This is a genomic window from Erythrobacter sp. EC-HK427, from assembly GCF_902498745.1.
Lineage (GTDB): Bacteria > Pseudomonadota > Alphaproteobacteria > Sphingomonadales > Sphingomonadaceae > Alteraurantiacibacter.
Genome location: NZ_LR701479.1, coordinates 1 through 114618, shown reverse-complemented (window position 1 = coordinate 114618; position 114618 = coordinate 1). Strand labels below are relative to the sequence as shown.

Annotated in this window: 109 protein-coding genes, 3 tRNA genes and 1 pseudogene (1 of these 113 only partly in view); 58 read left to right on the top strand and 55 right to left on the bottom strand. The window is 60.8% G+C overall.

Features of this window, described 5'->3' with window-relative positions; all coding sequences use genetic code 11:
• A protein-coding gene (gene bchE, locus GC121_RS00620) for a magnesium-protoporphyrin IX monomethyl ester anaerobic oxidative cyclase (RefSeq protein ID WP_151972128.1) crosses the window boundary here: on the bottom strand, window positions 1–238 show its start. The gene continues 1394 nt to the left of window position 1, outside the view; the window shows 238 of its 1632 coding nt (coding positions 1–238); its start codon is at window positions 236–238; its stop codon lies beyond the left edge, outside the window.
• Between the two features lie 167 nt (window positions 239–405).
• Here bchE and GC121_RS00615 point away from each other — a divergent pair, with 167 nt between their 5' ends.
• The 3 genes from GC121_RS00615 (at window position 406) to GC121_RS00605 (ending at window position 2548) form a co-directional block, all read left to right on the top strand.
• Window positions 406–801: a thioredoxin family protein gene (locus GC121_RS00615; protein ID WP_151972126.1), complete on the top strand. Its 396-nt coding sequence runs from the start codon at window positions 406–408 to the stop codon at window positions 799–801.
• Window positions 802–826: 25 nt separating this feature from the next.
• Window positions 827–1546 carry a cytochrome c biogenesis CcdA family protein gene (locus tag GC121_RS00610; RefSeq protein ID WP_151972124.1) on the top strand — a complete coding sequence of 240 codons (720 nt, stop codon included), beginning with the start codon at window positions 827–829 and terminating at the stop codon, window positions 1544–1546.
• A 297-nt stretch (window positions 1547–1843) separates the two neighbouring features.
• Complete coding sequence (locus GC121_RS00605) at window positions 1844–2548, top strand: DUF4253 domain-containing protein (RefSeq protein ID WP_199857687.1); 705 nt, start codon at window positions 1844–1846, stop codon at window positions 2546–2548.
• Between the two features lie 14 nt (window positions 2549–2562).
• Here GC121_RS00605 and typA read toward each other — a convergent pair whose 3' ends face one another.
• Entirely contained in the window at window positions 2563–4401 is a 1839-nt protein-coding gene (typA, locus tag GC121_RS00600; RefSeq protein ID WP_151972120.1) for a translational GTPase TypA, read from the bottom strand.
• Between the two features lie 344 nt (window positions 4402–4745).
• Between typA and GC121_RS00595 the strand changes: the two genes are divergently transcribed.
• Window positions 4746–7463 (top strand): TonB-dependent receptor, encoded by a 2718-nt coding sequence (locus GC121_RS00595; protein WP_151972118.1) that lies wholly within the window; start codon window positions 4746–4748, stop codon window positions 7461–7463.
• Between the two features lie 162 nt (window positions 7464–7625).
• On the top strand, window positions 7626–8492 hold the full coding sequence (locus GC121_RS00590; protein WP_151972116.1) for a glycerophosphoryl diester phosphodiesterase membrane domain-containing protein: 867 nt from the start codon (window positions 7626–7628) through the stop codon (window positions 8490–8492).
• A 65-nt stretch (window positions 8493–8557) separates the two neighbouring features.
• On the opposite strand, the gene GC121_RS00585 is transcribed toward GC121_RS00590, so the two are convergent.
• Window positions 8558–11068: an ABC transporter permease gene (locus GC121_RS00585; protein WP_151972114.1), complete on the bottom strand. Its 2511-nt coding sequence runs from the start codon at window positions 11066–11068 to the stop codon at window positions 8558–8560.
• 144 nt (window positions 11069–11212) lie between these two features.
• Complete coding sequence (locus GC121_RS00580; protein WP_370513723.1) at window positions 11213–11911, bottom strand: ABC transporter ATP-binding protein; 699 nt, start codon at window positions 11909–11911, stop codon at window positions 11213–11215.
• Window positions 11912–11938: 27 nt separating this feature from the next.
• Between GC121_RS00580 and GC121_RS00575 the strand changes: the two genes are divergently transcribed.
• The gene (locus GC121_RS00575; protein WP_234421042.1) at window positions 11939–12676 is read left to right on the top strand and encodes an arylesterase; all 738 of its coding nucleotides are present in this window, start codon (window positions 11939–11941) and stop codon (window positions 12674–12676) included.
• 12 nt (window positions 12677–12688) lie between these two features.
• On the opposite strand, the gene GC121_RS00570 is transcribed toward GC121_RS00575, so the two are convergent.
• The 8 genes from GC121_RS00570 to recF form a co-directional block, all read right to left on the bottom strand.
• Complete coding sequence (locus GC121_RS00570; RefSeq protein ID WP_151972110.1) at window positions 12689–15973, bottom strand: FG-GAP-like repeat-containing protein; 3285 nt, start codon at window positions 15971–15973, stop codon at window positions 12689–12691.
• 10 nt (window positions 15974–15983) lie between these two features.
• Entirely contained in the window at window positions 15984–16928 is a 945-nt protein-coding gene (locus GC121_RS00565; protein WP_151972108.1) for a hypothetical protein, read from the bottom strand.
• On the bottom strand, window positions 16925–17809 hold the full coding sequence (locus GC121_RS00560) for a 2OG-Fe(II) oxygenase (RefSeq protein ID WP_151972106.1): 885 nt from the start codon (window positions 17807–17809) through the stop codon (window positions 16925–16927). Before GC121_RS00560 ends, GC121_RS00565 begins: the two co-directional genes overlap by 4 nt.
• Window positions 17810–17821: 12 nt before the next feature.
• A complete protein-coding gene (locus tag GC121_RS00555) occupies window positions 17822–18109 on the bottom strand; it encodes a PqqD family protein (protein ID WP_151972104.1) in 288 nt (95 codons plus the stop codon).
• Window positions 18106–18966, bottom strand: a complete 861-nt coding sequence (locus GC121_RS00550) for a hypothetical protein (protein WP_151972102.1) — start codon at window positions 18964–18966, stop codon at window positions 18106–18108. The genes GC121_RS00555 and GC121_RS00550 overlap by 4 nt, the downstream gene beginning before the upstream one ends.
• A gap of 180 nt (window positions 18967–19146) precedes the next feature.
• Window positions 19147–19281: a hypothetical protein gene (locus GC121_RS15755; RefSeq protein WP_255478872.1), complete on the bottom strand. Its 135-nt coding sequence runs from the start codon at window positions 19279–19281 to the stop codon at window positions 19147–19149.
• 79 nt (window positions 19282–19360) lie between these two features.
• Window positions 19361–21250 carry an asparagine synthetase B gene (locus tag GC121_RS00545; protein WP_234421295.1) on the bottom strand — a complete coding sequence of 630 codons (1890 nt, stop codon included), beginning with the start codon at window positions 21248–21250 and terminating at the stop codon, window positions 19361–19363.
• 2 nt (window positions 21251–21252) lie between these two features.
• Window positions 21253–22341, bottom strand: a complete 1089-nt coding sequence (recF, locus tag GC121_RS00540) for a DNA replication/repair protein RecF (RefSeq protein ID WP_151972098.1) — start codon at window positions 22339–22341, stop codon at window positions 21253–21255.
• Between the two features lie 226 nt (window positions 22342–22567).
• Here recF and GC121_RS15750 point away from each other — a divergent pair, with 226 nt between their 5' ends.
• The 3 genes from GC121_RS15750 (at window position 22568) to GC121_RS00535 (ending at window position 23201) form a co-directional block, all read left to right on the top strand.
• Window positions 22568–22696 (top strand): hypothetical protein, encoded by a 129-nt coding sequence (locus GC121_RS15750; RefSeq protein WP_255478871.1) that lies wholly within the window; start codon window positions 22568–22570, stop codon window positions 22694–22696.
• Between the two features lie 176 nt (window positions 22697–22872).
• Window positions 22873–22995, top strand: a complete 123-nt coding sequence (locus GC121_RS15745) for a hypothetical protein (protein WP_255478870.1) — start codon at window positions 22873–22875, stop codon at window positions 22993–22995.
• Entirely contained in the window at window positions 22992–23201 is a 210-nt protein-coding gene (locus GC121_RS00535; RefSeq protein ID WP_151972096.1) for a PspC domain-containing protein, read from the top strand. The genes GC121_RS15745 and GC121_RS00535 overlap by 4 nt, the downstream gene beginning before the upstream one ends.
• Before the next feature lie 10 nt (window positions 23202–23211).
• Here GC121_RS00535 and GC121_RS00530 read toward each other — a convergent pair whose 3' ends face one another.
• Entirely contained in the window at window positions 23212–23970 is a 759-nt protein-coding gene (locus tag GC121_RS00530; protein WP_151972094.1) for a queuosine precursor transporter, read from the bottom strand.
• Between the two features lie 59 nt (window positions 23971–24029).
• On the opposite strand from GC121_RS00530, the gene GC121_RS00525 reads away from it, so the two are divergent.
• A tRNA-Arg gene (locus GC121_RS00525) sits at window positions 24030–24106 on the top strand.
• Between the two features lie 65 nt (window positions 24107–24171).
• Here GC121_RS00525 and GC121_RS00520 read toward each other — a convergent pair.
• From GC121_RS00520 to leuC, 9 genes are all read right to left on the bottom strand, one after another.
• Entirely contained in the window at window positions 24172–25176 is a 1005-nt protein-coding gene (locus tag GC121_RS00520; protein ID WP_151972092.1) for a glycoside hydrolase family 43 protein, read from the bottom strand.
• A 336-nt stretch (window positions 25177–25512) separates the two neighbouring features.
• Window positions 25513–26130 (bottom strand): SOS response-associated peptidase, encoded by a 618-nt coding sequence (locus GC121_RS00515; protein WP_151972090.1) that lies wholly within the window; start codon window positions 26128–26130, stop codon window positions 25513–25515.
• Window positions 26131–26138: 8 nt separating this feature from the next.
• Complete coding sequence (locus tag GC121_RS00510; protein WP_151972088.1) at window positions 26139–26984, bottom strand: hypothetical protein; 846 nt, start codon at window positions 26982–26984, stop codon at window positions 26139–26141.
• Window positions 26985–27145: 161 nt separating this feature from the next.
• Window positions 27146–27481 carry a Grx4 family monothiol glutaredoxin gene (gene grxD, locus GC121_RS00505; RefSeq protein ID WP_370513758.1) on the bottom strand — a complete coding sequence of 112 codons (336 nt, stop codon included), beginning with the start codon at window positions 27479–27481 and terminating at the stop codon, window positions 27146–27148.
• Window positions 27482–27521: 40 nt separating this feature from the next.
• Window positions 27522–27755 (bottom strand): BolA/IbaG family iron-sulfur metabolism protein, encoded by a 234-nt coding sequence (locus GC121_RS00500; RefSeq protein WP_151972084.1) that lies wholly within the window; start codon window positions 27753–27755, stop codon window positions 27522–27524.
• A 4-nt stretch (window positions 27756–27759) separates the two neighbouring features.
• A complete protein-coding gene (locus GC121_RS00495; RefSeq protein ID WP_151972082.1) occupies window positions 27760–28083 on the bottom strand; it encodes a DUF1476 domain-containing protein in 324 nt (107 codons plus the stop codon).
• Window positions 28084–28213: 130 nt separating this feature from the next.
• A complete protein-coding gene (gene leuD / locus GC121_RS00490) occupies window positions 28214–28819 on the bottom strand; it encodes a 3-isopropylmalate dehydratase small subunit (RefSeq protein ID WP_151972080.1) in 606 nt (201 codons plus the stop codon).
• Complete coding sequence (locus GC121_RS00485; protein WP_151972078.1) at window positions 28819–28977, bottom strand: isopropylmalate isomerase; 159 nt, start codon at window positions 28975–28977, stop codon at window positions 28819–28821. The genes leuD and GC121_RS00485 overlap by 1 nt, the downstream gene beginning before the upstream one ends.
• A gap of 37 nt (window positions 28978–29014) precedes the next feature.
• Window positions 29015–30448: a 3-isopropylmalate dehydratase large subunit gene (gene leuC / locus GC121_RS00480; protein WP_151972076.1), complete on the bottom strand. Its 1434-nt coding sequence runs from the start codon at window positions 30446–30448 to the stop codon at window positions 29015–29017.
• A 152-nt stretch (window positions 30449–30600) separates the two neighbouring features.
• Between leuC and GC121_RS00475 the strand changes: the two genes are divergently transcribed.
• From GC121_RS00475 to GC121_RS00465, 3 genes are read left to right on the top strand one after another with little or no spacing between them, the layout of a single operon-like run.
• A complete protein-coding gene (locus GC121_RS00475; RefSeq protein ID WP_151972074.1) occupies window positions 30601–31026 on the top strand; it encodes a thioesterase family protein in 426 nt (141 codons plus the stop codon).
• Between the two features lie 44 nt (window positions 31027–31070).
• The gene (locus GC121_RS00470) at window positions 31071–31589 is read left to right on the top strand and encodes a sterol desaturase family protein (protein WP_151972072.1); all 519 of its coding nucleotides are present in this window, start codon (window positions 31071–31073) and stop codon (window positions 31587–31589) included.
• An 11-nt stretch (window positions 31590–31600) separates the two neighbouring features.
• Window positions 31601–31954: a hypothetical protein gene (locus GC121_RS00465; protein WP_151972070.1), complete on the top strand. Its 354-nt coding sequence runs from the start codon at window positions 31601–31603 to the stop codon at window positions 31952–31954.
• Here the strand turns inward: GC121_RS00465 and GC121_RS00460 are convergent.
• The 3 genes from GC121_RS00460 to GC121_RS00450 form a co-directional block, all read right to left on the bottom strand.
• Complete coding sequence (locus tag GC121_RS00460) at window positions 31951–33180, bottom strand: DUF3422 domain-containing protein (RefSeq protein WP_151972068.1); 1230 nt, start codon at window positions 33178–33180, stop codon at window positions 31951–31953. The genes GC121_RS00465 and GC121_RS00460 overlap by 4 nt on opposite strands.
• 85 nt (window positions 33181–33265) lie before the next feature.
• Window positions 33266–33673 carry a SufE family protein gene (locus tag GC121_RS00455; RefSeq protein ID WP_151972066.1) on the bottom strand — a complete coding sequence of 136 codons (408 nt, stop codon included), beginning with the start codon at window positions 33671–33673 and terminating at the stop codon, window positions 33266–33268.
• Window positions 33674–33978: 305 nt separating this feature from the next.
• Window positions 33979–36864: a TonB-dependent receptor plug domain-containing protein gene (locus tag GC121_RS00450; RefSeq protein ID WP_199857686.1), complete on the bottom strand. Its 2886-nt coding sequence runs from the start codon at window positions 36862–36864 to the stop codon at window positions 33979–33981.
• 238 nt (window positions 36865–37102) lie between these two features.
• Between GC121_RS00450 and infA the strand changes: the two genes are divergently transcribed.
• The 5 genes from infA (at window position 37103) to GC121_RS00425 (ending at window position 39215) form a co-directional block, all read left to right on the top strand.
• Window positions 37103–37354 (top strand): translation initiation factor IF-1, encoded by a 252-nt coding sequence (gene infA / locus GC121_RS00445; protein WP_151972062.1) that lies wholly within the window; start codon window positions 37103–37105, stop codon window positions 37352–37354.
• Window positions 37355–37365: 11 nt separating this feature from the next.
• The gene (locus GC121_RS00440) at window positions 37366–37947 is read left to right on the top strand and encodes a nucleoside triphosphate pyrophosphatase (RefSeq protein WP_151972060.1); all 582 of its coding nucleotides are present in this window, start codon (window positions 37366–37368) and stop codon (window positions 37945–37947) included.
• Complete coding sequence (locus tag GC121_RS00435; protein WP_151972058.1) at window positions 37940–38890, top strand: ribonuclease; 951 nt, start codon at window positions 37940–37942, stop codon at window positions 38888–38890. The genes GC121_RS00440 and GC121_RS00435 overlap by 8 nt, the downstream gene beginning before the upstream one ends.
• Entirely contained in the window at window positions 38887–39051 is a 165-nt protein-coding gene (locus GC121_RS00430; RefSeq protein ID WP_151972056.1) for a DNA gyrase inhibitor YacG, read from the top strand. The genes GC121_RS00435 and GC121_RS00430 overlap by 4 nt, the downstream gene beginning before the upstream one ends.
• Window positions 39052–39140: 89 nt before the next feature.
• Window positions 39141–39215 (top strand) — tRNA-Phe (locus GC121_RS00425).
• Between the two features lie 24 nt (window positions 39216–39239).
• Here the strand turns inward: GC121_RS00425 and GC121_RS00420 are convergent.
• From GC121_RS00420 to GC121_RS15165, 10 genes are all read right to left on the bottom strand, one after another.
• Window positions 39240–39479, bottom strand: coding sequence for a hypothetical protein (locus GC121_RS00420; protein ID WP_151972054.1), 240 nt, complete (start codon window positions 39477–39479; stop codon window positions 39240–39242).
• A gap of 68 nt (window positions 39480–39547) precedes the next feature.
• Window positions 39548–39802 (bottom strand): hypothetical protein, encoded by a 255-nt coding sequence (locus GC121_RS00415; protein ID WP_151972052.1) that lies wholly within the window; start codon window positions 39800–39802, stop codon window positions 39548–39550.
• Window positions 39799–40095 carry a hypothetical protein gene (locus tag GC121_RS00410; RefSeq protein ID WP_151972050.1) on the bottom strand — a complete coding sequence of 99 codons (297 nt, stop codon included), beginning with the start codon at window positions 40093–40095 and terminating at the stop codon, window positions 39799–39801. Before GC121_RS00410 ends, GC121_RS00415 begins: the two co-directional genes overlap by 4 nt.
• Window positions 40095–40430 (bottom strand): hypothetical protein, encoded by a 336-nt coding sequence (locus tag GC121_RS00405; protein ID WP_151972048.1) that lies wholly within the window; start codon window positions 40428–40430, stop codon window positions 40095–40097. Before GC121_RS00405 ends, GC121_RS00410 begins: the two co-directional genes overlap by 1 nt.
• A complete protein-coding gene (locus GC121_RS00400) occupies window positions 40430–40762 on the bottom strand; it encodes a hypothetical protein (RefSeq protein ID WP_151972046.1) in 333 nt (110 codons plus the stop codon). Before GC121_RS00400 ends, GC121_RS00405 begins: the two co-directional genes overlap by 1 nt.
• Window positions 40762–41070 carry a hypothetical protein gene (locus GC121_RS00395; protein ID WP_151972044.1) on the bottom strand — a complete coding sequence of 103 codons (309 nt, stop codon included), beginning with the start codon at window positions 41068–41070 and terminating at the stop codon, window positions 40762–40764. Before GC121_RS00395 ends, GC121_RS00400 begins: the two co-directional genes overlap by 1 nt.
• Window positions 41071–41099: 29 nt before the next feature.
• Window positions 41100–41483 (bottom strand): envelope stress response membrane protein PspC, encoded by a 384-nt coding sequence (gene pspC / locus GC121_RS00390; RefSeq protein ID WP_151972042.1) that lies wholly within the window; start codon window positions 41481–41483, stop codon window positions 41100–41102.
• Window positions 41480–41782, bottom strand: coding sequence for an envelope stress response membrane protein PspB (gene pspB, locus GC121_RS00385; protein WP_151972040.1), 303 nt, complete (start codon window positions 41780–41782; stop codon window positions 41480–41482). Before pspB ends, pspC begins: the two co-directional genes overlap by 4 nt.
• 2 nt (window positions 41783–41784) lie before the next feature.
• A complete protein-coding gene (pspA, locus tag GC121_RS00380; protein ID WP_151972038.1) occupies window positions 41785–42621 on the bottom strand; it encodes a phage shock protein PspA in 837 nt (278 codons plus the stop codon).
• The gene (locus GC121_RS15165; protein ID WP_199857685.1) at window positions 42618–42773 is read right to left on the bottom strand and encodes a hypothetical protein; all 156 of its coding nucleotides are present in this window, start codon (window positions 42771–42773) and stop codon (window positions 42618–42620) included. The genes pspA and GC121_RS15165 overlap by 4 nt, the downstream gene beginning before the upstream one ends.
• A gap of 154 nt (window positions 42774–42927) precedes the next feature.
• Between GC121_RS15165 and pspF the strand changes: the two genes are divergently transcribed.
• The 6 genes from pspF (at window position 42928) to GC121_RS00350 (ending at window position 48224) form a co-directional block, all read left to right on the top strand.
• Window positions 42928–43962 (top strand): phage shock protein operon transcriptional activator, encoded by a 1035-nt coding sequence (gene pspF / locus GC121_RS00375; protein WP_151972036.1) that lies wholly within the window; start codon window positions 42928–42930, stop codon window positions 43960–43962.
• A 49-nt stretch (window positions 43963–44011) separates the two neighbouring features.
• Complete coding sequence (locus GC121_RS00370) at window positions 44012–44914, top strand: hypothetical protein (protein WP_151972034.1); 903 nt, start codon at window positions 44012–44014, stop codon at window positions 44912–44914.
• A gap of 137 nt (window positions 44915–45051) precedes the next feature.
• Window positions 45052–45624, top strand: a complete 573-nt coding sequence (gene rimP / locus GC121_RS00365) for a ribosome maturation protein RimP (protein ID WP_151972032.1) — start codon at window positions 45052–45054, stop codon at window positions 45622–45624.
• Entirely contained in the window at window positions 45624–47285 is a 1662-nt protein-coding gene (gene nusA / locus GC121_RS00360) for a transcription termination factor NusA (RefSeq protein ID WP_151972030.1), read from the top strand. The genes rimP and nusA overlap by 1 nt, the downstream gene beginning before the upstream one ends.
• Window positions 47266–47994 (top strand): DUF448 domain-containing protein, encoded by a 729-nt coding sequence (locus GC121_RS00355; RefSeq protein ID WP_151972028.1) that lies wholly within the window; start codon window positions 47266–47268, stop codon window positions 47992–47994. Before nusA ends, GC121_RS00355 begins: the two co-directional genes overlap by 20 nt.
• A gap of 23 nt (window positions 47995–48017) precedes the next feature.
• Window positions 48018–48224 carry a translation initiation factor IF-2 associated domain-containing protein gene (locus GC121_RS00350; RefSeq protein ID WP_151972026.1) on the top strand — a complete coding sequence of 69 codons (207 nt, stop codon included), beginning with the start codon at window positions 48018–48020 and terminating at the stop codon, window positions 48222–48224.
• A gap of 10 nt (window positions 48225–48234) precedes the next feature.
• Here the strand turns inward: GC121_RS00350 and GC121_RS00345 are convergent.
• Window positions 48235–48312: pseudogene (locus GC121_RS00345) on the bottom strand (hypothetical protein); the annotation flags it as partial.
• A gap of 16 nt (window positions 48313–48328) precedes the next feature.
• On the opposite strand from GC121_RS00345, the gene infB reads away from it, so the two are divergent.
• The 5 genes from infB to GC121_RS00320 form a co-directional block, all read left to right on the top strand.
• A partial coding sequence (gene infB, locus GC121_RS00340) for a translation initiation factor IF-2 (protein WP_151975515.1) occupies window positions 48329–50662 on the top strand: 2334 nt, incomplete at its 5' end.
• A gap of 257 nt (window positions 50663–50919) precedes the next feature.
• Entirely contained in the window at window positions 50920–51270 is a 351-nt protein-coding gene (locus GC121_RS00335; RefSeq protein WP_151972024.1) for a hypothetical protein, read from the top strand.
• The gene (locus tag GC121_RS00330) at window positions 51267–51692 is read left to right on the top strand and encodes a PaaI family thioesterase (protein WP_151972022.1); all 426 of its coding nucleotides are present in this window, start codon (window positions 51267–51269) and stop codon (window positions 51690–51692) included. The genes GC121_RS00335 and GC121_RS00330 overlap by 4 nt, the downstream gene beginning before the upstream one ends.
• Window positions 51692–52084 carry a 30S ribosome-binding factor RbfA gene (rbfA, locus tag GC121_RS00325; protein ID WP_151972020.1) on the top strand — a complete coding sequence of 131 codons (393 nt, stop codon included), beginning with the start codon at window positions 51692–51694 and terminating at the stop codon, window positions 52082–52084. The genes GC121_RS00330 and rbfA overlap by 1 nt, the downstream gene beginning before the upstream one ends.
• A 126-nt stretch (window positions 52085–52210) precedes the next feature.
• The gene (locus GC121_RS00320) at window positions 52211–52792 is read left to right on the top strand and encodes a thymidine kinase (RefSeq protein WP_151972018.1); all 582 of its coding nucleotides are present in this window, start codon (window positions 52211–52213) and stop codon (window positions 52790–52792) included.
• A gap of 41 nt (window positions 52793–52833) precedes the next feature.
• Here the strand turns inward: GC121_RS00320 and GC121_RS00315 are convergent, their stop codons facing one another.
• Genes GC121_RS00315 through GC121_RS00305 form a run of 3 tightly spaced genes read right to left on the bottom strand, consistent with a single transcriptional unit; the run spans window position 52834 to window position 56570 of the window.
• Window positions 52834–53325 (bottom strand): flavodoxin family protein, encoded by a 492-nt coding sequence (locus tag GC121_RS00315; protein ID WP_151972016.1) that lies wholly within the window; start codon window positions 53323–53325, stop codon window positions 52834–52836.
• Window positions 53322–54908: an AbgT family transporter gene (locus GC121_RS00310; protein WP_151972014.1), complete on the bottom strand. Its 1587-nt coding sequence runs from the start codon at window positions 54906–54908 to the stop codon at window positions 53322–53324. Before GC121_RS00310 ends, GC121_RS00315 begins: the two co-directional genes overlap by 4 nt.
• Before the next feature lie 24 nt (window positions 54909–54932).
• A complete protein-coding gene (locus tag GC121_RS00305) occupies window positions 54933–56570 on the bottom strand; it encodes an AbgT family transporter (protein ID WP_151972012.1) in 1638 nt (545 codons plus the stop codon).
• 98 nt (window positions 56571–56668) lie between these two features.
• On the opposite strand from GC121_RS00305, the gene GC121_RS00300 reads away from it, so the two are divergent.
• The 5 genes from GC121_RS00300 to GC121_RS00280 all read left to right on the top strand — a co-directional run bounded on the left by GC121_RS00300 (window position 56669) and on the right by GC121_RS00280 (window position 62038).
• Complete coding sequence (locus GC121_RS00300) at window positions 56669–57355, top strand: site-2 protease family protein (RefSeq protein WP_151975514.1); 687 nt, start codon at window positions 56669–56671, stop codon at window positions 57353–57355.
• Window positions 57348–58415 carry a tRNA pseudouridine(55) synthase TruB gene (gene truB / locus GC121_RS00295; RefSeq protein WP_151972010.1) on the top strand — a complete coding sequence of 356 codons (1068 nt, stop codon included), beginning with the start codon at window positions 57348–57350 and terminating at the stop codon, window positions 58413–58415. The genes GC121_RS00300 and truB overlap by 8 nt, the downstream gene beginning before the upstream one ends.
• A gap of 27 nt (window positions 58416–58442) precedes the next feature.
• Window positions 58443–58712: a 30S ribosomal protein S15 gene (gene rpsO / locus GC121_RS00290; RefSeq protein ID WP_151972008.1), complete on the top strand. Its 270-nt coding sequence runs from the start codon at window positions 58443–58445 to the stop codon at window positions 58710–58712.
• A 260-nt stretch (window positions 58713–58972) separates the two neighbouring features.
• Window positions 58973–61285 carry a polyribonucleotide nucleotidyltransferase gene (gene pnp, locus GC121_RS00285; RefSeq protein ID WP_151972006.1) on the top strand — a complete coding sequence of 771 codons (2313 nt, stop codon included), beginning with the start codon at window positions 58973–58975 and terminating at the stop codon, window positions 61283–61285.
• A 69-nt stretch (window positions 61286–61354) separates the two neighbouring features.
• Window positions 61355–62038 (top strand): spermidine synthase, encoded by a 684-nt coding sequence (locus tag GC121_RS00280; protein ID WP_151972004.1) that lies wholly within the window; start codon window positions 61355–61357, stop codon window positions 62036–62038.
• 6 nt (window positions 62039–62044) lie between these two features.
• Here the strand turns inward: GC121_RS00280 and GC121_RS00275 are convergent, their stop codons facing one another.
• Window positions 62045–62563, bottom strand: coding sequence for a DUF1993 family protein (locus GC121_RS00275; RefSeq protein ID WP_151972002.1), 519 nt, complete (start codon window positions 62561–62563; stop codon window positions 62045–62047).
• Between the two features lie 139 nt (window positions 62564–62702).
• Between GC121_RS00275 and GC121_RS00270 the strand changes: the two genes are divergently transcribed.
• Window positions 62703–63476 (top strand): LuxR C-terminal-related transcriptional regulator, encoded by a 774-nt coding sequence (locus GC121_RS00270; RefSeq protein ID WP_151972000.1) that lies wholly within the window; start codon window positions 62703–62705, stop codon window positions 63474–63476.
• 359 nt (window positions 63477–63835) lie between these two features.
• Here GC121_RS00270 and GC121_RS00265 read toward each other — a convergent pair whose 3' ends face one another.
• Window positions 63836–64546: a GcrA family cell cycle regulator gene (locus GC121_RS00265; RefSeq protein WP_151971998.1), complete on the bottom strand. Its 711-nt coding sequence runs from the start codon at window positions 64544–64546 to the stop codon at window positions 63836–63838.
• 93 nt (window positions 64547–64639) lie between these two features.
• Here GC121_RS00265 and GC121_RS00260 point away from each other — a divergent pair, with 93 nt between their 5' ends.
• Window positions 64640–65539: an ABC transporter permease gene (locus tag GC121_RS00260; RefSeq protein WP_151971996.1), complete on the top strand. Its 900-nt coding sequence runs from the start codon at window positions 64640–64642 to the stop codon at window positions 65537–65539.
• A 7-nt stretch (window positions 65540–65546) separates the two neighbouring features.
• Here the strand turns inward: GC121_RS00260 and hspQ are convergent, their stop codons facing one another.
• The gene (gene hspQ, locus GC121_RS00255; RefSeq protein WP_151971994.1) at window positions 65547–65927 is read right to left on the bottom strand and encodes a heat shock protein HspQ; all 381 of its coding nucleotides are present in this window, start codon (window positions 65925–65927) and stop codon (window positions 65547–65549) included.
• Window positions 65928–66097: 170 nt separating this feature from the next.
• Between hspQ and GC121_RS00250 the strand changes: the two genes are divergently transcribed.
• Window positions 66098–66187: transfer RNA gene (locus GC121_RS00250), tRNA-Ser, on the top strand.
• A 386-nt stretch (window positions 66188–66573) separates the two neighbouring features.
• Here GC121_RS00250 and GC121_RS00245 read toward each other — a convergent pair.
• The 4 genes from GC121_RS00245 to GC121_RS00230 all read right to left on the bottom strand — a co-directional run bounded on the left by GC121_RS00245 (window position 66574) and on the right by GC121_RS00230 (window position 69334).
• The gene (locus GC121_RS00245) at window positions 66574–68226 is read right to left on the bottom strand and encodes a recombinase family protein (RefSeq protein WP_151971992.1); all 1653 of its coding nucleotides are present in this window, start codon (window positions 68224–68226) and stop codon (window positions 66574–66576) included.
• Window positions 68223–68639, bottom strand: a complete 417-nt coding sequence (locus GC121_RS00240; protein ID WP_151971990.1) for a DUF2924 domain-containing protein — start codon at window positions 68637–68639, stop codon at window positions 68223–68225. Before GC121_RS00240 ends, GC121_RS00245 begins: the two co-directional genes overlap by 4 nt.
• A complete protein-coding gene (locus GC121_RS00235; protein ID WP_151971988.1) occupies window positions 68636–68950 on the bottom strand; it encodes a DUF3489 domain-containing protein in 315 nt (104 codons plus the stop codon). The genes GC121_RS00240 and GC121_RS00235 overlap by 4 nt, the downstream gene beginning before the upstream one ends.
• A 156-nt stretch (window positions 68951–69106) precedes the next feature.
• Window positions 69107–69334 (bottom strand): hypothetical protein, encoded by a 228-nt coding sequence (locus GC121_RS00230; protein WP_151971986.1) that lies wholly within the window; start codon window positions 69332–69334, stop codon window positions 69107–69109.
• Between the two features lie 379 nt (window positions 69335–69713).
• Here GC121_RS00230 and GC121_RS00225 point away from each other — a divergent pair, with 379 nt between their 5' ends.
• From GC121_RS00225 to GC121_RS00205, 5 genes are all read left to right on the top strand, one after another.
• The gene (locus GC121_RS00225) at window positions 69714–71297 is read left to right on the top strand and encodes an AAA family ATPase (RefSeq protein ID WP_151971984.1); all 1584 of its coding nucleotides are present in this window, start codon (window positions 69714–69716) and stop codon (window positions 71295–71297) included.
• Window position 71298: 1 nt separating this feature from the next.
• Window positions 71299–72144 carry an HNH endonuclease gene (locus GC121_RS00220; protein ID WP_151971982.1) on the top strand — a complete coding sequence of 282 codons (846 nt, stop codon included), beginning with the start codon at window positions 71299–71301 and terminating at the stop codon, window positions 72142–72144.
• A 241-nt stretch (window positions 72145–72385) separates the two neighbouring features.
• A complete protein-coding gene (locus GC121_RS00215; RefSeq protein WP_151971980.1) occupies window positions 72386–73342 on the top strand; it encodes an ABC-three component system protein in 957 nt (318 codons plus the stop codon).
• The gene (locus GC121_RS00210) at window positions 73335–73583 is read left to right on the top strand and encodes an ABC-three component system middle component 8 (RefSeq protein ID WP_151971978.1); all 249 of its coding nucleotides are present in this window, start codon (window positions 73335–73337) and stop codon (window positions 73581–73583) included. Before GC121_RS00215 ends, GC121_RS00210 begins: the two co-directional genes overlap by 8 nt.
• Window positions 73558–75363, top strand: coding sequence for a DUF2326 domain-containing protein (locus tag GC121_RS00205; protein ID WP_234421040.1), 1806 nt, complete (start codon window positions 73558–73560; stop codon window positions 75361–75363). The genes GC121_RS00210 and GC121_RS00205 overlap by 26 nt, the downstream gene beginning before the upstream one ends.
• A 722-nt stretch (window positions 75364–76085) precedes the next feature.
• Here GC121_RS00205 and GC121_RS00200 read toward each other — a convergent pair.
• From GC121_RS00200 to GC121_RS00190, 3 genes are all read right to left on the bottom strand, one after another.
• Window positions 76086–77021, bottom strand: coding sequence for a hypothetical protein (locus tag GC121_RS00200; protein WP_234421039.1), 936 nt, complete (start codon window positions 77019–77021; stop codon window positions 76086–76088).
• A 53-nt stretch (window positions 77022–77074) separates the two neighbouring features.
• Window positions 77075–77770: a hypothetical protein gene (locus tag GC121_RS00195; protein WP_151971971.1), complete on the bottom strand. Its 696-nt coding sequence runs from the start codon at window positions 77768–77770 to the stop codon at window positions 77075–77077.
• 292 nt (window positions 77771–78062) lie between these two features.
• Window positions 78063–78857, bottom strand: coding sequence for a DUF6875 domain-containing protein (locus GC121_RS00190; RefSeq protein ID WP_151971969.1), 795 nt, complete (start codon window positions 78855–78857; stop codon window positions 78063–78065).
• 159 nt (window positions 78858–79016) lie between these two features.
• Here GC121_RS00190 and GC121_RS00185 point away from each other — a divergent pair, with 159 nt between their 5' ends.
• The 7 genes from GC121_RS00185 (at window position 79017) to GC121_RS00155 (ending at window position 87937) form a co-directional block, all read left to right on the top strand.
• Window positions 79017–79910, top strand: a complete 894-nt coding sequence (locus GC121_RS00185) for a hypothetical protein (RefSeq protein ID WP_151971967.1) — start codon at window positions 79017–79019, stop codon at window positions 79908–79910.
• Between the two features lie 471 nt (window positions 79911–80381).
• Window positions 80382–81629 carry a DNA (cytosine-5-)-methyltransferase gene (gene dcm / locus GC121_RS00180; protein WP_151971965.1) on the top strand — a complete coding sequence of 416 codons (1248 nt, stop codon included), beginning with the start codon at window positions 80382–80384 and terminating at the stop codon, window positions 81627–81629.
• A complete protein-coding gene (locus GC121_RS00175) occupies window positions 81622–82095 on the top strand; it encodes a very short patch repair endonuclease (protein ID WP_151971963.1) in 474 nt (157 codons plus the stop codon). The genes dcm and GC121_RS00175 overlap by 8 nt, the downstream gene beginning before the upstream one ends.
• A gap of 163 nt (window positions 82096–82258) precedes the next feature.
• Window positions 82259–83638 (top strand): MvaI/BcnI family restriction endonuclease, encoded by a 1380-nt coding sequence (locus GC121_RS00170; RefSeq protein WP_199857682.1) that lies wholly within the window; start codon window positions 82259–82261, stop codon window positions 83636–83638.
• A 113-nt stretch (window positions 83639–83751) separates the two neighbouring features.
• Window positions 83752–85545, top strand: coding sequence for a recombinase family protein (locus GC121_RS00165; protein WP_151971959.1), 1794 nt, complete (start codon window positions 83752–83754; stop codon window positions 85543–85545).
• Window positions 85546–86304: 759 nt separating this feature from the next.
• Window positions 86305–87123 (top strand): hypothetical protein, encoded by an 819-nt coding sequence (locus GC121_RS00160; protein WP_151971957.1) that lies wholly within the window; start codon window positions 86305–86307, stop codon window positions 87121–87123.
• 67 nt (window positions 87124–87190) lie between these two features.
• The gene (locus GC121_RS00155; RefSeq protein WP_234421038.1) at window positions 87191–87937 is read left to right on the top strand and encodes a hypothetical protein; all 747 of its coding nucleotides are present in this window, start codon (window positions 87191–87193) and stop codon (window positions 87935–87937) included.
• A 244-nt stretch (window positions 87938–88181) separates the two neighbouring features.
• Here the strand turns inward: GC121_RS00155 and GC121_RS00150 are convergent, their stop codons facing one another.
• The 4 genes from GC121_RS00150 to GC121_RS00135 form a co-directional block, all read right to left on the bottom strand.
• On the bottom strand, window positions 88182–89333 hold the full coding sequence (locus tag GC121_RS00150; protein WP_151971953.1) for an HNH endonuclease: 1152 nt from the start codon (window positions 89331–89333) through the stop codon (window positions 88182–88184).
• A 201-nt stretch (window positions 89334–89534) separates the two neighbouring features.
• Window positions 89535–89732 (bottom strand): hypothetical protein, encoded by a 198-nt coding sequence (locus GC121_RS00145; RefSeq protein WP_151971951.1) that lies wholly within the window; start codon window positions 89730–89732, stop codon window positions 89535–89537.
• A complete protein-coding gene (locus GC121_RS00140; RefSeq protein WP_151971949.1) occupies window positions 89722–90027 on the bottom strand; it encodes a hypothetical protein in 306 nt (101 codons plus the stop codon). The genes GC121_RS00145 and GC121_RS00140 overlap by 11 nt, the downstream gene beginning before the upstream one ends.
• A complete protein-coding gene (locus GC121_RS00135) occupies window positions 90021–90377 on the bottom strand; it encodes a thermonuclease family protein (protein ID WP_151971947.1) in 357 nt (118 codons plus the stop codon). Before GC121_RS00135 ends, GC121_RS00140 begins: the two co-directional genes overlap by 7 nt.
• Window positions 90378–90702: 325 nt before the next feature.
• On the opposite strand from GC121_RS00135, the gene GC121_RS15800 reads away from it, so the two are divergent.
• On the top strand, window positions 90703–94107 hold the full coding sequence (locus GC121_RS15800) for a hypothetical protein (protein ID WP_151971945.1): 3405 nt from the start codon (window positions 90703–90705) through the stop codon (window positions 94105–94107).
• 457 nt (window positions 94108–94564) lie between these two features.
• A complete protein-coding gene (locus GC121_RS00125) occupies window positions 94565–94924 on the top strand; it encodes a hypothetical protein (protein WP_151971943.1) in 360 nt (119 codons plus the stop codon).
• Between the two features lie 182 nt (window positions 94925–95106).
• Here the strand turns inward: GC121_RS00125 and GC121_RS00120 are convergent, their stop codons facing one another.
• A complete protein-coding gene (locus tag GC121_RS00120; RefSeq protein WP_234421037.1) occupies window positions 95107–95502 on the bottom strand; it encodes an excalibur calcium-binding domain-containing protein in 396 nt (131 codons plus the stop codon).
• A gap of 196 nt (window positions 95503–95698) precedes the next feature.
• Between GC121_RS00120 and GC121_RS00115 the strand changes: the two genes are divergently transcribed.
• The 6 genes from GC121_RS00115 to GC121_RS00090 all read left to right on the top strand — a co-directional run bounded on the left by GC121_RS00115 (window position 95699) and on the right by GC121_RS00090 (window position 113662).
• Complete coding sequence (locus GC121_RS00115; RefSeq protein WP_305038602.1) at window positions 95699–97915, top strand: type I secretion system permease/ATPase; 2217 nt, start codon at window positions 95699–95701, stop codon at window positions 97913–97915.
• Window positions 97912–99411: an HlyD family type I secretion periplasmic adaptor subunit gene (locus tag GC121_RS00110; protein WP_151971939.1), complete on the top strand. Its 1500-nt coding sequence runs from the start codon at window positions 97912–97914 to the stop codon at window positions 99409–99411. Before GC121_RS00115 ends, GC121_RS00110 begins: the two co-directional genes overlap by 4 nt.
• Before the next feature lie 130 nt (window positions 99412–99541).
• The gene (locus tag GC121_RS00105; protein ID WP_151971937.1) at window positions 99542–100210 is read left to right on the top strand and encodes a hypothetical protein; all 669 of its coding nucleotides are present in this window, start codon (window positions 99542–99544) and stop codon (window positions 100208–100210) included.
• Between the two features lie 36 nt (window positions 100211–100246).
• The gene (locus GC121_RS15795; RefSeq protein WP_151971935.1) at window positions 100247–112735 is read left to right on the top strand and encodes a polymorphic toxin-type HINT domain-containing protein; all 12489 of its coding nucleotides are present in this window, start codon (window positions 100247–100249) and stop codon (window positions 112733–112735) included.
• A gap of 68 nt (window positions 112736–112803) precedes the next feature.
• Complete coding sequence (locus GC121_RS00095; RefSeq protein ID WP_151971933.1) at window positions 112804–113259, top strand: toxin-activating lysine-acyltransferase; 456 nt, start codon at window positions 112804–112806, stop codon at window positions 113257–113259.
• Between the two features lie 4 nt (window positions 113260–113263).
• Window positions 113264–113662 carry an SEL1-like repeat protein gene (locus GC121_RS00090; protein ID WP_151971931.1) on the top strand — a complete coding sequence of 133 codons (399 nt, stop codon included), beginning with the start codon at window positions 113264–113266 and terminating at the stop codon, window positions 113660–113662.
• A gap of 100 nt (window positions 113663–113762) precedes the next feature.
• Here the strand turns inward: GC121_RS00090 and GC121_RS00085 are convergent, their stop codons facing one another.
• Complete coding sequence (locus tag GC121_RS00085) at window positions 113763–113981, bottom strand: helix-turn-helix domain-containing protein (protein WP_151971929.1); 219 nt, start codon at window positions 113979–113981, stop codon at window positions 113763–113765.
• A 48-nt stretch (window positions 113982–114029) separates the two neighbouring features.
• Here GC121_RS00085 and GC121_RS00080 point away from each other — a divergent pair.
• On the top strand, window positions 114030–114618 hold a 589-nt coding region (locus GC121_RS00080), incomplete at its 3' end, for a hypothetical protein (RefSeq protein ID WP_199857680.1).

Below are 114618 nucleotides of genomic sequence, written 5' to 3'. Positions count from 1 at the left end.
CGGCATAGATGCTGGGTGTGATCGCCGTGGTGCCCACCACATCGGGCTGCAATTCATTGATGCGGCGCTGCAGTTCTTCTTCGGAGACATTTTCCGTCATCGCGTCGATGAAGGTAATGTCGTCAAACCCCGCCTTGCGCAGCGGCCCGCTGAGATAGGCGACCCAGGCGGGCGGCCAGGTTCCGGCGATCTCCGCCCCGCCGGAGCGGTAATTGGGGTGCACAAACAGGATTTTCATAAGGCCACCTCTCTTGTCCGGCGGCTGGACCCACCGCGTTGTGCAACCTTGGTGCGTCTGTTGAGCGCCGCGCGCATTGATCGGGATCAAATCGCGTGTTGGCGATGTAACCCCCCGCCAACTCCCGGCGAACCCTCCTGTGTCTTACCCATGCAGGAGAGCCGGAAATGTCCAAGTTCAAAGCCCTTTTCCTCGCCATTGCGGCGTTGTTTGTCGCGCTGCCTATGGCGGCGAGCGCGCAGGCGCGGCTGGTCGAGTATTCGCAGAGCACGTTTGAAGCGGCGCAGCGCGAAGGGCGCACGATTGTCGTCGATGTCCACGCGCCATGGTGCCCCACCTGCCGCGCGCAGGAGCCGATCCTGCGCGAACTGCGCAGCCATCCTGACCTCGCCAATGCGCTGTTCATCCGTGTCGATTTCGACAGCAATGCCGCCTTCCGCCGCGCGCACAACATCCCGCGCCAGTCGACCATTCTGGTGTTCCAGGGGCGCAACGAAACCGGGCGCTCGGTAGCGGAAACCAACCGTGACCGGCTGCGCAGCTTTGTGCTGGGCGCGATCTAGTCGGCGCTGACGGGAGCCCCAACCCATGCTCGGCAGCCTCGCCCTCGCTTTCGTCGCCGGTCTGGTGACGATCCTCAACCCCTGCGTTTTGCCGCTGGTGCCGATCATCATCGCCACCGCCATGGGCAAGAGCCGCTGGGGCCCGGCGGCGCTGGCGGGCGGGCTGGTGCTGAGCTTCTCCACCTTCGGCCTGCTGGTGATCGCCTTCGGCTTCCAGGTCGGGCTGGACGAGCAGCTGCTGCGCTACACCGCGGGCGGATTGCTGATGGTGGCGGGCGCGGTGCTGCTGGTGCCGCGCGCACAAATGGCCCTGAGCGCAGCGGCGGCTCCGTTGACGGGTGCCGGCCAGCGGATGCTGGGCCGCACGAGCGGGGAGGGCGCTATCGGCCAGTTCGTGGTCGGCGGGCTGCTCGGCCTTGTCTGGGCACCGTGCGTCGGGCCGACGCTGGGCATCGCGATTGCCGCGGCAGCGCAGGGCGAGAACCTGCTGTCGGCCTTCGGCATCTTCCTCGTCTTCGGGCTGGGCGTGGCGACCTCGATCCTCGTCTTCGCCTATGGCTCAAGGAAGGCGCTAGGCCAGCGCAGCAAGGCGATGCAGAGCATTGCCCGCTACGCCAAGCCGCTGCTCGGCGGCGCGGTGCTGCTGGCGGGACTGCTGGTGGTGACAGGATTTGACCGGATGATCGAGGCCAAGGCGCTCGACCTGCTGCCACAGGGGCTGGTGGAGTTCACCACACGCTTTTGAGGGCGCACAAGTTGAACCCCCGTTCCTGAGCTTCGCTTCCCCCCACAGTCGCTCAGGAACACGGAGCCTTCGGGTCGCCCCGAAGGCAAGGCCCGGCCGCCGCAAGACGGCCGGGCCTTTTGATATGGCTTGGAAGACTTGCGTTTTCGCAGAGCTGTGGTGAATAATGCGAGGATGATTACGCGACGAGATGCCCTTGCAACGCTGGCCGGATATTCCGGAGCGGCGCTTCTGCCTCCTGTGGCCGTTCGAGTCGCACCGCCAGCATTTTCAGTGGTCAAATCCGGGAACTCCATAATGGTCGATTTTCCTTATCCGCTTGTGACCGTTCGGGGCGAGGCGGCACTTGCACAATGGGAAGTGCTTCGCGCTGGCGATGATGGCTATCCCGTCATTGTGGGTGACGATGACGCCCTCGCGAGGCTTGCGGAGGGTCTGGCCTTGGATGGCCCTTTTGATCCCGCAGTGACGCTCGAAGCTGCCAGCGTACTGTCCGGCCCATCGTCCATTCATGACTATCGCCGCCAGCAGTCTGAACTTTATGCAGCATTGCTTGGCGAAGAATTCGCGGAAGAATGGGTCCCCGAGTTGGGGGATTGGCCTGCCTCCGCGCCGCAATCGCCCGGATTGACCGTCCATCTGGACTTGCTGTCAGGCCAGCCTCACGAGCGCGTCCACATCGCCCTCTTGCCGACTTCGCAGGGCTGGGAAGCGCCTGCTTATCTTCGGTATGGAGGATGGAACGAATGCCCGCCCCCGGAGCATCATGTCGCCATGCTGCGTTCCTGGCACGAGCGCTATGGCGCCGAGTTGGTTGGCATAAGCAGCGATATGGTAAATGTCCGCGCTGCGACACGCCCGCAGACCCGGGATGAGGCGCTGGGCCTTGCACGCGAGCAATACGCCTACTGCGCCGACATCGTGGATCAGGGTGTGCAAAACCTCAGCGCACTGGCTGCTGGCCTAATGGCAGACGACTGGTGGTTCTTCTGGTGGGATTAGCGCTTCCCTGAAACTCAATCCCCCGCGGCGCGCTTTGCCCGTTTGCGCTCGTGCGGGTCGAGGTGGAGTTTGCGCAGGCGGATCGATTGCGGGGTTACCTCCACGATCTCGTCATCGCCGATATAGGCAATCGCCTGTTCCAGCGTCATCTTGCGCGGCGGGGTGAGGCGGATGCCTTCGTCCTTGCCGCTGGCGCGGAAGTTGGTGAGCTGCTTGCTCTTGAGCGGGTTCACCTCAAGATCCTCGGGCTTCGCGTTCTCGCCGATAATCATGCCCTGATACAGCTTCTCGCCGGGGCTGACGAACAGCACGCCGCGCTCCTCGATGGTGTTCAGCGCATAGGCCTGCGCTTCGCCCTGTTCCATCGAGATGAGCACGCCGTTCTGGCGTCCGGCGATCTTGCCCTTGTGCGGGCCGTAGCTGTCGAACAGACGGTTCATGATGCCGGTGCCGCGCGTGTCGGAGAGGAATTCGCCGTGATAGCCGATCAGGCCGCGCGAGGGGGCGATGAAGGTCAGGCGCGTCTTGCCGCCGCCGCTGGGGCGCATTTCGGTCATCTCGGCCTTGCGCTGCGCCATCTTCTCGACAACGGTGCCGCTGAATTCGTCATCGACATCGACGACGACGGTTTCATACGGCTCCAGCCGCTCGCCATTTTCTTCGCGGTAGAGCACGCGCGGACGGCTGATCGACAGCTCGAACCCTTCGCGGCGCATGGTTTCGATGAGCACGCCCAGCTGCAATTCGCCGCGGCCTGCGACTTCGAAGGCGTCCTTGCCGGCGCTTTCGGTGATGCGGATGGCAACATTGCCCTCGGCCTCGCGCTCCAGCCGGTCGCGGATCACGCGGCTCTGCACCTTGTCGCCTTCGCGGCCGGCATAGGGGCTGTCATTGACCGAGAAGGTCATGCTGAGCGTGGGCGGATCAATCGGCTGCGCGTGGATCGGCGCGGTGACATTCGGGTGGCACAGCGTGTTGGACACGGTTGCATCGGTGAGACCGGCGATGGCGACGATATCGCCCGCCTTGGCGTGCAGCACTGGCTCACGATCGAGCCCGTTATAGGCGAAAACCTTGGTCGCGCGGCCGACTTCGACCTGCTTGCCGAACACGTCCAGCGCCTTGATCGGCATCCCGACTTCCAGCCGCCCGCTTTCGATCCGGCCGGTCAGGATACGGCCAAGGAAGGCGTCACGGTCCAGCAGGGTGGCGAGCATGGCGAAATCGCCTTCCTCGTCCAGATCGGGCGCGGGCACGTGGCTGACGATCATGTTGAACAGCGGCAGCAGATCGCCGTCGCGTGCTTCGGGATTGTCGCTGGCATAGCCGCTGCGGCCCGAGGCGTAGAGCACGGGGAAATCGAGCTGTTCGTCATTCGCATCGAGATTGACGAACAGATCGAACACTTCGTCCAGCACTTCGGTGGCGCGGGCATCGTGGCGATCGATCTTGTTGACGACGACAATCGGCTTGAGGCCGAGGCCCAGCGCCTTGCCGGTGACGAATTTGGTCTGCGGCATCGGCCCTTCGGCAGCGTCCACCAGCAGGATGACGCCGTCAACCATGCTCAGGATACGCTCAACCTCGGCGCCGAAATCGGCGTGGCCCGGCGTATCGACGATATTGATACGGTAGGTATGTGTGCCGCCCGGAGGGGCCCATTCAACGCTGGTGGGCTTGGCGAGAATAGTGATCCCGCGTTCCTGCTCCAGTTCGTTGGAGTCCATCGCACGCTCTTCCACACGCTGGTTATCACGGAACGTGCCGGACTGGCGGAAGAGCTGATCGACCAGCGTGGTTTTGCCGTGGTCAACGTGGGCGATGATCGCCACGTTACGAAGGGGCGCGGACATTGTGCAAATTCCTGAACAGGGGCCTTGGCAGGCGTCAAAACAGCGAGGCGCGATATGTTGCACCTGCGAACGGGAGCGCCCCTAGACGCTAACGCCGCAAGCCGCAAGATGCGCGGTGTACCACGATTTCGCCGCAAGAACCTTCCCTATACGTCAGACCTTTCTCTGTTGCGCTAATGTTACAGTACGTTGAACATTGTGAAAGGCCTGCGAATCTGTCAATTGTGCGCCGGTTACAGGCTGCGTAATAGAGATGGCCTGACCCTTAGGTCGCTGAGGGGGATGGGAGAAACGTTGCGACACGGCAACGGTTTCCATGTCCCGCGGGAGAGATGGAGAAATCAATGACCAAGTTTCGTGCCGGTGAGGCCGGTTTTTCGCGCAATTTCCTTTGCGGCGTTGCCGCTGCTGCACTGATTGTTCCGGGCGCCGCTTACGCGCAGGATACCGATCCCGGCGAAGAAGAGGCCGCACCCACCGGCAACACCATCGTTGTGACGGCGACCAAGCGCGAACAGACGCTGCAGGAAATCCCCGTCGCCGTTTCGGTGACAAGTGCCGAAACGCTTGAGCGTGACGTGATCCGCGACATCCGCGATCTGCAGACTGTTGTCCCCTCGCTCTCGGTCGGCCAGCGCCAGTCCTCGGCCAATACCGGCTTCTTCATCCGCGGTTTCGGCAATGGCGCGAACAATGTCGGCATCGAACCCTCGGTCGGTGTGTTCATCGACGGCGTGTTCCGCAGCCGCACCGCCTCCTCGATCAGCGATCTTCCCGCTGTGCAGCGCGTCGAAGTGCTGCGCGGCCCGCAGTCGACGCTGTTCGGCAAGAACGCATCGGCGGGTGTTATCTCGGTCGTCACCGAGGAACCGCAGTTCGATTTCGGCGGCAATGCCGAATTCACCTATGGCAATTACGATCAGGTTGTTGCGCGCGCCTACGCCACCGGCCCGCTGTCGGACATGGTTGCAGTCAGCATCGCTGGCGGCATCAATAGCCGTCAGGGCTTCTTCGAAGACCGGAACACTGGCAGCTTCTCCAACAACCGCGACCGCTGGTTCGCGCGGGGCCAGTTGCTGGTCGATAACGGCACCAATCTGCGCGTGCGCCTGATTGCCGATTATGACAGCATCGACGAAATCTGCTGCGCCGCAGTCAACGCGCAGAGCGGCCCGTCAACCGCTGCCATTCTGGGTGTCGGCGGCCAGGTGACCGATCCGAACGATCCGTTCGCTGACATCGTCTTCAACAATTTCGATTCCACCAACGATATCGTCAATCACGGCGTTTCGGCGCAGATCGATTATGAAGTCGGTGACTGGACGCTGACTTCGATCACCGCCAGCCGCACCACCGAATCGCTGACCTTCCAGGATTCGGACTTCTCCAGCGCCGATCTGATCTTCCCGAACTCGCAGGATCTGGAAATCGACACTTTCACGCAGGAATTCCGCATCACCGGTTCGATTGCCGACCGTGTCGATGTGCTGCTGGGTGCGTTCTACATCAATGAAGACGTCACCTCCGATCAGCAGCTGCTGTATGGTGCGGACTTCCGCAACTATGCGAACCTGCTCGTCGGCAATCTGTCGAGCGGTGCTTTCGTGCTGACCCCGTCGCCGCTGTTCCCGACCGCGGTTCCGCTGGAGCAGGTATTCAGCGCATCCTTCGGCCAGAACTTTGTCGGCACCTTCTTCAACCAAGGCCAGGGTTTCACCGAAAACTACACGCTGGATTCGGAAGCCTACTCGCTGTTCGGCCAGGTCGACTTTGAAATCGTCGATGGTCTGGTGCTGACGCTGGGCGGCAACTACACCGATGACAGCAAGGAATTCACCCAGAACGCGGTGTCGACCGACGTGTTCTCGTCGATCAACTTCAATGCGCCGCAGCTCGCTCCGTTCCGTGGGCAGGTGCTGGGCCAGGGCTTCGTGTCGCAGGCCGTGGGCACCGTGCTTGGCCTGGGTCGCGGCGCGACGGCTGCCGAAGTCGCTGCCTTCGCCGGCTCGAGCGCGGCCAACTTCGCCGCCTTCCAGCAGATCCAGGTGCAGGCAGGGCAGTTTGCGGCCGCCAATGTCAACAACCCGCTGGCAAACCCGCTGAACCCGCTGCGTGCCTTGCAGTTCCTGCCGCCCTTCCTCAACGTTCCCAACTCGGTGGAGGACGGCACGACCAATGACAGCAATTTCAGCTACACCGCGCGTCTCGCCTATGACGTGACGCCCGATGTGAACATTTACCTGAGCTACGCCACCGGTTTCAAGGCCAGCTCGATCAACCTGTCGCGTGACGCGCGTCCGTCGCTGGCGGATCGCACCGCGATCATCAATGCGGGCCTTGCCCAGCCGAACCAGACCTATGGTTCGCGCTTTGCCGGCCCCGAAGAATCGACCGTGATGGAAGCGGGCATCAAGGCGAATTACGACTTCGCCTCGATCAACCTGACCGTGTTCGATCAGGAAATCGAAGGGTTCCAGACCAACATCTTCACCGGCTCGGGCTTCGTGCTGGCCAATGCGGGCAGCCAGTCGACCTTCGGTGTCGAACTGGAAACGCAGTGGTTCCCGGCGGACGGCCTGACGCTCAACGCTGCGGTCACCTATCTTGATCCGACCTTTGACAGCTTCATCCAGTCGGCACAGGGCGATATTTCGGGCACCCGTCCTTCGGGCATCGCGGAATATACCGTCATCGTTGGCGCGCAGTATGAAGGCGAGCTGCCCAATGGCCGCCTGATCCCCCGCGTCAACTACCTCTGGTCGACCGAGTATCAGCTGGTCGAAGGCCTTCCTGCCTTTGCCGTGCGCGCACCCGATGGCACCATTGCCAACGGCCAGCCTGCCATCGATGCCGGCCTGCCGTTCACCGCGCGCCAGAGCAATCTGACCGCCTCGCTTACCTATGAGCACAATAGCGGCGTTGCACTGCAACTGTGGGGCCGCAACCTGCTCGACCACCGCGACCTCGGCACGGTGTTCGACAGCCCGGCCCAGCCGCTCAGCGTTTCGGGTTACCCGAACGATCCGCGCACCTACGGCGCAACGCTGCGCTTCAACTGGTAAGCGCGGCTTCCGCAACGGAATTGGGGAAGGGGGCTTTCAGGCCCCCTTTTTCGTGTCTCCCCTGGCGCGCGCCTTGAGCGCCCAAGCCTGAAATCGCCCTTGCGTCGGGTGTAAAACTGTGATGCTCTGCGCAGCAGTGTTCTCAGGGGAAGGGGCTCAATCATGGAACTCAATATCGGGCAAGTCATATCGAACGCTTTTGGCATGGTAAAACAACGTTTTGCCGGATTGCTGGGCGTTTGGGCGATCTATTTCGTCATCCAGATCGTGCTGATGTTCGTGCTGTTTGGCGCCATCGGCTCGACAGTCTTTATGGCCGGGCTAGACGGGATGGGTGCGCAGCCAGACCCTCTGGCTCTGGGCGTCGGTGCCATCCTCCTTCTGATTGTGAGCTATTTCGCGCTTATTGTGCTCGCCTTCGCGTCACAAATATCGCTGGCGCATCACGCTTCGCCTTTGCTGTCACCCGATATCGCTTCGTCCTTCAAGGCCGGCATCAGAAGCATTTTGACCGTGCTCGGCCTCGTGCTGCTGTTCATTGTCGGCTATATCATCATCGCTGTCGCGCTGGGGATCCTCGTCGCCATCATGTCGGTGGCCGGTGACTTCGGCTCAACGCTGGGCGCAATCGCGGCCATGCTGGTGGTCCTGTGGCTCGTCTGCCGCCTGATCCTGACGATGCCGATCATCGCGGTGGAAGGCGAACGCAATCCGATCAACGCGATCACCCGCTCGTGGGCGCTAACCAGCGGCAATGCCTTGCGGATTTTCCTCGCGGTGCTGGTTTTTGCCGTGCTTTTGATTGTGCTGGCAATGATTGTTGGCGCGGTTCTTGGCGGCGGTCTGGCAGCGACAATGGCCGGTGCGGGTGGTACTGACAGCATCGCCGCGCTGTCTGGCGGCGTGATCTTTGCTGTCCTGGTTTTCGGTCTGATCTCGGCGGTGAGCGCCATGATCATGTCGAGCTTCGTATCCGCTCTGCACGCGGGCCTCTCGCCCACAGCAAGCGTTAGCGCCACGTTCGAGTAAACATCCGTTGGAAAAGCGAAAGCCCGCCGGTGAGGATGCTCACCGGCGGGCTATTCGTATCCGCTCTACAGAGACCGCAGCGTCTGCGCCGGACGCGCCCGAAGCAGCGGCAGCGATGCGCCCAGCGCAAAGCCCAGCACCAGCACCAGTCCGCCGCCGAGCACGGCAAAAATCTGGCCCCAATCGGGCAGCCAGTCGAATTCGAACAATTGCGTGATGATAAGCCAAGCGACGCCCGATCCCAGCGCCAAGGCCACGCCCGCCAGTATTGCGGCCAGCAAGCCAAACTCGGCGAATTGCAGCGCGAGGAGCTGGCGACGGCTCGCGCCCAGCACGCGCAGGATCACCGTGTCGTAAATCCGCGCCGCCCGCGCTGCCGCAATCGCGCCCAGCAGCACAGCAATGCCCGCCAGCACCGCCACCGAAGCCGCCGCAAGGATTGCCAGCGATACCTGATCGAGCACCGCGCGCGCCTCGGTCAGCAGCGGGCCAACTTCGATCACGCTTGAGCTTGGGAAAGCGCGCACCAGATTGCGCAGCAGTCCGCCGGTTTCGGCATTCTCCGGCAGGGAAATCGTCGCGGCCAGATTGTGCGGCGTGTCCTCCAGCGTGTTGGGCGAAAACACCCAGACATTGTTGAAGCCGAGGCTTTCCCAGTCAATCCGGCGGAAGCTGGCAATCCGCGCGGTGCGCTCCACGCCGAGGATCGAGACGGTGATCATGTCGCCAATCTCCAGCCCCGCCGCCTCGGCTAGATCGACATCGACCGACACGAGATTTTCGCCGCGATAGAGCGGGGGCCACCATTCGCCCTCGGTAATTACATTGCCGTCGGGCAGGGCGGCAGCATAGGTCAACCCGCGCTCACCGCGCAGGCCCCATGCACCATCGGGCAGTTCCTCGATATCGGCGACGATCTGCTGGTCATCCTCCGGCCCGAAGGAAATGATCGTCCCGCGCATCGTCGGCACCGCGTCGATCTGCGCGCCGGGCACTGTTTCTTCGACCACTGCGTTGAAATTCCCCAGCTCCGTCTTGGGAATATCGAGCACGAAATAATCGGGCGCGAGGTCGGGCACGCTGCGCTGGATATTGTTGCCAAGGCTGGTCTGCAAAGCGGCGAGCAGCACGAAGGCGGCAAGCCCGAAGCCCAAAGCCGTTACCAGCGAGCCGGTCGCCGCGCCGGGGCGGTGCATATTGGCGATGGCGGCGCGGGCGATGGGGTTGGACGGACGCGGGGCCTTGGCAGCCGCCTTGCGAATGCCCCAGCCGAGCAGCGCAAGAAAGCCGAGGATCGCCGCCGCTCCCGCCAGAAAACCTGCGGAGAGCAAAGGGGTGGGGGAGAAGGCCACGGCCAGCACGATGATGCCGGTGAGGCCGATGCCCACCGGGATCGCGGCGTCCCTCCATTGGCGGGCGAGCGGGGACACTCGCGCGCGCATCAGCGCCATGGCGGGGAAGGACTTGGCGCGCGCCAGCGGCGGTGCGGCAAAAACGAGCGCCACCAATAGTCCGAACAGCAGTGCGCGGAGGAGCGCCCACGGATCGACAACGAAAGTGGTCGAGACAGGCAGCAGCGAGCCGAGCGCGGTCGCCAGCAAAGGCGTCACCAGCACGCCGACGAGCAATCCGGCCATCGAACCCGCCAGTGCCGCCGCACCGACTTCGAGCGCGTAGATGCGGGAAATGTCGCGCGAGGTCGCACCGAGGATTTTCAGCGTCGCAATCGAATTGCGCCGCGCTTCGAGATAGGAATTGACCCCGCCGCCAATGCCGATCCCCGCGATCACCAGCGCGGCCAGCCCCACCAGCGTCAGAAATTCACCCATGCGGCTGACGAACCGGTCGGCCCCCGGCGAAGCGCGCCCGGCAGTGCTGACATCGAAAGAGACATCGGGGAAGGTCGTGCGCAGTTCTTCCTCGATCGCATCGGGATCATGCGCGCCGTCAAAGCGGACGCGGGTTTTGGTTTGGTACAGCGCGCCGGGTGCGGTGAGGCCCGCCCGCTCGGGCAAGTCACGTGCGACAAGAATCGCTTGGCCGAGTGCAAACCCTTCGCTGAGGCGGTCGGGCTCTTCGGCGATAATGCCGCTCACCGTCACTTGCTCGGTGCCGATGGTGATCGTGTCGCCCAATGCCACATCGAGCCGCTCGGCCGCGCCGGGGGACAGGTAGGCATCGTTGCCTTGCGGAGCCTGCGCCGCGCCCTCGCCTTCGAGCAGCAGCGTGCCGTACATCGGGTAATTCCCGGCGACCGCCTTCAGCTCTATGGGCACGGCCGCATCCTCGGTGCTGGCCATGGCCTGCATCCGGTAACCCGGTGACAGCTCGCCATATTGGGCCAGCAGCGCGCTTTCGTCTTCGGTGAGTGGGCGCTGCCACAATTCGACTTCGAAATCGCCGCCCAGCAGTGCCTGGCCTTGCCCGTCGAGCTCGCTCTGGATCGCCGAGGTCAGCGAACCAATCGCCGCCAGCGCGCCGACGCCGAGGAACAGGCACACGAGCAGCAGCCGAAGCCCGCGAAACCCGCTGGAGAGGTCGCGGCGCGCAATCGTCCAGGCGCGGGCCCAGGTCATCCTCTCCCCTCCCGCTTGCGGGAGGGGCCGGGGGAGGGCTTGTTTGCAAATGCGCGCGCGCGGATGCCCACCCCGCTGCGACTAGGCAGCAAGCTGCCAAGTCTCGCTGCCCCTCCCGTCAGCGGGAGGGGGAAAGGGCACGCATCACGCACTTGTATCGCTCGCAATCAGTCCGTCGGCCAAAGTCACCACGCGGCTGCACCGTTCGGCGAGCTTCGGATCGTGGGTAATCACCACCAAAGTCGCACCGGTTTCCGCGCGGCGTTCGAACAGCACGTCTTCCACGCTGGTGCCGGTGGCGGTGTCGAGATTGCCGGTCGGCTCGTCGGCGAAGATCAGCGGCGGGCGCGCGGCGATGGCGCGGGCGATGGCGACGCGCTGCTGCTCGCCGCCCGAAAGCTGCGCCGGGTAATGTGTGAGGCGATGGCCGAGGCCCACCGCAGTCAGTTCCGCCTCCGCCTTCTCCCACGCCGCATCATCGCCCGCGAGTTCCATCGGTGTGGCGACATTTTCCAGCGCGTTCATCGTCGGCAGCAGGTGGAAGGCTTGCAGCACAATCCCGATCCGGCCACGGCGGGCGAGGGCGAGTTCGTCCTCGCTCAAAGTGGTGAAGTCCTTGCCCGCGACCGTAAGCTGGCCCGATGTGGCTTGCTCCAATCCGGACAGCACCGACATCAGCGAGCTTTTGCCGCTGCCCGAAGGGCCGAGCAAAGCCAGCGTTTCGCCGGGGGCGACATCGAGATCGATACCGCGCAGGATTTCAACAGCCGCTTCGCCTTCGCCCAGGGTAAGGCGCAGGTCGCGTGCGGAAATGACGGGGGAGGTGCTGAGGGGGCTTGTCACCAGCGCCCGATGGCATAGCTAGTGGCTATGAACAACCCATCCCTAATCCCGTGGAAGAGCGTCATGCGCTTTTCGTCGATCATTCCCGCGTTGGCGCTGGCCGCTTGCGGTGCCGAAGCGCCTGTCAGCCAAGCGCCAAATGACGTTCGGGCCGAAGTCGATGCGCCCATCGAAGACGTGCTGCCGGTGATGGGGCCGGAGCGGGTGATCCTCGGCTTTGGCGACAGTCTGATGGCGGGGTATGAGCTGGAGGAGAACCAAGGCTATCCCGAAAAGCTGGAAGCGGTGATGCGCGCGCGCGGCATCAATGCGCGGGTCATTGATGCAGGCGTTTCGGGCGATACGACGCAGGCGGGGGCGCAGCGGCTGGCCTATGTGCTTGATAATCTGGGCGAAGTGCCCGATCTCGCCATTCTGGAGCTGGGCGGGAATGATCTGCTGCGCCAGCTATCCCCCGAACAGACCCGCGCCAATCTGGAGGCCATGTTGCAGACCTTTGCCGAGCGGGACATTCCCGTCGTGCTGATGGGAATGCGCGCGCCGCCCAATCTGGGGCCGGAATACCAGGCCGCGTTTGACGGGCTCTATCCCGCACTCGCCGAGCAATATGGCGCGACTTTGGTGCCGTTCTTTATGGAACCCCTCGCGGCCAATCCCGACCTGCTGTTGCCCGACCGCATCCACCCGACCGCCGAGGGTGTCGACGCGATGGTCGCAGCGACGGTCGATACAGTGATCGGCGCGCTGCCGGAGGAGGGGGAGTAGAGCGGGCGTGATTTAACGCCCTCGTGTCACCACAACCTCACCCCCGCGCAAGGAGCGCGGACGGATCAGGCTTTCGCTGCCATCGGGCCATGTCACCACGATCAGCGACACTTCGCCCGCGCTGCCAAGGCCGAAATGCGCGGCGACCGGATCGAAGGACTGGTAGCCGCCGCTCGCCTTGATCGGGCGCACCTGGCATGAACCGACGCTCACCCGCGCCACCCCGCCGGTGCAGATCGTCACCCGCGCGCCAATCGCTGCCGAATTGCCGCCGCTCTGGCGCAAATACACCCACAGCCCGCGCCCCGCCGGGCGATCATTGCGGTGGGCGATGACATTGGGGCCGGAGAGCGAGCGGATCAGATCGACATCGCCGTCGCGGTCGAAATCGAGCCGTGCCGCGCTCAATGACGGGATCGGATCGTCGAGCCCGAAGGCGGCGCCTGCATCCTCGAACCGGCCTTCGACATTGCGGTAGAAGCTGTTGCGGTCATCCTCCGGCGTGCGCGCCCAGTAACCGCTCATGACGAGCAGGTCCTGCCAGCCGTCCTGATCGAGATCGGTAAAGCGCGCGTCCCACGTCCAGCCGGGCATATGCACGCCCTGCGGTGCGGCGGTTTCGTCAAAGCCGCCAGCGGCGCGGCCGACAAACAGCAGGTTGCGATTGGTGTAGGTCGGGCCGAGCAGTTCCTCCAGCGCGTCCCAACCGGGCTTTTCCTCCATTTCGAGGAGCAGCGAGGCACACATCGCCTCGAACCGCGGATTGCCCGCCATTTCGCGCAGGCAGCGCGCGTGCATCGCGGTGTCGGGCGCGTCGGTGCGGTTCTGGAAGTAATATTGCGTCAGCGCGCGGGCCGCGCATTGGCTGCGCAGGCCCGGATCACGCATCCGTTCGCAGCCCGATTGCAGGCCGGCCTGATAGCCGCCCTTGAGCTGCGTGATGGCGTTGAGCCGGGCGAGGCAGGCTTCGCGCTCCGCCGCGTCCCAGCGCATATCGTCCCCCACCTGCGCGCAAATGGTGGTGAGATTGGTGATGCGTTCCTGCGTCGTGCCCGCGCGGTCGGCGCTGGCTATCTGCCCGCCGTAATAGTCAGGGATGAGGTCGTTATTGATGTCGCCTTCGTCGTAGCTCATCGAGGTGAACATCCGGAACGGGAAGGGCACGCCCGCGCCCGTCGGTATGGTGCTGCTGCCGTCGGCGGCGAACATCAGGAATTCATCGGTATTGGCGACGTCGTCTCCAGCGACGAGATCAATGGTGCCGTTGCGGTCAAAATCGCTGGCGAGCAGCGACAGCGTCTGGCCGGGATATTCGCCGAAGGGCTGTGCCTCGAACGCCCCTTCGCCGCGCCCGAACAGCAGGATGTTCTGCTGGCTCTCCACATAATGCCCCGCAAAACCGGGCGAGGAGATGCCCAGCCCCGCATTGCCCAATGCGATGTCTAGCACCCCGTCGCGGTTGAAATCGGCGAAGGCCGCGGATTGCGTGATCGAACGGTCATCGCCCGGCAATTTGACCATGGCGGCGGCATCGAACCCTCCATCCGTGTTCCAGAAGACGTAATTGCCCGCGCTCTGGGTGGAAACGAACAGGTCGGGCGCGGCGTCGCCGTTCAGATCGACCAACGCGACCACGTGCGCCAGCGCATCGTCCACCGGGCCGAGATCGGCCTGCTGGCGCACAAATTCGCCGTCGACATTGGCGTAGATGGCGAGGCCGCTATCGAGGAAACTTTTGCGCAGCACCACATCCGTCCAGCCATCGCCGTGGATGTCGCCCGCCGCCACGCCGCCTTCGAACTGGTGGAAGAAGGAACGCGCCATGGAATGCAGCGGCTCGGTAATGCCGATCCCCAGATCGCGGCCGACAATGCGGGTGAAGGCGGTGCCGTCCTCTGCCGCCGCTACCGGCGTGACGGGGAGTAGCGCAAGACCGGCGATCCGCTCGCCTTCCTGCGCGAAATCCAGCGTTTCCACCGGCACGGCCTGCGCATCGAACCGCTCGCGCAAATCGGCGAGCGACACGGCGGTTTCGGTGTCCGGTGCTGCGGGCCAGGCGATCGGCTCGCTCGCGGCCATCAGCTGGCGATAACTTTCCAACCGGTATTCGCGCGCGGGGCCGCCGAGGAATTGCGCCAAAATCCCCGCGCAGACAGCCGCGCACACAACCATCAGCCACAGCGAGACGGCCGTGCGCAGCGAAATCGCCTTCCAGATGACGATGAAGGCATAAACACTGAACGATCCCAGCGCGACCACTGCCGCCGCGCCGTAAGAATCGCTCATGCCGATGCTCAGCAGCACGGCGGTGAGGATCACGTCGAGCGCGATGGGCGCGGGCGCGAAGCTCAGGAACAGCGCGACGATCAGCATCCCGCCGAAAATCGCCAACAGGCTCGACTGGGGCAAGACGCCGACAAAGGCGTTGGGGCTGAACACCTCGACAAATAGCGCGCCGAGCAGCGCGGCGAGGAACATCATCGGCACGGTGACGATGAAGATGAAGAAGAAATTGCGCGCATAATGCCGCACGAACCAGATCAGCGTGTCGACCACGCCATATTCGCCCGCCTCGTATTCGCGCGGGGCGAGGTGGCGCATCAGCCAGCCCGAGAGACCGGTCAGCTTCTGCCCGACTGCGCTTGCGGCGCTGGCATTGCGGGTCGCTTCGGTCTCCTCCTTAAGGATGAAGCGGCAGAGCAGCGGCACGCCCACCAGCACCATGGTGAGCGCGGCGAGCAGCTTTACCGCCGCAACCTGCACCGGCAGCAGGGCGAAGCTCATGGTGACGACGATCACATTCAATGTCGGGCTAGCCAGCATGGCGGAGAGCGTTGTCTCCAGCCGCAACCGTCCGGCGTGCAGGCCCATGGCAATCGGCACCGCGCAATTGACGCAGACGCCCAGCGGCGCACCGATCACCGCGCCCAGCGCCGAATTGGCGAAGCCGTTTTTGAACGAGCGGCGCTGGATCAGCGACAGCAGCGTCAGCGCCATCGAACCGAACAGCACGCCGAAGGTCATGCCTTTGATATTGGTGACGATCCAGTTGATCGTGTTCGCCCAGAGCACCGAAAGGAAGCTCGCCCCCGGCACCACTTCGATGGCAATATCAAAGGACAGGCCCGACAAGGGCGTATCGCCCCCCATCATCGCCTTCTCGCTCAGCCCCGGATAGCGGCTGCTTGTCCAGAAATAGATCGCCAGCATTGCGGCCAGCAGGATCACCAGCGGCAGCCGGTAATCGCGGGCCTTGCCTTCGGGCAGGGTCATGGTGGGGAGCGTGGCCTGGTTCACTGTGGGCGTCCTAAAGGGCTGGCATGGGGTGCTTGGCGCACAAGCGGTGATAGTCGCCCTGCAAGCGGGCGAGCAAGGCGGGGTGGGCAGCCGCGAAGGCGTCTAGCTCCGCAGTGGGAACCGGGGTGTAGGGCGTGTGGCGTGCCTGACCGCGTGCCTTGGCATTGATCGCACCGTTCCACGGCGGCGCGTCGGCGGGATCAAGGCCCAAGGCGCGGCAGATCTCCGGATAGCGCGCGGCCAGATCGGCATAGGCGATACACGGCGCCTTGTCGGCCAATACGCCCATCGCGGTGATGGCGCGCAAATAGCTGCTCGCGGCGGCGAGCAGATAGCGATCCGCGTCCAGCCCCTCCAGCTCCGGCAAAATCCCTGCGCCTTCCCCTTCAGCCTCGGCACGCAGACGGGAAGTGCGCTTGCGGGCGAGCGATTCGAGCACAGGCAGCGGGTCGCGGTGCAGCAGCACGAACCGAGCGCCCGGCATCTGCCGATGGAGCAGCGGGAGGAACGGCCCCAATTGGCTCGACAATTTGAGCACCAGACGTTTGCCCCGCGCCTTCGCCCAGCCACGCCACGATGCAAGGATGGCGAGCGCGGCGTCGAGCGCCTCGCGCTCGCTGGCGAGCTGGCCAAGCCTGCCATGCAGCGCGGCAAAGAAGGGCGGCTCGCTCAGCACCACCGTGCGGTCGTTCGCGGCGATATTGCGGGCAAGCAGGGTGGAGCCACAGCGCGCGACATGGGCGATGATCGCCACGTCGCTGTAATCGGGATCGGGCGGGTTTTGCGCCGCCTTCCACGCCGCATAGGGCTGCATCGACTGTGCCGCTGCATCCGCTGGCACGGCATCGCGGAAGAAGGGCGCGCTCCAGTCCAGCGCTTCAGGCTCGACCATCCGCACCAGCAGATGCGCGCCCGCCGCCTGCAAGCGCATCGGCAGATGGCCTGGCGCGCTCACCACGGCCAGTCCAGCGTGTCGGCGGGCTTGTGCAGATGGCCGCTCACAGCAAAGCGCCCGTCGGCAAAGGCGTTGCCCGGCACATGGGTGGGGCCGACCGCGTGGTAGAACCAGCTGGGGAAGGCGACGAAGCGGTTGGCTCGGGGTTCGACCTTGGTGAAGAAGCTGTCCGAACATCCGGCATTGGCCGGATCGGAATCGAGAATGAACAGCTCGCCGCCTGCAAAGCGCGGCGGGGTGGCGCTGAAATAGTAGAGCCAGGTGAGGGCCCGCCCCGCCTCGCGCCCGCTGCCGTGATTATCGCGGTGGGTATTGAAGAAGCCGCCTTCCAGATGGTTGGTCAGCTTGATTTCAGAGCGTTCGACGGTGAAGCGCGGCAGTTCCAGTGCGTCCTGAAAGCCGTACAGATTATCCGCCACGTAATCGAGGAAGTGCTGGCGCAGCACTTCGAATTCCCACGTCAGCAGCGTTTCGCGCTTGTCCGGATCATACAGGTTTTCGCCGGAGGAAAGGCGGGCATGGCGGAAACGGTCGGCAATATCGCAGGCGTGGCGATAGAGTGCCTCCATCGCGGCGGCGGGCAGCAGATCGTCGATCACGATCAGCGGAGCAATCCTCTGCCCGTCCTTGCTGGTCAGCCCCGGCGGAATGGTGAGCTGCGGATGGGCTTCCATCGCGCCGGGCACCAGCGTGCGATAGGCATCCCGCGTCGCGTCAATATCCCCGCTCCGCCGCAGCAAATTGGCGCGCATCTGGCGCTGGTCGGTGTTGGGCGCGGTGTCCGCCAGCTTGGCATCGAGCTGGGCGATTAGCGCAGCGTTGATCCCCGCATCACCGATCCGGGCGAGCATATCATACTGGATGCGCGCGGATTCGTGCACAGGGAACAGCGATCAGTCGCGGGGTTCGACGAGGCGATGCTCGCGCAGATTGCCGACAAATTCTAACACTTCGGCCTCGCACTGCTCTGGCGGAATGTCGTAAACGTCCTGCAAGTCCGCAGCGATGGCGGCGAGCGTGGCCATGCCGTCGAGCCGCTCCCAGATCGCCCTGCCGGTGGCGTTCAATTCCACGAAATGCCCCTGCTGCATCGACATCAGCACTTTCAGCTCGCCCGCATCCGACATCAGCACATCGTCTGCCGGTGCAAAGATCTGCTGCATTTCCTTGGCCTGTGTCACTTCATTCCCCCCAAAGCCGGTTGGCGTTGCATCTGTGCGAGCAAACCGCTGGCAATCTCGACGATTTCCGCCTGTGTGTCACGCCCTTCGGGGCGGGTAATCCGCCAGATCGGCACGCTTTGCGCAAGTGCGCTCCATTTGGAAAACAGCGTCTGCGCAATATCGCTGGTGATGCAGCGTTTGCGGAAGGTGTTTTCGCGCAGGGCCGCAATCGCTTCGCCGGGCGCAAGCCGCGTTGCGGTGACGGCTTCGTGCTCAAATGCCCAGTCGAGCATGATGATCCCGCCAAGCGGGTGCGGAGTGGCGGTGAAACGGTCTGCCGTGCTGAGGATCGTCTTGCCGCTGGGGCAGAGGCCGTGCTGCGGGAGACCTCGGTAGCTGGCCAGCGTTTGCAGCGCATCGCTCGCCAGCTTGGTCGAAGGCGGGCCGGGATGGGCAAGGAAACCCGGCGCATCGCCAATATGGCAGACATCGTCGCCCAGTGTCTGCCCGCCCGCTTCCAGCACATGCGCCGCGAGTGTGGACTTGCCCACGCCCGATACGCCGCACACCAGAAACGCCAGCCCGTCGCGGCACAGGCTCGCCCCGTGCAGCACCACATTGCCGCGCTGCTGGTGGATGATCGCGCAACCGCTGCCGAGGAGATGCGCGGCGAAATCGGTTGCGCGCTCGCCTGCATCCAGTCGGTAGGTAATGCGGTTGCCGCCGGTGATATGCATCTGCCCCACATCCGGCGCGCGCATCAGCACGGCGGCGGGGGCGGCTTGATAGTGTTCGCGGGTGATTTCGGCAGTCGGCAGATGCTCCGGCACGTCGCCCGCGATGATCTGCACATCAGCCGCAGCGTGCTCAGTCAAATCACTTTCGGCCAACAAAGGAGGCAGCGGCAAATCGCTCGCAACCGTCATGCCATGAACGCGATAATGCGGCATTTTCGCCTTAGTATGTCGTGGCCAAATGCAAACGGCCCCGGTTTTCCGGAGCCGTTCTATGCTGGGCAGGGCGGGGCGTGCCGCTCCGCATGGCCAAAATCTGCCTTACGAGGGAACGCCGGTGAAATCTTCGTCCGTGCTCATGGCGATAGAACCCAGCACATCGCTGGTCATGGCCACCACGGTCAAAGTGGGGGCTTCCCACACGCGCTTCGCTTCGGTTTTGGTCTGCTTGGTCATATTGGCTATCCCCCAATCGAATGTGACTGGCTCGCTGCCAGTTTGTTACATCTGTGTCAATGCGGCGATAGCGGTCCGCCTAAGTTTCTTGGCTTGGGGCGGGTAATGTGGCCGTTTTCCCCCACGATACTTGCTGTTCCGCCAGCAAACAGAGCTGCGCCGCCCGGCGGATTTGCTGCTCCTTCGGCCCGCCTTCGAACGCACCCTTGGCAGCATAGGTTTCGAGCGCCGAATCGATACGTTGCAAATCGACTAAACCGGTGATCTGCGGATTGTTCCGATGCCGGGCGAAGAGGGCGCGGAAAGCAGGAATGTCGGCATAAAAGCTGCTCATCGCCACCGGCAGGATCGCGCCCGATTTGTTGTCGCGCAGGCGGATGCCGTCGGGCAGGCGGCCCGCCATTGCAGCGCGGATCAGCACGCGCCTTTGCGCAGACGTGCGCTTCAGATGATCGGGCACACGCAGGCAAAATTCGACCAGCCGCTGGTCGAGCATTGGATAGACATGAGAAAACCCGTCCGGCCCGCTGCCCACGGCGCAATCCTGTGTGCGTTCGGCAATATGCGGGCTGGTGATGACGGCGCGCTCGCGCTCGGCGATCGTGCCCCATGCCGGGCGCAGCGGAAAGGCGAGGCGGCGCGCCAGCAGGTCAGCATCGGAGATGACGTCCGGCGAGATGAAGCGCGGCGCTTGCCGCGCCCACTCGCGCAGCCTGCCCAAGGCGCGGCGGCGCAGCACAGCGCGGCCCCAACCGAAACGCCAGAGCCAGAAGCTGCGGGAATCGACGATTGGCCGCAATCCGTCCCACACCCCTGCTTCGGCGAGGCTCTGCGCGAGGCCTGCCCCGTTCGATGTCGCGCATTGATCGCCGCCATGGCCGGAAAACAGCACGCGGCAATCATTGGCACGCATGATTGCAGCCACGCGCGGCTGCGCGGCGGCAAAATCGCGGCGCTGCGGCCCGCCATGCCGCGCAACCGTCTCCGCGAGCTGCGCAAGGTGCGAGGGCGGCGGTGTGTCGAGCCAGTGATGCTCTACCGGCGGCATCTCTCCGAGCAGCGCGGTGATCTCCTCCCGCTCGTCGACAACATGGCGCAACATTGGCGCCGCAGGATCAACCACGTGGGACAGCGTGAGCAGGCACTTGCCGCGCCCCGCCAGCATGGGCGCGGCGGTTGCGGCGATAGCGGTCGAATCGAGCCCGCCGCTCAGTTCGCAGGCCGCCGGGCCATTTGCGGGCAAGCGGCAGGCCACCGCTTGGTCAAACAAGCGGCTATACTCCGCCACCGCTTCCCCAAGAGTAATGTCGAGCATCGCATCGACCGGCGGGGGCGACCAGTGGCGCGTCCGGCTGCTCGTGTTCGGCGTGATCGTGGCCGTATGCGCGGGCGACACGATATGTATCCCGCGATAGAAAGTGCTGGGTTCGTCACTCTTCAGCTTTTCAAGGTAATCGACCAGCCAGAAGGTGTCGGGTGTCCGGTCGACCCATGGCAGCGCGAGCAGCACGTCCATATTGCTGGCGAAGGCGAGGAAATCCGCCGTTTCCGCGAGGAAGAGCGGACGAATACCCATCGCATCGCGGGCAAGCATCATCCGCTGCCCAGCGGCATCGCACGCGGCGATAGCAAAGTCGCCCATCAGATGCTGCGCAAACGGCTCACCCCATCGCTCCAGCGCCGCGAGCGCGAATTCGGCATCGCTTGCTTCGCCTGCACCCAATGCGCCCGCCAGTTCCGCACGGTTATCCAGCCGCCCGTCGAACAGTAGCACGTGTGCCGTATTGCGGGCAAAGCCCTGCCGCGGTGCGCCCGCATAGGCCGAGCGTTCGCGGATGGCGATATGCGCGGTGGGCGCTGTGTCGCTGTCGCAATAGTCGGCCGGCCAGCGCGCCGCGCGGTCGGCCATGGCGGCGATCCAGTCGGGCGGCACGCCTTGCGAACCGCGCGCCATCACGCCGTAGATCATGCTCACGACAGTCGCTCCACCTGACCGCCCGCCACGCGCCAGACGGCGGCTTCCTCCAATATCCCCTCGAACGGCGCGGCTTCGGTGCCGGTCAGCCAGACCTGTGCACCGCAATGGCGCAGCCGCTCGAACAGCGCCTCGCGCCTTACGGGATCGAGATGCGCGGCCACTTCGTCCATCAGCAGCAGGCTGGGCCGCCCGCGCGCAGCCAGCGCCGCATGGGCGAGCGTGATGGCGATCAGCATCGCCTTTTGCTCACCCGTAGAACATTCGCCAGCGGGCATGGCTTTGGCATCCATCACCACCTGCAATTCATCGCGGTGCGGGCCGGTGAGTGTGCGCTGCGCGGCGCGTTCGCGCGGGCGGTTGTCGGCAAATTGCTGGCGCAGTTCCGCCGCCTCCAGCGCGCCGCCGGGAACATAGGTGAGGGCAGGGCGCGCGAAGGGTTCGGGCGGCAGCGCCTGCAATTCCTTCGTCAGCGCCTGCACCAGCCGCGCGCGGCCCTGCGCCAGCCCTGCGCCTTCGGTGGCGAGTTGCGCTTCGACCGAATCCAGCCATGCCGGATCGGGGGCATAATCGGCGGAGAGCAGCTTGTTGCGTTCGCGCAAAGCGGCTTCGTAGCGGCTGGCATAGCGGGCATGGCCCGGCTCCAGCGCCACCGCCAGCCGGTCAAGATAGCGCCGCCGCGTGCCCGCGCTGTCCATAAACAGACGGTCCATCGCCGGGGTCAGCCAGCCAAGGCCAAGCCATTCGCCCAGGCTGACCGCGCTCGCTTCCGCGCCATTGACCTGCACGATCCGCCTTCCGGGGCGCGCGGTCTGGATTCCGGTGCCGAGCCGCACCGGCTCCCCGCCATCGCCGGTATCGAGCTGGCAACTGACGGCAAATGCCCCGTCACCGCCAAGGCCCGCCATATCTGCCAGCGCGGCCCGCCGCATTCCGCGACCCGGCGCAAAGAGCGAGAGCGCTTCCAGCACATTGGTCTTCCCCGCGCCGTTTTCCCCCACCAGCAAATTGATCGCCCGCGCGCCTTCCAGCCGGGTTTCGGCATGGTTGCGGAAGCGGGAAAGGGTGATGCGGTCGAGCGCCATAGGTCTGCGCCACCCCTATTGCAGCGCGTGGCTGCGTGCCACCGGAAAGCGCAATCCCAATTGTTGGGATTAATTCCCGATGAATGGGGAGTAACAGAATGTAAACTGTCTGATCGATGAACGAGAATGGCAGAATTCTGGGATTTTTTCAGTTTGGCACACCCTCTGCAAAGTAGGCGGCATGGGACGCAACAGACCAACAGTCTCTCAGAATAGGAAATAGACCATGAGCAACTCGAACGACATTCTCGGCAAAATCGGTGCCGCACTTGGCGCGGTTGTTATCTCTGCCACGCTGTTCATCAGCAGCTTTGCCAACCCCGCTTCGCCCGGCGTCCTGACGCTGATTGCCTAACTTCACACCAACAACCCCATCCAACAGGAGATTTTACCATGACCAACACCAATGACTTCACCGCCCGCGTTTTTGCCATCGTCGGCGCTTTCGCCATGACCGCAACGCTCTTTGTCAGCAGCTTCGCCACCCCCGGCACGCTCGTCTGACCTGACCAACACGAAGGACGCAATACAATGACCCAGACCGTTTCCAGCCGCATCGCCGCCATCTTTGGCGCGCTGGCCTTGACTGCGACGCTTTTCGTCAGCAGCTTCGCTAATCCGACTGCAACCACGATTTCACAGGTGCTGATGTGAGCAATATCCAGAATTCGAACGGCAACCGCCCGGCCGGCTTCCGCCTCGACAAGGGGAATGCGAAAATCGCCGGCGTGTGCGGCGGGCTCGCCAACTACTTCAATGTCGATCCGCTGATCGTGCGCATCGTCTTCGCCATCGGTGCGGTTGCCGGTGTAGGCAGCTTCATCCTGATCTACTTGCTGATCTGGTTGCTGGCCAACTGAGCGCGCGCGCTCAACGGCCAGCGCCGCTGCCGCCGAAGGGCGAGAAATCGGTGTCGGTATCGAACACCTCCACGCCCTCGCGGCGCTTGAGGAAACCGACCACCTGATAGGTCACCGGGGTGAGGAGCGCTTCCCACCCCGTCTTGATGAGCCACTGCGACAGCACGACCTGCCACAATTGTTCGATGGGCCACCCGGCCAGCCCGTAAAAGGCCAGCGGATAGAAAATCAGGCTGTCAATGCCCTGGCCGACAAAGGTTGAACCGATTGTGCGGCTCCACAGCATCTTCCCCTTCGTCCAGATCTTCATCTTCGCCATGACGATGGAATTGGCAAATTCCCCCGCCCAGAAGGCGACGATGCTGGCGAGCACGATGCGCCAGCTGTTGCCGAAGACGAATTCGTAAGCCTCCTGCCCCGGCCAGCCCTCGGCCGGCGGCAGCGCGACGACGACCCACGCCATGAACGCCATGAAGATGAGCGCAACAAACCCCGTCCAGATCACGCGGCGGGCATTGGCGTAGCCATACACCTCGGTCAGCACATCGCCGATGATGTAGCTGATCGGGAAGAACAATACGCCCGCACCAAACGCCCACTGCGTGCCACCCGGCAGCGTGACATAGCTCGGCTTGGCCGCGCCGATGATATTGCTGAGCAGCAGGATCGCAACGAAGGCCGCCATCACATAGGGGAAATAGCGGAAGGAGGCGCTGCGCAGCGCGTCGCCTTCGAGTTGCCTGACGGTTTGTTGGGGATGCTCGCTCATCGCGCCTGTGTATCCCCATTTGCGTGGGCCGCAAACATCGCTATTCGGGCAGGCAGCGCGCGCCCGTAGCTCATCTGGATAGAGCGCGAGACTTCTAATCTTGAGGCAGCAGGTTCGAGTCCTGCCGGGCGCGCCAAACGGGAAAAGGCAGGCTTTTGGCCTGCCTCCCGATGTTGATAGCCAAAAGTAATCTTGCAGCCGCTATTCGACGTCCGTCATCGGATTGATCGTCTCAATGCTCCCATCCTCCCGGAAGGTGAGCGGCGTCATCTTTACATTTCGCAAATGGGTCAGCCCCGATAGCTGGGTATCGTGGTAGAACAGCCACCACTGACCGTCGATCTCTGTGATCGAGTGATGGGTCGTCCACCCCTCTACCGGTTCGAGAATGCGGCCACGATAGGTGAACGGACCGTATGGCGAATCGCCTGTTGCGTAGACGAGATAGTGCGTCTCACCAGTCGAGTACGTAAGATAGTAGGTGTCACCGCGCCGGAATACCCACGCGCCTTCAAAGAAGCGACGATCAAGGTCGCCGGCAACCAGCGGGTCACCATTCTCGTCGAGAATCCGGACCGGGCGCAAAGGCTCTGCGAATTGCAGCATGTCGGGCGCCATCCGCGCGACCATCGGGGCAATTGCCGGGTCGCCGGGCGGTGTCGGGTCATTCTCGGCCCCGTCAGCATCGTAGGTGCCGTCCTGCCAACGTTGTAGCTGGCCGCCCCAGATGCCGCCCAGATACATGTAATGTTCTCCGTCACGGTCGCGCAAAATGCCGGGATCGATCGAATAGCTGCCGGCAATGGGTTCTGCTTGCGGGGTGAACGGGCCCGTGGGCGATTGCGAAGTCGCCACGCCGATGCGGAAAATGCCCTCTGCATCCTTTGCGGGGAAATACAGGTAATAGGTACCATTGCGAAAGGCGGCATCGGGTGCCCACATCTGGCGCTCTGCCCACGGCACTTGCGCGACATCGAGAGCGGGTGAATGAACGGTAACAGGCCCACCGGGCCGATCCATAGACAGCACCTGATAGTCGCGCATGTCAAAGGCATCGGCTGTACCATAAAGCTCTTGCGGCACTTCCTCGTCGTGACTGGCATAAATGTAGATGCGGCCATCATCCCAAACGCGCGCCGAAGGGTCAGCCGTATAGATCTCATCGGTCAACGGTTGGGCGATATAGCGCGGATCGCCGTCCTGCATGGGGGCGGTTGCGCAGGCAGCAAGAAGTGCGCAGGTCGCAACAGATAGTACTGGCTTGATGGGTCTCACTCTATCTCTCCCGATTCATGATAGCGCTATCATGCAGGGAACTTCGTGCGGTGCAACCTTTTCCGGCGTGTCGATGTTTTTTACACCGCGATACCCCGTTAACCTCTCGCCAACCATCGTCTCCCGCAGGAAACCGGGCTTCGCGCAAACTGGCACGCTGTGTGCAATATCAGTTGCGATACCCAAGTCTTCGATAGAGGCGGGACTGCCAGGGCTCTCAAGCCTGTCTCCCGGTCCCGCCTCCCCGACTTCTCCCTTACAACGAAATCAGCGCCTGCCCGCCCAAGGTTCGTCCGTGGCATCTTTCCGCATCGTGCCTGCATAGGGCACGCATAAGGCATAGGCGTCGCGCGGCTCACCGGTGAGGTACGTCTGCCAGTTGTCGGGTGCGAGGATCACAGGCATCCGGTCGTGCACGCCGCGAACCGTCGCATTCGCCTGTGTCATCAGCATCGTGTAGCCGCGGCCCCATTCTGCCGTCTCGCGCCAGAAGCCGGCGATGGCGAACAGCTCCGCTTCTGCAGGAGAAAACCAGGTGCGGGTTTTGCCGCCCGTCGGCCCTTCGGCCTCGGCAAAGGCGCTGACGGGGATCAGGCAACGGCGCGCTTCGAAGCTCGGCTTCCAGAAACTGCTGCCGAGCTTGTCGGTGCGGGCATTGTTGACCGGCTTGGGCTTTAGCGGCTGCCCCTTCGCGCCCTTGCGCTGGAGCGGGAAGCCCCACACCATGGGCTGCACCGTGTTTTCGGCCAGCACCATGCCGGGATAGCCGGGATAGATCATTTCCGGCGCATTCCCGCCGGGTGAAACGCGCATATCCTGTGCGATGTCGGAGAAAAACCGCGCAACCTCGTCCGCCGATTTGGACATTTTGTAGAGGTTGCACATGGCGTTTCCTACTCCGGCAGATCGCGCGCCGCCTCCGGCAATCCGGTTGGCGCGCCCAGCGTTCCGTCTTCTATCGGCCAAAGCACCTCGCCTGTCACCACGCCCAGTTCCATCGGCACGAGGGTCGAGAGGAAGATGTGCACAGGCGAGGGCGCGGTGCCCGAATGTTCGGTGATATGGATCAGGAATTCGAGACCGGGCGTTGTGTCCGTCCACGTCACCACTTCGCAGGTATCGGTGAGCAGTTCCGGATCGCCGCTGATGCCGAATTCGTCGAACGACACACGCCAATGCTTGCCCAATGGTACCGCGCCCTCCTCGATCGGGCCGTTGAGGACATAGGCATCGAAGCTCGCATCCTCGCGCGGGGGCAGGACGATGGTGGATAGGTTGACCGATCCGTTCGATCCCTCGTCCACGCACAATGCCGCGCCCGTTGCCAACACCGCGCGCGGGGCAAAACTGCGTGCCTGCGCCATGGCGGACACGACGCCGTCCAAGAGCGGAGCATCGCCTGATAAGTGGATCACTTCGGACACCAGCGCGCCGCCAATAATCTCGTATTCGGCCAGCGCGACATATTCGGCATCCGGCCCGTCGCCGCGTCGGCCCACAATGATCGCAAGCCATTCGCCATCCTGCGCGCCGGGCAACGCAATCGCGCCCTGATAGCTGGAGCCGATATTGCCGGAAACCATGCCGGAAAACTGCCGTTGCGCAATCGCGGTCGCTTGCTGCACTGCGAGCATCTCGTCAGCGGTGCGCTGCGCGGCTTCTTGGGCGGAAAAGTCCTGCGCCGCGAGGGTGGTGGGGGCGGCAAATGCCAGGGCAGCTGTGATGTAAAGGGTGCGCATGAAAATCCCGTCAGCGTGCCCGATCCGCTCGTCCTGAGCTTGTCGAAGGACCGCTTTTCACTTTGAACTCGCGCCCGGTCAAAAGAAAGGACGACCCTTCGACAAGCTCAGGGTGAGCGGGGATTATGAGGGTAGACCTTGCTCAAACCTGAGCAGAGATCTCAACCCTCAGCCTTGGCAACCTGCTTTTCGTCCAGCAGTGCCTGCAATTCGCCCGCTTCGAACATTTCCATCATAATGTCGCTGCCGCCGACGAATTCGCCTTTGACATAGAGTTGCGGAATGGTCGGCCAGTCGGAGAAGGCCTTGATGCCCTGCCGTACTTCCATGTCCTGCAACACGTCGACGCTTTCGAAGGCGACATTGCAATGGTCGAGGATCGCCACGGCGCGGTTGGAGAAGCCGCATTGCGGGAAAAGCGGGGTGCCTTTCATGAAAAGCACGACATCGGCGCTGTTGACGATTCCCGTCAGGCGATCTTTGGTTTCGGTGTTCAAATCGGTCACTGGTCCCACCCGGTTGGTTAACTGTTGCAGATCAGTTGGGAACGCTGGTGTGGAGTTGCAAGGCGTGCAGTTCCCCGCCCATGCGCTCTCCCAATGCGGCAAACACCATCTTGTGCTGCTGCACCCGGCTCTTGCCCGCGAACTCGGCCGAGGTCACGCGGGCGAGCCAGTGGTCGTTATCATTGGCGAGCGCTTCCATCTCGATCGTCGCGTCGGGAAGGGCGGCCTTGATCAGCGCCGCGATATCGGCTGCGGGCATGGGCATGGACTTAGCCTTGCGCCATAAACTGGCGCTTGGCCTCGATCATCATTTCTTCGAGCTTGGCGCGCACAGTGGCTTCGTCAATCTCGGTGCCCGCCTGTGTCAGATCACCCAGCACCTTGCGGATGACATCTTCATCGCCCGCTTCCTCGAAATCGGCCTGCACGACGGCCTTCTTGTAGGCTTCGGTTTCTTCGGGCGTCAGGCTCATCAGAGCAGCGGCCCATTCACCCAGCAGCCGGTTCCGGCGCGCGGCGATTTTGAACGCGGTTTCTTCGTCCATCGCATATTTGGCTTCTTCGGCGCGTTCGCGGTCTTTGAAATCGGTCATGGTAAAGCGTTTCCTCTAGAAATCCGGATGTCCTGAGCTTGTCGAAGGACTGTTCTTTCTTCTTAACTTGCGTCGAAAAGAAGGACAGCCCTTCGACAAGCTCAGGGCAATCGGAATAGGGGGTGCAGGCCTAGCCCGCAACACCTGTTCCGCGCGCCAGCCACGGGCGGTGCTTTGCCTGTGTCGCTTCGTAGGCGCTGATCGCATCGCCGCGCGCCAGTGTCAGGCCGACTTCGTCGAGCCCTTCGAGCAGGCAATGCTTGCGGAACGAATCGATTTCGAAAGTGAAGCGATCCTGGAACGGCGTGGTGACGGTCTGCGCTTCCAGATCGATGCTGATCGGATCGGTTGTGGCGACTTCGAGCAGGCGGTCCACCGCCTCTTGCGGCAATGCGACGGTCAGGATGCCGTTCTTAAAGGCGTTGCCTGCAAAAATGTCCGAGAAACTCGGCGCGATCACCGCGCGCACGCCCATGTCGAGCAACGCCCAGGCGGCGTGTTCGCGGCTGGATCCGCAGCCGAAATTGTCGCCCGCAATCAGGATCGGAGCGCCTGTATATTCGGGATTGTCGAACACGTTCGCTGGATCATCCGCACGCACCGCTTCGAACGCGCCTGCTCCCAGACCCTCGCGGCTGATCGTCTTCAGCCAGCGCGCGGGGATGATGAGGTCGGTATCGACATTCTTGCGGCCGAACGGAATCGCCCGGCCTTCCACAGCGCGCAGCTTTTCCATCAGTCGGTCTCGGGCTTCTCGCCGCTCGGGATCGGGCCGGGCTGGGTTGGCTCGTTCTTCTTCCTGCGCTTGTTCGCATAGAGCAGCGCCGCAGCAATCGCCGCTGAACCGATGGCACCTGCCGCAGCGATGGCGGCCTTCTTGGTCTTGTCTGTCATAAAGCTGAAATGCGCCTGTTTGGCCTTGGTTTCAAGATCAGCCTGTCAGCTCGCGCACATCGGTCAACTTGCCGGTGACAGCGGCGGCGGCGGCCATGGCGGGGCTGACCAGATGGGTGCGGCTTCCCGGCCCTTGGCGACCGACGAAATTGCGGTTGCTGGTGGAAGCGCAGCGTTCGCCCGGCGGCACTTTGTCGGGGTTCATGCCGAGGCAGGCGGAGCAGCCCGGCTCGCGCCATTCAAGCCCCGCCTCGGTAAAAATCCGGTCGAGCCCCTCGGCCTCGGCCTGCGCTTTGACGAGGCCCGAGCCCGGCACCACAATCGCCCATTTCACCCCGTCCGCCTTTTTGCGACCGCGCAGCACGGCGGCGGCGGCGCGCAAATCCTCGATGCGGCTGTTGGTGCAGGAGCCGATAAAGACGTTCTGCACCTCCACCTCGCGCATCGGGGTGCCGGGGGTGAGGCCCATATAGTCGAGGCTCTTTCTTGCGGCCTCCTGCTTGGAAGGGTCAGCGAAACTCTCGGGCGAGGGGACAACCCCGCCAATCGCCACCGTGTCTTCGGGGCTGGTGCCCCATGTCACGGTCGGCTCGATATCGCGGGCAAGGATCGTCACCGATTTGTCGAACCGCGCGCCCGGATCGGTGGCGAGCGTGCGCCAATAGGTGACGGCCCGCTCCCATTCCTCGCCCTGCGGCGCGAGCGGGCGGCCTTTGAGATAGGCGAAAGTCGTTTCATCGGGCGCGATCAGGCCCGCGCGCGCGCCGCCTTCGATGCTCATATTGGCGACCGTCAGACGGCCTTCGACGCTCATTTCCTCGAACACACGCCCGCGATATTCGATCACATGGCCGGTGCCGCCCGCCGTGCCGATGACGCCGATAATGTGCAGGATCAGATCCTTGGGCGTCACGCCGGGGCCGAGTTCGCCCTCGACACGGATTTCCATGGTTTTGGACGGCTTGAGCAGGAGCGTCTGCGTCGCCAGCACGTGCTCGACTTCGCTGGTGCCGATGCCGAAAGCGAGCGCGCCGATGCCGCCATGGCAGGCGGTGTGGCTGTCCCCGCACACAATGGTTGCGCCCGGCAGCGAGAAGCCCTGTTCCGGCCCGACGACATGGACAATGCCCTGTTCGCGCGCGGTGGCGTTGAAATAGCGGATGCCAAAATCGGCGACGTTTTTCTCCAGCGCGGCGAGCTGCTGCGCGCTTTCCGGATCGGTGATGGGGATGTGCGCGCCGCTTGCATCCACCCGCGCGGTTGTCGGCACGTTGTGGTCGGGCACGGCAAGCGTCAGATCGGGGCGGCGCACTTTGCGCCCTGCAATGCGCAACGCCTCGAACGCCTGCGGGCTGGTGACTTCGTGCACCAGATGCCGGTCAATAAACACCAGACAGGTGCCATCATCGCGCCGTTCAACAACGTGCGCGTTCCAAATCTTTTCGTAGAGCGTAAACGGTTTGCTGGCCATCGGGCCGAGCTAGGCCTCTCGCCGCGCGCTGACAAGAAAGTTTTGGGCGATGTTCACGCAAGATTGTTGCGAATTTGATGCATCGCAAAAATTCGCCGGTTTGCGCGCGGCTCTGTCTTGGAATTTTAGGATTTACCGCCTAGTTTACACCTATGTCAGCCAAGCCATTTTCCATTCCGATCCGCATCGTTCCCGAAGATATCGACTTTATGGGGCACGTGAACAATTCGCGCTACCTCAACTGGGTGCAGGATGTGGTGCTGGCACATTGGCAGAAGCTGGCTCCGGCAGAGGAAGTGGCGAGCAAGGCGTGGGTCGCGCTGAAGCACGAAATGACCTTCCGCCGCCCGGCTTTCCTCAATGACGAAGTGATTGCCGAAACCGTGCTGGAGAAGATCGCCGGTGCGCGCAGTTTCTACAACACCGTCATCAAGCGCGGCGAGGATGTGATCGTGGAAGTGCAGTCCATGTGGTGCTGCCTTGATAGCGAAACGCTGCGCCCTGCACGGATTGACCGCGAAGTGGCGGAAACGCATTTCGGCCTGCCCAAGGCGCAGAAGCGGTTTACCGACGACTAACGTCGGCCTTTGCGCCGCGGCGTGACGGGATTATAGACCACCCTATGAGCATTCTCGTCCCCGTTCTGATCGTCATTGTGACCATTCTGGCCATGGAAATGGTCGCGTGGTCGAGCCACAAATATATCATGCATGGTTGGGGCTGGGGCTGGCACCGCGACCATCACGAGCCGCATGACAATCTCCTCGAAAAGAATGACTTATACGGAGTTGTTGGCGCGATCATGAGCATTTCGTGCTTCATGTGGGGCTGGCCGGTGGCGATGGGCGAATATGCCTGGCCCAATGCGACATGGATTGGCGTCGGCATTCTTGGCTATGGCATTATCTATACGCTGATTCACGACGGGCTGGTGCACCAACGCTATTTCAAATGGGTGCCCAAGAAGGGCTACGCCAAGCGGCTGGTGCAGGCGCACAAGCTGCATCACGCCACCATCGGCAAGGAAGGCGGGGTGAGCTTCGGCTTCCTCTTCGCCCGCGATCCCGCCAAGCTCAAGGCCGAGCTGCGCCGCCAACGCGAAGCGGGCATTGCCGTGGTGCGCGAGAGCGCCGGAAGCTGAGAGCGCAGCCTTTGCCCGACCCCATCGACATTCGCGGACTGTGGGAAGGCGCCTTTCAATACACCTCCTCCGCCGATGCCGGGGACTTTCCGTTCAAAGCCAAGATCATCCAGATGGACGGAGCCATTTCGGGCCTGATCATGGAAGATAATGTCGCGCATGGCGGCACCGTGAAGGCGGAGATCGAAGGCACGCTATCAGGCCAAACGGTGCGGTTCACCAAGACCTATCTGCACGCCAGCGAGCAATATAGGAACGCGGTCGAATATTCCGGCATGATCAATGCCGAGGGCACCGAAATCTCCGGCACATGGAAACTGCCGCACGATGGCGGCACGTTCGTCATGGCGCGAAAACCGCTCTAGTCGGGCGCTTCGTCGAGCAATTGCCGCTTGGCAAGCCGCAGTCCGCCCCAGATCACGAGCACGGTCGGCACCACCAGCACAGCGATGACTGTTTTCACATCGACGCCGGGAATCCCCTCCAGCCCCCATTTGACCAGGCCGAGCAGGTAATAGCTGAGCGCAACGACCGAGAGGCCTTCCACCAATTGCTGCAAGCGCAATTGCAGGCGGCTGGAGCGATCCATGCTGCGCATCAGTTCTGCATTCTGGTTCTCGATCCGCGTGTCGATCCGCGCGCGCAGCAGGCTGCCCAAGCGGTCGGCGCGTTCGGACAATTGCTCTTCGCGCACCACCAGTGCTTCGCAGAACCGCACGGCGGGCTGGAAGCGGCGCTTGGTGAAGGTGTTGAGCGAGGCGTAGCCCTCGATCGCCTCCACCTGCAATTCCTCCAGCCGTTCCTGCACCAGCTGCGCGTAGGCGCGCGTCGCGCTCATCCGGTAGCCGGTGAGCGTGGCGACGGTGGTGAGTTCCAGCGAGAGAGCAGACAGCTCCTCCATCAGATCATCGTCGCGCCCGTGATTGGCGCATAGCCGGTCTGCCAGCTTGGCGAGGTCTTCCTCGATGGCATCAAGCCGCGGCCAGTTCGCCTGCGCTTCGGGCAGGCCGAGCAGTGCCTTGTTGCGATAATTGCCAAGGTCTTGCAGGCGCTGCACGGTACGGGTGAAGTCCTGCGTATCCATGCCGTTGCTGGCGATCAGAAGATGCCCGAACCCGTCCCCTTGCAGACGGAAATCGGCCCAGAGCCGCGCCTTCCCGCCAATCATGCAGGAGACGGTTTCTTCGGGCTTGAAGCTCATTTTCGGCAGGCGGCGCATGGCCGCACGCTCGTCCCGCACCATCGTCAGATTGGTGGCGCGCACGATGCGGCCGGGCAGCCACTGCGCCCAATCCACCGCCGCGCTGACATCGGGATCGGTGCCGGCAGCAAAGATCGTCAGGCTGCTGCCTTCGCTATGTCGTTCCCACGCAATGTGTACGCCTTCGGAGAAGAGCCCTGAGCGGTGCGAGGCGTTGGGATTGTCGGTGGGCGCGGGCAGCACCTTGTCGAGATAGTCGATCTCGGTGTCACGCTCTTCCTTGTCGACCACCAGCACCCATTGCAGGATTTTGCCTGGCACCTGCAAAGGCGGCCAGCGGCGCAGGTGCATTTCCGATACAACCCGCCGTCTCAATTCATGTTCGCGCATCTGTGTCCCCGTTGCCAAATCGCAAGGCCCGGACCACCCCGCTGTCAAACGCTAACTCACGATACGCAGATTTGTGCCCGCTTGCCTATCCGGCAGCGATGCGCGCGGCGTGTTCTTGCACCAATGCGATCATATTGGGCACACCTTGCGTGCGGTTGGAACTGAGTTGCGCGGTGAGGTTGAAGCGGGAGAGGGCGGCAGAAACATCCATCGCGGCGACTTCCGCAGCGGGCCTGTCCTGCACGGCGGCGATCACCAGCGCGACGATGCCCTTGGTTATGGCCGCGTTGCTGTCGGCAAGGAAGTGCAGCGCTTTGTCTTCTCCGGTGGGATAGACCCACACCTGCGCCGAACACCCGCGCACCAGCGTGGCGTCGGTCTTCAGCGCGCCGGGCATCTCTTCCAATTCGCGCCCCAACTCGATGAGCAGGCGATAGCGTTCATCGCCTTCGAGGAAGTCGTATTCTTCGTAAATGTCATCGAGTGTTCGCATGGGGCGGGACATAGGAGGGGAGCACGCTCCCCTCAAGCCTAGGCCGTAAACTCATAGATCCCACCTCCGAGGTTTGAAGCAAAATGGCCCAGCACGAGGAGCAAAGGCGCAGTAATACCGGCGGTCTTTCAAGCCTTTGTGACGCGGTGATGGGCCATTTTGGTCAAATCCCTACGGGACGCCGGAATGACTTCCATCTCGAACGAAAACACGCTTGGAAAGGCAGACAGCCTTCCCGGCGCGCGCTTTCGCCCGATATGTTCGTCATTCCGGCGCCTCGGAGGTGTGATCTATGAGTTTACGGCCTAGAACAGCTTACGGAATTCCAGCTCGAACGACCGGCCGCGCGGATCGAGCAGGAAGGGCTGATAGCGCAGGGGCGTATCGCCATTGCTGTCCAACACGCGCTGGCGGCTGTCGAAAATGTTCTCGATATCGAACCCGACGCGAACATTCCGCAGGAACGGCACCGCCTCGACCCAGGAATCACGCTGGCCGAGATCGAAGAAGGTGCGAATATCCAGCGTGGCGAAATCGTCGAAGAAAAGATCGGTGCTGCCCGCCTGTCCGGACCCGCGAATTTCCGATTCTCCGGTGTAATTGGCGGTCAGGAACATCCCGTATCCGTCGTAAAAAATCCCGCTGCGCCACTGGGCCGAGTGGCGCGGCTGCCCGCCGCCGGACAGCGCATCGCCTGCCAGCAGATCGAGCTCCGGCAATCCGGGCGCGATCAGCACGGTGTTGTCGATTTCGTAGGTGTAGTTGAGATTGGCGAACCAGCGGGCAACAGGCGGGCCGTCATTGTTGCCGCCGAAGGGGAAACCGCCCCGGCCAAAGCCGCCACGGCCACCGCCGCCACCGGGCCTGCCGCCACCAGCACCTGCCTGCTGTCCGCCACCCGGACGACCTCCGGCTGCGGGTTGCGCGCCATCGGTGGTGCAGATGAACTGGCGCGCCATCGTAATCCGGTCGGCGCTGATGCGGCCATCTTCGCCCACCAGCCTTTGCAGCATTTGCGGCGGAATGGTGATCGGGTTGCCCTGCTCGTCCAGCGGGGGCTCGGTGCCATTTTGCTGGGCTTCGAGCACGGCATTGAACTGGGTCACCAGATCGGCAGGATCGGCCTCGCAGAAGCGCTGGCGCATGGCTGCGAATTGCTCGGCATTGGGACGACCTGCGCCCTGCCCTGCTCCGGGAGCGCCGCCTTGTCCTGCGCCGGGCGGCGGGCCGCCAGCGGGGGCACCGCCGGGAGGGCCGCCTTGGCCGCCACCTTGACCGTCACCACCGCCAAACTGGCCGCCCATATTCAGCCCGACGCGGATGCGCTGCGCATCCTGCCGCGCGAAGCTGACAAAGCGTTCGTCAAGCAGGGTAAGCGTTCCGCTCACATCGCGCTCTACCCGGTCAGGGAAGGCGGCCTCGATCTCCGGCGTTAGCACCGGAAAACCGCTGCTGACATTGCGCGAGCTGTTGTCGAAATATTCGATTTGCAGACTGCCGCGATCGACGAAGGGCAGGCTCCACTGGATGCCGAACTTCCAGTCGGTCTCCCGCTGCACCAGCAAATCGGCATTGCCGCCGGTGCGGACGGTCGCCAGCACCGTTTCGTTATTGGCGAAGTCGAACACCGGCACATTGGGCGTCTCGATAGTCGGCGTGCCGAGCTGGGTGAGTGACGGGGACGTCTCGCGCTCCAGATAGGTCGCGGACAGGGTAATGTCGCCGAAAATGCCCCACGTGATCCCGGCAGACCAATCGGTGAAGGTGCCGAAGTCGGACTGTTCGTAAACATTGCCGTTCAGATTGAGCGAAATATCGCCCAGCGCCCCGCCGAAATCCTCGTCACGGCTGGTGATCGGAATGCCCAGGTTGAGCCCCGCCTGGTAGCGGCTGCGGCTGAGATCGGTATCGAAACCCGGATTGCGCGTGTCGGTGCTGTCGATCCCGTTGGCGCGATAGCCCGCAACCAGCGTGGCCGACACATCGCCGCCGGGAATATACAGCGGGTTGCCCCGCGCGGTGGCGAGCGCGTTGACCGTATAGGTCTGGCTGTCGGCCTGATCGAAGCCTGCATCGGGGAACATCCCCAGATCCGCCTCCAGATCGAGCGTCCCTGCCGCCGCTGCGGTGACGAGCGCAGTGGTGTCGATGCGCGCCTGCGTCTGTGTGCGCGCATCGGCAAGCGTCGCATCGACCGTTCCCGTCACCTGCCAGTCACCCAGATTGGTGTTGAGCGTGGCGGCGGTGGAATAGCTGTCGGTTCGCCGGTCTACGGCCAGCGGATCGATCGCGTTGAAGCTGCGGAAACGGGTTTCATTGTCCGGAGCGGGGCCGGTGAGCAGCACGCTGTCCAGCCCTTGCAGGCGCAGGCTGTCATCGCGCTCATAGGTCGCATTGAGGCTGAGCACCGTGCCCGTGTCGGAGATGGCGTTGTTCCAGTTGGCGGTCAGCTCGTATCCGGTGGATTCGCCCACAAGGCTGCGGAACGCCGCAGGATCGGGATCACCTGCCACCAGCGGCGCGCTGCTGGTCGTCTGGACTACCCCGCGCTCGGCTTCGGTCAGCGGGGTTGTGTTGTTCCATTCGGCATTGAAGTTCAGTCGCGCCGTGCCGTCGATGCGCAGATAGGTTCCCTGCACCTCCTGTTCGGAGAACCCGCCGGCCCAGGGCTGGCTGTATTCGCCTTCGACCTCAAAGCTCTGGTAATTGTCCTTGAGGATGATGTTCACCACCCGCTGGTCGGCGGAATAGCCGAAGCGCTGGGCGACCTCCTCGGTAAACACCTCGAACCGCTCGATCGCTTCGGGCGGATAGCTGGCCAGTTCGCGGAAAGAGCCGACGCGGATGCCGTTGACGAGGATAACCGGCTGCCCTCCGCCGCCACCGCGCCCCCGGCCGCTGGTGATTTCGGGGCCAAGCTGTTGCAGCAATTCGGCAATCGAGCCGACGCCATAGGCAGCAATATCGTCTTCGTTCAGCTCCAGAATGGGCGGCTGCGGGGCGTCCACCCGTCCGATCAGCCGCGCCCCATTGACGATGATCGTGTTCATATCGTCTTCTGACAAGGCCGGGTCCGGCCCCTCAGGCGTTGTCGGTTCCTGGTCCTGCGCGATGGCAGTGGCGGAGACCAGAGGTTGAAAAACCAGCGCAGCCGCGATAGCCGCAAGGCTGCAATAGGTGTTGGTTCGCACAGTTTTTCCTTGAGAAACACGGAGCCTCGGCCCGCTTTTGCAGACCATCCTTTGCCGCCTAACGCACGAAACGGCAATCGGCTCCAAAGTATCAAAATGTCGCAATGATATTGCGGCATTTGCGCCACAGGCGGGGCGCTCCGGCGCGCGATCAACGGGCGCTCTTCCCTTTTCTCCATGGCGCGGCTATGCGCCCCCAACGCTTTTGATACCGACCCGCAAAGGACTTTGACACTGAATGGCTAAAGAAGAACTCCTCGAAATGCGCGGCAAGGTGGTGGAGCTGCTGCCCAACGCGATGTTCCGGGTAGAGCTCGAAAACGGCCACGAAGTGCTGGGCCATACCGCCGGACGTATGCGCAAGAACCGTATCCGCGTGCTGGTGGGCGACGAGGTACTGTGCGAGCTGACGCCGTATGATCTCACCAAGGCGCGCATCACCTATCGCTTTATGCCGGGCCGCAGCGGGCCTCCCGGCTTTACCGGGTAAGTGCGGCGGGCATGGATAAGCCCGGCCCCACGCTGATCCTCGCTTCTGCCAGCCCGCGTCGGCGCGAATTGCTCGCGCGGCTGGGGGTAGAGCCGGACGCGATTGCTCCAGCCGATATCGACGAGACGCCTTTGAAGGCCGAGCTTCCGCGCGCCTATGCGGAACGCATGGCGCGGGAGAAGGCGGCGGCGGTGCAGGGCGATGGCTCTTACGTGCTGGCGGGGGACACGGTGGTTGCGTGCGGACGGCGCATCCTGCCCAAGGCCGAGGACGAGGCCACCGCGCGCAAGTGCCTGGAGCTGCTCTCGGGCAGGCGGCACCGCGTATTATCTGCTATCGCGCTCGCTGCGCCCGATGGTTCGGTGCGCGAGCGGCTTTCCGAAACCCAGCTGAAATTCAAGCGCCTCTCTGTGCAAGAGATCGACGCCTATATCGCCAGCGGCGAGTGGCACGGCAAAGCGGGCGGATATGCCATTCAAGGCATGGCCGAGGCGCTGATCCCGTGGATACAGGGCAGCCATTCGGGTGTGATCGGTCTGCCGCTCTACGAGACGAGGCTGCTGCTGAAGGCGGCGGGGTTTGCGCTTGGCTGAGTGGCTGCTCGAACGCGGCATTGGCGAGGAGCGTGCGCTGCTGGTCGCCAATGACCGCGTTCTCGCGGCCCGACACCATCTTGCCGGAACGCCAAAGGCGGGCGCGCTTTATCCGGCCAAGCTCGTTTCCCGCAGCGCCGGATCATCGCGCGGCACCGCGCTGGCCGATGCCGGGTTCGAAGTGCTGCTCGACAAACTGCCGCGCGATTGCACCGAGGGCAGCACGATCTTGGTCGAACTGACCCGCGCGCCCATTGCCGAGCGCGGGCGTTTGAAGCGGGCGCAGGGGCGGATAGCCGCCGCCGATGCGCAGCCGAGCGAGCGCGAGCCAATGCGCGAAGTGCACGCTTTTCCGGCAGGGCTGTGGGAAGAGTTGTGGCACGCGGCTTCTGCGGGCAGCATCGCCTTTCCCGGCGGCGAAATCCTGTGCAGCGTGACCCCGGCCATGACGGTGATCGACATCGACGGCGATTTGCGCGGCAAGGCGCTGGCGCTGGCCGCCATTCCTGCGATTGCACAGGCGTTGCGCTGGTTCGCCATCGGCGGCTCAATCGGGATCGACTTCCCCACGCTGCAAACTAAGGCCGAGCGCGCCGAGGTCGATCACGCGCTCGCTGCGGCGCTCGACGACTGGCCGCATGAGCGCACCGCCATGAACGGCTTCGGCTTCGTGCAGATCGTCGCGCGGCTCGAAGGGCCTTCGCTGCTCCACCGCTTCGCCCTGTCGCGCACCGGAATGTGCGCGCGCTATGCGTTGCGGGTGGCCGAGCAGGCAAGTGGGCAGGGCGCCACGCTGCTCCTGCGCGTGCATCCCGCGCTCAAAGCGAAGCTGAAAGAGGATTGGATGGTCGAACTGTCCCGCCGCACCGGCAAGCAGGTGCGGATAGAGACCGATCCCGCTCTTGCACTCGAAGCACCCCACGCCCAGCTCGTGCCACTATGACCAGCAAGCCCTGCCCCATCTGCAAAAAGCCCCGCAGCGAGGAGTTTACGCCCTTCTGTTCGCAGCGGTGCCGCGACAAGGACTTGGCCGCGTGGTTCAGCGATAGCTATGCTGTCCCCGGCAATCCGGTGCCGCCCGAAGATATTGCGCGGGAAGAATAGATTACCCCCTTGCCAAGCGCGGCGGGCTTCGCCATAGGCGCGCTTCCCTTGATGGCGAGCAACGCGATGGCGGCTCGCATCCCGTGAATGCCTGGGTAGCTCAGGGGTAGAGCAGACGATTGAAAATCGTCGTGTCGGTGGTTCGAATCCGCCCCCGGGCACCACTTCCCAACGCAGTGAAACAGGCGCTAGATATCGACGCCGCTGGCAATCGCTTCCAGCTTGCGGATGCGTTCCTTGAGGTCGGCGATTTCGATGCGCGCCATGCCTTCGGCGCTGCCGTTTTCCATTTCCGGCGGGAGGCGGCGCATTTCCAGCTCGCGGTTTTTCAGCGCCAGCCAGCCCTGCCATGCGGTGAGGACAGCGGCGGTCATGATGGCCAGCGCGAGCAGCGCGGTGGCGGCAATCAGCAGGTCAGCATCCATCATTGTCTCAGTCTCCCCTAAGCGAGTCTTGCCCTAAGCGGGTCTTGCAGTGCGTCCCGGTTTTTGCGCGGCTATTCGTCGCGCAGCTTCTCGATTTCCTCGGCGGTGCGGCGCGCGGGATCAGTGGCGATGCGTTCGAGCACTTTGACCCGCTCCTTGATCTGGTCGAGTTCCTGCCGGGCATCGTCGCGTTCGGCTTCGAGCGCGCGGCGCTCTTGTTCCTCCAGCGAGCGGCCCTGTAAGGTCCTGTTGCGCGTGCGCTCCATCATCACGCTACACACGCCGATGATAAGGACGATCAGGACGAGTGCAGCGGGAAAGCTCATCGGGCATTCTCCGGTTTGGCTTCCAGCCGGTGCAGATCCTCGATCTCGCGCGCCAGATTGGCTGAAGGGTCGGTGACAATGCGTTCGACCACGCGCAGCCGGTCTTCCCAGTTTTCCATGCTGACATTCGCGGTCAGTTGTTGCTGCGCCTTGGCTTCCTCGATCCGCGCTTGCAGCTCCAGCCTGCGTTCCTTGTGCGTGGCTTCGGCCTTCATGAAGAAATACACGCCGGTCATCACGACCAGCAGGGCGACCGTCACGAAGCCGAAAATCAGGATCAGGTTCGGTTCCATCAGTTCGCCCCCTGCTTGCCGCGCAGGCTCTCGATCTCGTGCGTCAGGTGGTATCCGCTATCGGTCACGATCCGCTCCACATTGGCGAGCCGGTCTTTCATCGAGCCGAGTTCGGCACGCAGTTCAGCATTTTCCTGCGTCAGCAGCGTCACCCGGTGGGCGTTCTCCTGCGTTGCGCCCGGCTTCAAAGACTGGCCCCACATTCCTTCGAGTGGATAGCCGTTCTTGATCTTCATCCGGGTGATCTGGAACGAAGTCAGGATACCCGCCGCGCCAAGGGTAAAAGCCCCCGCCACGATCCAGCCGAGATAGGGGAGAAAATCACTTGCCTGCATTATACGGTATCCTTCTGTCCGAAGTTGAGCGGCGTGCCGCTATCCGAGCGGGCGGGCGGGGGAACATCGCGCAAAGCCTCGATTTCCTCGGCCACGCGGTAGCCCTTGTCGGTGACGATGCGTTCGAGCACGACCATGCGATCCTGCATCTTTTCCATCGTGGCGAGGAGCTGCGCATTTTGCTGCGCGAGGCGATCATTGAGCGCGTTGTCTGCCTTTTCGGACTTGCCGCCCCATTCGTCTTCCAGCGAGTAGCCGTGCTTGGCGCGGATCCAGTTGTTCACCAGCCAGCCAACGGTGCTGATGCCGACGATCCAGATGATGAATTCCATCAGACGTTCTCCTGCTTGCCGAAGGAGATCGGAACGCCGCTGTCTACCTGCTCGACCGAGCGGGTGTCGCGAAGCGCCTCGATCTGGGTGGCGATGTCATAGCCACGATCGGTCACGATGCGTTCGAGCACCTGCACCCGATCTTCCAGTTGTTGCACCTTGCTGGCGTATTGCGCTGCGCGTTCGGCGGTTTCCTCCGCTGTCGCGCCAATGCGCATTTCCGCCATCTTTCGCTGGTGGCTCGTCCAGATCGCTATGATCGGAATGCTCACGCCGAGGATCGGAATAAGGATGGCGAGTTCGCCCATGGGTTTGTCCCCTCAGTTAGGTTTCTGGCTTAGCGCAGCTGTTCGATTTCGCGGGTCAGCAGCGGGTTCGAATTGACATAGAAGCTCTCGACCTCGGCCAGGCGGCGGTCCACATCCTTCATCCGGGCGCGGATTTCGCGGGCGGTGCGCTTGGGGTTCTGGCGAACGCCCTGCCAGTATTCGGTCTCTTTCGTATCCGCTGCGTAAAGATGCGGCGGCTTCTTGTTCAGCAGCAAACCCATTAGGATGTAAGCCGGAATGGTAACAGTAGCGACCGGGGTGAGCCACGATATGATGCACATCAGTCGCACCCAGAAGATGCTGATCCCGGTGTAATCCGCGATGCCTGAACATACGCCCAAAAGCTTCGCATTCTGCTTGTCCCGATAAAGAGTGGTGCGGGGGGTGTTCACTTGCTGGCTCCTTTCTGCTGGGCGAGCAGCTGTTCCAGCTCGCGCAGGGGGGCGTTGTCGGCTTCTCGGTCGGCTTGCAGGCGCGGGGGATCGAAGGCGGGATTGTCTGCGGCGACAAGGCGCTCGACGGTGTCCATCCGCTCGTCCAGCCGCTTGGCGAGGCTGTAGAGATCTTCCAGCAGTGCCTCGTCATCGGTGGTGATGGTGGCGGCGGTTTTCCACTTGGTCACGTAGTGCAAAACGATCCACGGCAAGGCGATGAAGAACATGGCAAAGGCCAATACTTCTCCGAAATCCATTGTTATTCCCCTTTGTTCTTTCCAGCGTCACCGCTCTTGCCGAGCAGACGCTTCATTTCCTCCAGCTCCTCGTCGACCTTGTCGCCGCCTTCGAGCGCGGCAAATTCGTCGGCGAGGCTGTTGCCGCTGCCGTTCGAAATCTGCAGCGCATCGGCGCGGCCTTCTGCATAGTCGACGCGGCGTTCGAGCTGTTCGAAGCGGGTTAGCGCCTCGTCCACGCGTTCATTGGTCATCAGGCTGCGCAGCTTGACGCGGTTTTCCGCGCTTTCGAGCCGCGCGGCGATCTGCGTCTGGCGGCTGCGGGCTTCGCGCAGGCGGTTCTGCAATTTCGCAATATCCGCCTCGTAAGCGCGCAGCGCATCGTCAAGCACCGCCATTTCCTGCTTCAGCTTGTCGATCATGTCGGTCGCTTTGCGTTTTTCGAGCAAAGCGGCGCGCGCCAGATCCTCGCGATCCTTCGACAGCGCCAGCTGCGCCTTTTCCGACCAGTCGGCCTGCAACCGGTCGAGCTTTATGACATGGCGCTGCATTTCCTTCTGGTCGGCAATCGTCCGCGCCGCGCTTGCGCGCACTTCCACCAGCGTTTCTTCCATTTCGAGGATGATCATGCGGATCATCTTCGCCGGGTCATCGGCCTGGTCGAGCAGTTCGCTGAAATTCGCGGCGATGATATCACGGGTACGGGAAAAAATGCCCATCCAGTTGCCTCCGGAAAAGTTTGCGGAACGGGTCGGCTCCGGGCTGGAGCGCAGACGGTCGATCTCGGCATCGAGACGCGAGCCGACGCGCTTCAGCTGGTTGCCCACCGGGGTCAGGGGATTGCGGTCGTTGTCGCTCATGCAAGTTCAACCGCTGCGTGCGTGGCGATCAGCATATCGGCGGCGCCCATATCCTGCTGCATCTGCGTGAACACGGTGAACATGATCATCGCGGCGACGCTGACCAGCGCGGCGTGGCCGAGTTTGCTGGTGAAGAAGCTGCGGTCGAACATCGTGGGTATCTCCTGAAAATCTGTCTGTCCCGTGAACAGCAAGGGGCGTGCCAAACGGGTGGAATGGCGGATTTCCGAGAGATTTTTGTGAAGCCGTGTTACCGGATGTGGTTTTACTTGCCAGAATGTGGGAAATTTCACTATATTCTGGTGCATGGAGATCAAAAGCCAGTTTATCGGCCAGTCGGGCGCGTTCCTCGATGCGGTCGAGCGGGCGAGCCGTGCAGCGCCGATGGCGCGCCCCGTCCTTGTGATCGGCGAACGCGGCACAGGCAAGGAACTGATCGCCGAACGTCTGCATCGCCTTTCCGACCGGTGGGAAGAGCCGCTGGTCACGATGAACTGCGCCGCGCTTCCCGAAACATTGATAGAGGCCGAACTGTTCGGCCACGAGCAAGGAGCTTTCACCGGCGCTACCAAAGCGCGCGTCGGAAGGTTTGAAGAAGCCGACCGGGGGACGCTATTTCTCGACGAACTGGGCACTTTGTCGATGGGCGCGCAGGAAAGGCTGCTGCGCGCGGTGGAATATGGCGAGGTCACCCGCATCGGTTCCAGCCGTCCAACGCGGGTGGATGTGCGTATCGTTGCGGCCACCAATGAGGATTTGCAGGCCAAGGCCGAACACGGCGAGTTTCGCCCCGATCTGCTCGACCGGCTGAGTTTCGAAGTCATCACCCTGCCGCCGCTGCGAGTGCGCGAGGGCGATATCCAGGTGCTGGCGGATTATTTCGGGCGGCGGATGGCGGCAGAGCTGGGCTGGGAGAGGTGGCCGGGTTTCGCCGATCACATTGCTGACCGGATGGAAGACCACCCTTGGCCCGGCAATGTGCGCGAACTGCGCAACGTGGTGGAACGCGCGGTCTATCGCTGGGACAATTGGGATATGCCGATTGGTGAAATGGTGTTCGATCCCTTCGCCAGCCCGTGGAAGCCAGCGCCGATGGCTTCCGCGCCGACCGCGCCGCGCGCCTCCGGCTCCGCGCCTGTCGGCAATGTCCAACCAAGCCAGCCGCGCTTTGACGACATCGACGATCTGCGCGCGGCGGTGGATGCGCACGAGAAGGCGATAGTCGAACACGCTTTGGGCGCAAATCGCTGGAACCAGCGGCAAACCGCCAAGGCGCTCGGCCTGACGTACGACCAGCTGCGCCATTGCATCAAAAAGCACGGGCTGGCGGACAGCGATTGACATTCGCCAGACCCGCGCCATCCTGCGGGGCGGACAGGAGATACTTTTGATGAATAGAGTAGTTTCGCGCATTCTGGGTGCGGCGGCGCTGTGCGGAGCGGCGGCGACGGCCTCCGCGCCCGCGCTGGCCCAGCAAACGGCGGATGCGCAGGCGGCGGCATCCTATCCCTACAGCGCGCCATCGCCCGAATCGCTCGCCTTTGCGCAGGAGCGCGGGCAGCTGATTTTCGCTTATGATCAGGCCGCATGGCACTCGACCGATGCTTTCCTCACCGAATATGATCAAGCGCTCGGCCCCTATATGCGCGGCTATGTCGTGGTTCCCTCGGACAGCGGCGGCACGCTCGATGCGGTCTATTTCGGCGATTTCGGCGCGGGGCCGGTCGAAGTGGCACGTTATACGGTTGACGGGTCGGAAGTGGTTGCGGGCGGTTTCCATCCTGCCGATGCTAGACCGCCGCTGTCTGCCATGGCGAGCCGCCTTGCCGATGCCCGGCAGGCGGTGATTGGTACGCTCTCGGGCGTGCAGCTCACCCTGTGCGCCAATGCGCAGGCCAATACGATTACTGTGCCCGATGGTGACGGGGCGCAGGTCTATATCATGACCCCGCTGACCGATATGGACAGCATTCCGCTGGGCGGGCATTACCGCTTTTCGGTTGATGCGGCAGGGCAAGTCACGCAGCTGCACCGGCTGGAAGACGGCTGCCCGACCGCACTGCTGCCCGAGATTACCCCAGATACACAGGCGGTTGTGCTGACACCTGTCGCCTTCACCCGCGCTGCCGAACCGAGCGAAGTGCACGTTTGGGCCAGCATGATGCGGCCCGTGCCGATGTTCGTCGAAACGCCGCGCTCGCGCACTGTCTGGGTGGTCGATGGCGGCACAATCCGCGAACTCGGTGAAGAGGATGTGGCCGCTGCGCCTCCGGGCACTGTAACGAGCGAATAACTCGCCTGTTGCTTTCCTCGCGCGGCGCGCTTATTAAGCCTCAATCCCGACATTGTTGTGACACTGAAGGGGCTGGCGCCGCAAGGGGCCGGCACGACACCCGATTGTCATGACAATGGCGTATTGCAGGAGAACCGATGGTCGATATCGCGCGCCTTACCGAAGTGATTGCACCCGAAGCCGAGGCTTTGGGGTTTGATCTCGTGCGCGTGAAGATGTCCGGCTCCGGCGAAGAGCGCACGTTGCAGATCATGGCGGAAGACCCGGCAACCGGGCAGCTTGTGGTTGACCAGTGCATGGAACTCTCTCGCCGCATTTCCGACCGGATCGACGCGATCGAGGAAGCGGGCGAAGTGCTGGTTGAAGGGGCCTATCACTTGGAAGTGAGCAGCCCCGGCATCGATCGCCCGCTAACCCGCGCAAAGGATTTTGCCAATTGGGCCGGGCACGAAGCGAAGATCGCGCTTGTTGAAAAGCTGGACGGTCACCGCAATCTGCGCGGCGAACTGGTGGGTATCGAAGGCGATCTCGTCACCATCGCGGATAGCAAAGCGGGCACGGTTGCAATCCCGCTGGATAGCATTCACTCGGCGAAGCTGGTTCTGACCGACCGGCTGATCGCTGCCACCCGCCCGCTCGATATGAGCGGGGTCGAAGATATCGAAGAAGCTCCGGAAACGGACACAGAGGAAGAAGAGGCTCATACCTGATGGCCAGCCCCATCTCAGCCAATAAGGCCGAACTGCTTGCAATCGCCACTGCGGTTGCATCGGAAAAGATGATCGACAAGAGCATCGTGATCGAAGCTCTGGAAGAAGCGATCCAGAAGGCCGCACGCGCCCGTTTCGGGCAGGAAAACGATATCCGCGCCAAGCTCGATCCGATGACCGGCGATCTGCGCCTGTGGCGTGTCGTCGAAGTGGTCGAGGAAGTCGAAGACTACTTCAAGCAGGTCGATCTGGCGCAGGCGGAAAAGCTGGAGCCGGGCAGCAAGATGGGCGATTTTATCGTCGATCCGCTCCCCGCGATGGACGATCTGGGCCGCATTGACGCGCAGAGCGCCAAGCAGGTGATCTTCCAGAAGGTGCGCGATGCCGAGCGCGAGCGCCAGTTTGAAGAATTCAAGGATCGCGCGGGTGAAGTCATCACCGGCGTTATCAAGTCGGTCGAATTCGGCCATGTGATCGTCAATCTCGGCCGTGCCGAGGGCGTGATCCGCCGCGACCAGCAGATCCCGCGCGAAGCCGCCCGTGTGGGCGAGCGGGTGCGCGCGCTCATCAGCAAGGTGGAACGCAACAATCGCGGCCCGCAAATTTTCCTCAGCCGCGCGCATCCGGACTTCATGAAGAAGCTGTTCGCGCAGGAAGTGCCCGAGATTTACGACGGCATTATCGAAATCAAGGCCGCCGCCCGCGATCCGGGCAGCCGCGCCAAGATCGGCGTGATCTCGCATGACAGCAGCATCGATCCGGTCGGTGCCTGTGTCGGCATGAAGGGCAGCCGAGTGCAGGCGGTGGTGCAGGAATTGCAGGGCGAGAAGATCGACATCATTCCGTGGTCGGAAGACACCGCCACCTTCATCGTCAACGCGCTACAGCCTGCCACGGTCAGCCGCGTGGTGCTGGACGAGGAAGAAGGCCGCATAGAAGTGGTTGTGCCCGATGACCAGCTGTCGCTCGCCATCGGTCGCCGCGGGCAGAACGTGCGTCTCGCCAGCCAGCTGACCGACAGCCAGATCGACATCATGACCGAGGAAGAAGCCTCGGAAAAGCGCGGCAAGGAATTTGCCGAGCGTTCGAAGATGTTCGAGGAAGAGCTCGACGTCGACGAAACCCTGTCGCAGCTGCTGGTGGCAGAAGGCTTCGTGGAGCTGGAAGAAGTCGCCTATGTCGAGTTGGAAGAACTCGCCAGCATCGAAGGGTTTGACGACGAACTGGCCGAAGAGCTGCAAAGCCGCGCCAAGGAAGCGCTCGACCGGCAGGAAGAGGCGCACCGCGTCGCCCGCCGCGAACTGGGTGTGGAAGACGCGCTTGCCGATATCCCGCATCTGACCGAGGAAATGCTCGTCGTGCTGGGCAAGGGCGGCATCAAGACGCTCGACGATCTGGCCGATCTTGCCACCGACGAACTGATCGCCAAGCGCCGCGAAGCGCCGCGTCGTCGCCAGAGCCAGGAAGGCCCGCCGCAGCGCCGTTCGCAGCGCAGCGAGGACAAGGGCGGTGTGCTGGGTGCTTTCGGTTTGACCGAAGAGCAGGGCAACGAGATCATCATGGCGGCCCGCGCGCACTGGTTCGAGGACGAGGAAGCAGCCGAACCGGCCGCTGCCGAGTCCCAAGCAGAGGAGGCCGCCGATGCGGAATCCTCAACATGACCCATTAGGTTCGTCTGAAACCGAAGCCGCTCCCCCTTGTGACAAGGGGAGCGAGCGGCGCTGCGTGCTGACCGGGCAGACCGGTTTGCGCGATGAATTCCTGCGCCTTGCGCTCTCGCCCGATGGCGATGTGCTGCCCGATCCCAACGCCAAGGCCCCCGGGCGCGGTGCGTGGATCGGGGTGGACAAGACTGCGTTGGTTGCAGCTCTGGCGAACGGCAAGCTGCGCGGCGCTTTGGCGCGCGCGTTCAAGACCGGCAAGCTCACCATTCCGGACAATCTGGCTGACCTCGCGGAAAGCGGTCTCAAAACCGCGTTTCTTCAGCGGCTCGGGTTGGAAATGCGCAGCGGGCGGATTATTTTGGGCAGCGACAGGATCAGGGACGAGGCGCGGATGGGCAAGATCGCCGCGCTTTATCATGCCAGCGATGCCAGCGAGGATGGCCGTCGCCGGCTCGACCAGGCGTTCCGCGTTGGCCTTGATGCAGAAGGCTCGGGTTTGAGGGGAGAGGTTCTTCCACTAGACCGTGATGCCCTGTCTGTGGCATTGGGCCGCGAGAATGTCGTTCACCTGGCGCTTGCTGATGGAAAATCGGCGCAGCGGGTAGCCGTCCCGCTGGGGCGTTTGCAGACCTTTCTGGGTGCCGCACCAGCGGCCGGGACTAACGAAGACGCCGGAGCTTTGACCGGCGTCGGCGTTGTTGATTGATTTTGAAGGAATAGTACGAGCACATGAGCGAAGAAAACGACACACCGCAACGCACCCGCAAGCCGCTTGGCCTGAAGCGGGCGGTTGACGGTGGCGAAGTCAAACAGACCTTTAGCCACGGCCGCACCAACAAGGTGGCGGTCGAGGTGAAGCGTCGCCGCAAGCTCGTGAAACCGGGCGAGACCCCGCCGCCTCCGCCGCCGCCACCTTGTTGGTGCGGCCGTGGCTAAAGGTCTGTTTGACTTCGCCACCGTCAACCGCCCGCTTCAGGCCAAGCGGCTTGCGGGTGCGTTGCGGTGTGTCGTTTTCTTCGCTCATGTGCTCGTACTATTCNCCCCCGCCGCCTCCGCCGGCGCCCGTCGCTGCCAAGCCCGTGGCGAAGAAGCCGTCTGCGCCTGCCGGCGAAACGCCGCAGGAACGCGTCGCCCGCCTCCAGCGCGAAGCCGAGGAAGACCGGCTGCGTCAGGCGGAAGAAGCGCGCAAGCGTGAAGCCGAAGAAGCCCGCAAGGCGGCCGAAGAAGAAAAGAAGCGCGCCGAGGACAATGCCAAGGCCCGCGAAGAGGCCGAGAAGCGCGCTGTCGAGGAACCCGCAGCGGCGACCGAAGTCGAGCCTGCCGCCACGGCTGCTGCCGAGGCCGCACCCGCCGAGGACGACAGCGAAACCAAGGCCCCTGCCGCGCGCAAGTTTACGCCTGTTGCCCGGCCCGAGCCCAAGCGTCCGCCCAAGAAGGAAGAAAAGCCCAAGCGCAGTGCGGGTGGCGGCAGTGCCGCGCCCGACAATCGCCGTTCGGGCAAGCTCACCGTCAACCGGGCGCTGAACGAGGATGAAGGCCGCCGCGCCCGCAGCCTCGCCGCGCTGAAACGTGCGCGCGAGAAGGAACGCCGCGCACAGGGCGGCTTCTCCAGCCAGCCGCGCGAAAAGCAGGTGCGCGATGTGGTGGTGCCCGAAGTCATCACCGTGGCCGAACTGGCCAAGCGGATGGGCGAAAAGGGCGCCGATCTGGTGAAGGAACTGTTCAATCTGGATATGATGGTCACCGTCAACCAGACGATTGACCAGGACACGGCGGAATTGCTGGTCGAACAATTTGGCCACAATATCCAGAAGGTCTCCGAATCCGATGTCGATCTGGACACGGCCGAGGATGCCGATCCCGCAGAAACGCTGCGGCCGCGTCCGCCGGTTGTCGCGGTTATGGGCCATGTCGATCACGGCAAGACCAGCCTGCTGGATGCCCTGCGCAAAACCAATGTGACGCGCGGCGAAGCGGGCGGGATCACCCAGCATATCGGCGCCTATCAGGTCGTCACCAAGGATAAGCAGACGATCACGTTCCTCGATACGCCGGGCCACGCCGCCTTCACCGAAATGCGCGCGCGCGGTGCCAACGTCACCGATATCGTCATTCTGGTGGTGGCCGCCGATGACGGGATCATGCCGCAGACGATCGAGGCGATCAATCACGCCAAATCGGCGGGCGTTCCAATGATCGTGGCGATCAACAAGGTCGACAAGCCCGAAGCCGATCCGAACAAGGTGCGCACGCGCCTGCTCGAACACGAAGTGGTCGTGGAAGAAATGTCGGGCGATGTGCTGGATGCCGAGGTTTCGGCGAAAACCGGCGCGGGTCTCGATGAACTGCTCGACAAGATCGCGGCGCAGGCGGAACTGCTCGAACTGAAGGCGCGGCCCGACCGCGATGCCGAAGCCACCGTGATCGAAGCGCAGCTGGACAAGGGCCGCGGCCCCGTTGCCACCGTGCTGATCAATCGCGGCACGCTGAAACGCGGCGACACTTTTGTCGTCGGCACCGAAAGCGGCAAGGTGCGCGCGCTGATCAACGATCAGGGCAAGCAGATCAAGGAAGCCGGCCCCTCCATGCCGGTGGAAGTGCTGGGCCTTTCTGGTGTCCCCTCGGCGGGCGATACGCTGGCAGTGGTCGAAAACGAACAGCGCGCCCGCGAAGTCTCGCAATACCGCAAGGAAAAGGCGACCGAGAAGCGCACCGCATTGGCTCCCACCAGCTTCGATACGATGTTCAACAAGAGCAATGTGATCGAATGGCCGGTGGTGGTGAAGGCGGATGTGCAGGGCTCGGTCGAAGCGATTGTCACTGCGCTGCACAACCTTTCGAATGATGACATCAAGGTGCGCGTGCTGAATGCGGGCGTGGGTGCCATCACCGAAAGCGATGTGACGCTGGCGAACGCCTCCAAAGCGCCGGTCATCGGCTTCAACGTGCGACCCAATGCCAAGGCGCGCGAACTGGTGAAGCGCGACGGGGTGCGGATGATGTATCACGATGTGATCTATCACCTGACCGACGAAGTGACGAAGGAACTGCTCGGCGAACTCGGCCCGCTCAAGGTCGAAAACGTCATCGGCCGTGCCGAAGTCAAGCAGGTGTTCCCGGCGGGCAAGCGCGACAAGGCAGCGGGTCTGCTGGTGGTCGAAGGCGTCATCCGCAAGGGCGTCCACGCCCGTCTCACGCGCGACGACGTTATCGTTTCGGCGACCGTCATCCAGTCGCTGCGGCGCTTCAAGGACGATGTCGACGAAGTGCGTACCGGCCTCGAATGCGGTGTGGTGCTGGAAGACACGAACGACATCAAGCCGGGCGACCAGCTTGAAGTGTTCGAAGTGTCGGAGCAGGAACGGACTTTGTGATAACTCCCCTTCCCTTGGGGGAAGGGGTTGGGGGATGGGGGTGTGGCGCTTGATTATCGAACGCCGCAAACCCACCCCGCTGCGACTAAGCAGCAAGCTGCCAAGTCTCGCTGCCCCTCCCCTCGGGGAGGGGTGATCCTGACAATTTCCCTCCGCCAAAAGTGGCGCTAGAGTGCACCCGATGACCGAAACCGCCAATGCCTCTTCGACAGTTCGCCAAGTGCAACCCTTCCCTGCAAAAGACAGGACAGGCCGCTTTGAGTGAGGACTACCAACCGGGCGAAGGATATGTGACTGACGAAGCCATTCAGTCCCGCCGTCCGTGGTATGCGCAGGCCTTTGAAGTGATCGAAACGGCTGTTCTCACAGTCGCACTTGTATGTAGCGTATTGGTGGTTCTGTTCACGGTTCTTTGGGCGATCTTTGCGGTTGCAACCTTAGGTTCGTCGATCAATGGTTCGCGTGAACTGAGTTCGGAGTTTTGGTCAAACTTAGGTGTGTTGCTCGGCGTCGCGGCGCTTCCATGGGTTTATGCATACTTGCGCAATTTTGGACTTCTGAACAGATGGCTCCGTGAGATGCCGTTAGACGACAAGGGCAACGCATGACCGAAACCTCCCCCATCCTCCAATGGCCCTCTGCCAAGCTGATGGGTGCGACCTTTGTCAGCTTGGATGAAGCTACGCACACTATCGAAATGGCGTTCACCCCGCCTGCGGGCTTCGCCAATATGCGTGGGAATGTGCAGGGCGGCTTGCTCGCGGGCTTTATGGATGAGGCGATGGGTGCGGCGGTGTATCTGGGCACGGGCGGCAAGCTGCAACTCTCGCTCGATATCAACCTGTCGCTGCTGCGCCCGGTGCCGATGGAGCCGCTGACGGTGAAAGCGCGCCCGGTGAAGGCCGGGCGGCGGATCAGCTTTATCGAGGCCGAGCTGTTCGACGTAAACGGCAAACTCTGCGCCCGCGCCACCGCCACCGCGTTGGCGACCGAGTGGCCGGGAGCCAAGCCGGAAGGGCCGGACGCCTGATGCCCAAACACACCGCTCCGCAAGACCAGTCCGTCCGCCTGCTGAAAGTCGGCGAGCGGGTGCGGCATATCCTTTCCGAATTGCTCGCACGCGGTGAGGCGCATGACGAGGTGTTGCGCGCGCACACCATCGCCGTCACCGAAGTGCGGATGTCGCCCGATCTGCGCAATGCGAAAGTCTATGTGAAGCCGCTGCTCGGCGAGGATGAGGATGTGGTGGTGAAGGCGCTGTGCACCAACACCGCCTTCTTCCAACGCGAAGTCGCCCAGCGCCTCGGCCTGAAATTCGCCCCCAAATTGCAATTCCGCCCTGACGAAAGTTTTGACGAGGCAAGCCGGATCGAAAGCCTGCTCGACGATCCGAAAGTGCGGCGGGATCTGGACGGGGAATAATCCCCACCTCCGGCTGCCCTGAACTTGTCGAAGGGCTGTCCTTCCTTTTTAGTCCTTTACGAGAAGAAAAAGCAGTCCTTCGACAAGCTCAGTACGAGCGGGTCAGGGGTTGGACGCGAGGGACCGATGGCCAAGCTCTATTTCTACTATGCCAGCATGAATGCGGGCAAATCGACCACGCTGTTGCAGGCCGATTTCAACTATCGCGAGCGCGGTATGGCGACGATGCTGTGGACCGCCGCGATCGATACCCGCGCCGATGCCGCGATTGCCAGCCGGATCGGGCTGGAGGCGGATGCGCATCGCTATACGCCGGGCACGCATCTCTGGCGTGAGGTGATGGCGCAGCACGAGGCGTCGCCGCTCGCTTGCGTGCTGATCGACGAGGCACAATTCCTCACCGCCGTGCAGGTGTGGCAATGCGCGCGGCTGGCGGACGAAGCGGGGATTCCGGTGCTGTGCTACGGCTTGCGCACCGATTTTCGCGGCGACTTGTTCCCCGGCTCGGCAGTGCTGCTGGGCGTGGCGGACAGTTTGCAGGAGTTGAAGGCGGTCTGCCATTGCGGACGCAAGGCGACGATGAATTTGCGCGTCTCCGATACGGGCGAAGCGGTGGGCGAGGGCGAGCAGACCGAGATCGGCGGGAATGAACGCTATGTCGCGCTGTGCCGACGGCATTTTGCGGGGGAGTTGGGGATGTATCGGTAAGGCAGCCCCGCCCCGGAACAAGTCGGGGGTGACTGGAAGGTTCAAAACACCCCCATCTCCAATCCTGCTGCCATCATAGCACCCAATTCCCGCGCCGCCGCCAAGTCCGCTTCGCCAATCACCTTCTGCGCGAGAATTTCCTCCCGCGTCTGCGCGCCCACATTGACGATCCGCGTGTCCGCCACGCGTTTCAGCCGCCAGCCGGTGCAAATCCGCTCAAGCTGCGCCCGCGCATTCGTGCCGTCCGAGCCTGCGCAGATTAGCGCCGTGTAGGGTCGCCCTTCAATTCGCCCGAGCGCATCGTAATAGGTGCGGTCGAAAAAGGCCTTCATCACGCCAGCAATCGCAGCGAGGTTTTCGGGGCAGGCGAAGATATAGCCGTCGCATTCCAGCAGGTCGCTCGACTGCGCATTTTCCGCCGCGAGAAACCGCACGTCCACGCCGCCTGCCTCCAGCGCCCCTTCGCGCGCCGCCTCGGCCAATTGGCGCGAGCCGCCCGTCCAGCTGTACCAGATGATCGCGAGGGTCTTCACCCCGCCACCGGCAGGCTTTCCAGAAACACGCCGACGCCCGGCCCCAGCGGCAGGTCGAATACCACCCAGAGGACGGTAATCCCGAGCCCCGCCGCGATAATCCCCGCGCAATAGGGCATCATCAGCGCGGTCAGGCTGCCGAGCCCGAAATGGCGGTTCCATCGCTGGCAGAAGATCAGGATCAGCGGGAAATACACCATCAGCGGAGTTATGATATTGGTCGCGCTGTCGCCCACGCGGTAGGCCGCCGTGGTCATTTCAGGCGAGACGCCCACCAGCATCAGCATCGGCACCAGCACCGGCGCCATCACGCTCCACTTGGCGCTGGCCGAGCCGATGATGAGATTGAGCAGCGCGCCGAAGAGGACGATCGCGATCAGCATCGCCCACACCGGCAAGCCACTGGCGCGCAAAGCGTCCGCACCGGTCACCGCCAGCACGATGCCGATATTCGACCAGGCGAACATTACCACGAAATGCGCGGCGACAAAGCTGAGGACGAGGTAATAGGCCATGTCCTTCATCCCGCCCGCCATCATGCCGATCAGCGCACGATGGTCGGCAATCGTCCCCGCCGCGCGGCCATAGGCATAACCGGGCAGCAGGAAGACGAGCAGGAAGAAGGGCAGCAGGCTCTTGTAGAGCGGGTTCAGGCGCGCTTCGGGCGCGGCGGCGTCGTCCACCAGCGGCGCGACGGGGCCGATGGTGAGGAGCACCCACAGCGCCACGAGGGCGAGCACCACGAGGCCCGCATGGCTGAGGCCGCGCTTTTGGCCCGCTGTCAGCGCATCCTGCGCCTCTTCGGCGGGCTGATCCCCTGCCAGCGCGATGTCATAGGGGCCGAGGCGCGGTTCGATCATCCGGTCGGTGACGAACCAGATGACCGGCAGATACACCACCGTCATCGCGGCGATGAAATACCAGTTGCCCGCAATGTTGATGGTGTATTCGCCGAACACGGTCTGCACCGCCGCCTCGGTGATGCCGAGCAGCAGCGCGTCCAATTGGCCGGGGAACAGGTTCGCGCTGAACGCCCCCGATACGCCCGCAAAGCTCGCGCCGATGCCCACCAGCGGATGGCGGCCCGCGGCGTGGTAGATGATCGCGGCGAGCGGGATCATCACCACAAACGCCGCGTCAGCCGCGTGGTTCGCCATCATGCAAGCGAGCGCCACGGTCGGGGTTAGCCAGAAGGGCGATGCCTTGGCGACGCTAGCTTTCATGGCAGTGGTGAACAGGCCGGAACGTTCGGCGACGCCCGCACCCAGCATCACCACCAGCACAAAGCCCAAGGGCGGGAAATGGGTGAAGGTTTCGGGCGTCAACGTCAGCAGCTTGCGCAAATTCTCGACCGACAGCAGGCTTTGCACGGTGACAATGCGGTTGGTGCCGGTGTCGGGGTCGATCTCGCCGGGATGCGGGGCCGACCAGCCGAGCGTGCTCGCCAGCACCGAAACGCCGATCAGGATGGCTATGAAATAGACGAACAGCAGCACCGGATCGGGCAGACGGTTGCCCGTCCGCTCCACCCAGCCGAGGAAGCCAGATTGGGTCTGCTCCGGCGCGCTGCTCGCTGCGTTCACCCTGTCTCCCCCTCAGTTCAGGCCCTATTGCGCGGCCACCGGCAAGCTGTAGGCCACCGGCGCGTCCGGCCCCAAGGGCACACCGAGATAGACCCAGCCGACGACCAGCAGCGTGCCGGAAATCAGCAGCCAGATCGAATAGGGCAGCATCATCGCGGTGAGGCTCCCGAGGCCGAAATCCTTTTTCCAGCGTTGCGCGAAGACAAGGATCAGCGGGAAGTACACCATCAGCGGGGTGATGATATTGGTCGCGCTATCGCCGACGCGATACGCCGCCGTCGCGCCCTCGGGGCTGACGCCGAGCAGCATCAGCATCGGCACGAGGATCGGCGCGAGCAAGGCCCATTTGGCGCTGGCCGAGCCGATGAACAGATTGAGCAGCGCGGCAAACAGCACCATCAGGCCCAGCACAATGGGCAGCGGCAGGCCTGTCGCTTCAATCCCCGCCGCGCCGTGCACGGCGGTGATAAGGCCGAGGTTTGACCAGCCGAACATCGCCACGAAATGCGCCGCGGCAAAGGCGAGGACGAGGTAATAGCCCATGTCCTTCATGCTTTCGGCCATCATGTTGACGAGGTCGCGGTGGTCTTTGATCGTGCCCGCCGCGCGGCCATAGGCCCAACCGGTGAGCATGAAGAGCAGGAAGAAGGCGGCGACAAGGCTCTGGTAAAGCGGGCCAAGCTCGGTGTGGATCGAGCAATCGGCCACCGCTTCGCCGGTTTCGGTGAGGCACGCGGCCTCGTTAATCAGCGGGGTGCCCGGCGCGAAGGTCATCACCAGCCACAGCCCGATCACGCCCACAGCGGCAAGACCCGCGGCACGCAGTCCCTTGGACGCGCGCGCGCCGTCATGCTCGGTCGGATCGGGGCTGGCGGCGGCATCGCTTGCGCCCGCCTGCGCGCCGCCCGTCCACGGGCCAAGGCGCGGTTCGATCACCTTGTCGGTGACGTACCAGATGATCGGCAGGAACAGCACCGTCATCGCGGTGATGAAATACCAATTGCCCGCTATATTCGCCGTCCATCCCGGATGCAGCGCGGAGGCGGCAACGGCTTCCTCGGTGATGCCGAACAGCAGCGCATCGAGCTGGCCGGGCGAGATGTTGGCGGAGAAACCGCCAGACACACCAGCGAAAGCGGCGGCGATGCCTGCAAGCGGGTGGCGGCCAGCGGCAGCGAACAGGATACCTGCGAGCGGGATCAGCACGACATAGCCTGCATCAGCGGCGTGGTTGCCCAACATCGCCACCAGCGCCACCACAGGGGTCAGCAAGGACGTGGGCGCGGCCTTCACCGCCTTGGACATACCGGCTGCGAAAAAGCCCGAGCGTTCGGCAACGCCTGCGCCCAGCATCACCACCAGCACATAACCCAGCGGGTGGAAGTGGGTGAAAGTCGCCGGCATTTCCACCCACAGCCGCTGGAGATTGTCCGGCGACAGCAGGCTGACCGCCTGAATCACGGTATTGCTGCCCGTGGCCTCGTCCACTTCGGTGGGGTGAATGGCGGAAACCCCCGCCAAAGCCGCCACCACCGAAATCGCCACCAGCGCGATAATCAGGTAGAAGAAGATGAACACCGGATCGGGCAGCTTGTTGCCCGTTCGCTCTACCCAGCCAAGAAATCCCGATTGCGACGGGGCGGCGGCAGCAGTGTCATTCATACTTATGCGTCCTGTGCATTGAAAATGATTCGCAACTCCTAACACCGCCAAACGATTTGGTCTTTACCCTTGTGCCGCCATTCCCCATCTGGAGCGCAATGACCGAAACGCTGTTCCTCGCCGCGATCCTGATCCCCGGCCTTATCATCGCCATTGTGTTCCACGAGGTGGCGCATGGCTGGTCTGCGCTGATGCTGGGCGATCCCACAGCCAAGGAGCAGAAGCGGCTGAGCTTCAACCCGCTGCGCCATGTCGATCCGATTGGCACGCTGCTGGTGCCCGGCGGCCTTGCGCTGGCGGGAATGCCGGTGTTCGGCTGGGCCAAGCCGGTGCCGGTGATCAAGCAGCGCCTCAATAATCCGCGCTTCGGGATGATGGCGGTGGCGGCTGCAGGGCCGGGGATGAACTTCCTGCTCGCCGCGATAGGCGCGGTGGCTCTGGGCCTGTCGCTTTCGGCAGATATGGCGGCGGGCGCGGGCGATATGGGGCTGCTGAGCACGGGGTTGGCGACCTTTATCTCGATCAACATTTTCCTCGCGCTTTTCAACCTGCTGCCGATCCCGCCTTTTGACGGGAGCCATGTGATCGAAGGCCTGCTGCCGCGCCGCGCTGCGCAGGCGTACGAGCGCATCCGCCCGCTCGGCTTCCCGCTGCTGTTCGTGCTGCTGGTGGCGGTGCCATACATCTTCCCACAGGCGAATATTATCGAGCGCGTGGTGCTGCCGCCGGTCGAATGGGTGATGGGATATTATTTCGCGATCGCAGAGGCGATTGCCGGTGGCTGAGGCAAAGCCGCAGCCGCATGGCTGGCTGATCCTCGACAAGCCGCCGGGCCTCGGTTCGACGCAGGCGGTAGGCGCGGTAAAGCGCAATTTGCGCGAGGCGGGCTATGGCAAGGTCAAGGTCGGCCATGGCGGCACGCTCGATCCGCTGGCTGAGGGCGTGCTGCCCATCGCGCTGGGCGAAGCGACCAAGCTGACCGGGCGGATGCTCGATGCCGACAAGATCTATGCCTTCACCGTGCAGTTTGGCGAGGAGACCGACACGCTCGATGCCGAGGGCGCCGTGACCGCCCGCACCGACCGCCGCCCTCCGCGGGCAGCGGTTGCGGCGATTTGCGAACATTTCACCGGCGAGCAGGATCAGCTTCCGCCAAAATACTCGGCGCTGAAAGTGGACGGCAAACGCGCCTATGATCTGGCGCGGGCGGGGGAAGAGGTGGAGCTGCAAACGCGGCGGGTGACGGTGCATTCGCTTTACCCGATATCCGACTGCCCTGAGCCTGTCGAAGGGCTGCCTTTCACTTCTGAAGCGCCAAGCACGGAAGAAAAGGGCAGTCCTTCGACAAGCTCAGGACGAACGGGGTTTGGGATTGAGTCCACCTTCGCCACCACCGCAGGCCGCCCCGATCCGTACGATCCGCAAGCCCCGCTCGAACTCGCTGATGCGATAACGCTGGTCGCCCATGTTTCCAAAGGCACCTATATCCGCAGCCTGGCCCGCGACATCGCGCGCGCTCTTGGAACTTTGGGTCATGTGACCTATCTCAGGCGCATCAAGGCCGGCCCGTTCCGCGAGGAACAGGCGATTTCGCTGGACAAACTCAACGAAATCGGTAAGGGCGCGCCTCTTCAAGACCACCTCCTGCCATTGGAGGCGGGGCTGGACGGTATCCCGGCTCTCGCTCTCGATTGGAACAATGCGCAGGCGGCCAGACAAGGCCGGGTCGTTTCCGATCTGCCCCACCCCGACGGGCTCTACTTCGCGACGCTGGACGCTGTTCCGGTTGCGCTGGTGGAACTTGACGGGGGCATGATGAAAGTCGTGCGGGGGTTTAACGTCTAAAATGATACCGCAGAAGGTAAGAGAAATATGTCGGTAACTGCCGAAAAGAAGACCGAGATTATCAAGGACAACGCCACCGCCAAGGGCGACACCGGTTCGCCGGAAGTACAGGTCGCTATCCTGACCGAGCGTATCCGCAATCTCACCGAGCACTTCAAGGATCACCACAAGGATAACCATTCGCGTCGTGGTCTGCTGCAGATGGTCAACAAGCGTCGCAGCCTGCTGGCCTATCTCAAGCGCAAGGATCTGGGCCGATACAATGCCCTGATCCAGAAGCTGGGGCTTCGGAAATAAGAATTTGCGAAGCGGCCCGCCTCTGGGCCGCTTTGTTTATCTGCGTTCCGTAACATTCGGAGCGTAAGCAAAACGGAAGCATCGCACGAAAAGTGGTATCCGGTTTTCGGGTTCGCGATGCGACCAGACAAATTGGCATCCTTCACAATTCGGTGGAGGGGCTATGGGGCGTAACAGGCCCCACACCGTGCCGGGACGGTTCACCCGGAAACTGTAGGCCCCGCATCGCAATCAGGCGGCGCGGGTTCAGAAGGATAATTATGTTCGACACGAAAACCGTATCGCTGGAGTGGGGCGGAAAGACCCTCACTCTGGAAACCGGCCGTATTGCCCGTCAAGCCGATGGCGCCGTTCTGGCCACTTATGGCGAAACCGTGGTGCTGTGCGCCGTGACCGCCGCCAAGAGCGTCAAGGAAGGGCAGGACTTCTTCCCGCTGACCGTTCACTATCAGGAAAAATTCTCCGCAGCAGGCCGCATTCCCGGCGGCTTCTTCAAGCGTGAACGCGGCGCGACCGAAAAGGAAACGCTGGTTTCCCGCCTGATCGACCGCCCGATCCGCCCGCTGTTCCCCGAAGGTTTCTACAACGAAATCAACGTGATTTGTCAGGTTCTGTCGTTTGACGGCGAAACCGAGGCAGACATGGTGGCGATGGTCGCCGCCTCTGCCGCGCTGACCATTTCGGGCGTGCCGTTCATGGGCCCGATTGGCGCGTGCCGCGTCGGCTTTGTCGATGGCGAATACACGCTCAACCCGAAGCAGGATGCCGCACTCGCCGATGGCCGCCTCGATCTGGTGGTTGCCGCAACGCAAGACGCGGTGATGATGGTCGAATCCGAAGCCAAGGAACTTACCGAGGAAGAAATGCTCGGCGCGGTCATGTTTGCGCATAACGAATGCCGCAACGTCATCGGCGCGATCATCGCTCTGGCCGAACAGGCCGCCAAGGAGCCGTGGGAAATCGACACCTCGGACGACAAGGCCGCGATGAAGGAAGAACTGCGCGCACTGGTGGGCGAAGATATCGCCGCCGCGTATAAGCTGACCGACAAGTCCGCCCGTTCGGATGCGCTCAACGCAGCGCGTGCCAAGGCCAAGGCGCATTATGCCGAAGCTGAAGGCCAGACTGCGATGGTTGCAGGCAAGCTCGTCAAGAAGCTGGAAGCCGATATCGTTCGCGGTGCGATCCTGAAGGATGGCCAGCGGATCGACGGGCGCAAGCTGGACGAGGTTCGCCCGATCGAAGCCATTGTCGGCTTCCTGCCGCGCACGCATGGCTCCTCGCTGTTCACCCGCGGGGAAACGCAGGCGATCTGCACCACCACGCTGGGCACCAAGGATAGCGAGCAGATGATCGACGGCCTGGAGGGTCTCTCCTACTCGAACTTCATGCTGCACTATAACTTCCCGCCCTATTCGGTGGGTGAAGTGGGCCGCTTCGGCGCGCCGGGTCGTCGTGAAATCGGCCATGGCAAGCTGGCATGGCGTGCGCTGCACCCCGTCCTGCCGAGCCATGAGGATTTCCCCTACACGATCCGCATCCTGTCCGACATCACCGAGTCCAACGGCTCGTCCTCGATGGCGACCGTGTGCGGCGGCTGTCTGTCGATGATGGACGCGGGCGTTCCGATCGAGCGCCCCGTTTCGGGCATCGCGATGGGCCTGATCCTCGAAGGCGAAGACTTCGCCGTGCTGTCCGACATTCTGGGTGACGAAGATCACCTGGGTGACATGGACTTCAAGGTGGCCGGTACCGAAAACGGTATCACCACCATGCAGATGGACATCAAGGTTGCCGGCATTACGCAGGAAATCATGGCCAAGGCGCTGGAGCAGGCGAAGGCCGGCCGCACGCATATCCTTGGTGAAATGGCCAAGGCGCTGGGTTCGGCCCGTTCGGGCGTCTCCAAGCACGCACCGCGCATCGAAACACTGCAGATCGACAAGTCGAAGATCCGCGACGTGATCGGCACGGGCGGCAAGGTCATCCGTGAAATCGTTGCCGAAACCGGCGCGAAGGTCGACATCGACGATGAAGGCATGATCAAGATCAGCTCCTCCAACGCCGACGAGATCGAAGCGGCACGGGCTTGGATCCTTGGCATCGTGGAAGAGCCGGAAATCGGCAAGATCTACGCTGGCAAGGTCGTCAACATCGTTGATTTCGGTGCTTTCGTGAACTTCATGGGCGGCAAGGACGGTCTCGTCCACGTGTCCGAAATGAAGAACGAGCGCGTCGAGAAGCCGACCGATGTTGTGTCCGAAGGGCAGGACGTGAAGGTCAAGGTTCTCGAAATCGATGGCCGTGGCAAGGTTCGCCTGTCGATGCGCGTTGTTGATCAGGAAACCGGCGAAGAGCTGGAAGACACCCGTCCGGCGCGCGAACCGCGCGAACCGCGCGGTGACAAGCGCGAAGGTGGCCGTGGCGGAGATCGTGGCGGTCGCGGCGGTGATCGTCGTGGCCCGGGCGGTAATCGTGACCGCAAGGGTGATCGTGGCGGCCGCCGTGATGGCCCCGACGCGAAAGACGGCGGTGGTGCAGACCATATGCCGGCCTTCCTGAAGGACGACTAAGCCTTCCAACCAGACTATACAGGGAGGGCCGCGAGCAATCGCGGCCCTTTCCGTTTTGAAGGAATACCCATGCTGCCACGCGAAGAGATCGCCACTGCGCAAATCCCCGGCGGAGACATGCTGACACTCGTCAGCCATGGCCGCGACTTCATCATCATGCTCGGCCGCAACGAGCTGATGGGCACGCGGATGCAGTTCAGCGAGGAGCAGCTGGCACGGCTGACGCTCGAACGCCTCGAAACGCCCGCGCCGCGCGTGCTGATCGGCGGATATGGCATGGGCTTTACCTATCGTGCCGCGCTGGAGAAACTGCCCGAAGGCGGTAGCGTGACCGTGGCCGAAGTCGTGCCCGAAATCCTCGACTGGGCACGGGGGCCGCTCGCACATCTGACGGGCGCAACGCTGGAGGACAAACGCGGCCAGGTGATCCTCGCCGATGTCGCGGCACTCGTCGACGATGCGGTTGACGGCACCACGCCGCGCTATGACGCGATCCTGATGGATGTCGACAACGGCCCCGACGGCATCGTGCGCGAAGGCAATGAGCGGCTCTATACCCGTACCGGCATCGCCCGGATGCGCGACGCGCTCAATCCCGGTGGTCTGTTGGCGATCTGGTCAGCCGCCGACGATCACAAATTCACCCGCCGCCTGAAGGATGCGGGGCTTGATGTGCAGGTAGAGGCGGTGCGCGCCCGGCCCAATAACAAGGGGCCGCGCCACACGATCTGGTTCGCCCGGCGGACGCGCTAACCCAGCTCAGCCGCGCTTTATGCGCAGCCTGCCCATAAAGTCCGTCTTGCCCACATCCAGCCCCTTCATCCGCAGGATGGCGTAAGTGGTGGTGGCGTGGAAATAGAAGTTCGGCTGGCTGAAGCTCAGCAGGAAATCCTCGCTGGCAAAGGGCAGATCGAGCTTCATCTGTTCGAAAACGAACCGCGTTTCCCCGCCCACAAACGAATCCACTTCGCCTTTCGAGAGCGCGCGCAGCGTGTTCTCTGCCGCACCGAGATCGAGCCGCATCTGTTCGAGCCCGGTCGCAGGCGCGCTTATGTCCGGCGAGTAGCTGCCTTTGCGCACGCCTTCGATGGCTCCCACCGAATGCGCCACCATGCTTTTCACCTGATAGGCAAAGGGCAGCATGGATTCGTGCAGCCGTGCGCCTGCCAGATCTTCCTCGGATGAGCCGCAGTTCTTGCACTTCTCGATCCAGCCTTGCGAGGCGTGCAGGATCTGGATGCAGGAGGGGACAAAGGCTTCGTAAAGCGAAAAGGACATGGGCGGCAGGCTCCGGTTGGATGCGGCAGGTTTTGACCTAGTGCTGGTAACATGGCATCATCACCGAGTCTAAAAGAGCGCGCATCGATCAACGCGCCGTCATGCGGGTTGCTGACCGGGGCAGCTGGAGTGGTGCGAAATGCGCGTAGACAGCGATCAATTGGTATCGGCTTTGGCCGCCATCCGGGATGCGACCCGGGTTGCGGACTTGCAGCTATTGTCGCTTGAAGCGACCGAGGTGCTGGGCATTCGCCGCATCTATTCGGTCGCGCCCTTGGTGCGCGATGCGCGGGCGGAGAAGATCCTGTCCAATCTCGGCTTTCCGCGTGTCTGGGAACGGCATTATCGCGCACGGCTGGCGCCGTTTGATCCCTTGCCCGTGCTCTCGCTGGATTATCCCAATGCGTTCCGTTGGCCCGAAGATGTTCCTGCCAGCAAGCTGTCCGCCAAGCAGCACCGCTATATGCAACTGGCGGCGAAATACGGCTTCCGCCGGGTCGTGGGCACAGCGTGCTATGGCCCGCAGGGAAGGGCGATATTCTTTGGGGGCGGCTGGGATTCTGAAATCCCTGCGTCCGAAGCGGTGCTGCTTGCGGTTCACCAGATCGGCCAGACAGCGTTCCAACGCTATTGCACCATCGTGCGCGCGGATATGGAAGTTCCGCCCATGTCCAATCGGGAACTCGACGTCTTGCGCCTGATGTGCCGGGGCAGCAGCAATCCGGATATGGCGCTGGCGCTGGGCGTGTCGCGCTCCTCGATCGACGCCTATATCCGCCGGATCTTCGCCAAGCTGGAAGTGAACGACCGGACAACCGCCTGCGTCCGGGCCTTGTCCCTTGGCTTGATTACGAGCGACGAAGTGGAGCGGCTTGTACGCCGTGCACGGCAGGAAAGCAGCGAAGCGGGTTGAAATCGCTGGCAATTTTACAATTTTGCGACAATTTGTAAAACAGGGTAAAAGATTGAAAATAAAGCGATTACGTGACAAGACTTGTAAAATCGCTTCCCCTATAGGCACGCCCAGAGGCGCTAGCGAGCTTTCGGGTCGCACCGTGGGATCGACCTTGCGTCTCGGCGTCCCGGTGCCCACAGCCGGGACGCCAAACCATCGTGTTTCCGCGGCGGGTCGCAATTCCCGCTGGAAAACCTGAGCGCCTCTCGAACCATCCCCCCGGTTCGGGAGGCGTTCTTTTTGCGTCCAGCCGCAGCAACAAAAAGGCCCGCCTCCTTTTGGGGAAGCGGGCCTTGTGATGATTGCGCGAGCTTGGTTCAGCGAACGCGCGGTCCGCCAAACGGCAGCGGGGGAGGGGGGCGGCGCGCACCGCGCGGCAGCTGCGCCTGATAGGCCCGGCCGCAATGCTCCACGCAATAGGGGAAGCCGGGATTCACCTTGTCCCCGCAGAAATGGAAATCGGGTTCGCCCGGATGCCCCATCGGCCAGCGGCATACGCGGTCGGACAGATCGAGCAGGCTCGTCTTGCCAGCGATCTCCGCGCTCGGCTTGGCAGGGACAAGGCGGCGCGGAGGGGCGGGCGGGATCGGTGCCTGCTGGTCACCCGGGCCTTGGCGCAGAAAACCGCCGGGGCCGTAGGATACGATCTTGGGCATATTTTCCTGCCGGTTGGGAAGCGGCTGGCTTTGATTGGCAGGGATGCTGGGGGCTTCGGCTGCTTCTGTGGCCGAAGCTGGAGCCGGAGCAGGCGATGCCACTGGCTTCGCGGCAGCAGGCAATGGTGCCTTAACCGGCGCGGCCTTCTTGGCCACCGGCTTCGCAGGTTCGGCCTTCTTTTTGGCGACCGGCTTCTTCTTCTCTTCCTTCGCCTTGACCGGGCTCGGGCGGGCTTTCAGTCCTAGCCGGTGCGCTTTGCCGATCACGGCATTGCGCGACACGCCGCCAAGCTCTTCCGCGATCTGGCTGGCAGTGGAACCGCCTTCCCACATCTTGGTGAGCGCCGCGATGCGTTCTTCAGTCCAACTCATACAATCCGTATCCAATCATGCGTTGCGCGGGGAGGGCTTACCCCGCGCCGAAATTCTTGTCAGGCCGCTTCGCAACCGATAGGCGGCGCTTCCATGGCACACAAGACACCCAGCACATCCTCCGAGACAGGAACGCCCGAGCAGACGACCGCAGGCCGTCCCATTGGCGGTCGGGTGTTTGCTCCCAAGGGAGAACCGCAGATCACCGGTTTCAACCGGATTGGCCTGTGGTCTCTCTATATTAAGGAGATACGCCGGTTTCTCAAGGTGCAGACGCAGACGATTTGGGCCCCTGCCGTCACCACGCTGCTGTTTCTGGTGATTTTCACCGTCGCGTTGGGTCGCGAAGGGCGCGAAGTGCTGGGCGTTCCCTTCGGAACCTTCGTTGCACCGGGTCTCATCATGATGGGCATGATGCAGAACGCCTTTGCCAATTCCAGCTTCAGCCTGCTGTCAGGCAAGATGCAAGGCACGATCATCGACCTGCTGATGCCGCCCTTGTCCAATGCTGAACTGATGCTGGGGATCGTGGCTGCGGCGATCACCCGCGCGGTGATGGTTGGCAGCGCGGTGGCGCTGGCGATGTGGCTTTATCCCGGTGTCGAATTACAGGCAGCGCATCCGTGGGCGATCGTCTGGTTCGGGCTGATGGGGGCGGCGATGCTGGCCATTATCGGCTTCCTTGCCAGCATCTGGGCGGAAAAATTCGATCACAACGCGGCGATCACCAATTTCGTTGTCGCCCCGCTCAGCCTGCTATCGGGCACGTTCTACGTCATTTCCGATCTCTCGCCGCTGTTCCAGGCGATCAGCCGCGCGAACCCGTTCTTCTACATGATTTCCGGCTTCCGCTTCGGCTTTCTGGGAGAAAGCGACATTGGCAACAGTAACGAGGCGGTGATGGGAGCGGCCATCGGTGTGGGCGTGCTCAATGTCGTGCTGGCGCTGATAACCTATCAGGTGCTCAAAAGCGGCTGGAAAATCAAAAGCTGATCGTGACTTAATGGGTGAGGCTGCGGCGCAGCTGATACTTCCCGCCACGAAACGCCTCGAACAATTGCGAGACTTGCGGGTGGTCAATCTCTTCGCCTGCCGTGTCCATCAGCAGGTTCTGCTGGCTGACATAGGCGACGTAAGAGCTTTCCTCGTTCTCCGCGAGGAGATGGTAGAAGGGCTGATCCTTGCGCGGCCGCTTGCCTTCGGGGATGGCTTCATACCATTCATCCGAATTGGCGTAGACCGGATCGATATCGAAAATCACCCCGCGAAAATCATGCGTGCGGTGTTTCACCACGTCGCCAATGGCAAAACGGGCGCGCGCACGCAGCGGGGCGGAGGGTGAACCTCCGGGGCGGATCGAAACAAAAGCTTTGCGGTCCATAGCAGCAAATATAGGGGCGGTGCTGGCTGCAACAAGCAAGACTGCACTGCAATCACCCGATTTCCTGCGGGGTGTGGCAATCAGGGACTTGGCAAGTCCCCTGCGAAAGGCTAACCGCGCGCTTCCCTGTTCGACCGGGGAGCCTTCCGCCTGCGATTGCAGGCCCTCACGGAGAGGTGGCAGAGTGGTCGAATGCGCTGCACTCGAAATGCAGTATACGGGCAACCGTATCGAGGGTTCGAATCCCTCCCTCTCCGCCATCAAGTCTTTGTTTTTGCACATTTTTATATGCAAGAACGGAGCCGATTTCGGCCCATTTTGATCGGGTTCTCTGGGGTGGGAGTTCCGACCGGTCTGAGCGATTTTTCTCTGTTCCGCGTATTTGGCTTTGTTGGCCCTTTTTCTGCCCACATTTCCGAGGGTTAATTTCGAGTCCGTATCGACCTTTCGAATCTCTTTCGCCCCGCCACTACTTAAGTCCATGATATAGAATGATAAATGGGTTCGCCAGAACCCCGCAGAACTGCGCCATTCCGCGCCCATTCCGGTACTGCAGAGAACCTGGCAAAACCATCATTGCGCGCCAGAATGGAGAGTTTCTCTGCTCGCCATTTGGGCGGTACGGGATGCGAGTTTGGTTGGCGACTTAAAGGCCGAACATCTCGTGCTGATCGGACCAGCTTGTTGGGAGCTCGAGGCGGCGGAGCCGATCGGCAGTTATCGACACCGGCTGGGTGCCTGCGGTGATGGCTTCGATGACACGAGGAGAGAGAAATGCGAGCCTGACAATACGGGTGATGTAGGAGGCGGTGACATCATTGTCGCGTGCGAACTGGGCGACCGACTTTCGGCTCGATACGATTTCGTCCCACCAGGTTCTGCCCTGCTGGATGATCTGCAGGAGCGTGGTGTCGACCTGCCGGTTGTTACTACGTCCGTCGGAGTGAACGAGTTGGAGTGCCATGCCTGTTCGCTTGAGACTGACCTGGACCACGAGCTCGGGGTTGTCAGGGGCCTGCGATGCCGCGATGCCCAGCTCGGAGCAAAGCTCGGTTGCATCTAGTGTTATAGTTAGCCTCTCGGATGAGACCTGCACGCGCTCAATGAGCGGACGGATCGATGAAATCTTTTTCCTGCGAATGCGCGAGATCAGATCCTCAGTTTTGTTCGTGAGCGTTGAGAAGCTGTTGGCGGTGAGGTCAACACCCATCTGTTCGATCAATCCAAGCGGCTGCTGAAGCTCGCTTGTCAATCGCTCGATGACCGTTCCTTCGAGTGCCCTGGCAGGTATCCTCCAGCCAACCTTCGCGCTCTCTGCATCGTGCTGGAGCGACCTGCTGACATAATAGCGATAACGCACCTTGCCCTTGCAGGCGTGGCTGGCAACCAGTGGCTCGCCGTTCTGGTCGATCACTTTACCAGCGAGCAAGCTGGGGGACCGGATCGTCGCTGCGCGCTGCTCGCCCTGCCGGTTCTCCCCAAGCTTGCACTGAACGGCGGTCCAGAGCTCGCGCTCGATGATGGCATCGTGCTGACCCTTGTAGGTTCTGCCTGCGTGATGGATCTCGCCGATATAGATCGGGTTGGAGAGGATCTTGTAGATCTGCCCGCGGGTAAAGCTGCCACCGCCGATCATCTTGCCCGTGCTGAGGGTGCGCCGTGGCACCTTGGCCTGTTCGTTTGCCAGCTGTTCAAACACCAGTCGAACATTACCGAGCCCCCGATAGCGTTCGAACAGGTCACGGATGATTGCAGCATGATCGTCAACAATCCGCAGCGAGCGTCCATCGGGTTCGTACCCCAGCGGCGGTATTCCGCCCATCCACATGCCTCTGGCCTTGGATGCCGCAATCTTGTCGCGGATTCGTTCGGCGGTCACCTCGCGTTCGAACTGCGCGAACGATAGCAGCATATTGAGCGTCAACCGTCCCATGCTGGTGGTGGTGTTGAACGACTGGGTTACCGAGACAAAGCTGACCTCGGCCTTGTCCATGGTCTCGACCAGCTTCGCGAAGTCGAGAAGCGAACGGGTCAGGCGGTCCACCTTGTAGACGACCACGATGTCGATCGTGCCAGCGCGGATATCGTCCAGCAGGCGCTGCAGGGCAGGGCGCTGCATGGTCCCGCCAGACAGGCCGCCATCATCAAAGCTTGTGTCGATAAGCGACCAGCCCTCGGAGGCCTGACTTCTGATGTAGGCCTCGCACGCTTCGCGCTGCGCATGGAGCGAGTTGAAGTCCTGCTCCAGACCCTCCTCGCTCGACTTGCGGGTATAGATGGCGCAGCGGACCTTCTTCACGCTGCCTTGGCCTTTTGTCGCAACCCGAAGAAGGCAGGGCCTGACCAGCGCGTGCCGGTGATCGCTCGGGCGACCTCGCTCAGTGAGTTCCACTGCCGGCTATTCCAGATGATCTCGCCCGCATCACCGATGGTGACCACATGGACTTTGCCGCCATGCTCGCGCGCCAGCCGCATGCCGGGCCGGATGCCGCGCGTGGCCGCCTTGCCGCTCGTGCCCGCGTCAAGCGTCTTCCTTGTGTTGCGTGACAGCTTACCCAGCGTCCTTGCCTGCATCTCATATCCGACCGCAAGGCGCAGCAGGGCTGCGCTGACATTGGGGGCTGGTTGACCGGTGAGCTTTGCCCACCGGTCACCAAGCTCGGACTTGCCGAGCTTCTCGAGCGCAGCAAGCTGCTCATCGAGCATGGTCATGCCTTAGTGGCCGCGCTGATGCGGTAGTGTGAGACCCCATCCACCGCTTCGCGCACGACCGTGTGGCCCTTCTTTTTGAGGCCGGTCATTGCGGCGCGCGCCGTGTGGGCTTGCCATCCGGTGGCGATCACGATCTGCTCGAGCGTTGCGCCTTCTGCGCCGCTCAGCATGGTAATGACCTTGCTAATTTTGGTCTCGCGCCGCGGTGTATCTGCCTCGATGATCGAAGTGGGTTCGATGGCTGCTTCCGGTGCCGGTTTTTGCGTACGGGCATAGCGGCGCTTGGGCTTATTGTTGGTTGTCTTTGTCATCGGTGGTTCTCCTTCTCAGGAGCAGCGACTTGCTGCTTCCACCACCGCAAGCCCCCCGAGTTCGAACTCGCGGGGGGTTACACCGCTTGAGCGGTGCGATTGCGTGATGACACCAATCCCTGACTTCGCTTCGAAGTCGAATGGAATGTGACAATCTCAGCCCGAATATGTCGATTGCAGCCGGTGCAGGGTGGATGCAGCCGCAGCAAGGGAGCCAAACGCCGCTGCCAGCTCGCAAAGCTCGGTCAGGCGTTGCTGCTGTGTCCCTGGATGGCTGGGCCACTCGCGTGCGAGATCGGGTGCTGCATCCTCTACGAGCCTGCTGAATTTGAGAACCAGTGCAGCGATCAGTTCGTTGTGCAGGTCTGCTTCAAGAGTCGGCATGACCTGCACATGGCCTAACCCGCGCTGAAGTCGAGACGCAGCTTTGTTCTGTTGGCTGCTTTGCGCCCTAATGTCGGTCGTCGCGGATGGCCCGACGATCGCCTGAAAGCAGACATAGTTGCCGGTAGGTCTCAATGGCCTCGTCTGGGATAAAGCCCTCGTTCTCCGGCCCGGCGGCAAATGTTGGCTTCTGGCTAGACTTGAAATTTGCGCGATCAGATAACGTTCAATATGCGATAGGCGCAATCGCTTTGCGAAGGTCCGCCCGCTAACCGAACGACTCGAGTCCGCCACGGAGCATTCCTGAGACAACCAATCGTTTCGGGGGCGGGCGAAACAGTATAGAAGCGCGGCGTCTGTTGGGGGATGATCAAACACCGTGCGATTCTTTGTCGGAACCCAGCAACCTGCTTACCAGGGCGTGCCGACCTTCCAGTTGATCAAGGACAGTTGGAACGACTGGTTCAAATGGTACACGCTCTACGCGATCCGCGCGATCCTGCCCGATGGCTCGATTGTCGAATTGGGAAGCGCGAAAATCGCGCGCCAAGGCATGACTGAGGACCAAGGCAGTACCGAATTGCCGCTGGCCTTCGACGCCTTGGACGCAACCTATTTCTCTGTGGGCCAAGGCGAGAACTATTACGAGACGCTGATCTCGCTCGGCGATAACGTGCGCATCGGCTTTCTGACCGCAATACGCGACTGCGCGTTCACTCCGGCCATCCTCAACGCCAACGCTAGCGAGCCCGTCCTTCAAAGCTCGCTTCTGCGCGATATCGAAATGTCGCGGGTTCGCGAGCGCTTCAATCGCCTTGCCCACGGCCAAGTCGCGCTGTCGCCTTACAGCTTCGACTATGTCTTTCCGCCCGATCCGCAGGCGCTGACGCCGCCGCCCGTTCTTAGCTTTGCGGTGACGCCGAACTCGCTGCCGGCGACCAACATCCATGTGCTGATCGGCCGCAACGGCGTCGGGAAGACCCGCTGCTTCGACTTCCTGGCCCGCGCATTCCTTGGAATGCCGGCGGACGATCCGCAACAACCCGTCGGCCAGCTGCGCAACCGCGCTGCCAATCCCTGGGGGATCGAAGACCTGGAGGCCGACCCCGGCTTTGCAGGTTTGGTCACGGTGTCGTTCAGTGCGTTCGATTCTACCGGTCCGCTCGGCGGTGCCAGCAGTGGCGACAAGCGTTACGCTTATGTAGGACTGGTCACACACGAGGCCCCGCAAACTGGCGCGCCGGTCGCGATGCCGCGCGGCCCGCGCGTTAAGGACGGGCACGAACTGGCGCACGAATTTGCCAAGAGCATGCTCGCCTGCCGCGAAGGCGTCCGGCGGCGCCGCTGGGAAAACGCCCTACGGACGTTGGAGGCCGATCCCCTGTTTGCCGAGGCGAACGTCTCTGCGCTAGCCGATTATCAGGGGCCGGATCTCGAACAGCGGGCACGCAGCCTGTTTCGGCGGATGAGCTCGGGCCATGCCGTCGTGCTCCTTTCGATGACCCGCTTGGTCGAGCTGGTCGAAGAGAAATCGCTTGTCTTGATCGACGAGCCCGAGAGCCATCTTCACCCGCCATTGCTGTCAGCGTTCGTACGCGCCCTGTCGGACTTGTTGATTAACCGCAATGGCGTCGCGATCATCGCCACACATTCGCCGGTCGTGCTGCAAGAGGTTCCGAAGTCCTGTGCCTGGAAACTAAGCCGTGTCGGGCACGAAGCCCGCGCCGATCGTCCCGAGCACGAAACCTTCGGCGAAAATGCCGGTACGCTGACCCGCGAGGTGTTCGGGCTGGAGGTGACGCAGACCGGATTTCACAAGCTTATCGCCGATCGAGCCGAGGGCCACACCTATGAGCAGATCTTAGCGCTGTTCGGCGGCCAGCTCGGTGCCGAGGGCCGGGCGCTCGCGCGGGCCCTCAGTCTCGTCCTACCCGACCAGCTCCCGCCCCAGGGCGACGAATAGGATGCGCACGCTCCCGATGCCGCCGCAGTCGGCGGCCGATGTGCTGACAACCTGTATCGGCGGCGTTGCCGATCCTGCCCTACGCCTTCGTCTACAGGCGATCATGGGACAGCTCATTGTGGACGCCGCCAATTATGACCAGCTCGCCCGTGTCCAAAGCCTGTATCAGGTCGTGCGCGCGCCGAATGTCGGCGCCGTCACCCGGCCCGAACTCGAAGCGCTCTATTCAAAGCAGATGAGCGCCACGAACGGCGCCGCGCGCGTGATCTACAGCGCGCTTCGTAACGCCGCCCCCAATGGCAAATGCCCGCTATGTGGCGTCGGCACGGTCACAGTGCTCGACCACCATCTCCCAAAGGCGCACTATCCCAATCTGTCGGTCTGCCCCTTCAACCTCGTTCCGGCTTGCGACTTCTGCAACAACGCCAAGCGGGCGCGCTTCCCGACCTGCGCGGAAGAGCAGACCCTCCACCCATACTATGACGACTACACCCAGCAGCAGTGGATATTCGCCCAACTCGATATCGTTGGGCCGCCCGTTCTCGTTTTTCACGTCAATGCGCCGGCGCACTGGCCGCAGGTCGCGCGGCTCCGAGCAAGACAGCATTTCGATGTCGTCAAACTCGGCGTTAGCTACACCTCGAATGCGAATGATGATCTCATTCCCTTGCGCGATCATCTCACCACGATTGCGGCGACCAAGGGAGCAGCCGGCGTGCAGGCCTATCTTGCCGAAGAGCAGGCACGCTACGCCGCTCGGCTCAATTGCTGGCAACACGTCATGTTTCAGACGCTAGCCGCCAACCCGTGGTTCATCGGTGGCGGGTACCTTCAAATCCCGCAATGATAACAGGTGGCTTCGAGGGACCATTGTTAGGACCCGTAGTCGAGCTGTTGGATAGCATGCGAATGACGGCTTTCGGCGTGAGAAGACTTCGAACGCGGCTGCGGAACGGCTTCAAGAGCAAGGGAACGGCGGTACGGCGGGATAGCGAAAGATCGATTTTCCCCTTGGTTCAGTCATGCTAAGCGGCCATCCTCCAGACACAGCCTTCCTGTCTGTGAGGCAAAATCGGACGATTGCTAGTATGATGTTTCGGTATGAGGACCTGAGCGACGAGCAGTTCGAGACGCTGATAATCCTCCTGTGCCGTCATCTTCTGGGTACGTCAGTCAAGCGATTCGCCAAGGGGCCGGACGGCGGGCGCGACGCCAAGTTCGTTGGGACCGCCGAACTGCATCCGAGCAAGGCTGCGCCATGGATCGGCACGACGGTAGTCCAAGCCAAGCACACTAACGGTTATAACAAGCATTTCAGTGAAAAGGATTTCTTCAGCGCGGGTTCGACCAACACGGTGCTCGGCGAGGAAGTGCCGCGGATCCGCAAGCTGCGCGATGCCGGTCAGGTCGACCATTATATGCTGTTCGCCAACCGGCGGCTCGCAGGCAAAGCGGACGAGCTGATCACCGCGCATATCTCGAAGGAATGCAACCTACCGGAGGCATCGATCTATCTGTGCGGGATCGAACAGCTAGAACTGTGGCTGAAGGAATTCCCCAGGGTTGCCGAACTCGCAGACCTCGATCCGGTGGACTCGCCGCTGATCGTCTCGCCGGACGAACTGGCGTTGGTGGTGCAGGCGTTCGCCAGCCACGATGCCGCGATTTCCGAGGTCCTTGATGCGCCGCCCGGTGAGCGTACGACCTATGAGCAGAAGAACCAGCTCAACAACATGACGCCGGAATATGCCAAGGAGCTGCGCAAGCGGTATCTGAAGGACACCGCACAGATCCGCACCTTCCTCGCGGCCCCGGAAAACCTCCAGATTCTAAAATCCTACGAGGCCGCGGTTGAAGAATTCCAGCTCAAGATAATCGCCCAGCGCAAGACCTATCAGAACTTCGACGCGGTGATGAACTATCTGATCGACTTGCTGTTTCGACGCGATCCGGTACTGCGCCAGACGAAGCATCGGCGCCTGACGCGGGCGCTAGTCTTCTACATGTATTGGAACTGCGACATCGGGGAGGTGGCGGATGCTTAGGCCCAGTAAACACGCGCATCCGGACCGCACGGTGATCAATGTCGCATTGCTGTTGCTCCTGCGGCTCCGAGCGAAGCGGCTCTGCGATTATGATTCGCTGTTCGCCTATGCGCGCAAGGCCGTGGTCGGCGGCGACGTGCTGTTTCTGCCGTCCCTGAACTTTCTGTTTCTGATGGGGTTAGTTGAATATCACCCCAAGACCGATGCGCTCGAGTATGTTGGTCAGAATGAAGCCGTCTAAGCTCTACTCGAACAAACCCGACACCTTTGCGCCTGTCGAATTCACACCCGATCTCAATGTCGTGCTCGCCGAAATCCGGCTGCCTGAGAATCTAGACCGCGATACTCACAATCTGGGCAAGACGACGCTCGGCCGCCTGCTCGATTTCGGCTTCCTTGCCCAACGCGACCATAAATTCTTCCTGTTCAAGCATATCGAAGTGTTCGGCGAATTCGCCTTTTTCCTCGAGATCGAGCTGACACAGGGCAGCTATGTAACTGTCCGCCGCAGCGTCGAGGAAGCGACCAAGATTGCCTTCAAGAAACATGCGGCTCGGCATCAGGATTTCACAACGCTGCCCGACAGCGAGTGGGACCATGTCGAGGTGCCCTTCGATCGGGCCAAGGAACTTCTAGACAGCATACTCGACTGGCGGTCGCTCAATCCTTGGCATTTCCGCAAGGGGCTCGGCTATTTTCTGCGGTCGCAGAGCGATTTCGGCGATGTCTTCCAGCTTGGCAAATTCGCCAACAAGCATGCCGACTGGAAGCCCTTCCTCGCGCATATCCTCGGGTTCGATGCCGCGATTATCGCGCGCCATTACGCAAAGGCCGAGGAACTCGAGAACAAGCAGGCCAAGGCGGCCACGATCCGGCAGGAAATGGGCGGTGACTTCGAGGACGCGAGCAAGATCGACGGCATTCTCTTACTCAAGCGTCAGGAGGTCGACAAGAAGCAGCAGCTGCTTGATGCCTTCGATTTTCGGACGCAGGACAAGGCCGATACCAAGCAGGTCGTCGATCAGGTAGAAGAGCGGATCGCCGCGCTGAACGCGCGGCGCTACTCGCTGATGCAGAACCGCAAAAAGATCATCGCGTCGCTCGAAGAGGACCAGATCCTGTTCGATCCCGAGGAAGCGAAGGCGATGTTCGAAGAGGCAGGCGTACTGTTTGCCGATCAGGTGAAGAAGGACTTTCAGCAGCTCATCGCCTTCAATAAGGCGATCACCGAGGAGCGGCACGGCTATCTGGTCGAAGAGCGGGCCGAGGTCGATGCCGAGCTGAAGACGATAAACGCCGAATTGAATTCGCTCGGCAAGCGGCGTTCGGAGATGCTGTCCTTCCTTAGCGCGACCGATTCCTTTGCCAAATATAAGAGGGTTTCGACCGAGATGGTCACGCTGCGTGCCGACATCGATACGCTCGAGCGGCAGCGCGACTTCGTCCACCGGCTGCAGCAGCTGCGCACCGAAATCCGGACGCTCGCCGAGGAGAAGCTCCATCTCCAGACCGAGATTGAGGCAAATGTAGAGGCGCGCAGCGCAGATGAGGACAGCCTGTTCTCGTCGATCCGGCTCTATTTCAACGAGATCGTCGAAGAGGTGATCGACAGCAAGGCGCTGCTCAGTGTCTGCGTCAATCAGCTGGGGCATCTGGATTTCCGGGCGGAACTGCTCGACGATGCCGGCAACGCGACTAGCGCCGATCGTGGGCACAGCTACAAGAAGCTGCTATGCATCGCATTCGACCTAGCGGTGCTGCGCGCGCATCTGGACGAGCGGTTTCCGCGCTTCGCCTATCATGATGGCGTGTTCGAATCGCTCGATGACCGCAAGAAGGAGAACCTACTCGCCGTCATCCGACGCTATGCCGCGCTCGGCATCCAGTCGATCATCACACTGATTGACTCGGATTTGCCCCAGCGCACGACGGCCGAGCCCGTGTTCGCGCCCGATGAGATTGTGCTGAAGCTACACGATGAAGGGGAGCGCGGTCGCCTTTTCAAGATGAAAACATGGTGAGGTCGCCACCAACCCCAACGATCGAAACTAGAGCGCATTGCTGCCTAATGGCTTCTCGCTGAGCGATGGCTGGTTCTGGCTGAAGCAGCCGTTCAAAGTTCGATAGTCGAACGACGCACTTTGGGTCGTCTCCCGCCTGTCCGCTTCCGGGCACAGGGGTTGGGAAAGCTGACACTCGGGCGAACCAAAGAGTCTGTCTGTTGATTTCCGCTGAGAAGTGATCCGAGAGTGGAGATAATTTCCATCGAGATTTGACCCATGTTTGAAGAGCTTCCGATCCGAGGATTGGAGGCGACATTCGACGGCCCGAAATGGCTCCCCAAGAACTGCCCTCCGTTCATCAAGCTGGCGCGGCACGGCGGTTGGTACGTAGTCGGTCAGTTGGCAGCGCCGATATGCGGCTGCGAGTGTCTTAGGCCCAAGTCCTGACGGCGCTCCCACATCATCAGTTCTCCGGCGCGCGCGATGGACTTGATATTGACATTATCTTTAAAGTTGCCATGTACGCAGCATCTAATGCCCCTATGGGCATCGCGTGGATTCTAACGGCAGTTAGGAGAAAGCGCTGGAGCTACGGCTTCAAGATCCGCTGGTCCATACGGACCTTCCGCTTCGGTTGCGACCTGAGCGGAACGATAGGCTACCAAGCCTTTCGACCGGCTGATGAGCGATAGGGTGTTTGTTAGATAATCGCCGTACACTCGCCTAAGAGTGTCGGCAGATTATCTATCTGCCGCCGTGTAGTCGCCGACCCTGACAAAATCGTTCGGATAGACGTTAGCATAAGCGGCTTTCGCGCTGATCCGCCCCTTTTCGCAACACTCGAAGATCGCGCCATCAAGCGCAGATCCGTTGCTGCGCTGCGCGTCGTGATGGATCCCTGGCTCAAGTGCCCCGCCGAACCGGTACAGCGAGCGCAAGGTATCTAGGAGCAGGTCGACAACATCGTCGATTGCGACCTCTCGAGCTGCGCCGTCATAGGCAGCGGGATGAGCGATGAAGAAGCCGATCGACCGGCTATCTACAAACACTCGCCGGGTTTGCTGATGTTGGATTCGCGCCGGCACGTCATCACGGGTCAGAGCGGTCGGCCCCAGCTCCTTGAGGCGGTCCGTCCAAAGGCGGTGCCCTTGGCGAAAGTCTGTAAATGTCGCCACGAGATCGCCGTCGTCGGTCATGAAGTTGCGCGGAGGAAGCAACAGCGCCTCATTGTCCGAACGATAGCCTAAACGCCGCGTGACATGATTGAGGTTTGCGCGGGCGTCGCTGGATGCCTTGACAGCTTCGACCAGCGCCGTAACCGCGGCCTCGCGATCATGTCGCAACTGCTGATAGTGCTCATCTCGTACTACGAGCGTCGGCAATGGCGCGGACATGACCACGAAATCGAACCGACGCAGCAACCGTTCCTGATCGGGCGCGGGGACGAACAAAAGGGTAATCGATCCCGGTGTTGGTTGAGCATTGCCCCTAGTGCGTCGGCGCACGGCGAACTCTCCGACAGATCGCACCAAGGTATTGATCAGGGCCGCCGAGTAGAGCGCGCCGTCCCGGGTCGGTGATGGAATCCCTTTGACGATCGCAAGCGGGAACCGTGCCTGGAATGTGTCGACCACCTCCTTGTGGATCGACTTCGGCAAGCCGGCCACCACATACATCGGTTGGGGGCCGCGCGGTTGCACAACCCGTCGGCGCCGTGACCCCTTCGCCATTAGGGCATGCGGCTCAGCGTAAGTGCAATATCGATCGGCACGCTCAGGCGTTTCGCCACATCGGGCTCCTGAGCGGCATAAAGTCGTTCAAGGGCACTCGATTGAGCAGGCGCTCCTATAGGCGCTTTCGCGGTGTCCGACTTGCTGTGGAGCCGGATGAGACTGGCGGGATCGACCTCGTGACGCTCGCACCAGGCCTTGATACTCGTTTCGAGCCGTTCGACGTCGGCCTCCGAAAGTGCAGTCACATCTAGCGCGTCGAGTCCTGGCAGGCGAAGATCTTTGTCAACGACGATTGAGCCCTCCTCAGCCGCGGGGCCGCCGAGATAAGTGATCTTTGGGCCAAGACGCAGGGCCATTACCTGACCTTCCGCCATGTCCAACGTGAATGCGAGGAGCAGGGCGCGCGGCAAGCCACGCAAAAAATAGCGCTTTTGACGATTGGCAATCGCTCTGACCGCCCGCTGCTCATCACCGGCCCGGACAATCGTAATGAACGATTTCGCGGTCTCGTCTCGAACAACCGTGACGTCAGGCGTTGCTTCCGCTGCTTCGATAAGCGGCCGATTGTCGTTCGCTGGCGGCCAGAGCCCTTCCTTAGCCAGCCGCATACCGAGGTTCGAGAGTAGCAGGACGTTTGCTTCGGCATCGGCATAATGCTCTTCAACGAGCCTCTTGATGTCATTTTCGATCATGGCGCCTTTTTATCCGCTCGGGCGACCAACCGCCACAAACATCTCGATGTCGTCGCGCGTGGCTGAGGATGGGCCGATAACGGACTGGCGGATTTTGGACCAATAGCCGCAAAGCCGCCGTCAATTCGAATGCATGAAGCCCAGCAAGATGATTTTGAAGTCAGACCTCCGGGAGTGGGGATGGACATACTTTGGTCCTTGATTGTCGCAACCTGGGAACAGCGCGCGAAACGTTGAGGGCCGGCGCAGTTCGCACCGGCCCTCGCTTCGCATTCAAGCGCTGTCGATGGTTTTACGCCCGACTAGCGTGGTCAGAAATGTGTGGGCACATCACTGGATAGGCCCGCAGCATGTTCCTCACAGACACGACGCGATCAGGGCCCGTTGCAATAGTGCTGATCGCCTTTGCCAACCGTTCGGCACCTGCCTGCCCGAAGCGCCGCAGATAACCTGCGACGTAAAGATCGTCCTCGAGCATGAACGGGGCGTCGAAAAGGGTGATCTCTCGAACGGCCAAGCAAGGCACCGGCGTCTGTAGCGGACGGAATTCGTCACTGTGTAGGCCCTTGGCAGGACAAGACGGGTAGAACTCGCCGATCATCAGGCCCTGATCGATAAAGCCCGGCTTCAGGAGCTTCTGGACGGCCTCGACCAGTTCACTGCCTTCCTTGGCGGAAAGCTCGGTGAAGACGACCAGAATTGTGCGATACATCGACTCACCTGGCTCATCCGAGGCGTCCGGAAGCATGCCTTGGAAGATGTCGATGACCCTGGCCATGTTACGCACAACCACGGTCGGCTCTGTTGACATAACATTGCAGCCGCCCAACTTCAGGTAGCATCGATCGAGGCTGCCACGAACATAGGGGCACACCGCGCCTTTCCGACCGAGCTTCGGATGCGGTGCGGTCAGGAAGGTTTCGGCGTAACCCGCGATCGCTGCGAGCTTCTCCAGTGTCTGCAGATCATAAACCGCTTCGACGGATCCCCGCTGCTGCGCGCGCAACTGCTCCGGCGTAATGAACGTGCCGAACGGCGAGTTCGCCTGACTAGTGTTGCGACCAATTTCGTCTTTCTCAGTACCCACGCTTAGTCTCCTTTCCGCATCAAGAAGCTGCGCCACGGCGAGCACGGCAAGGCCCTTAATTCGGAGGGGAAGCGCCCAGAGCTGCACAAATTTCGTTCATGATGAGCAGAATTTGCTTATGCTCTTCATGAACGAATCTGCTGGTACGTCGGGGGAGTGATGAGCCAATCTGAATACGCGAAGATATTGATTGATCGCCCCAGACTTCGGAAAATCATTTCCGGCCTGAAAAGCCGTGGGAAAATTCCAGGCGATGAATGGCTGGCGAAACAGGTCAACTATTTCAAGTCGATCAATAAAGACATCATACGAGTAACGTCGAGCTCGTGTAGTGAGGTTTCGCGGCCGACACTGCAGCGGTTCTTATCTGGAAATGATTCCGACGAATCGGGCCCGCTTAGCAATGCGCAAATCACCTTGCTATTCGAGTATGTCCTTTCCCGGTTTCCAGACGATCCAGACGTCGTCGCAATCCAGCATCCGAATACAGCTGTATTTTCGGAGGCGGCGCGGAAGCAGTTGAACTTCATTTATACCGACATCCCGTCCACACCCACCGACATGCCATACATCTATGGCAGGTATGAACTGGTGCGGCCGGCGTGGCACTCGCGGAGCAAGAATGCCTTTATTCGATCGGAGCTGATCCTAGACAAAGACGGATCGTTGAGCACAATGAAAGAGACGCAGGCCTTTGAGTTAGACGACGGCAAGCTCTATGAGGAAAATGACGCCGGTATCTTGTTCGGCTGGAAGTCATGCCTCGTCGGGAACAGCTCGGACGGCAAACAGGGCGTTTTCAAAGTCTGGACATTTAACGCATTTATGCCGGAATGGCCTTTTCGGTCGGTCGCAGTGGAGACCATTCGCGGCAGCCTCATGGCATTGACCGATCGTGGTTTCGTATCCTCGTGGCCATTTTTCGCCACGCGCAAGGATTCATCTATGATCGAACCAGGTGGACACGACGAAGACAAACTCACACCCAGTCATCGGGACTTCTTCAAAGGAAGCCGCTATCCGACGCTCAAGGAACTCCGCAAACACGGCTAGACGATGAGGCCGTTTAGTCCGAACCGCCATTGATCAAACGTGCAGATAGTGGAGCCGCCAACACCGCGGGCTGCGCGGATAGCCTTTCTGATATCCGTCAATTTTGGGCTACCTCCAATTATACTCTGATTCTATTTTAGAAACGGGACACTCTTCATAGGTTATCCGTCCCCAGAAATTGTCAAAGTGAAGCGGCCCAATTGCATTTATTGGCTGTCGATTGGACGAACGGCGGCTTTTGGGATCGACGAAGCACACCCCAGACGTCCGAAATTGGGGCGCAAAGCGGACATGAATCTCAGCTAGAAATGTCTGTAAATCAGGCCCTCCGCCATTTTTCCCAGCAAGTCAAAGCCCTAAATCAATTTCGCCTCTGTGGATGAGAGGGAAACAAAAAAGGAACAAAACTTGCTTCCCGGGAATCCTCGTGCCATTGCGTCATGACCTGACCCGGTTATGGAGATCCGCAGCATGTCTGAGACGCCCCTGATGTTCACAACGGATCTGCACAGGGCAGGGCTCGACCCTGTCATGGCGGCAGGGGAACTGGGCGTCTCGCAAAGGCAGGTGAAGCGTTACATTGCAGGCGACTGCGAGATCCCGAAGCTTGTCCGCGAGAAGATGCGCGATCTGGCGGCTGCCCGGTGCCCACAGCCGGTAACCGATCCAGCTTTCCGTTTCATCGATCTGTTTGCAGGCATCGGAGGCATGCGGCTGGGTTTCGAGGCGATTGGCGGCAAGTGCGTGTTCACCAGCGAGTGGGACCGCTTCTCACAGAAGACTTACCTCCACAACTTTCCTGACATCGATGACCATGTCTTTGCCGGCGATATTCGCCCCTATGGCGAGGATCCATCGCGCATTCCGCCATTCGATGTGCTGCTGGCGGGCTTTCCATGTCAGCCATTCTCGCTGGCAGGCGTATCGAAGAAGAACTCGCTGGGCAGGGCGCACGGCTTTGCCTGCGAGGACCAGGGCAACCTGTTCTTCGAGATCGCGCGCATCATTGACCATCACCGGCCAGCTGCCTTCCTGCTTGAGAATGTGAAGAACCTGCAGTCCCATGACAGGGGACGCACGTTCGAGGTCATCCGCCGGACGCTGACTGAAGAGCTGGGCTACTCGATCGATTTCCGGGTGATCAGCTCAGCGCCCTTCGTGCCGCAGAAACGCCAGCGCATATTTATCGTCGGCTTCCGCGAGGATGCAGGATTCAGTTTCGAGGGTTTCGAGAAGCTGCTGCCGGCAGAAGAGGAATGGCCGGTGCTGGGCTCGATCCTGCAGTCACACAACGAGGTCGGTGCGAAATACACGCTGACCCCGAAACTCTGGAACTATCTGCAGGCATACCGGAAGAAGCACGAGAAGGCCGGCAACGGTTTCGGATATACGGCACATACCGCGCAGGATGTCGCACGGACGCTCTCGGCACGGTATCACAAGGATGGCTCGGAAATCCTGATCGTGCAGGAGGGCTCGCGGCCGCGCCGGCTTACCCCGCGCGAATGTGCGCGGCTGATGGGATTCGAGCGCGACGGGCGCGAATGGCACATCCCGGTATCGGACACACAGGCCTACCGCCAGTTCGGCAATGCGGTTGTGGTCCCGGTCGTCGAAGCGATCGCGCGGCACATGGAACCTGCGCTCACGCGTGCCCTTGAGCTGCAGACCGCAGGCGCGGAATCACCCATACAGCGGCGCACAGCAGCCATTGCCTGATATCGTCGATGCGCAGACCCGGAGCCGGATGATGTCCGGCATCCGGGACCGCGACACAGCTCCCGAGATGCTCATCCGGTCGGGGCTTCACCGGATGGGGTTCCGCTACCGTCTGCATGACAAGAAACTGCCCGGTCGTCCCGATCTGGTTTTTCCCTCGCGGCGCGCAGCCATCGAGGTGCGAGGGTGCTTCTGGCACGGTCACGACTGCAACCTGTTCCGCTGGCCGGGCACCCGGCCGGAGTTCTGGCGCAGGAAGATCTCCACAAACATCGCGCGCGACGCCCGCAACCGCAACGCCCTGCTCAACGCCGGATGGCGCCTCGCGGAGGTATGGGAATGTCAGCTGAAGGGCAGGGAGCGGCAGGCGCTGGAACCGGTCCTGCAGCAGCTCCGGGAGTTCCTCGAGGGCGATGCCAGACATCTTGTGCTTGGAAAGGACCGCACCGTCGATAGCCACATCTGATTCGCAGACGTTCGCAACATCTTCATCGCAGGAATATAAGAATACCGTAAAAACAACTATATAAGCTGGATTGCCGGGTTTTGGCCGAGCCTGACGGGATTGTGCTGCACCGGTCGCGGTGATACGCCGCCTCATCTGTTCACAATCGATGAGGCCATCCTCCATGCAATTCGAACACTCCCCGCCGTCGGTGGAGATGCTGGGAGCACTTCTGTCCGCGCACGGCGTTGGCGAGGCGCTGATCAAGCCGCTTACCCGCAACCACAACGACAAGAACCAGATCTATTCAGGCGCGGAGTTCGCACCGCTCTACCCGATGTTCGACATGGACTTCTCGCTTCGCGGAGCATCGACGAGCGCGAAAAAGGGCGGCACCAGTAAGGGAAAGGCAATCCCCGAGGCGGTGTTCCGGGACTTTGTCTGGCTCGATGCAACGGGCAGCGAGGTTCCGGCGCGCGGCGTCAGGATGATCGTCTATGCGCAGTATCCCGAGACGAGGCTGAGCGGATTCTCGACGGTCGGGAACACGATGCCGGAATCGCTCTCGGTCGGCTTTACGAAGGCCAACCCCGACACGCCGCGATATCTCGTGATGGGCCGGCGCGGGAGCGGAAGCGTGGTGGCGGCGATCGTCCTCGACCCGCCGCAGGCGTTCAGGGACCAGGTGAAGGCGCTCCCCAATGCATCAGGCTCGCGAGTGTGGAAGCATCTGGTCATCGGTACTCCGGCGCGCGACAGGCTCCTTCCGCTGCTTGTGGCTGCTGCCGGCAGGCCGATGCCCGGCTGCAGGCTCGACGCATCGGGAGCGACACTGCCGTTCAACGGCACACAGGTCTGCGGCTACACTCTCGAGCATGCGCTCGGCATTGTTCCCAACAGCGCGAAGGATGGTGATTTCGAGGGCATCGAGCTCAAGACCCATACGCAGAGAAAGGTGACCCTGTTCACGCCTGAGCCGGACATGGGCGCGTACGCGGAAGACTTCGCCAGCTTCATGCAGACATGGGGATATCCTGACGCATCCGGCAATCTGCGGCTCACAGGCATCCACCGGGTGGGCATCCGCTGCGAAAAGAGCGGGCTGACACTGCAAGTGATCAATCACGAGAGGGGAAGATCGCTTGCCGCCTCGGCAGACAGCGACGTCCATCTCGGCCTGATCGATGATCAGGGCCGGCTGGCTGCGGGATGGTCGCTCGAACGGATGCTCAACTGCTGGTCCGCCAAGCACAACGAGGCGGTCTATGTACCGGCGACGAAAACGGACTGTACTGATCCCCGTCTGACCGGGACCGGGCACAGATACCTCGTCGAGTTCGCGCGGCAGATCATGTGGTGCCGCGAGACCTCGGCAGAGCGGCTGTTCGAGGCGCTTTACAATGGTACCCTGTTCCTCGATCCCGCGCCAAAATACTGTCCGGACAATCCGGGGCTCAACAAGCGGCGCTCGCAATGGCGGGTGAACGACATCGCTGCTGCCGCAAGGGACCTTTACAAGGATGTGAGAAAGATTACGCTGGACCCGCAGAGGACGGCTGAATGAAGGCCTGACCCCCGAAGCTGCGGGACCAGGGATTACGCTCGTCCCGTCTCTGGTCAGGTCCGGACGTCGTATGTCGTCATGGACAGGGGCAGTCAGAACCGGGAGTCCTTCCGATGCCACAAGAGCCCGTCCAGTCTCTCAACCGCTGCGCGATCTACACAAGGAAGAGCTCTGGCCGCGGTCTTGATCGCGAGGCGAACTCGCTCGAGACCCAGCGGGAAATCTGCTCGGCCTATATCACCAGCCAGAGATATCGCGGGTGGGTCGAACTCCCGGCGCATTTCGATGATGGCGGGCAGCCAGGTACCACCATCGATCGCCCGGCGATGTCCGGCCTGATGCACGCGATCGAGGCGGGCGAGGTTGATACCGTCGTTGTCTACCGGATCGACCGGCTGACCCGCAGTCTGATGGATTTCGTGCGGCTGATCGAGATATTCGATCGCCATGGCATCGCCTTTATCTCGATCTCGCAGAGGTTCGATACTTCCGACAGCATGGGCAGGATGATCATGAATGTCCTGCTCACATTCTCGCAATTCGAGCACGAGCTGATCTCGGAGCGGATCCGCGACAGCATGCGCACCCGCAAACGCCATGGGCTCTGGCATGGCGGGCTGCCGCCGTTCGGCTACGTCCTTGCGAATGACGGCCTCGAAGTCGTCGATGAGGAGGCAGCAATCGTCCGCTTCATTTTCGACGAGTTTCTGCGCTCCGGGACATATACGGCCGTCTCGAGGGCAGTATACGACCGCGAATTCCGGCATACGATAAAGTGCACCAAAGGTGGCAAGCGCAGGGGCGGCAACATCCTGTCGGCGGGAACGGTATACAACATCCTGCGCAACCCGGTCTATGTGGGCGACATTGCCGGCCATGACGGGATGCATGAAGGGCGGCACCAGCCGATCATCTCGCGCGAAGTCTGGCATGCGGCGGTTGCCCTTTGCGCATCGCGGACCAAGGCAAAACCGCATTGCCGTCAGACCGACCACTTCCTCGCAGGCCTGCTGTGGGACGATTACGGCCGCCACATGCTCCTGTCGGTCGACTGGTGGAAGGGGAAGCCGTACTACTATTATAATTCGAGCAACGCCTTCTGGGCGCAGCGCGAACGCGTCAAGGCCTACAGGACCAATGCCGGCAAGCTGGACGAACTGATCCTGGCAAGTGTTTGCGAGTTCCTGTGCGACCGACGGAAGCTTCGCGCGGCCCTGAAAACCCTTGGCGTCTTCGGGGACGAGCTCGAAGGGCTTGTCACCCGTGGCCGCCATGCAGCCGATCGCCTCTCCAATACCCCTCCTCGTGCCCTGAAAGATCTTTTCGCGGCACTGGTGATCGTGATCGAGCTCGGAGCTGAGCATGTCTCGATTACCTTCCGCTCGCTCGAACTGCGCCGCTTCCTCACCTGGCGGGGCACTGCGACCTTTCACGGAAGGCAGGCGGACTGGTCCTGCAGCGATGCGCGATACGAGCTTGGAATTGCCGCAAGGGCGATTTCCGATGAACGCAGTCCAGTTCTCAATCTTTCTGCCCGCCCGGTCAGTCCTGCAAGCACTCCTGATCCCGCACTCGTGCAGCTGATTCGCAAGGCGCGCAGGGCGATGCGGCTCGTCGAGGAGAACCGTGAGCAGTCACCTGATGAGCTGGCCAAGGTGCTGAGGTGCAGGTCGGCGCATTTCTCGCGCCTCGTCCGCCTGAATTATCTCGCACCAGACATCGTTACAGCCATTCTCGACGGCACCCAGCCTGAATCGCTGACAGCGGACGGGCTTTTCAAGGCGAACGTGCCGCTGGACTGGGCCGTGCAGCGCAAGCTGCTCGGCTTTTCTGCGCCATTAAGGGAGGTGTGCTCGAAGCTGCTCTTCGGGCGTCCGCGGCGTGGCAAGCTTTCCAATCCCGCGTGAGCAGGTCAGCATCGGAGCTGCGCCTCAAAAGAAACTGCCGTTCATGGCGTTCTGCAAGAGTTCTGTATTTCTCCCAAGCGCCCGGGACATGGTTCGGTAGTCTCGCGGAATTTGCAAAGTTTCTTCTGATGATATCGATGACTGGCTTGGGGGTAATCCGGGCCCGGTTTGATGATGGAGAATACGCACAGGCGACTGCCAGCTGTCGCTAGGGATTTATCTACGCCAGCAAGTAAACTTGAGGCTATCTCATCAATCTCGTCGACGCGAACCGACCGGACAACGGCTGTGTTGAAGGTGCGGCCTAATGCGTCTCGAAAAGTTGTCTCAGTCACGTTGCTCTGAGAGAAACCGGCGATCAGAGTGCCGAGAGTGGCATTGTCAAAGCAAACACACCTCCAATGGTGCGTCGCTGTCAGTTTCGCTCCTGTCTCTGATCACGGCCCAAAAACCTACGCTTTTGTCAAAAGCATCCCAGCACAAGTCCAAGAACTGCGGCTTGGATTGGCACAGTGCATAAGCTTTAAAAGCGCCATTAGCTCGATGCCGTCACCCGCGCCATGCGCCGCTAGAAGTGTCTCCAGGGGCACGATGCGCCGCTTTTTCTGAAGCTGGAAGCCACCGCCGCGCTCCGAGCCGCCCTCGCGGACTACACCGCTGCGCTTGCGTGTACCTGAAATAAAAGTAGAATTTCTCTGCGTGCGGTGCCAGTCTACGTGAAACGACGATCGGGGGATCGTCGCAGACAGGGGACGTACAATGAAATTTCCGATGCTTTGTGCTGCCGCCATGATTGTCGCGGCTTCGCCCGCTCTTGCGCAAGAGACTGCCGCGCCAACGTCATCACCCGTGCCGGTGCGCCTGTCCGTCGCCGCTGCGCCTCAAGGATACGCCGTGCTGCCGCAGGGCACACAGGTCACCGTCCGGCTCATCGAGAATGTCACCACCAGCGGCGATGACTGGGAGGCGGGCGACACGTTCCGCCTCGTGGTCGCGCACGACATCATGTTGGGGCAGTACATCGTCATTCCGGCCGGATCGCCGGTGCAGGGCCGCATCACCGATCTGTCGAGCCGCGGTGCATTCGGGCGCTCGGGCAAAATGGATGTCGAGATCGAGCATATCGTCGTGCAGGGCCAGCAGATTGCGGTCAACGGTACCTTCCGGCAGGAAGGCGAAGGCGCCACGCTGGAGACGCTCGGCGGGGTGCTGGTCGCAGGGATCTTCGCAGGCTTCGTCACCGGCGAGAGCGCGACCATTCCGAACGGCCGCGAATTGGTGGTGACGACTGAACACCCGCTCGAGCTCGATGTGCTCGCCAGTGAGATTTCCGAGCAGAGTTCCCAGATCAGCGAAGCCGATGCGAACTGGCACACCTACTACCCGTACACCGACCCAAGCCTTACACCCTCGGCGCGCGTGATGCAGGCACGACAGATGCGCGACGCGGCGATTGCCGATGCGCGCGCGCAGGCGGCGGGCACGGTAAGTATTGTCGCGGCGCAGCCGGCGGTGCTAGAAACTGACGGTTCCACAGGAGCTGAAACCGCTGTCGAAGTCTCGGCGGAGGTGGAATAACCGGGGAAGCGCAGGCGACGAAGGGCGCGTCATGAGATTTTCAAGAGGGGCAATTGAAATGAAGAGAATGCTTACTGCCATAGCCGCCGCGGCAACGCTGTCCGGCTGCGCCTCCATAGCGCCATCAGCAAATGTGGGAGGTCCGTTTGCTGGGGCGGAGGGAATGGTTTCGGCCAGAAACTACCTGCTGCCATCGCAACACGCCGCCGCGCTGACCGATGAGGGCATCCGCGCGTTCATCCTGCTCGACAACGACGATTTCGGCCGTAACCGCAAGATCTGCAGGGCCTTCGAACGCCTTCCCGACGCCGGGCTTTACGAAGAGATTGGCATGGGAGACCAGGTCGCACCGGTTCATTGGCCGCTTGTGCGACCGATTTCTGAAGACCTGACCGGCGACGCCCGCTGCAACGCGCTGATCGAGAATTACAGCTGGCCGATCGGCACGGTCGTCTACCGCATGGCGAACCTGCCGCGACCCAGCACCGTCTACCTGGTGGCGATGGACGGGCGGGATTCGTTCTACTTCGACATCGATGACGGCTCGCAGGCCCAGCTCGATCAGATCTTCCTTGGCTGGCACGAGTATGCAGCGCTTAACCAAGGCCAGGCCGGGACGACACTGAAAGACAGGATCACGCAGATCGTGGAAGCCATCTGCGGATCGGGGATGTACGACATCCTCATGAGCCGTCTGCCCGAAGGCCGCTTGGTGAGCGATGTAGTCGGCATCGCATATCGCGACGGTGAATGCGCCGCGGCGCTTACATATGCCGAAGGGCCCGCCGTGCCGACGGTTGGGCCGGTGAGTTGACCGATCGCCAGGCTGCGCCCGCGGATCAATCGATCTGCGCACGAATAACATAAGAGTGACCTACAAGAACCGCCGCTCAGCCGTACTGGCTGAGTGGCAGATGCTCGCGGCCCGAGCTGAAAATGGGTAATGGCTAGATGAGTTGAGCGGATATAAGTTGCGGTCAGACCGACAGCACCAAGACGACCGTATCTGCTGATTAATCCCGGAGTTGGCGATCCTGCCTGAATGCAAGTTTTTCGCGTCATCCGCCCGTTTTGGCTAGCTTGATCTTCCGGTGTTCGATCCGATGGCAGGTGGCGCAGAGCAGGGCGAGGTCTGAAATGGCAGTTGCGGAGCCGGGAGGAAGGTCGGACAGAGGAATCTTGTGGTGTACCTCGAGACCCGCATCAAGGAATGCCGCTCCGTGCGTTACTGCAGGCTCGAAGCCGCACTCCTCACAGGCTAGCCTGCCTGTGGCAACGAGCACGGCAGCCTTCTTGTCGCGTGCTAGGCCGTGCGCTCGTTCGCGGCGAATGTGGGATACCCGCTTCGGATCTCCCTCGACCCAACGGCGATCGTCATCTGCGCTCGGCAGACGTGCGCTGGCTTCGTCCTCGGGTAGTTCCCCCGCGACCGGCATGCCTTTCTTCACGATCTCGTAGCCTGCCGACTGCAGCAGCATGAACGAGGGCTGTGACCACCCTGCGCTGAAGTGCGAGGGAAACGCCTCGATGCCAAGCGCCTGCTCCAGAGCAAGGCCAAAGACCTTCTTTGGCGGGAACCGCAGCCCACCCGGAGTAACGAGGTCATAATCGCGTGACTCTGCGAAATTGGGGGCGTCGCCTCCTTGCGCCAGCTTAAGCACAGCTGCATGGATGTCAGCTGCTTTGACACGGCGCTGGTCGCTGCTTGAGAGCCTTTCTGGTGCCTTGGCAACACGCCGAAGCTTGAGTTGCTGGACGAGCTTGCCGTGCTCGAACTCGAACCTCAGCCGCTTGGTCGAATTGCCTGCGTGCTTGCCTGGTGGCTTGCCAAAGTCCCGCATCCGTGCGCGGATTACAGAGGCTGCACCCGCATTGCCAAGCGCAAGAAGCTCCGCGCGCTCTGCCAGGATCCGGCTCTGGACATCGGGGAACGACTGCACCGCGTCACGGCTTGCGAGAATGACACGTTGAAGGTTTCCGGTTGGCACGAGCGATCGGGCAAGAATTGTCTCAAACGCTGCGCTATATTGGGAGTTACGTGCATTGGCCCCGGTGCCCCCGCGGCTTTCGAGGATTATTGCGCCTGCTTCCAAACTGATTGCAGCGTCCAGCTGCTCGCCATCCAGTTCGATACGGTAATCCTGCGGCATCGTGAAAACCTCGGCGTCAAATGAGCATACAGCAGCTTCATTGCTGGATTGATCGGGCACATCCCGTCAACAGGAATTGAAAGCCTTCGTCATAGGCCAATTGGTGGCTACGCCAGAAAAATCGATCCAACATCTGCCAACGGGTTCGTATGAAACACTCGATCGCGAAGACTTGCCTGCAAGCGAGGCGTCTTGAGGACTTGAATCTGTTCAGCCACGTTCGCAGCGTCAATTCAGCTTGCGGACTTTCGACATGCTAACTTAATGCAGCTGCGCAGGGGGCTTAGCTGCCATAAGCTCTTCGAACCGGCACCCGACCTTGCGCCATAGGGCGACCCCGGCGAAGTCTCCGGCTTCGAGCAGCCGGTCCTGCTGCTGCGCAATGTGGAACCATCCATCCGCACCGTGGTGCTTTTCTACCCACAGCGCCATGCCCAGAATTTCCTTGTCACGCGTCATGCGCCGCACAAGGTTCTGTCGCCGCGGCCATGGTACTGTCACCAGTGTCTGCGCCAGTTTGCTGCGGAAACATAAGCGAGCTTGTTCGCTCTGCCGGTAATGAGATGGTGCCGTCCTCGGTGGCCGCCAGCGTGCCGGGATGGCCATAGGCAGAGGCTGTCAGGAGAAAGAATGCCGATATCGTAATTGCAAGCAAGATGAGGATCGATATCAGCCCGAGGACCTTTTCGAGGTTGCGCTGCCGCGGGGTCGGTGCCCGGTGCTTGTTGGAATCATCCCACTCCTTCATCAGCACCACGGCTCCCTGCGCCCGCTCCAGGTGCGGGCTACCCCTGCAGCCACCATCTGATCGCCAATGGACCCCGCATCATTGGTAATGATGACCAATGTCCGGCCATAGCGGTCCTCGCCCTCGCGGATAATCCGGTAGGGGCCGGCATTAAGGAGGCTGACCAGCGTATCACGGGCCTCTATCGCCAATGCGCGCTCGCGCGGACAATCGCCATCGAGCTCGGGCGTATCGATATCGGATATGCGGATGCGCTCGCGTTCGATCACAATAGAGTCCCCGTCATGCACACAGGTGATGCGCACGCCGCTGGCGGGGCAAACAGCAATGGTGACGGCAATTAAAAGTTCGATCATTGGCAAAGGCATAACGCGATTGATCTGTGTCGCCAAGCTCAAGCCGATTGCATCACATGCGGCTTAAAGGTCTGTCCTTCATTCAAGCCAGTCTCTAATCGCTCGTGGAGGAAAATCAGGGGTCTCCCGTCAACCGGGACCCCGACTAGAGGTCGGTTTTGTCAAAAAATGTCATCGCAACGTCAAAAAATATGTACGTTTTGGATACTTTACCTCTATTAATCGTGGATGGGCAAAGGTTTAGCGTCGCGAAATCTGGCATGATCGGAGTCCATCCGCATTAAAGCTAGGTGCGATCTGAAGCAGCACTTGCAGGAGCATTTCGGTGACAGGGCCATTGATCAATAAGCAGCGCGATGAGAACTGGGTTCTGAGCCGTGATGGAAGCGTCATTTATGTCGCCGGGAATGACGGGATCTTGCGGGTTTATGACGCCCAAACGGGTGAACTGCTTAACGAAGTAGAAGTTGGCGTAGATCTCGGAGCGATTGATATTTCCCCCGATGGCACAACGCTCGCTATTGCCGAGTCCGTGGCGCGGAACGAATTCGATTCACCCGGAGGAAGCGATTCCGATTCGCGCGATGTCGATCTCTATTTGATCGATACAGACACGCTGTTTGTATCCCGACACACAATCACCGTGACGGCTGTCACGTCTACCTTCGGTGATGTTGCATTTGCCGGCAATGGGTCAATTATCCTTACCCACCTTGGCAACAGCTACTCAAACGTCTCGATCTTCGACGTAGCGACGGAGACGTTCACGCCTGCCGCGCGGGAGACGTTTACAACCGGCGCGAGCCTAGCTGGGGTCTTGAGCTCTATCCCTGCAGATGAAACCGTGTTGCGCTACAGTCCCAGCGCGACTTCGCTGGAAATAGTGAACGCAACCGGACAGGTCGAGCATAGCCTAAGCGGATTACAATCGACCTTTGGCCGAGCAAACTTGCTACAACTCGAAGCTTCTTGGGGCGCAGGCAGCGATGGATTTATTGCCGTTCGCACCTCTTTCGATCTGTTCCTTCTCGATGGCGAGCTAAATATACTCGCTTCTCTCAAGATCAATGACGATCCCTTCCAACCGCTGGGTGTGGCGTTTAGCGCCGATGGCAGCACCCTTTACGCCATCGGACCTGGATCAGAGCAGGTCTTTGCCTTTAGCACGACCACCTTCGAACTCGTGGAGACACTGGATCTGCCACGAATCTTCACAACCATGCCGTTGCGCTACGGCGACGAGGTCATCCTCACCAATGATGGTTCCGCTTTTCTCATCAACTCAATCGATGGCTTATATAGAGTCGCCGTTGGTTTCGTCGACACTGGCCTCATTCAGGGGACGGAAGATGACGATCTACTTTCCGGTACCGATGAGGATGATATAGTAGAGGCATTAGGTGGAACCGATACTGTCATTGCCTCTCCCGGAGTAGACACTGCGGACGGCGGAGACGATTTCGATACCTTGCGCGTTTGGATGGATAGTAATGGCTATTTCCCGGCCTTCTCGGGTGAGAATACCTACATCCTCAGCGGCAATCGCATCTACGATCTTGGCGGTCGTATCGATACCACTTTTTCCAGTTTTGAACAGATCAGCTTCTCAGTCGTCAGCTATTCTGCGGTTACATTCGACGGCTCCGGTTACACCCCTGCAACGGAGATTGACGGTTTCGAGACCGTTTTGTCCTTTGGCGGGTCGAACAGCAATGTGCGGGCTACCGACTATGATGATTTCGTGATTATCGGTGGGCGCGGTCAGGTGTTGGATGGCGGCGCAGGCACCGACCGGCTGCAATTTGGCGGCCATACTATCTCCAAAGAGACCCTGTTTATCACTGCGCTCGATGAAGCTGTCTATATCAACCAGACGATATTTGGTGAGGAGCGGAGTTCGATAACCGCTAGAAATTTCGAAACGCTACTTGTTGTCGCGAATATCAACGAAAGTGTTGATGTAATCACAATTGATGCCTCGGGCGCTCCGCTTGGAGTAGAGTTCCGTGACGGAAGAACTTCAGATTCTTTCACCGGAAGCATTTATGCGGACCTCTTCATTTCGGCCCCTCTTATTCAGGGTGCAGAAGACAATCGTGTGGACATATACACCGGAAACGGCGGCGCCGACCGATATGTCTTCGGAGCTGCGTTGGACATGGCGGACGGCACAACGATCACCGATTTCGACAGCGACGATACCCTCGTCTTCACGTCTTCTGTCTCCGCTCCCAATAGGGCCACAACATTCATTGGAGAAAGTGGTTTCAGCAATGCTGCTGGCGAATACCGCTACGAGAAAGGCGGTGGGCAGACGCTCGTACAATTCGACTTTGATGGCGATGGGATTGCAGACGCGACCATCACATTACAGAACGGCGAGCTCGACCTCGTTGAAGCCAGCGGCAGCCCAGGCTCTCTCATGCTTTTGCTTCCACCCATCATTGAAGGTGCGCCGGGGCCCGATATGCTGGATGGTTCGCAAGATGACGATATCATGTACGGCTATGCTGGTGATGACGTTCTCATGGGTTTCGCCGGCAACGACACGCTCGACGGCGGCACTGGCACTGACGAGATGATTGGCGGGCTGGGCAATGACACCTACTTCATCGATAGCATCGCCGACATCGTGACCGAACTGCCCGGCCAAGGCACCGACCGGCTCAACACCACGATCAATCTCAACCCCTTCGGCACCCGCTACGCCAATATCGAGGAGTTCGCGCTGATCGGAAGCGCGATTGCGATTCACACGACGGACAATGGCGAAACGATCTTCGCCAATCCGACGTTAGGCAGCCGCATCTTCGCCTATGGCGGGGATGATACTATCAATGGCAGCGTCGGGAATGACCGGATCTTCGCCGGCAGCGGCAACGACACCATCTTCGGCGGCGGCGGTAATGATGTTATCGACGGCAATGCCGGTGCCGACACGATGACGGGCGGGGCCGGGAACGACAACTACTTCGTCGACAATCTGGGCGATGTGGTGATCGAGGCTGCCAATGAGGGCACAGACTTCGTGCGTTCGTTTGTCGACTTCACGCTGGGCGACAATATCGAGCTGTTGCGCATCGCGCTCAACGCCACGGTCGGCAATGGCAACGATCTCGACAACACCATCGTGACGGCTGGCGGCGCGGCAACGCTGCGCGGGTTTGACGGGAATGACAATATCCGTGGCAGCCAATTCAATGATCTCATCCAAGGCGGACGCGGGAACGATGTCATCAACGGCCTCAGCGGTGTCGACACAATCGAAGGCGGCGCGGGCGATGACGAGATCAAGGGCAGCAATGGCGATGACATCATCGATGGCGGCAGCGGCAATGATACGATCTTCGGCGGCAGGGATAACGACACGATTACCGGCGGCGCGGGCTTCGATACGATGCGCGGCGATATCGGCGCGGATATCTTTGTCTTCGATGACGGCCACTTCTCCGGCCTGACCGCAAGTACCGCCGACCGGATCACCGATTTCGACCAGGCCGAGAACGACAAGATCGATCTTTCATTGGTCGATGCCATTCTGGGCGGCGGCGATGACGCCTTCACCTTTATCGGCAGCGGAGCGTTCAGCGGCACAGCGGGCGAAGTGCGGTTCGAACAATCGGGCGGTGTGACCATGATCTTCATGGACACCAACGGCAATGGCAATGCCAATCTGGCGATCGCGCTGACGGGGCTTATCAATCTGACCGAGGCGGATTTTATCCTCTGATCCGGCTCGCCGGGCCGCGAGCTCGCCGAACGGTCGCTTGATTGGGAGGCAGGAGGTCTGAGCGATAGTGATCGACGAGAAAGAGTATGCAACCTACAGCTTGCCCTGCGTCTAGCTGGCTATCCTCCGGGGCCTCTCGACGGCCTTCATGGCCAGAAGACAGTTGTGGCTTGGGAGCACTTCGTTAGCACTGAAGGTGTCGGAGCCTACGCCCATTCGGAGCAGCTCGGCAAATTGCTGTGGTCCGCGAGCGAAGCCGTTCGCAATTAGAGCAGGCATTCTCAAAACTCGCATCCACCTCAATTCGAGCAAGAGGTGCGAGGAAGAGCAGTCGCTACATCAGGTTATTGCCCTTTGCCACCCAGTGGGTCCTGAAAGTGAAACAAAATCCGTCGGTTTAAGTGGATAGTGCGCACAAGAAGAGTACTGGTCACCTGTGCCAAACACGGAGACCGAGATGATTGACCCAGTCCTGCCAACCCGCAACGAAGCCTGGGGCTTCTTTGGCACCACAGCTGAGTTCACCGATGCCGACGCAGCCTGGTCGATAGCCACTGCGAAGATCGCAGAAGCCACGTACGCAAGCGAAGATGGGGTCAGAGACTTTCTCGACAGCCGCCACGGCCGCCACTTTGCTGACGATGTGCATAATGCCGTTAAATCAGGTCTTCCCATCGATGAGGCGATCGACGCCGCAATTGTCCGCTGGATGGGCTGGAGCATTAGCCGGGCTACAGCATCCGAGCACGGCATACCGGTGGGGCTACCCTATTTGACCGGCTTTGTGGGACTCTACGAGATCATGGCGGACGCCTGATTGATCAATTGCCGCTGTGGCATTGAGGGGACGCTAACACTGTTTACACGGCATTCTTGATCAAGGCGGACCAAGTCGCAAACCTGAGCGCGCGGTGCTCCCCAGATATGATGATCAGGGGTGACAGAACCGGCCAGCGTCAGCGCCTGTCATCGACGAGATTAGAGCGTTCGTTTAACGTCTCATTCACAACCCACGCCGTCGTTGTCGCGGTCAAGGTGACTGCCATAGCCGGGACTTCCGCGATAGACTGGAGCGGCCCCGGATGCTCGGGCATCAGAGCAGTTCCTGAAATATACCGAGACCGCCGGCTCTGGGGGCGGTATGTATGCAGGAGGAGGCTCGATTGCGGGTTCCGGCTCGGACGGCGCTTCGGGAGCAGCAAGCGGCATGGCTGCGTCAACCGGCTCGTCCTCGGCAGCAGTGAGGTCGGCAAAGGTCGAAGGTTGCTGCTCGGCATAATAGGCGCTGTCCGGGGCTTCGGGTTGGTCGTTCATCATATTGCCCACGACCATGCCGCCAAAGCCTGCAGCCAGGAGTGCACCCCACCCGAATTTTCCTTCCTGCTTTTGCGCCATCACAGCCCCCCTTGACATTTATCGGTGCAGGGCCGGCCACAGAGACCGTCACCCAAATCGCTGCCAATCTGGTCGTCCTCAAAGCGCTCCTATCACTTAATCGAGCTCATTGCACTGAATCAGCTTTACGGATTTCTGCGCAAGTTCAGTGATTTCATGCTGGGCAAGGCGGCGGACTTGCCCTAACCCTTCCGGTGTGGATGCCCTGACTGGGGCAAAGCAGGGGCATGGCGTGACTTCCGGACATTCGGGCGCATCGGACTGGCAAGGTGATCCTGTTCTCTCGAGTTTTGTGCTGCTGGCGCAATTTCTCGAGGTCCCTGCCGATCCGGGGCAGATCCATCATGATCGCGGTCGGGGCGACACGCCATACAGTCTTGATGATCTTTTGCGGATCGCAAAGAAGCTGGGCCTTGTCGCACGGCGCAAAACCGCGACCGTCGAGGATTTGCCCAAACTCCCGCTTCCAGCACTTGTCGCTCTTCCGGATGGCGGCGCTGCGATCATCCTGAAGATCGAGAAGGACGCTGATACCGGGGCGCGTCACATGGTTCTGCCATCAAGCTCGGGGCGACCGGAGATCTGGTCAGGAGATCAGCTCAGAGCGCGCTGCACCGAAGATGGCAGGACACTTGATGTGCTGCTCATGACAAGCCGCGAACATATTGCCGGCCAAAAGCGCGCGTTTGATATCAGCTGGTTTATTCCAGCGCTCGTCAAATACCGCAAGCCTTTGCGCGATGTTCTGATCGGCAGCTTCTTCCTGCAGCTCGTTGGGCTCGCAACGCCGATCTTCTTCCAGCTGGTGATCGACAAGGTGCTGGTGCACCAGTCCATGACCACGCTCGATGTGCTGGCGATCGGGCTGGCGACAGTGCTTGTGTTCGAGACCCTTCTCTCGGCACTGAGAACGTGGCTCTTTGCGCATACGAGTAATAGGGTCGATGCAGAGCTTTCCGCGGCTCTCTTTCGGCACCTTGTTGCGCTACCCCTCTCCTACTTCGAGGCACGGCGCGTGGGGGACAGCGTGGCGCGCGTGCGCGAGCTCGAAAACATCCGCAATTTTCTCACCAGCAATGCGGTCACTGTGGTCATCGACCTGTTCTTCACGGCCGTCTTCTTTGCCGTCATGTATCTCTATTCGCCGATGCTCACTTTGATCGTCGCCCTGACCATTCCGATCTACATCCTGATTTCTGTCTTTATCACCCCGCCGCTGCGTGCCCGGCTCGACGAGAAGTTCCAGCGCGGAGCAGAGAACCAGGCATTTCTGGTCGAGACGGTGACCGGGATCGGTACGCTCAAGTCGATGGCGGTAGAGCCGCGCATGCGTGACCGTTGGGAGAAGCAGTTCGCCGGTTACATCAAGACAGGGTGGGATGTGACTGTGCTGTCCAACTGGGGCAGTCATGCTATTCAGCTGGTCTCCAAACTCACCACGGTCGCTATCCTGTTCTTTGGCGCAAAGGCTGTGATCAATGGCGAGCTTACGGTCGGCAGTTTGGTCGCGTTCAACATGCTCTCGGGCCGCGTTGCCCAACCTATTCTTCGTCTCTCGCAGCTCTGGCAGGATTTCCAGCAGGTGCGGATCTCGGTCGACAGGCTGGGCGATATCCTCAATGCTCCGCGAGAGCCCGAGCACAATCCCAATGTAGCGAGCCTTCCTGCGATCAAGGGCAGGATCACGTTCGAGAATGTGCGCTTTCGCTACCGGCCCGATGCACCCGAGGCCTTGCGCGGTGTCAGTCTCGAGGTGGATGCCGGCGAGATGATCGGTATCGTTGGGCCTTCGGGCTCGGGCAAATCGACCCTCACCAAGCTGGTCCAGCGGCTCTACGTGCCTGAGCAAGGCCGGGTGTTGGTTGACGGCACTGATTTGGCGCTGGTCGATCCGGCCTGGCTGCGGCGGCAGGTCGGAGTGGTCTTGCAAGAAAACATCCTCTTCAACCGCACGGTGCGCGAGAACATTGCGCTCAGTAATCCGACGCTGCCCATGGAGCAGGTGATAGCAGCAGCTGAGCTGGCAGGCGCACACGAGTTCATACTCACGCTGCCCCATGCCTATGACACGGTTATCGAAGAACGCGGCGGAAATCTCTCCGGCGGCCAGCGCCAGCGTCTTGCCATCGCGCGCGCGCTGATTTCCGATCCCGCCATTCTCATCCTAGACGAGGCAACCAGTGCGCTCGATGCCGAGTCCGAAGAGATCATCCAGAATAATCTGGCGCGTATCGCCGAAGGGCGAACTGTGCTTATCATCGCGCACCGTCTCTCGGCAGTGCGGCCGTGCAACCGGATCATAACGGTCGAGAACGGCGAGATCACTGAGATCGGTTCGCATGACGAACTGGTGACGGCTGGTGGTCGCTATGCCCAGCTGCACTCAAAACAAATGGGACTGGCCGGCGCATGAGCTTTTTCTCCGACCGCTTTCCAACCCTTTCGAAACACCTCAGTGTGCTGCGCGAGAGCTGGCGATCACAGAATGCGGCAGACCGCGCGTTTGAGCCCAAGGACGAGCATGAGTTCCTTCCAGCTGCCCTTGAAATCATGGAGAAGCCGCCGAGCCCCGGCATGCGGTGGCTGATGCTGCTCACCTGCGGACTGTTTGTTCTCGCGCTCATCTGGTCGATTATCGGCAAGGTCGATGTCGTAGCGGTAGCGCAGGGCAGGGTGGTCCCGAGTGGCAATGTAAAGACTGTGCAGGCGCTTGAGATGGGCGAGATTCGCGCCATTCACGTGACTAACGGTCAGTTCGTGCGTGCAGGCGAGCTGCTTGTAGAGCTGGACCCGACAATTGCGCAAGCGTCCGAAGCGCAAAGCGAGCAAGGGCTTCGCAGCGCGCAAGTGCTGCGTGCACGCAATGATGCCTTGCTTGCGTTCCTGAACACCGGTTCCGTCCGCTTTGAGCCACCCGAAGGCACACCACCCGAAGTGATCGCTACCGAGGAAGCACTGCTACGATCCGCTGTTGCGCAATATGAGGCACAGCGCGCCAGCCTTACCCAGCAGCGCGCCGAGCGAAGAGCTGAGCTGCAGGCTGCCGATGCGCAGATCGCGCAGCTCGAAGAAGCCTTACCTTTTATCGACGAACAACTCGATGCACGTAGGGAGCTGGCCGAGCAGGGCTATTACTCGCGGTTGCGGCTACTGGAATACGAGCAGGTCCGCGCAGAGCACCTGGGCAATATCGACATCCAGCGCGCCAATGCGCAGCGAGCCGAGGCGGCCATCGGCACAATCGAGGCACAGCTGCGCGCGCTTCGTGCCGATCTCACCCGCACGGCCATGACAGAATATGCCGAGGCAAGCGATCAAGCAGGCATGGCCAGCGAAGAGCTTACGATGGCATCGCGCCGGCGTGCTTCGCAGGAACTGCGCGCCCCGATTGATGGTGTGGTGCAGCAGCTAACCGTGACCACCATAGGAGGCGTAGTTCAGCCCGCCCAGGCCATCATGGTGATTGTCCCGTGTACTTCGGGCGATGCGAATGATCCCGCAAGCTGCAACAGCGACGTCACAGTCGAGGCCTATGTCCAGAACAAGGATATCGGTTTTGTTTCCGAGGGGCAGCGGGTGGCGGTGAAGCTGGAGGCGTTCAATTTCACTGACTACGGGCTGATCGAGGGCACTGTCTCCAATATCAGCCGTGATGCGGTGGATCAGGCTGCGGCACCAAGTTCAGCAACAAATGAACAAAATCAGGCAAATGCGGCGCCTCGCCTTATTTATGCCGCAACTATACGGTTGAATTGCGAAGGCACTGATTCAGGGGCCAGTGAACTTTGCAGCCGAGTGCAGCCGGGAATGTCGGTTCAGGCGGAAATCAAGACAGGCCAGCGGCGGATCATCCAGTATTTGTTGAGTCCGATCAGCCGAGCGCTTGGCGAGGCGGGGCGGGAGCGGTAAAGGACAAGTTCGAACATAAATTCGTGACCTCTATATCCAATTATAAAGATCATTTAATTGCTGGCAAACCAACATATGGCTGTTAATAAGATTTCGTGATGGCGATGACGGCAGGTGGACTTATATTGATATGATTTCAAAGAACATAACGAATTTCGTTTTCAAAATTACCATCTTGGCGGGATTAATTGGCGTCCCCGCCTGTCATGCAACCCACGGGCAAGAAGTCGCTTTTGGGATCGATGTTCCCCTCAGTGAAGTTGTCTTTGATCGGCGGCTGCAAGGAGAGCATATCTATTTCGCCCAACAAGATTATCCAATTTGTAGGGCAGGATTTTTTCCACGACCCAACTGGTCCCTCGCGACGATCACATCGATTTCTGGCAATTCGCGCTTAAGGTTCGCAGCTCCGGAGGGGCAATGCGTTTTTAGAATCGCTCCCCCAGGCGCAATTCTATCCCGGGAGCGCAGAAATACTCTGGACGTATCCAGCGCTGATTGTGATGTTCTGATAACAATAAATGACGAAGCAATATCCAGTATCGAGTATGTGGGGACCAATGACGAGACGCAATTCAACAATTGCATGTTTCGCATTGCGCTATTTTTGCAGGGGTTTAATGGAGTGATGACGCTCTCAGATAACGTTTTGTTTGTCGAGCGCCGCCTAACCCCATGGGTAGGGTTGGCTGTTGCGCCAAACGACGTGCCGTTATTTCAGCTCTCAGCGCGCCGCTGCGGATTTGAAGTTTCCGAATACGTACAGAATAGCGAGATCCCGAGCGCTTGCATGCAATAAGAGCAAGGTCTCTATCTATCGGAGAACAGCGTTAATATGCCCCCTGAACTCTCACAACTTTTAGCAGATCTTCGTACAGCTGTTTATGCCAGTAACTTGGCAGCGATGGAGGAGATTTTTGCCCAAATCTCTAGAGTGTCTTCGGAGAATGGCTATGTTTTTGTGCCAACAATCACGGCTTTTGGCGGAGCTGAAGCGTCCTTCTTGACTCAGGGAGTATACTTCGGTGGCGGCTTCACAAACCTCCTTGAATCTCCAAGTATCTTTGCGCCACGTCGAATGTACTTTACCGCAGGCGCGGAGGGGTTTGGTGGCAGGGCGAGCTTTACCTTCGGTGTTGGGCCAGACACAGTCGGCAGCGAGACGCGGTGGAGTTCTGTAGATGCGCAGTTCATTGCTCATAGGCTTACTGGCTCTAGCGACGCAGAAGTTTTCGAAGGAGAACATGGATTTGTCATTAGTGTGTCCGGCTTGGCCGGTACCGGTGCTGTGAACGACGTACTTCAATTTGCAAGCGCTGTAGAAAATGCAAACGAAAGAAACTTATTTAGAAAGTGGGTTTCCTTTGGGCCGAGTGTAAAGGTGGCCTACGAGTTGGCATTTATTGATCAAGATGTATATTTTCAAACAAATTACAGTGTACTGATTGCCGATGTAGTTGAGGCATTTAATGATGGTGCTGGGCAAGGAATTTATGTCAATCCGGCAGATGTTCAATACGCCATGCGTTCATTTTATGACCAAACAGCATTGGGCGATGCTGGTTCGGTTCTCGATTTTGCAGATCGCGTCTGGGAAAGGTTGTTCGTCGATCTTTTCCAACGTGCGCAGGCTCAAGATTCTACCCTCAAGTCGCTGAACATTAATCTGCCCCTTTCGCTAAGTCTGGCCGCCGGCCATGATCGCGGAGGATTGACCCTCCAAATAGGCGAGCGAGCGCAGGATGACAATGCTTACTGGATCGACGTTAGTACAAGTCCATTTGCGACAAGCGCGAGCGCGAACGAAGCTTATGAATTTCGAATTTTGTCAGTAGTTGATTCAAGTGGCGAACATTTGGTTGCGCCGACTACCATTAGGTATGAGTATCGCTTGACCGCCCAAGGTGCGATTGAGCCAGACCTTGACGTGGGTTTGCGTATATCTGGAAATGATGTGGTTATTGGTCCCTCTGATGATGAGGATTTCATAGGTGAATACCATCTACAGCCGAAAAGCATCGAAGAATTCAGCCAGTTGCTGGACGGTTATCTAGAGAGTTATCGGAATAAGTGCTTCTCTGCCGATACTCAGATACTAATGGCAGATGGTTCGACGAAGCCAATTTCTGAAATCCAGATTGGAGATAGGGTAGCAAGCTTTACCGAGTCTATGGTCAGATCCGACCTGCAATCAGATCGCGTGACAAACGTATTTCGACGGAAAGCGTCAGAAATCGTCGTCGTCAACGGAATACAGACGACCGCCGAGCATCCGTTTGCGCTGTTCGAAGGCGGCTTCGCCCAGGCTTGCGATTTGCAAATAGGCAGCGAGCTGGTTGGCCATGATGGTGAGCTTAGAGTTGTGACGTCTTTGTCGAGAGAGCAACGGGAGATTGAGGTTTTCAATTTCTCCACTGAGCGAAATCACACATACGTTGCTGACGGTTGCAGGGTACACAATACTTGCTTGAATTTGTTTGGGTCGGAAGGCGGAGTTGTCACGTTTACAGATAGTGGAAGTGCGATAGGCGTTTACTTCTACGGCAACGATCGTGTGATCATTACCAACTACGACCACAATGCTCAAACAGCGGGTCAATACTCCATCGATAGGGGACGAATAAGTAACAGTGTCTGGGAACAAATTGACGCCATAAAGGGCGCCGGTCATGTATCTCAAGAAAAACCATTGTCATATGATGAGGCTACGCGCGTTGTGCTTGCGGAGGCGCGAGCAAACGACCTTCAGCAAATAGCTGAATTGAATTTTTCGGGCGGTATTGGCGCCATATTCGGCGGCGCTCTTGGCAGTCATCTGTTCAGCGGCTCACCGCTCGAGCGTGTCGCGGGGTCGGCCATTTTCGGGGTAATTGGAGAGAACTTTGCTGAATTCATCGAGGCGGGTTTCTCTTTCGATTATCCCCTTGAACTAGACATCGAGTATACGATTTTTGACGACTTGGGCGAAGAGTTTCTTTCTGCGGGAGTTGGCGCGCTTTCTAGTTTATTGGTGGCTGAAGCTATCGCGGCGCTTGGTGTTGACGGATTTGCTGGCGAGGTACTCAACACGGCTGCAGGCGCTGTGGTTGGGAAGATTTTTTCGAATATTGTCGGGATTGGGGATCCGATCAGTGTTTTCAGTGGGATAGACCTAGCGCAGCTTGCAAATGCCTTCGGCTCATTCTTAGGAACAATGCTCGCGCAGGAGGTGAACACATTTGATACTATTGGCGGACAGTTAGGGTCAGCTATCGGCTCTAGCTTGGGTGCGATTGGTTTTACAGCGGCAGCGGTAATGGGATCAGGGGCAAGTGCGACGCTTCTTGGGTTGCAGCTTGGTGCCTTGGCTGGCCCTCTTGGCGCTGCAATTGGCGCTTTCGCTGGGTTCTTAATTGGCGGCGTTATTGGGTCAATTTTTGGCGGAGTTCCGCGAAGTGGTGCGGATGTTGTCTGGAGTGAGAGCGCTGCCCGTTTCGTAGTAGAGAATGAATACTCTAAGAAGGGAGGCTCGGAGGAGGCTGCGACCAGTTTTGCCACGGTTGTTTCGCAAACTCTTAACGGGTTGCTCGAAGCAAGCGGTGCGCGATTGCTAAGCCCTGACAGTATTTCTACTGGTAACTTCGGGACTTACAAAAATGAGCTGGTCTACCGAAAGATCGCTCCCCAAGGGAAAGACACTATCGCCTTTCGCGTGGATGGAGGTGAAAGCGAAGCGCACAATAAGTTGATTTCCTACGGTATATCTCAAGCGCTCTTTGATGAGGATTTCCAGCTTGTCGGAGGGTCCCCATATGTCAAGCGGGCAATTTACAGAACCATCGAAGACTCTCTATCCGCTGGCGAGACCCTAAACATTGATGTGCTGCTCGGAAACATCTCGGTCGCGCAGTCGTATGAGGATTATCGGCAGGACCCATCCATCACAAATGCCGTGATTTCTCTTGCGCCAGATAGCGCGCTTGCGGCCAGCCTCGCTATCACGCTTTCGAGAGCAAGCGAGCTAAAACTGAACAGGCGCCATGCTAGCGACTGGTATGGTGGCTTTGGTGAGCTCTTGCAGGAAGTTTCTGCAAACACTGCGAGTGCTGAAATCGGATTCGAGCTGGCCACTCCCTCAGGTCATTTAGCACGCTTTATATCGGTTGAAGATGCAATCTTTCGTGATACCATCTCAGTCCAAGGCCAAACCAGAATTGGAATGCTCGCTGGAGATGTGGTCGCCCAGATTGTCGACCTGCGATCGGGAGTATTGGCAGATCAAACCGGCCTAATCATCAACGGTCGCGAGAGAGATGATATAGCGCATTCAGACGCTGACTTTGTGGTGGTTAGCAACGTGGCAAGCAGCATTGGCGCGAATGATCTTCGTGCCACAGCGGCCTTGACGGCGGCTGCGAACGACCCATCGGAGACCATAGAAGCCTTCCGCGTGAAGCTGGGCGATGGAGCCGGATCATATCTGCAACGCGGCAATGCAGATGTAACCATAGTCGATAGCGCGGACGCTGCGCATCTTATGGTGGGCCGCAGTTATGCGTCCGAAGCTGACGGTCACCTTGTTTGGCGTGTCAGTCTATCCAAAGCCGCTAGCACCGCTGTTGGTCTTGAGCTCGCCATATCTCCCGACCGCGCTGAGGCAGGGGTAGACTACAACGATCAGATTGAAGTGTCAGCCGACGGTCTGAGCGGTTGGACCTCTGCGTCTACTGTCACACTCGCTGCAGGTACCACTGAGTATTTTGTGCGCGTCGCTGTGACCGACGATAACGTCGCTAACCCTGATTACGAGCCCTATGAGTTCGATAGCAACGGGCTCTTGCAACCCAATATCGGGAATGGACAGCCAGAGTATTTCGGCGTCGAGGGTCAGGAACGCGTGGTCCTATCCGCGACTGTCACGTCCGGAGCTGCCGGCCTGCAGAATGGCGACGAGACCGTGTCCGGTGTGGGTACTATCGTTGACGGCTCAAACACCGACCCACTCGTCTGGATCGATGATCTCATTATCCACGAAGGAACTTCGGCAAACATCAGTATTGCTCGAAGCCGTGCAACTGGCTCGACGTCGTCGTTCACATATAGCACCGCGGACAACCGCGTCCTCGACATTCCGGTCGCTGCGACAGTCGATGCTGGCGGAGGTGATGACACAGTTCACGCTTCCGATCTGGGCGACAATATCTTCGGCGGCGATGGTAACGACGAGCTTTATGGCGGTCGCCTAGATGACTGGCTACTTGGCGGAGCCGGAAACGATATCCTTCACGCGGGCAATGCCACCGGCGGCCTTGGCGGTGATGGCAACTACCTCAATGGCGGCGATGGCAACGACCAGATTCACGGCCGCGAGGGTTCGGACTGGCTCGAAGGGGGCGCTGGCGTAGATACGCTCCAAGCTGGCGCAGGCGGCGATATTCTGTCGGGCGGCGCTGACGATGGCGACCAATTGCATGGTGGTGCAGGTGATGACACCTACCTGCTGCGCGTTGGCGACGGTGCCGACATTATCGATGACGTCGATCCAGTCTCACCTCTTCTTGCGCCCAATGAGGCAATTCAATGGCGCGAAGCGACCTCTGGAGATTGGCTCGCAAGCGCTACTGCAGATCAGGTGTTTCAGGATGCAGATTCGCTCGGCACCGAGAACTACATCCAGACGCGATATGCTCGCATGGCGCTTGGTTCCGAGCAACCCAACTATTTCCGCAAGGATTGGCTGGGTTATTTCACACCGGGCGTTTCTGGAGACGGACTGGGCGGCGGCGAGGACAGCCTATCTTTCGGATACGGGATCGGTATCGGCGATATCCGGCTGATCAAGTCGAGCGACGCGCGCAGCCTAATCGTTCAGGTAATGGATGATGACGGTATCGCGACCGGCGACCAGATGACCTTGACCGACTGGTTCGTCGATCCTTTCAAGCGCATCGAATGGCTCAAATTTGCCGATGGCAACGAAATTCGAATCGCCGACATCACCACTTTTATCGCCGGGACCAATGGCAATGACACGCTGATTGGGACTAACGGTAACGACTTTATCTATGGCGGAGCGGGCAGCGACCGCATTTTCCTGCTTGCCGGTGACGACATTGGCTCGGGCGGTTCGGGCATGGACTATGTCGCGGGCGACAGCGGCGATGATCTTATTGTCGGGGGCTCGGATAGTGATGCGCTGACCGGCGGTGCTGGCATGGATGTCCTAACCGGCGATGGCGGCAATGATGATCTCTACGGCGGTGCCGGGAACGACATCATCTCGGGCGGTCGTGGTAACGACCATTTGGTTGGCGGCGCAGGCGACGATATTTTCAAATATTCGCGCGGCGATGGGGCCGACGTCATGTTCGATGATTTTGCCGGAACGTGGCAGACCGTATGGGCGCGAAGCGGAAGCGGGAATGGAGGCTTTGCTAACGGCTACTCTCTCAATCCTGACGGATCGATAACCGATGGATCGGGCACCATCGTTCGGCAGGTTATTGAGACGGAGGATGGGCCCCAGTTCCAGTGGGTCGGACGTTGGGATTATGACAGCGTCAACCAGGTGCTTACGCGGTATGTCGAACCGACAACTGGCTGCAGCGTTTCGGATGCTGATGGCACAGAAAGCTGGCGCTGGGACGACGATACCGACCAATACACATCAGGAAACTCGCGCGGCGATCTCATCGAGTTCGCGCCGGGTATCAACATACAGGACATTGTCCTGCGCCAATCGGGCAATGATCTGGTTATGCATGTCTCCCGAGATGGCGGGAGCTCGGGCATCGTTTCGGGTGAGGGCGATAGCATCACACTCAGGGACTGGTATTTGGCGGTCGGCAACATTGAACGCCTTGCATTTCTTGCGACCGGCGAACTTGATTTGGAAAACACCGGTATCCTTGCAGGAACCGATGCCGCAGACATTCTGGTCGGATCCTCGGGAGCTGATTGGGCCACGGGCGGTACCGGGGATGACGAGATCGATGGTGGCGCTGGAAACGACATCCTTTCGGGCAATGGCGGTGCTGACATCATCCGCGGCGGTGACGGCGATGACGTCCTTTATGGCGGCAGCGGTGACGACGTTCTGATTGGTGGCGCGAACGCAACAATACTCAACGCACAGGGCGATATCCTCATTGGCGGTGCAGGCTCGGATTGGGCGTCCTATGAAGACGAGAGCGATGCACTTTATGTCTCGCTTGCCAACCCTTCCTACAATAGCGGCGTCGCACAGGGCGACAATTACGTCAGCATTGAAAACCTGCGCGGTGGTTCGGGCAACGATCAGCTCTTTGGCGATGACGGCGACAACATCCTTGAAGGCGGCGCAGGCAATGACATGCTTTTCGCTGGCCTTGGCGATGATACCTATATCTGGAACGCGACTTCGGCCTCCAGCAATGATGGTGCGACCATCATTCGGGAAGGTTCTCGTGACTACGCTGAGGCGATTGACGAGAATGGCAATTTTGCCGACCACACTAGTCTTGCTCATACGGGCCGGGTTCTCGATCCTCCTCCGGGTGAGGATCCACCGGACGGAACTCTCGAGCTGACCGCTGCCGGGCGGCTTGCGAATATGTCTCCGATTTATGGAGAGGGACAGACAAGTTTCGGGCCTGGAGATATTGACCCGACTGGATGGACGCCCGGCTTTTTGCCCACGGGCCATGGAAGTCAGGTCGCTCTCGAGATATTCGAAGACACAGTCGATGGCGGTGAGGATACGCTTCTGCTTGGTGAAGGGATCACCCTTGCCGATCTCACCTTCATCGAGACTGGTGGTGATCTGATCATTCAGTACAGGGGAAGCAGTACAAGCCAGATTACCATCGAAGATCAGGATACCGTCGGCGGCAGGGTAGAGATCCTCGAATTCCACAGCGGGCTCTCGGCACGCCTCGACAATCTGCGAGTTGGGATCAACGGTTCGACGGCCGATGATCTGATTGTCGGCTCTTTAAGCGCAGAGACGTTGCTCGGCTTTGAGGGCGACGACGTCATCTTCGGCGGGGCCGGGAATGATACGATCGAAGGCCGCGCAGGTGATGACCATATCGAGGGCGGTGCGGGCGCGGATGTATTGGACGGGGGTGCCAATAGCGCCAATGATGGCACCAATCCCCGATGGGGCGATACGCTGAGCTATGAAAGCTCCACTGGCGGCACGATCACCGTCGATTTCCGGACCCAATCGGATATCAATAATGCCCAAAGCGGCGGTGACGCTCAGGGCGACAAGATCTTCGGATTTGAGAACTATATCGGTTCCGCGTTCAATAAGGACATCTGGGACGGCGACGACAATGATAACCGCGCGCAGGGCCTTGGCGGCCATGATCTTCTTAGGGGCAATGGCGGTGATGACGTGCTGCTCGGCGGAGACGGTAATGATACGCTGCATGGCGGCGATGGTGAGGACAACTTGGCTGGCGATGCCGGCAACGACTATCTTGGTGGTAATGCCGGTAATGACTTCCTCTACGGCGGAGCAGGCACTGACAGGCTCTATGGACACGGCGACAACGACATATTGCTCGGCGGCGACGGGGATGACGGCGGAACGATCAATTCTGTAGCTTATGGTCTATTTGGCGGTGATGGTGACGATCAGCTTGATGGAGGAGCTGGCAATGACGATCTCTATGGTGAAGCAGGCAATGACCGGCTGATCGGCGGGATCGGGAATGACACGCTTGATGGCGGTGCTGGCAACGACATTTTCTATTTTGGCGGCAATGACGGCGTCGATGTGGTGACCGATACTGATGGCACCAACACTATCGTGTTCGGGTTTGGATTTGACGCAACCGGAACCCCGCAATTTGACCAGACGGTGGGCCGGAACGATCTGTGGCTAACCCGGAGCGGCGATGATCTGAAAATCGCTGTCATTGGCGGTGATACCGATCTGACGGTTACCGGCTTCTTTGCAGCGACCGGCGCAAGTCTGGTTGAACGTATCCAGACGGCAGATGGAACGTTGTTCCTGGGCGATCCGGCGGTACATCAGCTGATCACAAATATGACCGCACACTCGGCAACGGTACCGGCCGAGGCTCCGAGCGAATTCGTGGATCAGATCGCACGTGCTTGGGCGGATAGCGACACTCCTGCACCCCGCGCGCCAGAAGTGACGCAAACGGTCGAGATCACGACACTCACGCCCAATGCCTTTAATCTCGACCAGTGGCCCGAAATACCGCCTACCGGAAAGGGCGAGGCCAATCTTGTCGATGACGATGGATGGCAAGGGGATGTTGATAGCTATCCTTCGGGTGATGCGCAGATCACGGGCTGGGGTTCGTTCGGATCCACCGGCGAGAACGTCTGGGACGGCACAACGCCGGGGCCTTATGGCTCGAGCATCGTCTCGCTGACAGCTTTGCAGAATGATCCGTCCTCGAACCGAGGCGGCGGACTGCGAACAAATGAATTCCAGATCGATGGCCAGAAGGCCTATGAAGTCACGCTCTATTTCCGGCGGGAAGCTTCATCGGGTCAACAGGTCGTTTTTGGCGCCAAGACCGCATCTCCATCAGGCCCGTTCTATGCGCAGAATGCGACGCTTGATCCGCTCAATGCCACTGGCGACAACAACCCGCGTTTCTATAAGGGCAATGCTACTGAGCAGGATGCATCCTTTGAAGCAGGCAAATGGTATAAGGCGGTTGCCTACGTATTTGCCGAAGGCTCAGACGCGATTGCTGCTGGCCAGTATGGCGGGATCTATGACACCGAAACTGGAGACAAGGTAGCCGAAGTCGATAACTTCCGCTGGGACCCGAACCGCCCCGATGACAATATCAGTCTCAGCTTCTGGGGATTTGGCGGAAGCGCTGGAGACAACATCAACTTCTTCGAGCCCGAGATCCGCGAGGTTCTCGATACGCGCTACATGATGCGCGATGGCGACGAGCTCAATCTGTGGACAGATAGCCGCCTCTTTATCGGCGGCCAGGTCGAGGGATTCCTGAACAGCTCATGGCTCGCCTATGATGGCGAGGCACGCTGGACCGAAGTTGCGGGACCCGACGGACAAGCGATGGTCGTGGTGGAAGCAGGCCAGTTCGATGCCAATTCCAATGGGGGCGGCAATGTCACCAATGATATCGTGATCGACCCGGCCAGAGCCTACAGGTATGTGCAGTACTTCCGGAAGACCGACCTGACAAAGCATGGCTTCCAGATCGGCTTGCAGCCTTCGACCGGCTCGTCCGGCATTCTGAGGCGCCTTACAGATGGCGCTGTGTTGACGTCAGGGGATTTCCTTGCAGCGACATCTGCGACGCTGTCGTCCAGCCTTGTCGAAGATGAGTGGTACATGCTCGATGGCTATGTGCTGCCGGACGGAACTGCTCCGGCTTCTGTGTCGGGTCTCGGCGGAGTGTACAGGGTCTCTGATGGCAGCAAGGTTGCAGGCCTTGCGGTAAACGATTTTTTCTGGGGCAGCTCCGGCCCGATCTCGGTTCGTGGCCGCTATCAGACCCAGTACGATCACCTCGTTCACGGCTGGTCGACCCAGTTTGGTGCCCCGGAGTTTTCCGCCGTCTCGGCCGATCAGCTGGCTGCCTTGCAAGCCGATCCATTCCTGACTGCGAATGATATCTACGGCGATGCGGTGACCATCGATGCTTCGATTGGTGTTACCGATTTCGACAGCAATATCTCCTCATGGGCGCTGTATGATGATGGTGCCCCTGCAAAGGGTAAACTTGTCTCGATCAACGAGACGACCGGCGCTGTGATCTATCGCCCGCGCGCAGGCGCTACAGGGACCGACAGCTTTTCTGTCGTCGTGATAGATGCCGATGGCAACCAGACGGTTGTCCCGATCAACGTCAACCTGACGCTTGGCAATGTCAATGCAGCCCCTGTCATTGACAACACTTCGCTCGGCCTCAGCATCAATGAGAACAGCGCGGCCGGCCAGTTGGTTGGCACGCTGGCAGCAACCGACAGTGATGGCGGTCTGGATTACATGTTTAGCCGTTCGCTCATGACAATGGTCGGCGGCAAGCTCGTAACCTTCTCGGATGACGAAGCCTTCCGCATCGAACGGGATAGCGGCAAGGTGATTTTCAATGCGGACAATCTCGCACTCGACCATGAAAGCGGGCAGGAGTTCTCCTACGGCATCAGGGTGACTGACCGCAACAGCGGGTTCAACTCGCGCGCGAGCTACGGCACGCTCACGATCAGTGTTGCAGACGTCAACGAAGCGCATGCGATGGTCAATGCAGCGGTTGAGATAAACCATTACAACAGGGCCTTGGGTCCCTTTATCCCGATGCCCGACAGTGATGGTTTCGCCATCAACCTGTACGACCTGATGATCACCGATCAGGAGAACAGCAGGCTCAATTGGTCGATCCTCTCAACCGGCCATCCCTTCTCGATCGGCGTTGATGGCACGCTTCATCTCGACGGCGTTACCACTTCGGGCACGAGCTATACGCTCATTGTGCAGGCGGTTGATAGCGAGACCGGGCACACAACGAGCGCGACCTTGACGCTCAATGCCAATACGGTCGATGGGTTCACGGCTCACGAGAGTTTCTTCGAGAGCAACAATTTCCAGTTCGACTGGTTCAGAAGCTACGCCTATCTTCCCCCAATTGTACTCGATCTTGACGGCGACGGCGTCGAGCTCGTCAGCATTTCAACGAGCACGATTCGCTTCGATATGGATGGTGACGGAAACCGGGACCGGACTGGATGGGTCGCTGCTGATGATGGCCTGCTCGCGCTCGATACGAATGGTGATGGGTTGATCACCAACGGCAGCGAAATCAGCTTTCAGCAATATGTCGAGGGTGCCTTCTCCGATCTCGACGGGCTCGCCTTCTTCGATACCAATGCCAATGGCATGATTGATGCCGGTGATGACCGCTTTGCCGATTTTGTGGTCTGGCGCGATGCCGATCAGGACGGTGTGAGCGATGCAGGCGAACTACTCTCATTGGCTGAACTGGGCGTCGAGAGTATTGCACTGGTTGCAACGCGCACCGGTAACTCGCCCGGCGCCAGCGACAACGTCATCTATGCCAACGGGACCTACCGGACAACCGGCGGCGTCACCGGGGCAATAGCTGACACATTCCTTGTCTTTGATCCGCTGGCATATCTCAATGATGAGGAAGACCAGAGTGATACTGGCACAGATGGAAACAATGGCGGCGGGGCTCCGGATGCACCGGACGCCGGCGATACCGGTCCTGCAATGGAATTCGGGCGGATGGCTTTTGGTCGCAAGTCGAGCAAATATCGGCTCACCGCAAGTGGCGGCAATCTCGTTATCGGACCGAAGAACAGTTCAAATCCCATGAGTCCTGGCGCCGGGTTGGTGAACGGTGCCACCATGCTTTCATTCCGCAGCTGGAATTACGGCATGGTCGGCGCGGTCATGCTTGACCTTGACCATGATGGTATCGAAACGCGTCGCTACAAAGGTGCGCGCGCTGCCTTTGATATGGATGGTAATGGCACCCGCGATGATGTGGGCTGGTCAACTGGCGCTGATGGGTTCCTCGTGATCGACCGCAATGGCAATGGCCGGATTGATGATGCAAGCGAGATGGCCTTCCTTAACAGCGATGGCGATCTGCAGTATGGTCGTACCGGCCTTGCAGCGCTCGACAGCAATGGCGACGGCCGCGTTTCTGCAGGCGATACCCTGTTCGCAAGTCTGGGCGTCTGGCATGACCGAAACCGTGACGGCGTGACTGATCAAGGAGAGTTTCGTCTGCTCTCAGAGCATGGGATCGAGTCGCTGGGGCTTGGCTTTACTGCGGTCGAAGAGAGCAAGAAGGTTGGCTACAATGTGACGATTGCCACCGGTGTATTCACCCGCACAGATGGTACCACAGGGACCATCGGCGATGTGGCACTTGGTTTTGTGCCATCTGCCAATCGCCGCTTGGATGTTCGCGCCAGCGTCATTGCCAGCGTGATAGATGGGCCAAGGATCCCGTCATGGGCGCGCGATAGTGGCCAGTTCCTCAATGGCATGGATTTCAGGAACATCCACGATTTCTGGGTTGGCGATGATCTCGATATGCGTGGCAGTGGTCCGCTTGCAGGTCTGCGTGATCGGCTGTTTGTTGCGGTAAACGGCATTGAGGAAGCACCAGCTTCAAATGCCGATCTTCCGGATATACCGGCCGAGGCCGTGCTTCCGAGTACGGGTGCTGGCGAACATGGCGATACCTCGATGGCAGCCAAGCTGGCGCTTTTGCGCCAGGAGATGGCGGCCTTTGGCGGCAATCGCGGACTTGACTCCACTCCGTGGGAACGCGACCGCACCGGCGCGCCCATTGATTATTTCATCTGACCAGACGCCCAGCGAGTATTGTTTTGAACCAGCAGACGCCCCCTACCGTATCACACTTGCTTGGCGAGATGGCTTGGCTGATGACCCAGTCGCCCATCCACAAAGCGATGACAATCGACGCCATTGAGTGGCTGTGCATGCCCGCCCTTCTCAAGCGGCAATTCTACATTTTTCGCGACGGCGAGAAGCCTGTGGGACTGGCACTCTGGGCCAGATGTTCGCCAGAGGCTGAGAAGAAATTGGAGAACGGTCTAATCGAACCGGAGAACCGGCTGAGCCTCGAAGAATGGGATGGCGGTCCCAATGTATGGCTCGTCGATCTCATCGCTCCCTTTGCGACCAATCAGAACCGCCAGCGCGAGATTATGATTGCTGATCTGATCTCCGGTCCCCTGAAGGAGACTGAGTTCCGCTTCCACAGAACGGATCCCGTGACTGGTAAGCGCGAAGTGCAGACAATCGAAGCTGATGCTGGCGAGAAGCTGAAGGCTGCTGTCGAGGCGGCAGTGGCAACCAAGCAGTAAGGTTATGACGCGCGCCTTGCCGACACTACTTGTTTTTGCGATCGCGCTCACAGCTTGCAGCGGACGCTACATGGGGATCGACCGGGCAACGCTGCCAAGCGACCTTGCCCTGCTGCATGACCGTGCAAGCGCCGGTGACCAGCAGGCGCAATATGAGCTTGGTTTGCAATATGCCGCAGGCGTACAGGTTCCGCGCAATTGCGAGACGGCGCGCTCGCTCTGGCGCTCGGCGTCAACGCCAACTGGCGGGACAATGTGGATCTATTCCCCGCCCGTCGGCAATGGCACGACAGGCCGGGTCATACCAATCAATAATGGGTCGCCGCGGCCGGGCATGGACGTGGCGCGCGAGGCGCTCGCGAACCCGGCCCTGTGTCCAGAAAGTGAAGCCATCCAGCGCTGATCCTCGCGAGGGCAACCGGAGAGCGCAGAGCCCGACTTAACGCGATCACAGGGTGCGACGACGACAAGTCAACGGCAGACGGGAACTGGCGCCGTCGGCACTACCCTTTGTCTGCCGGTGCCACGAGCTCGATATGCGACACGTCCAGCGCTTGTGCGATCTCGTAGATGGTTACGATGGTCGGGTTGCGCTCACCGCGTTCCAGATCGGAGAGATATTGCTGGGAGAACCCCGAGCGCTCGGCGAGCTGTTCCTGTGTCCACCCTTTTGCCTTGCGGAGCCGGGCACAGTTTTCGCCAACAAGTTTCCGCATATCCATGCCAGAAACCATTGGCGATGTGCCGCGGTCTTATTTATCAACTATAGTGTGTATTCGCATGATCGAACCCGGTCGCTCGACCTCAATAGCCTGCTCGAACTGGCAGGCTACGATCCCGTTACCACGCTGATCGTCCGCCATGCGCCCGTTGAGAAGGCACTGGCGCGCGCGTTGCCATGGCTGGTGATGGAGCGCCCTGATCTCTGGCTGGCGTACCAGCGGATCCAGTGGGCCAGTTTCGAGAAGGCAATGGCGCGGGCGAGCCATATCGCTGCGTTCATTGGCCTTGAGGCTGCGTCAGCCACATTTGCAGGCTTCTATGCCATCGGCGATTGGGAGGTGCTCGATTATGAGGGGTACCGGACTTTCCCTGGCAATGCCGAGCTCGAAAAACTGGGAATGACGGGGCGCCGCGAAGACATGCCCGACTGCCTTGCATTTGATCTGCAACCAAAGCCGTTCCATGATGACTGGATCGGCAGGCTCTCGGTTTCCTGGCCGCCGCCCTATCAGCAGTGGTGGCGCTGGGGAGGGCGGGGCGCCATTCCGGTATCCTCGATCGCTACCGACAATCTCTTCACCGTTGCTGTTCCCGACTGGCGCGACATTGTCCTGTCATGGGCCGAGCTTGGCAGCA

Bases quoted from the DNA above. Each gene is read 5' to 3' on its own strand.
- GC121_RS00235 (WP_151971988.1), bottom strand. From the start codon at position 68,950: ATGACAAAGACAACCAACAATAAGCCCAAGCGCCGCTATGCCCGTACG.
- GC121_RS00280 (WP_151972004.1), top strand. From the start codon at position 61,355: ATGCTGCCACGCGAAGAGATCGCCACTGCGCAAATCCCCGGCGGAGAC.
- GC121_RS00495 (WP_151972082.1), bottom strand. From the start codon at position 28,083: ATGACCGATTTCAAAGACCGCGAACGCGCCGAAGAAGCCAAATATGCG.
- GC121_RS00275 (WP_151972002.1), bottom strand. From the start codon at position 62,563: ATGTCCTTTTCGCTTTACGAAGCCTTTGTCCCCTCCTGCATCCAGATC.
- GC121_RS00165 (WP_151971959.1), top strand. From the start codon at position 83,752: ATGCCACAAGAGCCCGTCCAGTCTCTCAACCGCTGCGCGATCTACACA.
- rpsO (WP_151972008.1), top strand. From the start codon at position 58,443: ATGTCGGTAACTGCCGAAAAGAAGACCGAGATTATCAAGGACAACGCC.
- GC121_RS00200 (WP_234421039.1), bottom strand. From the start codon at position 77,021: ATGTATGTGGTGGCCGGCTTGCCGAAGTCGATCCACAAGGAGGTGGTC.
- GC121_RS00265 (WP_151971998.1), bottom strand. From the start codon at position 64,546: ATGAGTTGGACTGAAGAACGCATCGCGGCGCTCACCAAGATGTGGGAA.
- recF (WP_151972098.1), bottom strand. From the start codon at position 22,341: ATGGCGCTCGACCGCATCACCCTTTCCCGCTTCCGCAACCATGCCGAA.
- GC121_RS00475 (WP_151972074.1), top strand. From the start codon at position 30,601: ATGTCAGCCAAGCCATTTTCCATTCCGATCCGCATCGTTCCCGAAGAT.
- GC121_RS00440 (WP_151972060.1), top strand. From the start codon at position 37,366: ATGGATAAGCCCGGCCCCACGCTGATCCTCGCTTCTGCCAGCCCGCGT.
- GC121_RS00170 (WP_199857682.1), top strand. From the start codon at position 82,259: ATGCAATTCGAACACTCCCCGCCGTCGGTGGAGATGCTGGGAGCACTT.
- GC121_RS00615 (WP_151972126.1), top strand. From the start codon at position 406: ATGTCCAAGTTCAAAGCCCTTTTCCTCGCCATTGCGGCGTTGTTTGTC.
- GC121_RS00320 (WP_151972018.1), top strand. From the start codon at position 52,211: ATGGCCAAGCTCTATTTCTACTATGCCAGCATGAATGCGGGCAAATCG.
- GC121_RS00460 (WP_151972068.1), bottom strand. From the start codon at position 33,180: ATGCGCGAACATGAATTGAGACGGCGGGTTGTATCGGAAATGCACCTG.
- GC121_RS00135 (WP_151971947.1), bottom strand. From the start codon at position 90,377: ATGATCGAACTTTTAATTGCCGTCACCATTGCTGTTTGCCCCGCCAGC.
- GC121_RS00215 (WP_151971980.1), top strand. From the start codon at position 72,386: ATGATGTTTCGGTATGAGGACCTGAGCGACGAGCAGTTCGAGACGCTG.
- GC121_RS00350 (WP_151972026.1), top strand. From the start codon at position 48,018: ATGAGCGAAGAAAACGACACACCGCAACGCACCCGCAAGCCGCTTGGC.
- GC121_RS00430 (WP_151972056.1), top strand. From the start codon at position 38,887: ATGACCAGCAAGCCCTGCCCCATCTGCAAAAAGCCCCGCAGCGAGGAG.
- GC121_RS00105 (WP_151971937.1), top strand. From the start codon at position 99,542: ATGATTTCAAAGAACATAACGAATTTCGTTTTCAAAATTACCATCTTG.
- pspA (WP_151972038.1), bottom strand. From the start codon at position 42,621: ATGAGCGACAACGACCGCAATCCCCTGACCCCGGTGGGCAACCAGCTG.
- leuD (WP_151972080.1), bottom strand. From the start codon at position 28,819: ATGGAAAAGCTGCGCGCTGTGGAAGGCCGGGCGATTCCGTTCGGCCGC.
- GC121_RS00095 (WP_151971933.1), top strand. From the start codon at position 112,804: ATGGCTTGGCTGATGACCCAGTCGCCCATCCACAAAGCGATGACAATC.
- GC121_RS00510 (WP_151972088.1), bottom strand. From the start codon at position 26,984: ATGCGCACCCTTTACATCACAGCTGCCCTGGCATTTGCCGCCCCCACC.
- GC121_RS15165 (WP_199857685.1), bottom strand. From the start codon at position 42,773: ATGTTCGACCGCAGCTTCTTCACCAGCAAACTCGGCCACGCCGCGCTG.
- GC121_RS00395 (WP_151972044.1), bottom strand. From the start codon at position 41,070: ATGGGCGAACTCGCCATCCTTATTCCGATCCTCGGCGTGAGCATTCCG.
- hspQ (WP_151971994.1), bottom strand. From the start codon at position 65,927: ATGGACCGCAAAGCTTTTGTTTCGATCCGCCCCGGAGGTTCACCCTCC.
- GC121_RS00330 (WP_151972022.1), top strand. From the start codon at position 51,267: ATGACCGAAACCTCCCCCATCCTCCAATGGCCCTCTGCCAAGCTGATG.
- GC121_RS00090 (WP_151971931.1), top strand. From the start codon at position 113,264: ATGACGCGCGCCTTGCCGACACTACTTGTTTTTGCGATCGCGCTCACA.
- GC121_RS00405 (WP_151972048.1), bottom strand. From the start codon at position 40,430: ATGCAGGCAAGTGATTTTCTCCCCTATCTCGGCTGGATCGTGGCGGGG.
- GC121_RS00515 (WP_151972090.1), bottom strand. From the start codon at position 26,130: ATGTGCAACCTCTACAAAATGTCCAAATCGGCGGACGAGGTTGCGCGG.
- GC121_RS00260 (WP_151971996.1), top strand. From the start codon at position 64,640: ATGGCACACAAGACACCCAGCACATCCTCCGAGACAGGAACGCCCGAG.
- GC121_RS00455 (WP_151972066.1), bottom strand. From the start codon at position 33,673: ATGCGAACACTCGATGACATTTACGAAGAATACGACTTCCTCGAAGGC.
- GC121_RS00355 (WP_151972028.1), top strand. From the start codon at position 47,266: ATGCGGAATCCTCAACATGACCCATTAGGTTCGTCTGAAACCGAAGCC.
- pspB (WP_151972040.1), bottom strand. From the start codon at position 41,782: ATGGATTTCGGAGAAGTATTGGCCTTTGCCATGTTCTTCATCGCCTTG.
- GC121_RS00420 (WP_151972054.1), bottom strand. From the start codon at position 39,479: ATGATGGATGCTGACCTGCTGATTGCCGCCACCGCGCTGCTCGCGCTG.
- GC121_RS00205 (WP_234421040.1), top strand. From the start codon at position 73,558: ATGTTGGTCAGAATGAAGCCGTCTAAGCTCTACTCGAACAAACCCGAC.
- GC121_RS00160 (WP_151971957.1), top strand. From the start codon at position 86,305: ATGAAATTTCCGATGCTTTGTGCTGCCGCCATGATTGTCGCGGCTTCG.
- GC121_RS00545 (WP_234421295.1), bottom strand. From the start codon at position 21,250: ATGATCTACGGCGTGATGGCGCGCGGTTCGCAAGGCGTGCCGCCCGAC.
- GC121_RS00155 (WP_234421038.1), top strand. From the start codon at position 87,191: ATGCTTACTGCCATAGCCGCCGCGGCAACGCTGTCCGGCTGCGCCTCC.
- GC121_RS00145 (WP_151971951.1), bottom strand. From the start codon at position 89,732: ATGACGCGTGACAAGGAAATTCTGGGCATGGCGCTGTGGGTAGAAAAG.
- GC121_RS00300 (WP_151975514.1), top strand. From the start codon at position 56,669: ATGACCGAAACGCTGTTCCTCGCCGCGATCCTGATCCCCGGCCTTATC.
- leuC (WP_151972076.1), bottom strand. From the start codon at position 30,448: ATGGCCAGCAAACCGTTTACGCTCTACGAAAAGATTTGGAACGCGCAC.
- GC121_RS00305 (WP_151972012.1), bottom strand. From the start codon at position 56,570: ATGAATGACACTGCTGCCGCCGCCCCGTCGCAATCGGGATTTCTTGGC.
- GC121_RS00270 (WP_151972000.1), top strand. From the start codon at position 62,703: ATGCGCGTAGACAGCGATCAATTGGTATCGGCTTTGGCCGCCATCCGG.
- infA (WP_151972062.1), top strand. From the start codon at position 37,103: ATGGCTAAAGAAGAACTCCTCGAAATGCGCGGCAAGGTGGTGGAGCTG.
- GC121_RS00240 (WP_151971990.1), bottom strand. From the start codon at position 68,639: ATGACCATGCTCGATGAGCAGCTTGCTGCGCTCGAGAAGCTCGGCAAG.
- GC121_RS00120 (WP_234421037.1), bottom strand. From the start codon at position 95,502: ATGGCGCAAAAGCAGGAAGGAAAATTCGGGTGGGGTGCACTCCTGGCT.
- GC121_RS00410 (WP_151972050.1), bottom strand. From the start codon at position 40,095: ATGGAACCGAACCTGATCCTGATTTTCGGCTTCGTGACGGTCGCCCTG.
- pspF (WP_151972036.1), top strand. From the start codon at position 42,928: ATGGAGATCAAAAGCCAGTTTATCGGCCAGTCGGGCGCGTTCCTCGAT.
- rimP (WP_151972032.1), top strand. From the start codon at position 45,052: ATGGTCGATATCGCGCGCCTTACCGAAGTGATTGCACCCGAAGCCGAG.
- GC121_RS15795 (WP_151971935.1), top strand. From the start codon at position 100,247: ATGCCCCCTGAACTCTCACAACTTTTAGCAGATCTTCGTACAGCTGTT.
- GC121_RS00500 (WP_151972084.1), bottom strand. From the start codon at position 27,755: ATGCCCATGCCCGCAGCCGATATCGCGGCGCTGATCAAGGCCGCCCTT.
- GC121_RS00485 (WP_151972078.1), bottom strand. From the start codon at position 28,977: ATGACAGACAAGACCAAGAAGGCCGCCATCGCTGCGGCAGGTGCCATC.
- GC121_RS00085 (WP_151971929.1), bottom strand. From the start codon at position 113,981: ATGGATATGCGGAAACTTGTTGGCGAAAACTGTGCCCGGCTCCGCAAG.
- GC121_RS00590 (WP_151972116.1), top strand. From the start codon at position 7,626: ATGGAACTCAATATCGGGCAAGTCATATCGAACGCTTTTGGCATGGTA.
- GC121_RS00400 (WP_151972046.1), bottom strand. From the start codon at position 40,762: ATGGAATTCATCATCTGGATCGTCGGCATCAGCACCGTTGGCTGGCTG.
- GC121_RS00585 (WP_151972114.1), bottom strand. From the start codon at position 11,068: ATGACCTGGGCCCGCGCCTGGACGATTGCGCGCCGCGACCTCTCCAGC.
- GC121_RS00530 (WP_151972094.1), bottom strand. From the start codon at position 23,970: ATGAGCGAGCATCCCCAACAAACCGTCAGGCAACTCGAAGGCGACGCG.
- nusA (WP_151972030.1), top strand. From the start codon at position 45,624: ATGGCCAGCCCCATCTCAGCCAATAAGGCCGAACTGCTTGCAATCGCC.
- GC121_RS00210 (WP_151971978.1), top strand. From the start codon at position 73,335: ATGCTTAGGCCCAGTAAACACGCGCATCCGGACCGCACGGTGATCAAT.
- GC121_RS00415 (WP_151972052.1), bottom strand. From the start codon at position 39,802: ATGAGCTTTCCCGCTGCACTCGTCCTGATCGTCCTTATCATCGGCGTG.
- GC121_RS00230 (WP_151971986.1), bottom strand. From the start codon at position 69,334: ATGCCGACTCTTGAAGCAGACCTGCACAACGAACTGATCGCTGCACTG.
- GC121_RS15755 (WP_255478872.1), bottom strand. From the start codon at position 19,281: ATGACCAAGCAGACCAAAACCGAAGCGAAGCGCGTGTGGGAAGCCCCC.
- dcm (WP_151971965.1), top strand. From the start codon at position 80,382: ATGTCTGAGACGCCCCTGATGTTCACAACGGATCTGCACAGGGCAGGG.
- GC121_RS00110 (WP_151971939.1), top strand. From the start codon at position 97,912: ATGAGCTTTTTCTCCGACCGCTTTCCAACCCTTTCGAAACACCTCAGT.
- GC121_RS00370 (WP_151972034.1), top strand. From the start codon at position 44,012: ATGAATAGAGTAGTTTCGCGCATTCTGGGTGCGGCGGCGCTGTGCGGA.
- pnp (WP_151972006.1), top strand. From the start codon at position 58,973: ATGTTCGACACGAAAACCGTATCGCTGGAGTGGGGCGGAAAGACCCTC.
- typA (WP_151972120.1), bottom strand. From the start codon at position 4,401: ATGTCCGCGCCCCTTCGTAACGTGGCGATCATCGCCCACGTTGACCAC.
- GC121_RS00125 (WP_151971943.1), top strand. From the start codon at position 94,565: ATGATTGACCCAGTCCTGCCAACCCGCAACGAAGCCTGGGGCTTCTTT.
- GC121_RS00220 (WP_151971982.1), top strand. From the start codon at position 71,299: ATGCGCACGCTCCCGATGCCGCCGCAGTCGGCGGCCGATGTGCTGACA.
- GC121_RS15745 (WP_255478870.1), top strand. From the start codon at position 22,873: ATGACCCAGACCGTTTCCAGCCGCATCGCCGCCATCTTTGGCGCGCTG.
- GC121_RS00185 (WP_151971967.1), top strand. From the start codon at position 79,017: ATGAGCCAATCTGAATACGCGAAGATATTGATTGATCGCCCCAGACTT.
- GC121_RS00195 (WP_151971971.1), bottom strand. From the start codon at position 77,770: ATGATCGAAAATGACATCAAGAGGCTCGTTGAAGAGCATTATGCCGAT.
- GC121_RS00610 (WP_151972124.1), top strand. From the start codon at position 827: ATGCTCGGCAGCCTCGCCCTCGCTTTCGTCGCCGGTCTGGTGACGATC.
- GC121_RS00470 (WP_151972072.1), top strand. From the start codon at position 31,071: ATGAGCATTCTCGTCCCCGTTCTGATCGTCATTGTGACCATTCTGGCC.
- rbfA (WP_151972020.1), top strand. From the start codon at position 51,692: ATGCCCAAACACACCGCTCCGCAAGACCAGTCCGTCCGCCTGCTGAAA.
- GC121_RS00575 (WP_234421042.1), top strand. From the start codon at position 11,939: ATGAACAACCCATCCCTAATCCCGTGGAAGAGCGTCATGCGCTTTTCG.
- GC121_RS00595 (WP_151972118.1), top strand. From the start codon at position 4,746: ATGACCAAGTTTCGTGCCGGTGAGGCCGGTTTTTCGCGCAATTTCCTT.
- GC121_RS15750 (WP_255478871.1), top strand. From the start codon at position 22,568: ATGAGCAACTCGAACGACATTCTCGGCAAAATCGGTGCCGCACTTGGC.
- GC121_RS00605 (WP_199857687.1), top strand. From the start codon at position 1,844: ATGGTCGATTTTCCTTATCCGCTTGTGACCGTTCGGGGCGAGGCGGCA.
- GC121_RS00520 (WP_151972092.1), bottom strand. From the start codon at position 25,176: ATGCAGGACGGCGATCCGCGCTATATCGCCCAACCGTTGACCGATGAG.